We start from the raw sequence: 111,478 nt of genomic DNA, 5'->3' as shown, positions 1-111,478 counted from the left end.
CGGGCGACCTGACGGACCACACGTACGCGCGGCATGTGGAGTGGATGCGCGGCTTCGCGTTCGACGCGCTGGACCTGCACGACGTGACCCTGGTCGGCCAGGACTGGGGCGGCTTGATCGGCCTGCGCCTGGTCGCCGAGAACCCGTCGCGGTTCTCGGGTGTGGTCGCCGCGAACACGGGCCTGCCGACGGGGGACATCGACATGCCCGCTGTGTGGCATTCGTTCCGGGAGGCTGTGCAGAAGGCTCCGGTGCTGGATATCGCGCGGTTCGTCCAGTCTGGTTGCCAGACTTCTCTGTCGGAGGCTGAGCGGGCTGCTTACGATGCGCCGTTCCCGAACGAGATGTACAAGGCCGGTCCTCGGGCTATGCCGGGTCTGGTCCCTTATCGGCCGGACGATCCCGCGTCGTCAGCCAACCGGGACGCGTGGAAGACGTTGACCGAGCTGGAGATCCCGTTCCTGGTGGCTTTCTCCGATGGCGACCCGATCACTGGTGGCATGGGGCCGATTCTCAAGCGCTCGATGAAGGGCGCTCAGGGGCTGGAGCATCCGGTGATCGCCGGGGCCGGACACTTCCTTCAGGAGGACAAGGGCGAGGAGCTGGCCCAGCACGTGGTTCGCTTCATGCGGGACTAGCCGGCGGTCGGTCCCGTTCTCTTGTCGTTACGTTCAAAGACAAAGAATGTCCTCGCCGGACGGGCAGGCTCCGGGATGGCCTCCGCTTTCCTCTCGCCTTTTCGAGGGGGTCGCTGGGTGGTCATCCCGTCGCCTGATTGAGGCCTATCACTTTGAGCCAGGCCCGCAAGGTTGCGTACTTCGGCTGCGGTTGACGAGGTAGTTGCGGGCCTGGCTCAAAGTGATTTTTTCGGCCTCAGGCGACGGGATGACCACCCAGCTTCTTCTGGTTCACAGCGCCGCGTGCGTTGCCGCCAGTGAGTCGACCAGGATGTCCAGACCCTCCTGGGCTTCCTCGGCGGTCAACGTCATCGGCGGGCCGAGGCGCAGGACGTTGCCGTGCAGGCCGCCCTTGCCGATCAGGAGGCCGCGCTTCTTCGTCTCCTCCAGCATCCGGGCCGCCGCCGGGACGTTCGGCTCGGTGGTGCCCGGCTTGATCAGCTCGACGCCGATCATCAGGCCCTTGCCTCGCACCTCGGCGACGATCGGGCTGTCCGAAGCCCGCAGCCCGGAAATCAGCTGCGCGCCCCGGGCCGCACAGTTGGCCTGCAGGTCGTGGTCCTTGATGTAGTCCAGCACCGCCGTTGCCCCGGCCATCGATACCGGGTTGCCGCCGAACGTCGAGAACGACTGGGCCTGGAAGCAGTCCAGCACGTCTCCGCGCGCGACCACGCCGCCCACCGCCAGGCCGTTCCCGAGCCCCTTCGCGAACGTCATCATGTCCGGCGTCACGCCATGGGCCTCGATGCCCCAGAAGTGCTCGCCCGTGCGGCCCCAGCCGGTCTGGACCTCGTCCGAGATGAACAGCACCCCGTACGAATCCAGTACTTCCTTCATCGCCCGGAACAGCCCGTCCGGCGGGAGGCTGAACCCGCCGACCCCCTGGATCGGCTCCGCGATGAGGCACGCCACGTCGCCCGCCGTCGCCGTGTCCAGGACGTCCACCAGGTCCGCCACGCACGCCTTGATGTACTCCGCGTCCGGAAGATCCCGGAACGGGCTGCGGTACCGGTAGCCGCCGTGGACGTAGTTGACCTTCACCGGGCTCAGGGCCGATGCCGACCAGCCTCGGTTGCCCGTGATCGCCACCGTTCCGAACGAGCGCCCGTGGTAGCTGTTGCGCATCGCCAGCACCTGGTTGCTGCGCCGGTACTGCGTCGCCAGCATCAACGCCGTGTCGTTGGCCTCGCTGCCCGAGTTCGTGAAGAACACCTTCGCGTCCGGGATGCCCGACAGCTTCGCGATCCGCTCGGCCAGCTCCACCTGCGAGCGGATCAAGTACAACGTCGACGTGTGCAGGATGCCCGTGTCGAGCTGCTTGCGGACCGCGTCGCCGATCTCCGCGACGTCGTAGCCCATCGAGTTCGTCAGCACCCCGGCGAAGAAGTCGAGGTAGGTGCGCCCCTGGGAGTCCGTCATGCGCCGGTCGTGGGCGTGCACGATCTCGATCGGCTCTTCGTAGAGCAGGGACATCCAGGACGGCATGACAGCGCGGTGCCGGGCGAGCAGCTCGTCGGTCATCGGGGCGCCTCCTCAAGGTTTCCCTGGAGTATGAGGACGCCGTGAACAGCGCTTCAACGATCAGACTGTCGGGATAACCCAGTAGGGACGCACAGTCTGTACGGACTACCCTCTGACCCGTGATTGACCCCAGGACTCTGCGCGAAGACCCGGAAGCCGTGCGCGCGTCGCAGCGCGCCCGTGGTGAAGACGAGGGAGTGGTCGACAAGCTGCTCTCCCTCGACTCCCGGCGCCGGTCTTCGATCGCGGCCGCCGACAAGCTGCGCAACGAGCAGAAGCTCCTGGGCAAGCAGATCCCGAAGGCGCCGCCGGAGGAGAAGCAGCAGCTGCTGGCCACCGCCAAGGAGCTCGCCGCGCAGGTCAAGGCCGCCGAGGCCGAGCAGAACACCGCTTCCGAAGAGTTCGACACGCTCTTCCGCACCCTGCCGAACCTCGTGCACCCGGACGCCCCGGTCGGCGGCGAGGACGACTTCACCGTGCTCAAGCACGTCGGCGAGCCGACGAAGTTCGACTTCACCCCGCGCGACCACCTCGAGCTGCTCGAAGCCCTCGGCGGCGTCGACATGGAACGCGGCGCCAAGGTGTCGGGCTCGCGGTTCTACTTCCTCACCGGGATCGGCGCGCAGCTGCAGCTCGGCCTGCTGAACATGGCCATCGCGCAGGCGCTCGAGAACGGCTTCACGCCGATGATCACGCCGTCGCTGGTGCGCCCCGAGGTCATGGCCGGCACCGGCTTCCTCGGCTCGCACTCGAGCGAGATCTACCACCTCGAGGAAGACGACCTGTACCTCGTCGGGACGTCGGAGGTGCCGCTCGCCGGCTTCCATTCCGACGAGATCCTCGACCTCAACGACGGCTCGAAGCGCTACGCGGGCTGGTCGTCGTGCTACCGGCGCGAGGCCGGGTCGTACGGCAAGGACACCCGCGGCATCATCCGCGTCCACCAGTTCGACAAGGTGGAGATGTTCGTCTACGCCAAGCCCGGCGAGGCCGAGGCGGAGCACGCCAAGCTGCTCGGCTGGGAAGAGCAGATGCTCGCCAAGATCGAGGTGCCCTACCGGGTCATCGACACCGCGACCGGCGACCTCGGCACGTCCGCGCACCGCAAGTTCGACTGCGAGGCGTGGATCCCGACCCAGGACACCTACCGCGAGCTGACCTCGACGTCCAACTGCACGACGTTCCAGGCCCGCCGCCTCTCGATCCGCTACCGCGACGAGAACGGCAAGCCGCAGATCGCCGCGACGCTCAACGGCACGCTGGCCACCACCCGGTGGATCGTCGCGATCGTCGAGAACCACCAGCAGGAGGACGGCTCGGTGCGCGTGCCCGAGGCGCTGCGGCCGTTCGTCGGCGGCAAGGAAGTCCTCACGCCTCGCTGAATCGGGCGGATCCCCGGTGCTCCGCCGTTCGTCCAAATGAGGCTTGTTCTGCCGTCGCCCGGCGCAAGGTAACTGCTGGTCAGTTCGCCGCGCGCTGCGTTGCGCCGGTCTAACCAGAACAAGCCTCAAGTAGTGTCCGGGCCGAACGGGAGGATCAATGCGCATGAAGTGGCAGGCCGCGGCGGCACTGGCGGCGGCGACCGTGGTGACCGGTTGCACGGTCACCGTCGGCGGGTCGGCGTCGCCGGTGCCGGGGCAGGGGCCGGTCGTCACCACCGTCGACGCCTGCACGCTGCTCGACCAGAACCAGGTCGACGCGCTCGGCTACGAGTCGCCGGGCCGCTCGGTGCCGGAGGACAAGGAGCGGCTCCAGCCGCCGATGTGCCTCTGGAACTCGAAGGACGACGTCGAGCCGTCGGCCGTCCTCAACATCGGGCTCGCCAGCGGGATCGACTTCAACGAGTACATCGCCGGTGCCGTCGCGAAGTCCTCGCCGCAGCAGATCGCCGGGTTCAGCTGGACGCAGTACGCCTCGATCCTGCCCGACGACTGCACGTTCTACGCGCTGCTCGGAGACGACTCGTTCGCCTACGTCGGCGTCTCCACCACCAGCCTCGACAAGTCCTGTGAGCTGGCGAAACAGGCGATCCCGCAGGCCGCCGCGCACCTGCCGGGCGGGCAGGACGCGCCGCCGATCACGCCGTCGACGTCGGCGAAGCCGGAGCCGGGCGGGCCGCTGCTGTCGGCCGACCCGTGCGCGATGCTGAAGCCGGAGCAGGTGGCGCAGCTGAAGAACATCTCGCCGACCGGCGAGAAGGACAACTCTTCCTCGGTGCCGAACGCGTCCTACTGCCTGTGGGACGACACCGACGGCGACGACGGCCAGAAGGCGTTCGAGGTCTGGTTCGGCCCGAGCACGCCGGCGGCCAAGTGGCCGGGCGTGAACGGCGTCGCGCCGGCCGAGACCGTCGACGTCGGCGGCAAAAAGTGGGGCGTCTACCCGAACATGGGTGGCCTGCGGGTGACGTGCGGCGCGGTCCTGCCGATCACCGAGACGTCGTCCGTGCAGGTGGTCAGCGGGTTCATCGGCGACGACACCAAGACGTGCGACCTGGTCAAGCAGGGCCTGCCGCTGGTGACGCCGAACCTGCCGTCCTAGCCTTCCGCCACCTGGTCGGCGATGTGGCGCGCGATCTCCAGCGCGCTCGTCGCGGCCGGTGACGGCGCGTTCAGGACGTGCACCTGGTCGCGCGCGGTCTCGATGAGGAAGTCGTCGACGAGGGAGCCGTCGCGGCGCATCGCCTGGGCCCGCACGCCCGAGCCGTGGCGGACGATGTCGTCCTCGGTGACAGCCGGGACGAGCCGGGCGAGGCTCGCGGCGAACCGCTTCTTCGAGAACGAGCGCCGGACCTCGTCGAGCCCGGTCGGGAACGCGTACTTCTTCGCCAGCCGCCAGATGCCGGGGAAGGCCGCCACTTCGGCGACGTCCTTCGCGGAGAAGTCGCCCCAGCCGTAACCCTCGCGGCGCAACGCGAGCACGGCGTTGGGTCCGGCGTGGACACTGCCGTCGAGCATCCGCGTGAGGTGCACGCCGAGGAACGGCAGCGTCGGGTCCGGCACCGGGTAGATCAGGCCCTTGACCAGGCCGCGGCGTTCGGGCTTGAGCTCGTAGTACTCGCCGCGGAACGGCACGATCTTCGCCGACGGCGTCAGCCCGGCCAGCCGCGCGACGCGGTCGGAGTGCAGGCCCGCGCAGTTCACCAGCGCGTCCGCGCGGACGACGTCGTCGCCGGTGGCCACCTCGACGCCGCCGTTGGCGCCGGCGCGGATCGCCAGCGCGGGGCTGTTCAGCCGGAGGTCGACGCCGGCTTCGTCGAGCAGCCGGACGAGCGCGGCGCAGACGCCGGGGAAGTCGATGATCCCGGTGGATTCGACGCGCAGGGCGGCGACGCAGGCGACCTCGGGCTCGTACTCGCGCGCTTCGGCGGGGGTGATCTTCTTCGCCGGGACGCCGTTGGCTTCGGCGCGCTCGGCGAGCGTGTTCAGCGCCGGGATCTCCTTCTCGTCGGTGGCGACGACGAGCTTCCCGCACACCTCGACCGGCACGCCGTACTGGCGCGCGAAGTCCACGATGGACCGGTTGCCCGCCACCGACATCCGCGCCTTGAACGAGCCGGGCTTGTAGTAGAGCCCGGCGTGGACGACGTTCGAGTTGTGCCCGGTCTGGTGGGCGGCCCAGCGGGATTCCTTCTCCAGCACCGTGACGTCCAGCCCGCGCCTGGTCAGCTCCCAGGCCACGGCCAGACCGACGATCCCGCCCCCGACGACTACGACGTTGCGCACGATCGACCAGGCTACGCGAGCGGGGAAGGGCCAGGTGAGGCGGTCAGTCCGCCAGCCCGGCCGTGGTCAGCGCCTTCTGCGTGTTCATCGCCAGCCCGGTCGCGTAGGCCCGCTCGAAACCGTCCGCGCCCAAGGACTCCCGCACGCGGGCCCGCACCGACGAGACGTCCGGGTCGCCCGCGATCGACGTCCCCCGCACGCCCGCCGCCGCGCCCAGCAGCGTGGCCGCCTGGCCCGGCGGCACGACCCCGGCCAAGCCCTCGAGGGCGAACGCCACGACGTCACCCGCGTGCCACTGCCGTCCGGTCAGCAAGGCCGAGCGGTGCAGCCCGGCCGCCTCCTCGGGCCGTCCTTCGGCCACGGCCAGCCAGCCCAGCGAGATCAGCGCCATCGCGCGGACGGTCTCCGCCGCGAACGAGCCGCCCGGGCACTTCGTCAGGGCCCGCTCGCACCACTCGCGGGCGGTGTCGAGGTCACCGGACAGGCGCGCGAGGTTCGCCAAGCCGACGTCCGCCGCCGCGCGCGTCTCCGGCATCCCCGTGCGGCGGGCCGTCGCCGCCGCCAGCTCGTAGTCCGCGCGGGCCCCCGCCCGGTCGCCCGAGAGCAGGCGCGTCCACGCGCGGCGGCAGATCAGGTCCGCCGCGTCGTCCGTCGCGCCGAGCTCGTGCATCAGGGCCAGTGCCTCGTCCATCAACGGGACGGCGGCGTCGTGCTCACCGCGCCAGGTCAGCAGCTGCGACAGGTGGTCCAGGGCCATCGACAGGCCCCACCGCTCGCCGAGCGCGCGGAACTGCGCCGCACCCTCGCGCAGGCCTTCCTCGGCGCCGGCCAGGTCGCCGGTCATCATCGCCCGCAGGCCCATGCCGGTCGGCAGGAGCGCCCAGCCCCAGGCGTCACCGGCCGCCAGCAGGCCCTCGCCGCGGCCGAGCAGCTCGTCGTCGTCGCCGGGCGGGCCCACGACGACGCCGAGCAGCATCACCAGCATCGGGTTCCGCGGCGACCAGTCGCCGTCCACCGCGTACCGCCGGACCAGCGGCAGGTACTGCTCCAGCGACTCGTGCGGCGACCCCGCCAGCGCGCCGAGCACGCACACCAGGAACTCCTCGACGTACTCCTCGCGCAGCTCCGGCGTCGTCCGCGAGACGACGGCCAGCGAAAGCCCGGCGCCTTCGAACCGGCGCCCGCGCATCCACCAGTACATCGCCAGCAGCGGCACCAGCCGCAGGGCGAGCGCGACGTCGTGGTCGGTCGCCCAGCGCAACGCGGCCAGGACGTTGTCGTACTCGGCGTCGATCCGGGCCAGCCAGTCCAGCTGGTCCGCGGTGCGCAGCATCGGGTCGGCTTCCTCGGCGAACCGCAGGAAGTACTCGGCGTGCGCGCGGTGGAACCGCTCGGTCTCGCCCGCCTCCGCGAGCTTCTCCGCGCCGAACGCGCGGATCGTCTCCAGCATCCGGAACCGGCCGCCGGCCGCCTCGACCAGCGACTTGTCCGCCAGTTCGAGCAGCAGGTCCGGGTCCGCGCCGCAGACCTCGGCCGCCGCGGCGAGCGTCACGCCGCCCGGGAAGACCGCCAGGCGGCGGGCCAGCTCGCGTTCGTCCTCGCCGAGCAGGTCCCAGCTCCACTCGACGACGCCGCGCAGCGAGCGGTGCCGCTCCTCGGCCGTCCGGCTGCCGCGGGCGAGCAGCCGGAACCGGTCGTCGAGCCGGACCGCGATCTCGCCGACGGCCAGGCTCCGGACGCGGGCCGCGGCCAGCTCCAGCGCCAGCGGCAGGCCGTCGAGGGCGGCGCAGAGGTGCTGGACGTCGCCGACCGTGTCGTCGTCGAGGACGAACGCGGGGTCGCTCGCGGCCGCCCGGTCGGCGAACAGCCGGACGGCTGGGTACGCCGAGGCCTCCGCGGCGGGCGTCCCCGGCGGTGGGACAGCCAGCCGCGGCACCGGCGCCAGCTGCTCGCCGGTGATGCCGAGCGGCTCGCGGCTGGTGGCCAGCACCCGCAGGCCGGGGCACGCGGCGAGCAGCCGCGCGACCAGCCGGGCCGCGACGTCGACGACGTGCTCGCAGTTGTCGAGCACGAGCAGCACCGAGCGGTCGCGCAACGCCGAGATCAGCCGCTCGGCCGGGTCCTGAGGGCCGCCGCGCGAGCCTTCGCGCAGGCCGAGCGCGGCCAGCACCGCACCCGCGATCCCGTCGCCGCCGTGCGGCGCCAGCTCGACGAACGCGACGTCCCCGGCCGCGGTGGCGGCTTCGACGGCCAGCCGCGTCTTGCCGGTGCCGCCCGGCCCGGTGAGCGTGACGAGCCTGCCGCGTTCCAGCAGGTCGGCCACCTGCCGCAGCTCGGCGTCGCGGCCGACGAAGCTGGTCAGCTGCGCGGGCGGCGCGGAGAGCACGGGCTTCTCACCCTCACCGCGGAGCACGGCGAGGTGGGCTTCGGCCAGCTCCGGGCCGGGGTCGGCGCCCAGCTCGTCGGCCAGGACGCGGCGGGCGTCTTCGAACGCGGCGAGCGCGTCAGCCGGCCGGTCCGCGGCCGCCAGCGCGCGGACCAGCTGCGCACGCGGCCGTTCCCGCAGTGGCTGCGCGGCGACCGTCTCGCGCAGCTCGTCGAGGACGTCCCCGGCCTGCCCGAGGGCCAGCCGGGCCTCGACGTGGTCGTCCACGGCGTCCGCGCGCAGCTCCTCGAGCCGGGCGGCCCGGGCGGCGAAGTCCGGCAGGTCGGCGAACGCGGGCCCGCGCCACAACGCCAGAGCGTCGCCGAGCACTCGCGCCGCCTTCGCGTGCTCGCCGTTCTTCAGGAGCGCGCGGCCTTCACGCGCGAGCCGCTCGAACGCGAGAACGTCCACTTCGTCCGGTTCGACGACCAGCCGGTACCCGGCCGCGGTGAACTCGACCGGTGCCAGGTCCTTCAACGCCGTCCGCAACCGCGACACCTGCGACTGCAGCGCGTTGGCCGCGCCGTCGGGTGGGTACTCGCCGTACATGCCGTCGATGAGCCGCTCGGCCGGGACGAACCGCCCGGCCTCCAGCGCGAGCAGCGCCAGCAAGGCCCGTGACCGCGGGCCGCCCACCGCCACCTGCCCGCCGTCCGGGTGCCACGCGGCGACGGCCCCCAGCACCCCGAATCGCATGGGCCCAGCCTAGAACTTCCGCCGACCTGGGAAAGTTTCACTCGAAAGTGGACTACGGCGTGGGCCTGTGAAGGAGCTGCGCGGGCGTCTATACACTTCGGCGGGTCCCCACGCAATGGGAGAGGTATGTCCGACAGCATCGCCCTTGGCCAGCCGACCGTCGGTGAGGAAGAGCTCGCCGCCGTCGCCGAGGTCTTCCGGTCCGGCTGGCTGGCCGGTGCCGGCCCGGCGTGCCGGCGTTTCGAAGAGCGGTTCGCCAAGGTGACCGGCACCGCGCACGCGCTGACCACCGCGAACTGCGGCTCGGCGCTCTTCCTCGGCCTCAAGGTGCTGGGGGTGCGGCCCGGCGACGAGGTGATCGTCGGCGACTACACGTTCCCGGCCACCGGCCACGCAGTCGTGCAGGCCGGCGCGAAGCCGGTGTTCGCCGACATCCGCCCGGACGTCTTCAGCGCCGACCCGGCCCACGTCGAGGCCCTGATCACACCGAAGACGGTCGGCATCCTCGCCGTCGACGTCGCGGGCCAGCCCGGCGACTTCGACGAGTACCGGGCGATCGCCGACAAGCACGGCCTCTGGCTGTTCGAGGACGCCGCCTGCGCCGCGGGCGCGACGTACCGGACGCGCCCGGCGGGCAGCCTCGCCGACCTCGCCGCGTTCTCCTTCCACGGCCGCAAGGGCATCACCGCCGGTGAGGGCGGCGCGCTGGTCTCCGACCGCGAGGACCTCATCGCGCACGCCCGCAAGCTGCACACCTACGGCATCGAGCCGGCGATCAGCCGCGAAGGCTCGAACACGCTGCCGATCCCGGAGTTCCACGAGCTCGGCTACAACTTCCGGCTCTCGGACATCCAGGCCGCGATCATGAACGTCCAGCTCGACCGCCTGCCGGACCTGCTCTCGGCCCGCCGGTCGGTCGCGAAGCGCTACCACGAGGCCTTCGCCGACGTCGACGCGCTGACCGTGCCGGTCGAGCTGCCCGACCGCGAGCACCCGTGGCAGGCCTACCTGCTCACGGTCGCGCCGGAGGTCAGCCGCGACACGCTCGCGCTGCGCATCCGTGAACAGGGCGTCCAGTGCAACTTCGGCACGTACGCCTCGCACCTGCAGCCGATCTACGGCCCGCAGGCGCCCCTGCCCGTCTCGGCCGACGCGTTCGCGCGTCAGCTGGCCATCCCGATGCACGCCAACCTCACCGACGCGGAAGTGACGCGCGTCGGCGAGGTCGTGCGCGAAGCCGTGCTGTCCCTGTCCTGAAAGTGCCGACCGAGGAGAAATTGGTGTCCGACAAGAAGGTGCTGTTCACCGGGGGCGGCGGGTTCATCGCCGCGCACGTCATCCCGCTGCTGATCGAGGGTGGCTACACGGTCCGGATCTTCGACAACATGACGCGCGGCGACCGGGCCCGCGTCAACGAGTTCGTCGCGACCGGCAAGGTCGAGCTCGTCGAGAAGGACGTCCGCTACGGCGGCGCGGTCCGCGAGGCGATGCGCGGCTGCACGCACGTCATCCACTTCGCGACGGTGTCGATCAACAAGTCGATCGCCGACCCGCACGAGTCGATCGACATCAACATGACCGGCAACCACAACGTCTTCGCCGCGGCCGCGGACGAGGGCGTCGAGCGCCTGGTGTTCGCCTCGACCGCGTCGGTCTACGGCGACCCGAAGCGGCTGCCGATGCACGAGGACGACGAGCTGAAGCCGCTCACGCCGTACTGCATCTCGAAGCGCGCGGGCGAGGACCTGCTCGGCTTCTACGAGCGCACCAAGGGCCTGTCCTGGAACGCGCTGCGGTTCTTCAACGTGTACGGCCCGGGCCAGAAGATCGAGGCCTACTACACGTCGGTGATCAACCACTTCATCCAGCGCCTGCGCGCCGGCCAGCCGCCGGTGATCGACGGCCGCGGCGACCAGTCGATGGACTTCGTGCACGTCACCGACCTCGCGCGGGCCGTCGTCGCGGCGCTCGAGTCGGAGCAGGCGAACCTGCCGATCAACATCGGCACCGGCATCGACACGTCGATCGCCGCGCTGGCGAAGATCCTCATCGAGGCCGTCGGCGTCGACGTCGAGCCGCTGTTCAACGAGCGTGACGTGCTGGTTTCGCGCCGGGCCGCGGACATCACCCGTGCCCGCGAGGTGCTGGGCTGGGAGCCGCAGATCACCGTCGAAGACGGGATGCGGCAGCTGGTCCGGGAAAGCGAGTGAGTGCCACCGCGGGGCCGGCCCGGGGACGTGCGATGCGCATCGCGGTGGTGAACAACTTCTTCCCGCCCCGCGTGGGCGGGAGCGCGCACATGTCGGCGTCGCTGGCGGCGCAGTTCGTGAAGGCCGGGCACGAGGTCCTGGCCATCACGGCCGCCTACGGCGAGGCCCCGGCCGAGGAGGAGCGCGACGGTTACCGCGTCGTGCGCCTCCCGGCGGTGAAGATGCCGCAGGTCGGCCTGTCGATCGACTTCGACATGAGCTTCGCGTCGCTGCGTCCGGGCAACTGGCGGCGGCTGTGGAAGCTGCTGGACGAGTTCAAGCCGGACGCGGTGCACCTGCACGGCCAGTTCTTCGACCTGTCGTGGCTGGCCGGCATCTACGCGCGGCGGCACCGCGTCCCGGTGCTCCTCACCATCCACACGCTGCTGATCAGCGACAACAAGCTGTACGGCGGCGTGTTCCGGATGCTCGACGCGCTGCTCGTGAAGCCGATCCTGAAGTACATCAAGCCGCGGTACGTCATCCTCGACAAGCTCGGCGTCGACTACTGCGTCGAGCGCTACGGCACGAGCGACGCGAACTCGGAGTACTTCCCGATCGCGGTCGACACGGGGCACTTCGAGAAGCCGGTGACGAAGGACGTCCGCGCGGAGCACGAGATCGGGGACGCGCCGCTGATCGTGTCGCTCGGGCACGTGATCCCGCTGCGCAACCGGCTGCCGCTGATCGAGGCCCTGCCGGCCATCCTCGACAAGCACCCGGGCGTCCGGGTGGTCGTCGTCGGCCGCGTGTACCACGACGCGTTCCTCAAGCGCGCCGCGGAACTGGGCGTCTCGGACGCGCTGGTGGTCACGGGCGCGGTGCCGAAGGCGGACGTCCCGGCGTACTTCGCGGCGGCGGACATCGTGACGCACGACCTCAACGGCGGCTGCGGCACGGCGTCTCTCGAGGCGATGCTCTCGGGCACGGCGACGATCGCGTCGGTCACCGAGGACAACTACCCGGGCATCGAGCTGCGCAACGGCGAGAACGTGCTGCTGGTCCGGCCGGACGACTCGGAATCCGTGGCGCGCACGGTGATCGAGCTGCTCGACGACCCGGAGCGCCGGGCCCTGATCGCGCAGCGCGAGAGCGAGATGGTGCGGGCGAACTTCGGCCTCGACGTCGTCGCCGAGGAGCACCTGCGCACGTTCGAGAAACTGGTGTCGGAAGCCGATGTTCTTCGATGACGAGCGCAGCCACCGGCTGCGCCCGCAGATCCTGACCGAGCTCGTCTCGCAGTACATGAACGACGCCGAGCGCGCGCAGTTCTACGGGCTGCCGTCGACGTGCCGCGTGCGCGAGCGGGTCAAGATCATCAGTCCCGAGAACTTGAAGATGGGCGACCACTGCTGGATCGGTGAGGGAGCGGCCCTCGACGCCAGCGGTGGCCTCGAGATCGGTGAGCACACCAGCATCGGCCTGAACACGCTGATCTTCACGCACTCGAGCTGGCTCGCGAACATGACGCTGCAGAACCACTCGGGCAGCGACCTGATCGAGCGCAAGCCGGTCAAGATCGGCAAGGGCTGCTTCATCGGCGGCCTGGTGGTGATCATGGCGGGCGTGACGATCGGCGACTTCGCCACGGTGCAGCCGAATTCTGTGGTGGCGAAGGACGTCCCGCCGCGGACGTTGGTGGCAGGCAACCCCGCGCGCGTGTTCCAGAAGTACGACGAGGAGTACATCCAGTCCGAAGTGGACCGGGTGCGCGCGGAGAACGCGCGGAGGCGTGCGATCGCCGAAGAACGCGGTGGCGACGTGTCCGGCTGGGGCGCCCCGTCGGGAGACTTCTCGGAGTAGCGTTGCCGGGTGCTCGACGCCACTGGGGAAGAAACCGCTTCGGGACGCCCTGACGACCGGCTGCCGTCCGTGTTGCGCTTCGCGACGGAACTCGTCGCCTGGGTGGCGACGCCCTGGGCGCTGGCCGGGGTGTCCTGGCTGCTGGCGGCCCTCTCGGTGGTGGTCCTGATCGGCCTGCCGACGTGCTTCGCCACCCCGGGCGACAAGGCCAAGGTGGTGGTCGCGGTGCCGGGGTGGGTCACGATCCTGCTGGTGCTGCTGCAGCTGGTCGCCGCGGTCGTCAGCTCGTGGTTCGCCTGGCCCACGTGGGCGGCGGTCGCCGTGACCGCGCTCGCCGCCGCCACGGTGGTCACCGAGCGCCGACGGTGGCGGTGGCTCGCCGGTCGCCGGTAGGGCTTCCCGGTACCGAAGTGGATGACGGCAGCGCCGACGCCGGACGCCGGCGCCGCCGTCGTGGAACCGCCCGATCGACCGGGGTCATCCGGCGGTGAAGTCTGGCGCACGGAGGCGCACGCAGGACAATTTAGTCCTCGGTGACCGAGTGCGAGATATCGATTACACAACGTTCGACCAGGCAACCCTTCCGCGACCTCACCCGTCGCAAGAGCAGAACACTTCGGGCTGGAGAGCCCCATCAGGCGACTACTCCGAGGAGTGGCTACCCGGCAGACTGGCGTGGGAAGATGACGTCCAGTTACTGACGGCGAGGAGAGGCGATGAGTGTCATGGAGTGGCCTCACCACCTCCTGTCCCTCGAAGACTGGATCGACCTGCCGGAAACCCCGGAGCACCAGGTCGAAGTGGTCGAAGGGGTTCTCGTCGTGGCGCCGCGTCCGTTGCCGTTCCACCAGAGCGCTGTTACCCGGCTGAGCTACTTGATCAACGAACAGCTCCCGGATGAGCTCTGGGCGTTGAGCGAGGTCGAGGTGGTCGTCGCCGAGGCTCCGCTGACGGTCCGGGCACCCGATGTCGTGGTGGCGCCGACCGACTTGGTGGAGACGAACCCGGCGCGGATGGCGGCCCGTGAGGCGCGGCTCGTCATCGAGGTGCTGTCCGAAGGCAGCAAGCGCACCGACCGGGTCATGAAGCACTCCGAGTACGCCGAAGCCGGGATCGAGCACTACTGGATCGTCGACCTCGACCCGCCGGTCAGCCTGATCACCTACCGGCTCGTCGAGGAGGACTACGAGGACTTCGGCGAGTTCTCCGGAGTGGCTGAACTCGAGTTCGCGGGCTCCGGCCTCGTCATCGACCTGGACGCCTTGACCACCCGGCGGGCGCAACGGCCCTAGAGCCGCTCGGCCAGCAGCTTCCCGAGCGCGGTGTAGGCAGCTTCGGTGCCGTCGGTTTCAAGAGCAGGTAGGCGGTCCGCAGCTGGCCGTGGCTGTGCTTGGCGAGCGCCACCAGGACTCCGCTGAGCTCGCCGGTCAGCTCGCAGTGCATCGCGCCTTCGCCGACTCCGGGCATCGTCACCGGGTCTTTGCAGTCCTTCTTCGCCGCCGCCAGGAACTTGGCCACCGTCCGGGAGTCCGTGGCGACGAAGAGGTAGCCCAGCTGCCCGGCGCCGTATTGGCAGACGTAAGCCTTGCCGGCCCCGGTCTCGGTCGGCGCCGTTTCCTTGGAGCCGCCGCTGAGCCCCCTGCCGAGGCTCTGAATGATCTCGGCGTCGCTCAGGAACGGGCAGGCCTCCTTCAGCGTCGCCGGTGAGGCGGCCGGGGTGAAGGTCGGTTTCGGCTTCGGCTTGCTCACCGACGTCGATGACGGCGCCGACGTCGTCGCCGGGGCCGCCGCCGTCGTAGAGCCGTTCGAACACGCTGCGACGCCGGTCAGCAGGCATGCGGCGGCGATGAGTACCCCCAAGTTGCGCACGTCAACAACCTAGCTCCCCGTCACGGCCGGTGGATTTCGGTTACGCAACGTTCACGAGGCAACCTTTCCGCGGCCCACCCGTCGCTGGGTAGGGACCGAGGGGGTGACGCATGGCGCGGGGCGACGAGGAGTTCGCGGACTTCGTGCGCGCGTCCTCGGCGAGGCTCACCCACGCCGCGTACCTGCTCACCGGCGACCGCCACCAGGCCGAGGACGCCGCCCAGACCGCTTTCACCCGGACCTACGCCGCCTGGTCACGGGTCCGGCACAAGGACGCCTACGGCTACGCGCGCACCGTCTTGGTGAACCACGTCATCGACGGCTGGCGGCGGCCGATCCGCGAGTACGCCACCGAGACCGTGCCCGAGGGGCCGGACCGGCACGACGTCGACAAGGCCGTCACCCAGCGCGCGTGGCTCACCGCCGTCCTCAAGACGCTCACCGACCGCGAACGCGCCGTCGTCGTGCTGCGCCACTTCTTCGACCTGCCCGAAGCCGATGTCGCCCGTGAGCTCGGGGTTTCGCTCGGTACCGTGAAGAGCACGAACTCGCGGGCCCTGGCCAAGCTGCGGGTCGAAGCCGCCGCCGAGGAGACCCTGATCGGAGGGAGCGGGCGATGAACGACCTCGACGACTTCCGCGCCGCTCTCCGGCAGCCGCCCGATGAGCCCTTCGCCGAGCCCGACCTGGCCAAGATCATGGCCGATGGCACCCGCATCCGACGTCGCCGCCGCGTCCTCACCAGCGCCGCCGGGGTTGCCGCCGCGGCCGCCGTCGTGCTCGTCGTCGTCTTCGCCGTCCAGTTGCGGCAGCCCGCGCCCGCTCCCGTCGCGCAGCCGCCGTCGCCCGCCTCCGTGACACCGACGACCGGCGCGACGACCGGCGCGACGACCGGCGCCACGCCCGCCGAGCGGCCGATCGGGGACGTCGTCGGGACCGGGATCCACACCCGCCGGGGCGAGATCGTCTTCTTCGCGCGGGCCGTCGAGCTGCCCGAACTGCCGGACACCCACTTCGGCCTGGTCGCCGGGTTCCGCTCCGGCCAGGCGCTGCAGTCCGTGCTGATGACGAACGAGGTCCGCGGCTCCGACCGGTCGTTCGGCTTCCACGCCACCGACGGCGGCGAGCTTCTCCGGCGACGAGGTCATCCCCGTCTTCGGCTACTTCGCCGGCCCCGCCGCTCGCATCACCACCACCGTCCACGGCCAGACCGTCGAGGCCAGCACGGCGAAGTGGACCGAGGACCCGAACGTGGTCATCTTCTGGTTCGACCGCGCCGCCGTCCCGAACTCCGCCGTCCTGACGCCCCTGATCGCCTACGACGCGGCCGGGAAGCGGCTCACCAAGTAGGCGGTACCCACCGGCACACGGCGGGCGTAAGAAACCCACCGTGACCTCCAGACGCGCGTTCCTCACCGCTTCGGCCGCGCTCGGCGCGGCTTCCTCGGCCGCTTTTGGGGGGTTCCGGGTGGCGAAGCCCCCGGCCCGGGGCGAAGCCCCGGATGGCACAGCCGGTGTCCCCGCGGGCGCCGCCGAGCTGGGGGACCGCGGGCCCGGCGGCCCGGTCCGGCCGCAGCGTCCCGACGCCGAACTGCGCTCGCTGCTGCGGCAGGTCGACGAGCGGCGCGTCGAGGCGACCGTGCGGCGGCTGGCCGCGTTCGGCACCCGGCACACGCTCTCCGCCCAGGACGACCCCGTGCGCGGCATCGGTGCCGCGCGCGACTGGCTCTTCGCGCAGTTCCAGCAGGTCGCGGCCGCGTCCGGGGGACGGCTGAGCGTCGAGCTGCAGTCGTACGTCCAGCCGCCCGCCGACCGGATCCCGGTGCCGACGACGATCACCAACGTCGTCGCGACGCTGCACGGCTCCACCGATCCGGGCCGCGTCTACGTCGTCTCCGGGCACTACGACTCGCGCTGCTCGGACGTCATGGACTTCACCAGCGACGCGCCGGGCGCGGACGACGACGCGTCGGGGGTCGCCGTCTCCCTGGAGCTGGCGCGGGCGCTCTCGACCCGGCAACCGGCCGCGACGATCGTCTTCGCCGCCGTCGCGGGCGAGGAGCAGGGCCTCTACGGCTCGCGGCACATGGCCCAGCTGTTCAAGGCGGCGGGCACCGACGTCCAGGCGATGTTCACCAACGACATCGTCGGCGCCAGCCGCGCCGACGACGGCACGCGGGACCCGGGGACGATCCGCCTCTTCGCCGAGGGCGTCCCGACCGCGGAAACCCCGGCCGAGGCGAACCTGCGCCGCAGCATCGGCGGCGAGAACGACTCGCCGCCGCGGCAGCTGGCCCGGTTCGTCAAGTCGGTGGCGGAGAACGACGCGACCGGCATGGCGGTCCGGGTGATCTACCGGCGCGACCGCTACCTGCGCGGCGGCGACCACATCGGCTTCCTCGAACAGGGCTACCCGGCGGCGCGGTTCACCGAGCCCGCCGAGAACTTCGCCCACCAGCACCAGAACGTCCGCGTCGAAAACGGTGTCCAGTACGGCGACCTGCCCGAGTTCTGCGACTTCCCGTTCATCGCCCGCGTCGCGCGGGTCAACGGCGCCGCGCTGTGGTCACTCGCCACCGCGCCGGGCACGCCGGAGGGCGTCAAGATCCGCACCGCGGCGCTGACGAACGACTCCGAACTGCTCTGGACCGCCACGCCGGGCGCGGTGAGCTACGAGGTCCTCTGGCGCGAGACGACGGCCCCGGACTGGACGCACGCCATCGACGTCGGCCCCGCGCTGACCGCGAAAGTCGACCTGTCGAAGGACAACGTCTTCTTCGGCGTCCGCGCGGTGGGCCCCGGCGGACACCGGAGCCCGGCCGCGTTCCCGGCGCCGGTCAGCTAGGCCGCGGCCTGCGTCAGGACCTGCTCGACGACGTGGTGCGACGGCAGGATCAGGTCGCGCTCGGTGGCGGCGTCGACCTTGCCCTCCAGCAGGTCGCAGAAGCGGTCCAGCTGCGTCGCGAGCGGCTCGCGGGCGGTGACCAGCTCGGGGATCTCGATCACCGTCTGCTGGCGGTAGCCGAGGCCGTCCGGGGTGACGGAGTCGTGCGACACGTGCCGGTAGATCGTGACGTCGCGGCGCAGCAGGTCGATCTCGATCAGCCGGTCGAGCTTCCGACACGACCAGCGAGCGAACCTTCTTCTGGCCCAGCCGCGAGGCCGACACCGTGGCCAGGCCGCTCGGGAACGACAGCACCGTCTCGATGGTGTCCTCGGCGCCCTCGACCGACTGCGGGTGGAAGTAGCCCGCGCCGGACGTCACGCGCGCCGGCGTCGTCCCGCCGAAGAACTGGATCGCCAGGTCGACGTCGTGGACCAGCAGGTCCCACGCGACGCCGGTCTTGATCCGCGGCGCGTACGGGCCGTGGCGGCGTGCCATCAGGTGCACCGGCTCCTGGACCAGCGCCAGCGCCGTCATGACCGCCGGGTTGTAGCGCTCCAGCAGCCCGCACATCAGCGGGACGTCCTTCTTCGCCGACAGCGCGACGATCTCCTGCGACAGCTCGAAGCTGTTGCACACCGGCTTTTCCACGAGCATCGGCTTGCCCTGGCCGAGGATCTCCTGCGCCAGCTCGTAGTGCGCCTCGGTGGCCGAGGCCAGCACCACTGCGTCCACATCGGACAGTGAGCCGATCTCCGGTGTCCACTTCGTTTCGTACCGCTCGGCGACGGCCGTGCCCGCTTCCTCGCGCGGATCGATCACGCGGACCAGGTCCACGCGGTCGTTGCCGGCGAGCACGCGGGCGTGGAGGGAACCCATGTTCCCGGTCCCGACAAGAGCGATCCGATGCGTCATGCGCCCAGTACCTCGCGAACGGTTTCGATGATGGTGTCCAGGTCGGACTCGGTCAGGTGCGGGTGCACCGGCAGCGAAAGCGCCTGTTCGGCGACCGCCTTCGCCACGGGGAAGTCTTCGACGCGGGCGCCGGGGATCAGGTCGTGCCCCGCGTAGCACTCGTAGTCGAAGACGATCTTGGGGTAGTAGATGCCGTTGCCGATGCCGCGCTCGGTGAGCGCCGCGGCCAGCTCGTCGCGCGAGAGGAACGCGTGCGGCCCGACCAGCACGGTGTACTGGTGCCACACGTGCTCGCGGCCCGGCAGCACCTTCGGCACCTCGAGGCCCGGCGTGCCCGCGAGACCCTCCGAGAGCCGCTTCGCGTTGGCCTGGCGGGCGGCGGTCAGCTGGTCGAGCTTCGCCAGCTGCGGAATGCCGACGGCTGCGTGCAGGTCGGTCATCCGGTAGTTGTGCCCGGCGACCTCGTACTGGTAGCGGGCACGCATGCCCTGGTTGCGCAGCACGCGCAGCTTGTCGGCCAGCGCGTCGTCGTCGGTGGTGATGACGCCGCCCTCGGCGGTCGTGATGTTCTTCGTCGCGTACAGCGAGAAGCAGCCGATGCCGAACGAGCCGGCCTGCTTGCCCTCGAACGACGCGCCGACGGCCTGCGCGGAGTCCTCGATGACCTGGAGGCCGTGCTCGGCGGCGAGCGGGGCGAGCTTGCCCATGTCCGCCGTCTGGCCGTACAGGTGCACCGGCATGAGGACCTTCGTGCGGTCCGTCACGGCCTTCGCCACGGCGTCGGGGTCGATCGCGAAGTCGTCGCGCCGGATGTCGGCGAACCGGACGGTCGCGCCCGCCTCGAGGATCGCGTTCAGCGTCGCCACGAAGGTGAACGGCGAGGTGATGACCTCGTCACCCGGCTTCAGGTCGAGGACCTGCAGGGCGGCGACCAGCGCGGTCGTCCCGTTGTTGACCGCGATCGCGTGCTTCGTCCCGGAGACCGCCGCGAAGGCGTCTTCGAAGCGCTTGACCATCGGTCCCTGTGCGATGGCGCCGGAACGCAGGACCTCGACGACGAGGTCCTCCGCGTCGCGGACGTCGACCACGGTGATGGGGATCATGGGCAGTCTCTCTCGGCAGGCGATTTCGGCGCGTCCGGTACAGTGGGCCGCCGGTTCTGCGCCCGGCCGCCCTGCATGAACGCGGGCCACACGTTACCGGGCGCGGTAGCACGCCCAGTACCCAGCCGCCGACGAACGGATACCCGCCCGTGGCCAACCGCATCCACCCGACCGCTGTGCTCGGCGAAGGCGTCGAACTCGGCGACGACAACGTGATCGGGCCCTTCGCCGTGATCGTCGGGCCGACGAGGATCGGGAACGGCAACTGGATCGGCCCGCACGTGACGATCGGCACGCCCGGCGAGGACCGCGGCCGCCCCCACCCGGACGCCTGGACCACCGCGCCGGTGGGTGACCCGGATCACGACGGCCATGGCGTCGTCATCGGCAGCCGCAACCGCATCCGCGAGTACGTGAGCGTCCACCAAGGGACCTGGCGGACGACGACGGTCGGCAGCGACGGCTACTTCCTGCGCGGCTCCCACGTCGCCCACGACTGCCTGGTCGGCGACGCCGTGACGATCGCCTCCAACGCCGTCACCGGCGGCCACTGCCACATCTGGGACGGCGCCAACCTCGGCATGGGCGCGATCCTGCACCAGAAGGTCGTGATCGGCCCCGGCGCGATGATCGGGATGGGCTCGGCCGTCCGCCGCGAGATCGGCGCGTTCACCATCGCCGTCGGCAACCCCGCCCGCGTCACGGGCGTCAACGTGGTGGGCCTGTCGCGTCGTGGTCTGGACGAGGCGACGATCGAGGCGCTCGGGCCGTGGCTGAAGGGCAAGGCGGGGCTCCCGGACGTCACGCTGCCCGAAGACCTCTCTACCTTGGTCAAGGCGTGGGACGCTCGCCCGCGCGAGGAACACTAGGAGCTGTGAACATGTCGGAAGTCGCCCCCAAGCTGCGCGAGGTCTTCGTCGAAGCGCTGGACCTCGACGGTGACGTGGACGTCGAGAACCTGAAGTACCGCGACATCGAGGCGTGGGACTCGGTCGGCCACATGGCGCTGGTCGCGGCCATCGAGGACGAGTTCGACGTCGAGTTCGACACCGACCAGGTGATCGACATGTCGAGCTTCAAGGTCGCCGTCGACATGGTGACCGAGCTGCAGTCGAAGAATGACTGATCTGACCGGTCGCGTCGCGCTCGTCACCGGCGGGACGCGGGGGATCGGCCTGGCCACCGTGCGCGCGCTCGTCGATGCGGGCGCGACGGTGGTGCTCACCGGCCGCGACGAGTCCCGCGCCAAGGAGGCCGCCGCTTCGGCGGGCGCCGCAGCCGGGCTCGCCCTCGACGTCACCGACGCGAAGGCGGTGTCTTCGCTGGTCAGGAGCGTCGCGAAGGAGCACGGGAAGCTCGACGTCGTCGTCGCGAACGCCGGGATCATGGAGGACGCGCTCCTCGGCATGATCAAGGAAGACGTCGTCGACACGACGCTGAGCACGAACGTCGCCGGCACGCTGCACACCGTCCAGGCCGCGGCCCGGGCGATGATGCGGAAGAAGACCGGCGCGATCGTCGTCCTCGCCTCGATCGTCGGCGAGTACGGAAGCGCTGGTCAGACGGTGTACGCGGCGTCGAAGGCGGCGGTGGCGAACATCGCGAAGTCGGCGGCGAAGGAGCTCGGCCGGTCCGGCATCCGGGTCAACGCGGTCGCGCCGGGCGTGATCGAGACCGACCTGACCGCGGGCCTCTCCGAGGACGCGAAGGCGGAGAACACCGGCAAGACGCCGCTCGGGCGCCTTGGCCGGGCGGAAGACGTGGCGAACGCGATCCGGTTCCTGGTGAGTGATGAGGCGTCCTTCATCACCGGACAGGTGCTGGGCGTCGACGGAGGCTTGGTGCTGTGACGTTGCTGGGTGCGGGAGCTCGGCTGGTGGATGTGGCCGGGGGCCGCACGCTGGCCGGCGCGGAACTGTCGGCCGAGGTCGGCCGCTCGATGGACGCGCTGGCGGCGCTGCCCGCCGGCGTCGTGTTCGCCCGGATGTCGGTCGACCTGCCGAGCGTGCTGACCTACCTCGGCGCGTTCGAGTCCGGGCGGGCGATCGCGTTGATCGACCCGGCGCTGGACGCCGACGTGCTGGCCGGGCTGGTCGCGCGCTTCCGCCCGGCGGCCGTGCTGGCCGCCTCGGGCGACGCGCCCGAGGGCTACACCACGCGGGGCGCGGACTGGGTCCGCGACTCCGCCGAGGGCGTCCAGCCGCACCCGGACCTGGCGGTGTTGCTGCCGACCAGCGGCTCGACCGGCAACCCGAAGCTCGTCCGGCTCTCGCGGCAGGCGATCCTGGCCAACGCCGACGCCATCGCGCAGGTGCTGCACATCGACGCCGACGAGGTCGCGCCCACCTGCCTCCCGTTGCACTACAGCTACGGCCTGTCGGTGCTGAACTCGCACCTGGTGCGGGACGCGACGGTCGTGATCGAGCCGTCCGGCGTCCTCGGCCGTGGCTTCTGGGACGCGGTGAACACGTACGGCGTCACGTCCCTTTCGGGCGTTCCGTACCACTACGAAATGCTGCGGCGGCTCAAGTTCGACCCCGCGAAGTACCCGACGCTGCGCACGCTGACGCAGGCCGGCGGGAAGCTGCGCGACGAGCTGGTCGCCGAGTTCAACGAGAAGATGCTCGCCGTCGGCGGCCGGATGTACGTCATGTACGGCCAGACCGAGGCGTCGCCGCGGATGACGACCGTGCCCGCGGAAAAGCTGGCCGAAAAGCTCGGTTCCGCCGGGCCGGCGCTGCCGGGCGGGAAGTTCGCCGTCCGTCGCGACGACGGGTCGGAGACCACGCACCCGAAAATCGTCGGTGAGGTCGTCTACCGTGGGCCCAATGTGATGATGGGCTACGCGGACGACGAGTCCGGGCTGGCCAAGGGTGACGAATACGGCGGGGTGCTGGCCACCGGCGATCTGGGGTACCTGGACGAAGACGGGTACTTGTTCATCACCGGGCGGCTCAAGCGCATCGGCAAGGTGTTCGGCAACCGCGTCAGCCTCGACGACCTCGAGCACGCCGTGCGCACGGCGGCGGTCGGGATCGACGTGGTGGCGGCGGTGCCCGCCGGCGACAAGGTCGTGCTGTTCGCCGAGGGTGCCGACAAGGACATCTGCAAGGACGCGTCGCGGGCGCTCGCCGAGCGCCTGCACCTGCACGCCAGCGGGTTCGACGTGCGCCCGATCGACACCGTGCCGCTGCTGGCCAGCGGCAAGATCGACTACCGGTCACTGGAGGCGAAGGTATGAGTGTGTTCACTCGGTCGCAGGCCGACCGGGAAGCCTTGCTGCTGCCCGAACTCACCTCGCTGACGGCCCACCACCGGGCGAACTCCGAGGGCTACGACCGGATCCTGTCGTCGCTGGGCATCGCGCCCGACGCGTCCTTCGCCACGATCTCGGACCTGCCCTGGCTGCCGGTGCGGATGTTCAAGACGCACGACCTCAAGTCCGTCCCGGACAGCGAGGTGTTCAAGACGCTGACGTCGTCGGGCACCACCGGCGCCGGCGCGTCGCGGATCTACCTCGACAAGGAGGCGGCGGGCGCGCAGACCAAGCAGCTCGGCGCGACCCTGCAGGAGGTCCTCGGCGGCGAACGGCTGCCGATGCTGATGGTCGACACGATCGGCATCATCAAGAACCGCCGGTCGTTCTCCGCGCGCGGCGCGGGCGTGCTCGGCATGGCGAACTTCGGCCGCAAGCACACGTACGTGCTCGACGAGAACGACAAGCCGGACGTCGAGGCGGTCAAGAAGTTCCTCGCGGAGTACGGCGACAAGCCGTTCCTGATCTTCGGCTTCACGTTCATGGTGTGGCTGTACCTGTACGAGGTCGCGCGGGACAACAACCTCGACCTCTCGAACGGCATCCTCATCCACAGCGGCGGCTGGAAGAAGCTGATCGACCGCGCGGTCGACAACACCGAGTTCCGGCGGCGGTTCAAAGAGGACACCGGCCTGACCCGGATCCACAACTACTACGGGATGATCGAGCAGATCGGCACCGTGTTCCTCGAGGGCCCGTCCGGCAACTCGCTGTACTGCCCGGACTTCGCCGACGTCGTGATCCGGAACCCGGAGACGTGGGAAGAGCAGCCGGTCGGCGAGCCGGGCGTGATCGAGGTCGTCTCGACGCTGCCGACGTCGTACCCGGGCCACGTCCTGCTGACCGAAGACCTAGGTGTCTACAACGGCATCGACGACGGCGACTGGCCGGGCAAGCACTTCTCCGTGCTCGGTCGCCTGCCGAAGGCCGAGGCCCGCGGGTGCTCGGACACGTTCTCGGGAGCGGCCGCGTGACTTCCCTGACCCAGCGTTTCCCGGCTGCTGCTCCGGTCTCCGTGACCGACCTGGTCGACGAGCTTCGCGCTTCGCCGCCGGGAGGGCGGCTGCGCGTCGGCGACCCGCGGATCGTCGAGTTCGTCACGAAGTTCGCCCGCAAGCTGCTGGCCCCGGCCACCGCGCGCCGGTTCCCGGAGCTGGCGTCACTCGGCTTCTTCCTGCGCAAGGGCGAAATCGCCAAGGCCCTGTCCACACTGGACACTTCAGGCAACGCGCTGCGGTTCCCGCGCGGGCTGGTGTTCCACGTGCCCCCGGCGAACGTCGACACGATCTTCGTCTACTCGTGGGCGCTGTCCGCGCTGGCGGGCAACCACAACGTCGTGCGGGTGTCGTCGCGCTCGGCCGGGGCCGCCGAGGCGGTGCTGGAGGCGCTGAACGCCGCGCTGTCCGAAGTGGACCCCTCGGTGGCGGACGTCATCCGGGCCACCCAGCGGATGGTGACCTACGACCGCAGCGACGAGGTGAGCGGCGCGTTGTCGCTGGCCGCGGACCTGCGCGTCATCTGGGGCGGCGACGGTTCGGTCGCGGCGCTGCGCAGGTACCCGCTGGCGCCGCACGCGCGTGACCTGACGTTCCCGGACCGCTCGTCGTTCGCGGTCGCCTCGGTGGCGGGCTGGCAGCGGGCGGCCGAAGAGGAGCGTCGCGCGGCCGCCGAGGGCTTCTACAACGACTCGTACTGGTTCGACCAGGCCGCCTGCTCGTCGCCGCGCGCGGTGTTCTGGGTCGGCGAGGAGGCGAGTGCCCAGGCCGCTGGCCAGGAGTTCCGCACGCTGCTGGCGTCGGTGCTGGAGACCAAGCAGCACGTCACCGAGCCCGCGATGGCGGTCCAAAAGCGCGTGTCGGCGTACGGCGCGGCGGTCGACGGGCTGGTCAAGGAAATCGCGTTCCAGGGCAACGGCCTGGCGACGCTCGAACTGGCCGACCCGGCGGTGCTGCCGCGCGAATGGCTCGGCGCGGGCACGTTCGCGAACGCCCGAGTGTCCACTTTGTCCGATCTAGTGCCCATCGTCCTGCGCAAGGACCAGACCGTCAGCCAATTCGGCTTCACGGCGGAAGAACTGACAGCGTTCGCCCACGAGCTCGCGGGCCGCGGCGTCGACCGGATCGTGCCGTTCGGCTCGGCCCTGACGTTCTCGGCGGTGTGGGACGGTTACGATCTGCTGGCCGAGTTCAGCCGCCTGGTCACGGTGCAGGCCTGAGGAGACGTGTCGATGACGACAGTTGAGGAACTACCGGCCGCGGGTAAGCAGCCGAAGTCCACCAAGGCGAAGATCCTCGACGTCGTCAGGTGGGTCGCGATCCTCCTGGTCATCGGCTTCGCGGCGAAGCAGCTGGCCTCCAACTGGGGCGAGTTCTGGCACACCCTGCGCGACGTGGCGTGGCAGTCGTCGCTGCTGAGCCTGCTGGCCCTGGTCGCGGCGATCATGGTGTCCACGTGGGGCTGGCAGGTCATGGTCGACGACCTGGGCAAGCCGATCGGCTACGCCCGCGGCGCGCAGATCTGCCTGGTCGGCTCACTCGGCAAGTACGTGCCGGGTTCGGTGTGGGCGTACCTGCTGCAGATGGAGCTGGGCCGCAAAGCGGGCCTGGCGAGGGCCCGCATCTTCACCGGCTCCCTGATCCAGCTCGGCGTGGGCGTGGTGTCGGCGCTGGTGGTGTCGCTGCTGGCGGCCCCGGCGGTGTTCAGCAACAGCCCGCGCGCGATGTGGCTGTTCGTGCTCATCCCGGTCGGCCTGGCGATGCTGCACCCGAAGATCCTGACGTGGGGCACGTCCCTGGTGCTGAAGATCCTCCGCCGCCCGCCGCTGGCCCACCCGCTGGGCTGGAAGGTGGTCGGCAAGGTCTTCGGCGCGTCGACGGTGGCGTGGTGCCTCCAGGGCATCCACCTGTGGCTGCTGGCGAACTCGGTGGGCGCGCCCGGCTTCAGCGGCTTCGTGTTGTGCGTGGGCGCGATGGCGGTGGCGATGACGGTGGGCACGTTCGCGTTCATCCTCCCGAGCGGGGTGGGTGTCCGCGAGGTGGCCCAGGTGGCGGTCCTGACGGCGAGCGGCCTGACGGTCGGCCAGGCGACGGCGTTCGCGGTGGCCTCCCGGGTGATGTTCACGGTGGCGGACCTGTTGACGGCGGGCGCGGCCGCGGTGGCGGCCCGGTCAACCCGTTCGGTGCCGACGCCCGCCTGACCACCAGACCGCTCGGAACGCGCTCGCAGCCGCGGCCGCCCGTTGTCCACCGGTTGTCCACAGGCCTTATGCACCTGTGGACAACCGCCTCAGGAGACCAGGCGGTAGATCACCGCGTCCGAGTTGCGGTACTCCTCCTTGAGGAACGGCTCCCCGGCGAGTCCGACCAGTCCCGGCTGGTAGGGCGGCTTCCCCGGCTCGGTCGACGGCTTCCCCAGGATCACCCAGTGGATGTTCAGCCGCTGGACGGCCGCGCGGACCGCCGGGTTCGTCTCGTAGTCCTTGAACTTCTCGGCCAGCAGGATCGCGTCCGAGGGCGGCCACGTCTCGTCGAAGTGCCCGGCCACCGACCGAACGCCCGACAGCGCGAACGTCCACGCCGTCCCGTCGAAGCGGTCGTTCATCGCCCAGTCGCCCGGCTTGGCCAGCTTGCCCAGCTCCACCATCGCCGCCTCTTCACCCGGCGTCACGCGCAGCTTCGACGGATCCGCCGCCTGGTAACCCGTGTACACGCGGTCGCCGTTCGAGCGGAAGTACAACCCGTTCGTCAGCACCACGAACCCGAGCAGCACCACCACCGCCACGGCCACCGCGGGCAGCCGGCGGCCGCGGACCGACGGCAGCTTGTCGCGCAGCCACGCCTGCGTCGACGCCAACCCGTGCGCCGCCAGCACGCACAGCGGGATCGCCGCCATCGCGAAGAACCGGTACGGGTCGTCCCACCACGGGCGGGAAAGCGCCATCACCAACGGCGCGTTCGACGACGCCACCGCGATGTACGCCAGGCCCGTCACCGCCGCCGTCAGGCCGATCCAGCGCAACGCCCCGGCGCGCGCGAAGAACACGATGCCCAGGAACAACGCGACCGACAGCCACACCTGCGGATGCGCCTCGTAGTGCTGGAATCCCAGCAACGCGCCCAACGCCGTCGTCGCGCGCCACTCGCTCGGCCAGCCGTAGTACGGGACGTTGCCCGTCGCGAGCCCCAACGCGCCGAACAACTGCAGCCACGCCACCAGCAGCGACACCACCGCGATCGGCAGCAGCGCCAGCAGATCCCGGCCGATCCGGCGCCACTGCGTGATCCAGCGCTGGACCAGAACCGGCCCGGCGAACAGGATCCCGCCGAACAACGTCGACGAATGGATGCACAGCAACCCCACCGCGGCCAGCAGCAGCACGAAACCCGTGTCGAACGCGACGCGCTCCAGGTACCGGTGCAACGCCACCGCCGCCAACGGCGTCAGCGTCACCCCCAGCGCGAACGGCAGCAGCGGCCCGCGGTCCATCGACTCGTACACGCCCACCACCGGCGCCACCGCGGTCAGCGCCGCCGCACCCGCGAACACCGCGCGGCCGCGGAACACGCGGACCAGCGTCACCAGCGACAACGCCAGCAATCCCGGCAGCAGCACGGTGTTCGCGTCGAGCGTCTCCGGGATCGACGCCCCGCTCAGCAGGTACGTCACCGCCGCCAGCAGGTGGTAGGCGTTGGGATAGAACACCGGGGTCGCGTCGCCCCACCAGTTCACGTTGCTCGTGCCGAACAGGCTGCCGTCGCCGGTGTCGGCGATGTAGCGCACCGCGTTGCCGTGGTACACCGCGTCGAACCCCTGCGGCAGCGCGCCGATGTGGCCCAGCCCGCGCAGGGTCGCGTAGAAACCGACCGCCGCCGCGAGGATCAGGCACGCCACCACGGCCAGGTGACCGCGGCGGTCCCACAAACCCGGTTCCGGCTCGACCGGACGGCGGCGCACGGTCAGTTTCCGGACACCGAAAGCGATCGCGGCGAACACGACGGTGGAAATGGCGTAGGTCCACGGGGTGAACGACAGCCCGATCGCCGCCGTCCACGGCCCGGTGAGCCCGCCGATGGCGTAGCTCAGCAACGGCGCGAGGCCCGCGAGGGCCCAGCCGCGCAAGCCCACGGCGAGGCCGGTCAGCAGGCCTGGAACGGCGATGACGACAATGGCAACGCAGACGGAGAGCACGCTGGAGACTAAGCCGAAGAGGAACCGGCCGGTTCTCCGGGGTGACGTCCGAAGGGGACAATTCGCGGACATCTGTTCGCGATACCCAAACGGGTTATATTGACCAGTGCGTTTCCCTGCTTGACTGGCGCCGGCGGAGCGATCTTCTCGAGGGGGCCGGGTGGTCTACGCGGTCGTGGTGGCGTGGCTCGTGCTCGCCGCGATCGTCGTGCTCACCTGGGGGCGCCTCGACACCGATCGCGGCTGGCGCGCGTTCGTCCTCGCCCTCACCCTCGGGCTTTCCCTGCTCCACCAGCTCCTCTTCGCGACCGTCACCGAAGACGCGCTCGTGACGTTCCGGTACGCGCGCAACATCGCCGACGGCAACGGCCCGGTGTTCAACCCCGGTGAACGCGTCGAGGGCTACACGAACTTCCTGTGGCTGGTGCTGATCGCGCTGCCGCGCGCCGCGTTCGGCGCGGACGTCGAAACCGCCGCCGTCGTGTTCGGGGTCGTCGCCGCGCTCGGCTGCGTGCTGCTCTCCTTCTTCCTGGTCAACCGGATCGTCGCGCGGGCCGACGCCGAGCCGCGGCCCGCGATCGGCGTCGCCGCCGCGGTGCTGACCGCGAGCGCGGGCGGCCTCGCCGTGTACGGGGCTTCGGGTTCCGAAGTGCCGCTGTTCGTTCTGCTCGTCCTCGCCGTCGCCTATTCGCTCGCCGCGCGCCGCCCGGTGGTCGCCGGGGTGCTCGTCGCGTTCGCCGTCATGACCAGTCCCGAAGGGCTGGTGGTGGCCGTGCTGGGCGGGCTGTGGCTGGCCGGCGCCGCGCTCAAGAAGCAGCACAGCTGGTGGGCGTCCGTCGGGTACGTGCTGGGGGCGCTCGTGTTCCTGGTGCCCCGGCTGGCCTGGCGGTGGACGTTCTACCAGCACTTCCTCCCCGCGCCGCTGGCCGCGAAACTCGGTGGCCCGCTCGGCTCGCAGGTCGCCGAGGGCTGGCCGTACCTGTCCGGGTTCGCCTTGGCCCACCAGGGTTTCCTGCTGCTCGGCCTGGTCGCCGCGGTCGCGTTGCTGCTGCGCCGCACCGGCGGCGCCGCGCTCGAAGCCCGTGCACTGATCTGGCTGCTCTTCGCGACGGCCGTGGGGCTCGCCGCCGTCGCCGTCTTCGCCGGAGGTGACCCCGGTCCGTCGTGGCGGCTGCTCGCGCCGGTGCCGCCGCTGCTCGCCGTCGCGGGCGTCGCGACCTACGGCGTGCTCACCGCGGACCTCGAAGAGAAACCGTCGCCGCGGCCGAGGGCGTGGCCCGCGGCGACGCGGCTGGTGCCGGTGACCGCCTGCGGGCTCGCCGGGATCGCGGTACTCGTCTCGGTGTTCAGCCCCGAAATGCTCGACCGCGTCCGCGACTGGCGCGCGCATGGCACCGAGCTCGCCGAGATCGGCGGCTGGCTCGGCGAATACCTGCCGGCGGGCTCGGTCGTCAGCGGGGCCGCCCCGGGCGCGCTCGCGGCCCACGGCGGGCAGCTGCTCGTCATCGACGTCTTCGGCCGCACCGACGACCACATCGCCCGCGACGGCCGGCACGACGGCGGCGTCGCCACGGACTATGACTACGTCGTCAACGACCGGCGGCCGATCGTCGCCGTGCCGACCGACGGCGGTTACGCCGACCGCCAGCGCTGCGCGATCGACCCGGTGTACGCGGGCCAGTACGAAGTCGCGACGTTCCGCCGCGTCGGGACGCCGTACTGGGTCGCCGTGTACCCGCGCGCCGAGCTGGCGACGTCCGTTGTCCAAGACCTCGACCAGGGTCCGGATTTCCGCTACGTACCATGCCCAACGTGAAGCTCGAAGTCCCGAAGAAGCAGCTGAACGCCGAGGCGGTGCTCGGCATCGGTGTTTTCGGGACCGCGCTCGCGTTGTTCGTGCTGCGGTTCCTGGTCCCGCGTCCGGTCGCGATGTCCAACAACGGCGACGGCGCCCGCGTGCTGTGCGGCGCCGGCATCACCTGGCAGGGCGGGCCGGAGCCGTTCATCCACCTCGCCTACACCGTCGAGCCCGGCGCGGCGCCGTGCCGTCCGACGTACCTGCTGACGCAGAGCTGGCTCGCGGAGCTGGCCGTCAAGATCGGCCGCGTGCTCGGTCTGCACACCACGCTCAGCCTGGTCGTGCTGGGCCTGGTGAGCAGCGTCATCGCCGCGGCCGCGGTGACGGCGATCGTGCTCGGCCTGCCGTACCGGCGCCGGGCGCGGCTCGCGGTGGCGGCCGGGCTGCTGCTGGTCGTCGCCGATTCGGCGTTCTTCGGGTACTTCGCCTCGGTGCTCGGCGAGGGCACCGCGTTCCTCGGCCTGCTGCTGGCCGTCGGCGGGCTGCTGCTGACCGCGCGCGAGGGCCGCTGGAGCTACGCGGGGATGGCCGTGACGCTCGCCGGCGGCGTCCTGGCGGTCAACGCCAAGGTCCAGACCTTGACCATTCTGCCGATCCTCGTGCTCGCGATCCTGCTCGTCCGGCCGGGCACGCTGCGGGGCGTGCGGCGGTGGGCGTCGGCGGTGCTGGTCATCGGTGCCCTCGGCGCCATCTCGCTGTGGGCGCAGCAGAGCGTCGAACCGGCCATCGCGCCCGACGGCACGGTCGCCGCCCGGCCCGGCGACGACTCCCGTGAAGTCAACATGTTCAACTCGATCTTCCTGAACATCGTCGACGGGAAGCACGATACGCAGGCCGACCTCGCCGACCTCGGGCTGCCGCCGTCGTTCGCGCAGTACGCGGGCAACGGCTGGTGGCACCCGCACCCGGCGACGGCCGACCCGCTCTACCCCCAGTACCGGCACCTGATGAGCCGCCGGAACGTCATCGGGTACTTCGCGACGCACCCCGGCCGGACGCTCGAAGTCCTCAACCGCGCCGCGACCGACCAGCTGACCGCCCGGCCGGACTACCTCGGCAGCTTCGACCAGTCCGCCGGCTTCGCGCCGCACGCGCAGGAGTACCGGGTGCCGGTGGTGTCCTGGCTGACCGGGCTGATCAGCCCGCTCGGCCTGTTCGCGCTGGTCCCGATCTGGCTGTTCGTGCTGGTCAGGGCCTGGCTGCAGCGGCGGAACGCGCTGGGCGTCGTGCTCGCGTTCCTGTTCGCGGTCTCGGTGTCGCAGTTCGGCACCGCCGCGCTCGGCGACGGCATCGAGGGCACCAAGCACCAGTCGGTGGCCTTGTTCGCGATCCTGGTGGCCGTGGTGCTGGCCATCCCGGTCCGGCGGCGGGACGACGTTCAGCCGGTGTGAGTTTCGCCCGGTTTGTGTTCTCCCTCGCTGAACCACCGCCGCGAACCTACGGTCCCGTAACCTTGCCGGATGGCTGACCTGGTTTACCCGCCCGTGATCGCGGCGGCCCGGACGATGTTCCGGGTACTCGACAACCGCATCCGGGTCGAGGGCGCGGAGCACATCCCGCGCCGCGGCGGCGCGGTCATCGCGTGCAACCACATCAGCTACCTCGACTTCATCTTCTGCGGCCTCGGCGCGCGCCCGGCCAAGCGGCTGACGCGGTTCATGGCGAAGAAGGAGATCTTCGACAACCGGATCGCCGGCCCGCTGATGCGCGGGATGCACCACATCTCCGTCGACCGCTCCGCCGGGCTGGCCTCCTACCGCGAGGCGCTCGCGAAGCTGCAGGACGGCGAGGTCGTCGGCGTCTTCCCGGAAGCCACGATCAGCCAGTCGTTCACCGTCAAGGAGATCAAGTCGGGCGCGATCCGGATGGGCGCGGCGGCCCACGTCCCGGTCGTCCCGATGGCGCTGTGGGGCACGCAGCGGCTCTGGACGAAGGGCCGTCCGAAGGACCTGACCCGGCGGCACGTGCCGATCTCGATCCTCATCGGCGAGCCGATGCACCCGGCCAAGGGCGACGACTGGGACGTCGTCACGAAGGAGCTGCGGACCCGGATGAGCGCGCTGCTCGACCGCGCCCAGGCCGAGTACCCCGACCAGCCCGCGTCGGACGAGGAACGCTGGTGGCTGCCCGCCCACCTCGGCGGGACGGCACCGACCCCGGCCGAAGCGGCCGAGCTCGACCGGGGTTAGAACCAGCGCTCGAGCACCTGCGCGACGCCGTCGTCCCCGGCCGGGCCGGTGACCTCGTCGGCCACCGCCAGCACCGCCCGGTGCCCGTTCTCCATCGCGACGCCGTGGCCGGCCCAGCGCAGCATCTCGACGTCGTTGGGCATGTCCCCGAACGCGATCACCTGCTCGGGCGCCACGTCCAGCCGCTCGGCGACGTCGGCGAGGCCGGTCGCCTTCGTGATCCCGTGCGCGGACAGCTCCACCAGCCCGCCCGACGAGGAGTAGGTGACGTCGACGTCGCGGTCGAACAGCGCGTTCACCGCGTCGGCCATCTCGTCGGACGACATGCCGCGGTGGCTGACCAGCAGCTTGATCGCCGGGTGCCCGAGCACCTCGGCCCGCGGACCGGTGCGGCCTTCGCCGTCGCCCCACGGGTTGTGGTAGTCCGGCTCGATCACGAAGTTGCGCATGTCGTGGTCGGCGCCCGTGCCGACCCGCTCGGCCGCCAACCGGCAGCCCGGCAGGGCCTTGTCGAGCGCGTGCGCGATGTCGTGGAGCAGCTCCGGCTGGAGCAGGCCGTGCACCGCGACGACCTCCTCGCGGCCGCAGTCGTAGAGGACCGCGCCGTTCGCGCACACGGCGTACCCGGTCAGCTCGAGCGGCTTCGCCACGGGCGCGATCCAGCGCGGCGGCCTGCCGCTGGCCAGCACGAACGGGACCCCCGCGTCGATCGCCCGGCGGACGGTCGCGATGGTGCGGGCGGTCAGGGATTCGGAGGGGCCGAGCAGGGTGCCGTCGACGTCCGACGCGATCAACAGGGGTCTCTCCACCCCACCATTGTCCCTGACACGTTCGGGGGAGGCGTTCCCCGTCCGTGCGACTGTCGGTGGTTGCCAGTACGGTCCGGCAGTGTGCGAGTAGGCATCGTCATTCTTCCGGAAGATCGTTGGTGGGCCGCCGAGCCGAAGTGGCGGGCCGCCGAGGAGTACGGCTTCGACCACGCGTGGACGTACGACCACCTGGGCTGGAGAAACCTGGTCGACGGCCCGTGGTTCTCCGCGGTCCCGACCCTGACGGCGGCGGCGATGGTGACGTCCCGCATCCGGCTCGGCACGTTCGTGGCGTCCCCGGTCGCCCGGCACCCGGTGCCGTTCATGCGCGAGCTGACCACCCTCGACGACATCTCCGACGGCCGGTTCGTCCTCGGCGTCGGCGCGGGCGTCGACCACCTGCACTACGACGGCGCGGTGCTCGGCGCGCCGGAGCTCACGGCGAAGCAGCGCGCGGACCGCTTCACCGAGTTCGTCGAGGCGCTCGACGGGCTGCTCATGACCGACAAGTTCGACTTCGACGGCGAGTACTACCGGGCCCGCGGGGCCCGCAACCTGCCGGGCACGGTCCAGCGGCCGCGGCTGCCGTTCGTGGTGGCCGCGAACGGCCCGCGCACGATGACGCTGGCCGCGCGCTTCGGCGCGGGCTGGGTGACCACGGGCAAGGGCGGCGCGACCACCGACGAGTGGTGGCGCGGCATCGCGGAGCTGGTCGAGGTCTTCGACCAGCGGCTGGACGCGGCCGGGCGCGAGCGCGCGAGCATCCAGCGGCACCTGAGCCTGGACGCGGCGCCGGTGTTCTCGCTGAGCAGCGTGGAGGCGTTCCGCGACGCCGTCGGCCGGGCCAAGGAGCTGGGCTTCACCGACGTCATCTCGCATTGGCCGAGGTCGTCGACGCCGTACGAGGGCCGCGAAGCCGTCCTGGAGCAGGTCGCGAGCGACGTCCTGCCGGAGCTGCGTTAGGCCGAACGGGTGACATCGGGCGGCTCGGGAAACCGATTGCCGCGTCTCGGGCGTCCTTCTTCGCAGACGTCAGAGATCACCCGGGGGTCGGGAGCCCTCGTGGCCGCGGAAGGGGCGCCGCGGCCACGAGGGCGTTTTCTTTACTTCACGATCCGGTAGATCACGGCGCCCGGGTTCCGGTACACCTGCGTGACGAAGTCGTGGCCGTCCAGGTGCCGCAGGCCCGGCGCGATCGGGGTGTCGCGGCGGATCGTGCCGCTGCCGACCAGCACGTAGTGCACGTTCAACCGCCGCGTCGCCGCCCGGACCTCGGGGTCGCTGTCGTAGTCCCCGAAGTGCATCGCCAGGTAGACGGCGTCGCGCGGGGCGACGCCGGCGTCGTAGTGGCCGGCGACCGGGTGCACGCCGGTCAGGGCGTACATCCAGGCCGTGCCGTCGAGGCGGTCGTTGAGCACCCTCTGGTCGGCCGGGATGCCGAGCTCGCCGAGCCGTTCCATCGCGTCGATCTCGTCGGCGCTGACCGGCGGGACGACCTCGCCGGGCAGGCCGTTGTAGTACAGCAGCGAGACCGTCTTGGCGTTGGCCGCGCGGTAGAACCCGCCGGTCAGCACGCCCATCGCGACGACCAGCAGCACCGCCGACGCCAGTCCGACGCGGCCGGTCAGCCACGGCCGCGCCCGCACCCAGGCACGTCCGCTCGCGACCTTCGCCAGCCACCGCTGGGCTTCGCTCATGCCGTGCGCGGCGAGCAGGCACATCGGGATCGCGGCCAGCGCCATCAGCCGGAACCGGTCGTTCCACCAGGGGCGGGACAGGCTGATCACCCAGTGCTCGCCGCCGAAGCACGCGACGACCACGAACAGCGCGGACAGCCCGAGCGCCGAGAGCACCACCCAGCGCATCCGCCGCAGCGCCGCCAGCGTGAACACGCCGATCACGAGGAACACCGTCAGCCAGATCTGCGGCACCGGCAGCACCTGCTTGAACGTCGCCAGCATGGCGAGCGCCTTCCAAACCGGCATGTGCGAGCCCCAGGCGTGGTACGGGTACGACCCGGACGTGAAGGTGATCGCGCCGAGGATCATCGGCGCGGCCAGCACGCCCGCGACGGCCATCACCGGCAGCATCCGCAGGACGTCACCGCCGACGACCCGCCAGGCGGGCCGGCCCTCGGGAACGCCGTCGACGCGGCGGCCGCGCACCGCCCGGTACCAGCGCTGCACGACCAGCGGGAACGCGAACAGCAGCGCCCCGAACAGGGCGCTGGAGTGCGCGGCCAGCAGGCCGGTCGCGCTCAGCGCCAGCACCGCGCCGGTGTCGACGCCCGGCCGCACGACGAACCGCTGCAACGCGACCACGGCCAGCGGCGTCAGCACGATCCCCAGCGCGAACGGCAGCAGCCCGCTCGACACCGACTCGTACGCCCCGGTCGTCGCGCCACCCGCGACCAGCGCGACGCTGCCCGCGAACACCGCGCGCCCGCCCAGCTGGCGCACCAGCGCGACCATGGCCAGCGCGAACAGCCCGGCGATCGGCATCGTGACGGCGTTCAGCGTGACCGGCACCGACGTCCCGGACAGCTCGTAGACCAGCGCGCCGACCAGGTGGTAGGCGTTCGGGTAGAAGGAGCCGCCGGGGTACCAGTTGATGGTGCCCATGCCGGTCAGCGAGCCGTCGCCGGTCTCGGCGATGTAGCGGATGCCGTTCGCGTGGAAGACGGTGTCCCAGCGCTGGAACACCGCGGTCGTCCCGCCGCGGCCGGTGACCACGACGGCGATCGACACGGCGGTGGCGGCCGCGACGCAGGCCAGCACGGCCAGGTGCGCGCGACGCGTCCACGGCGTCGGCGGCTCCTCGGCACCCGGGTTCAGCCAGCCGCGCGCGATCGCCAGCCGGCGCAGGCCGTACAGCACGGCGGCGAGCAGCAGCGTGAGCGCGGCGACGCTGAGCGGGCCGTACGGCACGTGCGCGATGGCCAGCCACGGCCCGGCCAGGCCGGTCACGGCGTAGCTGAGCAGCGGCGCGAGCCCGGCCAGGGCCCAGCCGCGCAGGCCGGCGGCCCACCCGACGACCCCGCCGGGGACCGCCAGCACGGCCAGATACGTCGCTACCGCGCCGAAGTAGCTCCAGAAGTCCTCGGGTGCAGGCACTGCTTTCCAGGTGTGTCGTAGGCCGAAATGTGATAGTCGGGTGCGGGCCGGGTTCGCGACCTGCGTACCCTCGACGCCCGTGAGCGCGCACACGAACCCCGCACAGATTACTGAAGCCGATTTCGCAGGTTACGACCTCGTCGTCGTCGGGTCCGGTTTCTTCGGCCTGACCGTCGCCGAGCGAGCCGCGGCCGAGCTGGGCAAGAAGGTCCTCGTCCTCGAGCGGCGCGGCCACATCGGCGGCAACGCCTACTCGGAGCCGGACCCGGAGACCGGGATCGAGGTGCACAAGTACGGCGCGCACCTGTTCCACACCTCGAACAAGCGCGTCTGGGAGTACGTGAACCGGTTCACCGAGTTCACGAACTACCAGCACCGCGTGTTCGCGCGGGTCAAGGACCAGGTCTACTCGTTCCCGATGAACCTGGGCCTGATCAACCAGTTCTTCGGCAAGTCGCACACGCCGGACGAGGCCCGCGAGCTGATCGCCAAGCAGGCGTCGGAGTTCGAGACGTCCGCCGCGCAGAACCTCGAGGAGAAGGCGATCTCGCTGATCGGCCGTCCCCTCTACGAGGCGTTCATCAAGGGCTACACCGCGAAGCAGTGGGAGAACGACCCCAAGAACCTGGGCGAGAACATCATCACCCGCCTGCCGGTCCGCTACAACTTCGACAACCGGTACTTCAACGACACCTACGAGGGCCTGCCGGTCAACGGCTACACCGCGTGGCTCGAGAAGATGGCCGAGCACGAGAACATCGAGATCCGGCTGAACGTCGACTACTTCGACGTCCGCGAGCACATCCCGGCGGGCACCCCGACCGTCTACACGGGTCCGCTGGACCGCTACTTCAACTACTCGGCGGGCCGGTTCACCTGGCGCACCGTCGACTTCGAGTCCGAGGTCGCGCCGACCGGCGACTTCCAGGGCACCTCGGTCGTCAACTACAACGACCAGGAAGTCCCCTACACCCGGATCATCGAGTTCCGCCACTTCCACCCGGAGCGGGACTACCCGAAGGACAAGACGGTCATCTTCCGCGAGTACTCCCGCTTCGCGGGCGAGGAAGACGAGCCGTACTACCCGATCAACACGCCGGACAACCGCGAGAAGCTCGAGGCCTACCGCGAGCTGGCCAAGGTCGAGGCGCGCGAGAAGAACGTCCTGTTCGGCGGCCGGCTGGGCACGTACAAGTACCTCGACATGCACATGGCCATCGGCTCGGCGCTGTCGGCGTTCGACAACAAGATCGCCCCGCACCTGACCGACGGCGCGCCGCTCGACGGGTCCCTCGATGCTTGAGAAGGGGCAGCCGACCGGCGAGGTCGCGGTCCTGGCGAAGGCGCAGGGCTTTCTGAAGAGTGAAGCTTCGGTGAAAGCCGCGCGCGGCATGTCGCACTTCGGCGAGCACGCGCTGGGCTGGTTCGGCCTGGGCCTTCTCGGCGCCGTGGTCGACAAGAAGCGGCGCAAGGACTGGCTGATCGCGTCGGCCGGTGTCGTGGGCGCGCACGCCGCGTCGATCGCGGTGAAACGCGTGGTCAGGCGGCCGCGACCGGACCATCCGAGCGTCGAGGTACTGGTCGGGACGCCGAGCAAGCTGAGCTTCCCGTCGTCGCACGCGACGTCCACGACGGCGGCGGCGGTGCTCTACTCCGGATTGACCGGGCGTAACCTGGTCCCCGCCCTGGTACCGCCGATGCTGGCCTCGAGGCTCGTGCTCGGCGTTCACTATCCGACAGACGTTCTGGCCGGTGCAGCTCTCGGGGGGCTCGTCGGTGGTCTGATACGACGGAAGCTGAAGAAGAATCCATGAGCGAAACGACCGAGCAGCGCAACAGCGACGAAGCGGCCGTGACCCCGGAGACCCCGGTGACGGTTTCCCGCGGCCCGTTCGGCCTGGTCGGCGGCGTCATCAAGACGGCGCGGCCGCGGCAGTGGGTGAAGAACGTCCTGGTCTTCGCGGCCCCGTTCTTCGCGTTCTCGAAGTCGACGGATCGCACCGGTCTCCTGATCGACGCGATCATCGCCTTCGTGGCCTTCTCCCTGACGGCGAGCTCGGTCTACCTGATCAACGACGCGATCGACGTCGAGGCCGACCGGGCCCACCCGACCAAGCGGAACCGCCCGATCGCGGCCGGCATCGTGCCGGTCCCGGTCGCGTACGGGGCCGCGGTCGTGTTCTTCCTGGCCGGCCTCGCCGTGTCGTTCGCGGCGAGCTGGCAGCTCGCCGTCGTGCTGGGTGTCTACGAAGCCGTCCAGCTCGGCTACTGCTTCGGCCTGAAGCACCAGCCGGTGGTCGACCTGGCGATCGTCGGCTCCGGCTTCCTGATGCGCTCGATCGCGGGTGGCGTCGCGGGCGGCATCGCGCTGTCCCAGTGGTTCCTGCTGGTCACGGCGTTCGGTTCGCTGTTCATGGTGGCGGGCAAGCGCTACGCGGAGATCATGCTGTTCGAGCGGACGGGCGCGAAGATCCGCTCGTCGCTGAAGAAGTACTCGGCGAGCTACCTGCGGTTCGTCTGGGCGACGTCGGCGGCGATCCTGATCATGTCGTACTGCCTGTGGGCGTTCGAGATCCGCCAGACCGAGCACAACTCGGTGTGGGCGCTCATCTCGATGGTCCCGTTCCTGGTGGCGGTGCTGAGGTACGCCGTCGACGTCGACGGCGGCATCGCGGGCGAGCCCGAAGAGATCGCGCTCAAGGACCGCATCCTGCAGGTCCTCGGCGCGACCTGGGTGATCACGCTGTTCCTCGCGTTCTACCTGTGACGTCTCATGGCGGATCGACAGGTTCGTTTCAGCTGACGCACAGCTGAGCGGCGCACCCTGAGGTGGTGGGGGCGGGCAGTGCGCCCGTCCCCGTGACATCGGGAGCGACCATGAACGACCAGCCGCGCGAGGAGAAGGCCCAGGCTCCGGAGGGGGCCGAGCAGCCGACCGTCGAGCAGCCCACGGGCCCGGGCGGGCCGGAGAAGCCCGCCGCCGCGGGCGACCAGACAGCCGTGCTGGGCCAGCAGCCCGCCGCCGCGCAGGGCGCTGGCGAGCCCGGAGCAGCCGCGGCCGATCAGACCGCGGCCCACAGCCAACAGCCGCCAGCCGCCGCACAAGGCGCGCCCGATCCCGCGGCCCACGGCCAGCAGCCGCCGCCCGGCGCGCCCGGCCAAGCTCCGCCCACCCCGCAGCTCTCCCAACCAGGCCCCGGCCAGCCCTACGGCGCCTGGGGTGCGCCCCAACCACCCCGGCAGCCCGGCGGCTTCCGGCGTTTCGTCGGCCACCGCGCGACTCAGCTCGTCGGCGTCGGCGTGCTCGGCCTGCTGGTCGGCGGCGGCATCGTCGGCGGGATCGCCGCCGCGACCCACCACGGCCCCCGCGACGGCCGCCCGGGTATCCACCGCCAGTACAACGGACCCCAGCAAGGCGACAACGACCGCGGCTTCGGCCACCGAGGCGGCGGCAATTCCGGCAACTCCGGCAACTCGGGCGGCGGTATCTGAGCGGGGCCTGTGGTCTGAGCCACCCGTACCCCGCTCAGATCACGGAAGCATCACGGGCGAGGTACGGTGTCCGGGATGCGAAGCGCCTCCGCAGAACTCTCCGAGGCCGCCGGTGCGCTGCCGGCGGCCCTGCCCATCACCCGTTCGTGGGCCCTCCCGGCGGGTGCCGCGGCGGCCTCCGCTCTCGTGTTCGCCCTGGTCAGCAGCCATCTCATCGATGACACCTACATCACGCTGTCCTACGCGAAGAACCTCGCCTTCCACGGCCACTGGGGTCTGATCGAGCAGGGGACGGCGAACACCGCGACGTCGCCGCTGAACGTGCTGGCCCTCGGCGCGATCACCTTCATCGTCCGCGACGCCGTCCTGGCCGCCGGGATCGTCTTCGTCGTCGCGCAAGTTCTCCTCGTGCTGGGCCTGCGGCGGCTCGGGGAGCGCACCGGCCTGCCCGCGGCCTTCGCGCCCCTGACGTTCGCGTTGCTGCTGGTGAACCCGCTGCTGCTGTCGTCGATCGGGCTGGAGGTCGCCCTCGGCGCGACCGGCGTCGTCTGGACGCTCGTCTACGCGGGGGAGCGCAAGGCGGGCCGTCTCGGTGTGGTGATCGGGCTGCTCGCCCTCGTCCGGATCGACCTGCTGCTGATCGCCGCCGTGCTGTTCGCGGCCCGCCGCGAGTTCTGGGTCGGCATCTGGCGGACCGTCTTCGCCGCGCTCGCCGTGACGCTGCCGTGGTTCGGGTTCAGCTGGGTCGTGCTCGGCTCGGCCGTGCCGGACACGCTCGTCATCAAGATCAGCCAGCAGTCGTGGGGTCCGTTCAGCTTCACCAACGGCCCGCTCCTGTACTGGCGCAACTTCCCGGCCGCGGCCGCGTTGTCGTTCCTGCCGCTGGTGCTCGCCGGGCTGGTGGGCGTGGGCTGGGTCGTCCAGTACCGCCGCGGCTGCGAGACTGCCCGCCGCCTGACGCCGTTCGCGGCGCTCGCCGTCGCGGGTGCGCTGCACTACCTGGCCTACAGCCGCCTCGGCGTGCCGCCGTACCACTGGTACTACGCGCCGAGCATCATCGGCGCGACGATCTTCCTCGCCGCCTGCGCGTCAGCCGTGCCCGAACGCGTGCGACGCGGGACGTGGACGCTGGCGGGCGCGGTGCTCGCGGCGAGCGTCGCCGTGTACGCGCTGCCCGGCCTTCCGCGTCAGTTCGCGCCGATCACCAGCAACCACGCCTCGACGACGGAGTACCGCGAGATCGGCCAGGAGCTGGCGACGATCGCGCACGGCCGCAAGGTCGAGACGGCGGGCGAAGTCGGCGCGCTGGCGTACGCGTGCGACTGCGAGCTGGTCGACGAGTTCACCGACCGCGGCGCGGTCGACCCGGCGATCACCGAGACGAAGCGCCGCAGCGGCGACGTCGGCCGCGCGTTGCTGGAAGCCAACTTCCACAACTTCGACCACAGCGTCGCCCCGATCAGCCCGGACCTCGTCCTGGAGACGACGCGCCGCACGCCCCCGCCGACCGCGTTGGCGAGCTGGCACATCGACTCACCGTGGATGGGCGCCCAGAACCTGTACCTGATGCCCGCCCACGCCGCCGGCGGCTGACGTCAGGTCCGCACCGCGGCGGTGGCCAGCCGCCGTCGCGTGAGCTTCGCGCCGAGCACCAGGCTGCCGACGGTCAGCACGGTGTCGAGGAACGGCACGACGTCGACCGGGAGGGTGAACGCCATGACGACCACGGCGCAGCCCAGCAGCACGCCGCCGACGCCCCACCAGAGCGTCACCGCGCGCCACTCCCGCCGGAAGCGTTCGTCGGCGGCCCACCGCGCGTCGAGGTCATCGGCGCGTCCGGGCTGCAGCGTCCGGATCGCCCGGAACAGGAACGGCCGCCGCCCGACGACCAGGCTCCCGAGCATCAGCCCGCCGAGCACCAGCCCGACCCAGGCACTGCGGACCAGCATCAGCCGCGCGTCACCGGAGATGAGCGCCACCGCGCCGTTGACCAGCAGCACGGCCAGCACGAACGCGCTGACCGGGTCGATCCGGCGCTGCCGGGCCAGCACGTAGCCGGACCGCAGCACGGGCGGCAGCGCGCTGATCAGCAGCGCCCACAGCGCGTCGACGTCGAAGGAGCGCAGGACGTAGTACAGGCCCACCGGGAGGGCGACGTCGCGGAGCAGCATCGTCAGCCCACCGCGGTCGCTCGTCGTGTTCACCATGGTGACAGTCTGTGGTGACGACTGTGGTGGCACATCGGCGTGCGGACCGGGCCCGGTTGGACTTCCGGGTCAACCCGGGGGTGGAGACTCAGATGGGCAGCTTGCGGAAGATCGGCCGCGGGACGTGCCGCAGCGCCGACATCACCAGGCGGAACTGCGCCGGCGCCCACACGAGGTCCTTGCCCGCGCGAGCGGCCGCGACGGCCGTCTGGGCGACCTGCTCGGCCGTCTGCGCCAGGGGAGCGTCCTTCAGCCCCTCGGTCATCTTCGTCTTGACGTGCCCCGGCCGGACGACGGTCACCTTCACGCCGAAGGGCGCGAGCGCCTCGCCGAGACCCAGGTAGAAGCCGTCGAACCCGGCCTTGGTCGAGCCGTAGAGGAAGTTGGACCGGCGGACGCGCTCACCCGCCACCGACGACAGCGCGATCACCGTGCCGTGGCCCTGGACCTTGAGCTTCTCCGACAGCGCCACGCCCACCGACACCGCGGCGGTGTAGTTCACCGTGGCCAGCTCGACGGCCTTCGCGTGGTCCTGCCAGACTTCTTCCGGGTCACCGAGCAGGCCGAACGCCACGACCGCGACGTCGATGTCGCCGCCCTCGAACGCTTTGGCCAGCACGGCCGGGTGCGCCGCCGTGTCCTTCGCGTCGAAGTCCACAGTGGACACCTCGGCGCCCTTGTCCTTCAGGCGCTGCGCGGCCGCGTCCAGCCGCGGCGACGGGCGCGCCGCGAGCACGACCCGCAGCGGCTTCTCCGCCAGGTACTGCTCGGCGATCGCCAGCGCGATGTCGGACGTGCCGCCGAGCAGCAGCAGGGACTGGGGGTTGCCAACCGCGTCGATCACAGTGCGAGCCTCCGGCTCATGTCAGAGGCGAAAACGCCATCGGGGTCAACGGAAGCGCGGATCTTGCGCCATTCTTCGAGCCGCGGGTACATCTTCGCGAACGTCTCCGCCGACGTCCGGGAGTCCTTCGCGGTGTACAGCCGGCCGCCGGCTTCGAGCACGGCGTCGTCCAGCTCCAGGCAGAACCGGCTCAGGCCGCGCTTGATCGGGAAGTCGACGCTGAGCATCCAGCCCGGCGACGGCCACGACATCGGTGCTGGGTTCGCGTCGCCCATGCGCTTGAACACGTTGAGGAACGAGTAGTGGCCCGAGGTCGCGATCCGCCGGCAGATGGCCTTGAGCTGGTCCTCCGCGCCGAACGGCACCGAGAACTGGTACTGCAGGAAACCCTTGGAGCCGTAGGCGCGGTTCCACTCGCTCAGCATGTCGAGCGGGTGGTAGAACTGCGTCAGGTTCTGGATCTTGCCGCGCGCGCCCTTCTTGGGCACGGTCTTCTGCCACAGCTCGTTGATCAGCCCGAAGGTGAGCTTGTTGCCCAGGCCGTTCGGGAAGACGTCCGGCAGGGTCGCCAGCTGCGGCGCGTCGAACTTCAGCGGCTCGGCCCGCAGCTTCGGCGGCAGCTCGTCCAGCTTGGCGAGCGAGCCGCGCGAGAACGTCGCCCGGCCGAGGCGGTGGTCCGACGAGATCAGGTCCGGCACCGACATCGAGTAGTCGTAGGTCAGGTCCGAGCCGTCGGTGAACAGGCCGAGCGTCTCGTCGAGGTTCGACGTGCGGTCGGCGTCCACGATGAAGTACGCGGTCTCGGTCTTCTTCATCCGGATCTTCGCCCGGACGATGATCCCGGTCAGCCCGATGCCCGCGACGGTCGCCCAGAACAGCTCCGATTCAGGGCCCTCCGGGGTGAGCGTGCGCACCTGGCCGTCCGCGGTCAGCAGGTCCATCGACACGACGTGGTTGCCGAAGCTGCCCGCGCTGTGGTGGTTCTTGCCGTGGATGTCGTTGGCGATCGCGCCGCCGATCGTCACCTGGCGGGTGCCCGGCAGCACCGGGACCCACAGGCCGTACGGCAGCGCCTCGCGCATCAGCTTGTCGAGGCTGACGCCGGCGTCGAGGTCCACGAGACCCGAGTCCGGGTCGATCGAGTGGATCCGGTCGAGCGCGGTCATGTCGACGACCAGGCCGCCCGCGTTCTGCGCCGGGTCGCCGTAGGACCGGCCGAGGCCCCGCGCGATGACGCCGCGCTCGCCCGCCTGGCGCACGGCCTTGGCGATGGCCTCGACGTCCGGCGTGCTCAGGACGTCGGCGACGGTCGGCGCGGTGCGTCCCCAGCCGGAAAGCGTGCGACGCTGTGTCTCGGGGGATTGGGTCACTCGACCAGGGTAGCCACGCCGAAACACGCCCGGAACGTGACCCTGAAGTGCTCGTCTCTACACTTTGCGCATCAAGGCACAAGCGCCCGCGCGGGTGACCATGACTCAGGCAACGAGGTAAAGCAGTGGTGGCGACCGATCCGCAAGCCGACGTAGCGGCTGCGCAGTCCTCCCCGGGACTGCTGGGCCAGCTCATCCGCTTCGCCCTGATCGGGGGCTTTTGCGCCCTGGTCGACCTGGGCACGTACACCCTGCTGACGCAGGTGGCCGGGATGGCCACTTCACCGTGGGTCGACGTCGCTCGCGCTATCAGTTTCATCGTGGGCACGACCACGGCGTTCTTCCTGAACCGGAAGTTCACCTTCGCCGGCGGGCGCCGCGACGGGAAGGCGCAGATCGGCTCGTTCGTCCTGCTCTACACCGTGACGTTCTTCGTCGCGGTCGGGGTGAACCAGCTGATGCTGCAGCTGCTGCCGGAATCGGCGTGGCAGCACACACTGTGCTGGGCGGTGTCGCAGGCCACCGCCACGGTGATCAATTTCGTGATGCTCAAGTGGGTCGTGTTCCGCGAGCCGTCGACCAAGGAGAACTGAGGATTTAAATGCCCGGTAAAACAGCTACCCCGGCGCCGACCGCCGGCGCGGCCGCCGAGACGCGGTTCACCGAGCACACTCCGCAGGGCCGTCTGACGGCGCAGCGCGGCCTCTTCGCCGGCCCGGCGCCGATCGTCAGCAAGGACCTGTACGCGGAGCTCGAGTGGGGCTCGGCCGTGCGGGAACGTGCGGCGATCGCGCTCGAGCCCGCCTCCAAGGTGTCGGGCAACACGTACTTCGGCCGCTTCCCGGCCAGCTACTGGCAGCGCTGGACGACGGTGACCGAGGTCTCGGTCGAGGCCGTCGTCACCGGCACCGGGCTGCTGTCGATGGGTGCCTCGGACGTCGAGGGCGAGCCGCGCGTGGTGGCCGCCGAGCAGGTCGCCGACGCCAAGCAGGCCAAGGTCACGCTGACCTCGAAGCTGGACAAGTTCTACGACGGCGGCGCGCTCTGGCTCGACCTCGAGACCGAGGGCGGCCAGACGCTGCGCGTCGAGCAGGTCCGCTGGACGGTCGAGGCGCCGGAGAAGATCCGCCCGACCGCGGTGACCATCTGCACGATGAACCGCGCCGACGACTGCCTGAAGAACCTGCAGGCCCTCGCCGCGGACGTGTCGTCGCTGGAGACCCTGGACGCGATCTACGTCGCCGACCAGGGCACCGACCTCGTCGAGTCCCGTGACGGCTTCGAGCAGGTCGCCAAGGACCTCGCCGACAAGCTCCACTACATCAAGCAGCCGAACCTCGGCGGCGCAGGCGGCTTCACCCGCGGCCTCTACGAGGTGGCCGGGCACACCGCGACCGAGCACGCGAACGTCCTGTTCATGGACGACGATGTCCTGCTCGAGCCGGACCTGGTGATCCGGATGACGGCGTTCTCGAACCGCGCGGCCAACCCGATCATCGTCGGCGGCCAGATGCTCAACCTGTTCCACCCGAACCAGCTGCACGTCGGCGCGGAGTACGCCCGGCTCAACACGCTCGAGCCCGGCCAGCCGGTCGAGCACTCGCTCTCGACGGCCGACCTGCTCGGCGTCGACGAGGAGACGCTGAAGCCGAACCGCCAGGAGCGGCGTCTCGACGCCGGCTACAACGGCTGGTGGTCCTGCCTGATCCCCTACGAGGTGGTCCAGGCCACGGGCTACCCGATGCCGTTCTTCTTCCAGTGGGACGACGCGGAGTACTCCTACCGCGCCCGCGCGCACGGCTTCCCGACCGTCACCCTGCCGGGTGCGGGCGTGTGGCACGCGGACTTCCACATGAAGGACTGGGACGAGTGGCACCGGTACTTCAACCTGCGCAACTCGATCATCACCGCGGCGCTGCACTCGCCGTTCAACCTGAACCTGCTTTCGCGGGTGCTGCTCGCGCAGCTGGTGCGTTACCTGCTGGGCATGCAGTACGGCCTGTCGGCGACCCTGATCAAGGCCGTCGAGGACTTCCTGAAGGGCCCGGAAGTCCTGCGTGACGGCGGTGTCGAGGCGATGCAGGAGATCCGCCGCATCCGCGACGCGTACCCCGAGACCAAGCGCTACAAGGCGACCGACGTCCCGGGCATCGCGTCCAACGACATCGGCATCATCAACAGCGCGCCGCGGCCCAGCATGCAGCGCCTGGTGCTGATCAAACGGATCCTCGACCGGGTGCTCGGCCGCAGCCGCTTCGGGCTCGGCGCCGTCCCGATCGACGAGGCGCACTGGTGGCACATCGCCCTGTTCGACAAGGCGGTCGTCACCGACGCGAACCAGGAAGGCGTGCGCGTCCGGTCCTACGACCGGGTGAAGATGTTCGCGCTGGCCAAGCAGGGCGCGAAGGTGATCCAGCGGCTGCGCAAGGAAGGCGCGGCGGTGCAGGAGCAGTACAAGCGCGCCATGCCGGAGCTCACCTCGCGGGAGAACTGGAAGCGCCTCTACAAGCTCTGATCGAGGTTGCTCGCGAAGGCCGTCCCACGGTGGTGGGGCGGCCTTCCGCGCGTCAGGAGTGCATGCCGAACACCGTGCTCTTCCGCGTGAGGTCGTCGACGTAGGCGGCGGCGACGTGGGCGAAGTTGACCGCGACCACCTTGTCGTCCTTGGTGGTCACCGTCTCGACCGCGCCGGTCTTCAGCAGGTGCGCGAGCTTGCCCGCCACCTTCTCGGATTCGTCGGTCGTCAGCGCGAACAGCAGCGGCTCGCCGCCGGTCGCGAGGTGCAGCACGAGTGCGGGTTTCGGGTCAGCCATGCGTCCATCGGACCAGCGGTGATCTTCGCCCGGCAAGCGAGTTCGCTGAGGGCGCAGCATCCGGCTGCGGGCGGTGCGGGCCGTGGACTACCGTTTTCCCGAAGGCCGGAAGAACCCCGGGGGAAGAAGCGATGCCGCACTCGTTCTCGCTGTCGCTGGCGGCGGTGGACATCCTGCTCGAACAGCTCGGGCTGGGCCGCGCGCCGACGCCGTTCGAGGTCCCGCACGTCGGCACCACCGTCGAGCAGCGCGCGATGATCCGCGACGCCGTCATCCGGGACCTCACCGGCCGCGGGCTGTGGAACCGCGGCCGCCTCGACGCCGACGCCGAACTGGCACTGGCCACCTTCGTCCGCGGCGGCGTGGTGATCAACGCGGCCGCCGAGCTGGGCGACCGGCACCTGTTCGCGCGCGTGGCCTCCGACGGCCAGTTCGCGGTGCTCGCCCGCCAGGACGACAACCTCATCGTCTTCGAGGAGGTCCGCCCGACGGGCATCGTGCCGGCGATCGTCGACCTGCTCCCGCTCACCCCGGCCGCGCCGGGCCAGTCGGTCACCATCTCGCGGCCCGCGCCGCAGCCGCGTCACCAGCGCCGCGACGACGCGTACGACCCCTTCGCGGGTGTCAGCGGCCCGCGCTCGCAGAGCGGCGCCGGCGGCCCGCAGGTCCGGATGATCGAGCGCGTCTTCCAGGAGCCGAAGAAGCGAGTGGGGCAGTTCACGGCCCAGACCCGCGGCGGCACGTTCCCGCCGCTGGCCTGGTTCGACACCCCGAGCGGCCGCTGGCTGATGTCGTCCCGCGCGGCCGCCGACGGCCAGCGCTGGATCACCTACGCCCCGGCCGACAACGCCCGTCTCGCCCAGCAGCTGTACGCCCAGCTCGAAGGCCAGTTCTGAGCGTCGGGAACCAGCCGCGCCCGCGTCGCGTCCGAGGTGAAGATCCGTGAACGGCGGTTGCGCAGGGTGCCCGGCTAGTAGACTCCCGGGTGCACACGCACGGGCGAAGCGATTCGGGGTGGAACAGCGATGCAAATGGCTGACGGCGGGGGCGGCGGCTCGTTCGCGGACGTGATCAGCCCATTCTCATCGGCCGCCATGGGCGCCGCGGTCCAGAGCGTCTCCGCGGAGACGCAGAAGCTGATCGCGGCCGCGAAGAGCGGCGGTTTCAAGATCACGCCGGAGGGCGTCAAGCCCATCCGCGACGCGCTGACCGAGCTGGTCAACGACCTCACGAACCTCAGCTACAACACGATGATGCTGGACCAAGCTCCCCAGCTCGGTAATCACCCGTACGGGCACGCCGTCGCCAAGCACGACCAGAAGAGCGCTTCGGAGGCCGAAGGGTCCGCGACCCAGGTGCTCGAGAAGCTCAAGGTGGTCGCGCAGCAGGCGGACGAAGCGCTCGCCAGGGCCGCGGGCCTGTACAAGGAAACCGAGAACCAAGCGTTCTCCTCGCTCCAGACCAAGCAGGCCTGAGGTATGTCGAAACTTCTCGTTCGTGTTGTTCTCCCGCTCGTGGCCGGTGGCGCCCTGCTGGCCGGGTGCACCAGCACCCAAGGGGGGACAGCGTCGCCCGTGCAGTCGCCTTCGGCGAGTGCGCCGGAGACCTCGGAGAACTCGTCCTCCTCGGGGGGTGGCGGGACCCAGTCGATCACCGATCCGTGCACGCTCATCGAGCCGGGTGACCTCAGCAGCTACGGCGAGTTCAACCCGCCGCGGAACCAGACGGTCGGCGGCGCGCGCACCTGCAACTACCAGAAGAAGATCGCCTCGGCGAGCGACAAGTCGATGGTGATCGGTGCGAACATCCGCGACACCGCCTCGGTCGACCAGGTCAACGACACCGGCGGCGGCGTGGTCGACAAGGACATCAACGGCCGCAAGGCGAAGGAAGCATCCGGCGGCGCCTCCGTCGCGGGGTGCACGGTCGCCCTGCCGGTGGGCGACTCCTCGCGGGTGGACGTGGCCGTGATCGGCGTCGGCACGGCGGACGAGGCCTGCCAGATCGCCGAGGCGGTCGCGAAGTCCGCCGTCGAACCGCGGTTGCCGAAGGAATAGGGGATCCTCATGACGACGCGCCAGAGCCCGCCGCCGAAGACGCCGGACAAGACGCCCCAGGAAGTCCAGGACATGGCGCCCGCCGAGCGCGACGCCTACCTCCAGCAGAAGGCCGAAGAGGGCGTCGACCCCGGCAACTGGCTGTTCGGTGCGGTCCAGCAGTGGATGGCCCAGGCAAAGGCGAAGAACCAGTCCCAGGAACTGGGGGACAAGAACGTCGCCGAGGCCACGAAGGGCCGCGACGTCCAGTACGTCCAGGGCCTGACCGCGCCGAACGCGGACTACAAGGGCAACGACCACACACAGCTCAAGGCGTACCTCGACAGCAACCTGAACGTCGACCAGGTCTCCGAGGTGTCCACCGCGTACCACGAAGTCCACAAGGTCTTCGACAAGTTCGCCACGTCGATGAACACCGCGGTGAACGCCTCCAAGGGCACCTGGGAAGGCAGCGCCGCCGAGAACGCGCAGCAGTACTTCACCAGCCTGAGCAAGTGGTCCGACGCGAACTCGCAGAACGCGAAGCTCGCCTCGGAGACCATCTACGACCAGGGCCAGGCCGCCGCGACGGCGAAGAACTCCATGCCCGCGCCGATCCCGTTCAGCTGGAAGGACGAGTTCAGCAACTGGGCGACGTCGAACCCGTTCAACCTGGCCGACAACGTCGACAAGTCCATCCAGAAGCAGAAGGACAGCCAGGAAGCGCACGACCAGGCCGCGAGCGTCATGTCGACGTACGACAAGAGCCTCTACGAGGCCGCGTCGAAGCAGCCCGCCTTCGCGCCGCCGCCCAGCTTCAGCACCGGGGCGGCTCCGGTGACCACAACGGCACCGGGGAAAACAACGGCATCAACAACCCCTCCAGCGTGACCATGCCCGGGCCCGGCTCGGTCAACACGCCCGGCGGCACGAACAACTTCGTGCCCGGCACCACCGGCACGCCGCAGTTCTCCGGGCCCGGCTCGACCACCGGGTCGGGGTTCGTGCCCTCCGGGACGACGACGCCGTCCGGCTTCACGCCGAGCTTCGATCCCGTCCGGCTCGCCGGTCAACCCGAACCAGAACCTCGGCGGCATGCCGCCGATGAGCCCGATGCCGATGGGCGGCATGAACTTCGGCGGCGACGAGCCGTACAACTCCAAGGTCGGCGGGGGCGGCGGCCGCGGCGGGGGCGGCGGCTTCGGGCCCGGTGGCTCCGGCAACGCGACCGGTGCGGGCTCCGCGTCGGGTGCGGCCCGGCCGGGTGGCATCGGTGCGGCCGAGGCGGCCGCCGGGCGCGGGATGGGCGGGCTCGGTGCCGGCAGCGCGTCCGGCCGTGGTGGCATGGGCGCGGGCGGCGGCATGGGCCGCGGCCAGAAGGGCGAGGGCGACGAGGACACGGAGCACTCGCGGCCGACGTACCTGGTCGAGGGTGACCCCGACGAGGTTTTCGGCACGGACATGCGCACCGCGCCGCCGGTGATCGGCGAATAACGGACAAATGCGAAACGGCCCCGGGGAATCGGGGCCGTTTCGCATTTGCGCTGGTCGGGGAACCAGTAGCCTTCGCCGCACGTCGGAGACCGCGGAGGCGACGATGACCCCTGAGGAATGGCTGGCGAACTTCGAATCGAAGATCGCCGACGTGCGTGAGAAAGCGGAGCAGTTCCGCGTGGGCCTCGAGGCCTCCGGGACGACCGTCGCGTCTCCCGACGGCTCGATCCGCGTCGGCGTCGCGCCCAATGGCTCGCTCACGGACCTGCAGCTCGCCGACTCGGCGCTGACGGGCAAGTCCGGCGCCAAGCTCGCCGAGGAGATCCTGAAGCTCGCCCGCAAGGCGCAGCGCGGTGCCGCGGTGAACGTCGCCGCCGCGTTCGCGCCGCTCGGCGGCGACTCCGAGGCGATGCACATGGTCACCGGGTACGTGCCGCCGGAGGAGCCCGAGGAGCCGCCCGCCCCCGAGCCGGTCCGGGAACGCCAGCTCTGGCAGCACGAGGAGGCGGAAACCCCGCCGCCACCGCCACCCCGTCCGTCGAGGCCGGCGCGGCCGCCGCGCGACGACGATGACGACGACTTCGGCGACACCACCTTCCTGCGCCGCGACTGAGGGGGACCACGACCATGACCACCGCCACTTCCGGCGCCGGGATCGTCGACACCTACGCCGGGCTCGTCGACTCGATCAAGGCCGACTCCGAGTCGGAGGGTGAACACGTCCTCGGCGTCGCGGTCTCCGCGGCCGGCGCGGTCGTCGACACCGTCGGCGCCGCGATCGACCCGCTCGGGGCCATCCTCAACGCGGGCGTCGGCTGGCTGCTGGAGCACGTGAGCTTCCTTCGCGAGCCGCTCGACGCGCTGCTCGGCAACCCCGACGAGATCAACGCGAACGTCGACCAGCTCAAGTCCGCCGCCGCCGAGATGCACACGCTGGCCCAGGAGCACCGCGAAGACCTGCGCAGCGTCGCCGAATGGACCGGCCAGGCCGCCGACGCCTACCGCGACAGCCTCACGAAGATGGCCGAGGAGCTGGAGTCGCTCGGCAAGACGCTCGACGGGACCGCGGCCGTCGCGGGCATCTCCGGCATGCTCGTCTGCACGCTGCGCGGCATCGTGTTCGGGCTGATCTCGTCGGTGATCGCCGAGCTGATCCGCGACGCGCTGATCGCGGCGGCCTCGGCGGTGTGCACGTTCGGCGGGTCGATCGCGGCGTTCTGCGGGGTGGCGTCGGCCCGCGCCGCGGCGACGGCGTCGAAGATCGCGGGCAAGATCAGCAAGCTCCTGGAGGGTTTCGCCCGCCAGGGCGGCCGCCTGGCGAAGCTGATGGAGGCGATGGAGAAGCTGACCAAGGGCCTCGACCGGTTCTCCACGGTCGGCGGCCTCGCGATGGGTGCCTACCAGGCCGCGAAGCCGTACGAGACGGCGGAGGCGTGACATGGCGACCCACCACACGACGCACACGAGCACCCCGCACCACACGAGCACGCCCCACCACGTCGACACGTCGCCGACGCACCACGAGACGCCGAGCCCGCACCCCACCGAGCCGCGCCCGGCGCACGAACCGCACGCGAGCACCGGCGGTGGCGGCCACGGCAGCGGGTACGCGCTGCACACGGAGTCCCTCGGCACGATGGAGGGCCACCTCGGCCGCACGAGGGACAAGGTCCACGCGGTCGGCCAGACGGTGGCCGGGGCGAACTTCGGCGCCCAGTCGATGGGCGTGGTCGGCGCGGGCATGACGGGCACGCTCAACGGAACGGTCTCGGCGGCCAAGGAGCACGTCGCCCGCGCGGGCAAGGCGGTCGAGGACGCGGGAGCACGCACGAAGGCGGTGCGAGAGCACTACCAGACGACGGAAGCGAACAACGCGGCCACGATCGCGTCGGCGGCCAAGCCGGTCGACGCCCCTCCGACGAAGACGGCCGGTGGCGGCAACAACCCGCCGCCGGGTGGAGGTGGCGGCGGCAACCCACCGCCGGACAACTTCACCATGCCACCGTCGCCGGGTGGCGGCGGTGGGATGCGCAACAACCAGGGCCACCACGCGACGACGGCCGAGCTGGAGGGCCAGTACACCCGCCAGTCGATGCAGACGCGCCCGACATCGACGGACAACCAGATCCGCGACGCGGCGGGCAGGCTGGGCTACGACCCGGACCAGCACCTGGCGATGACCCTCAAGCCGACGGACCAGCTGACCCCGGCCCAGCGCGCGGAGATCGTGGCGGTCCGCAACGAGCTGAAGGCCAACCCGGGCGAGATCATGACGAAGGTCGTGAAGCCGGAAATGGCCGAAGCGACGCTGCAGAACAAGACCAGCTACGACGAGGTGAGCAGCGGCGACACCAAGAAATTCGATCCGGGGCAGGTCGGCGGATCCGTGGCGCGCGGCAGCGACACCGCCCAGTACGGAACGCCGGGCGAATTCCGGGACAAGCTCGCGCTGGACGACAAGGGCGCTGGGTGGACACCGATCGAAGACGGTGCGCCGCACGCGTACCAGCTCAGATATCCGGGTGACCCGAACTCGATGGAGATCAGTTATGGGGGAACGGATGCCCGGACCGCCCACGAAATGCAGGTTCTCTCCGGCCAGCCGGCGCCGCGTCCGTGGGACCCGCCGTTCCTCGGAACGGGTTACACCGGCGGCGGGGTGCCGGAGTGGATCCAGACGCGCGCCGACTACGGTGGCCGGGCCGAGATGTACCTCGTCCACGCGGACGGGACGGAGTCCCTGGCCGGGGTGTACCTGCCGGATCGGGGTTGGTTCGACGTACGTGGCCGAGGAGGCTCCAGTGCCGGAACGCCGTAGGATTTCGCCTGCCGAGTACGCGGTGTACCAAGGTGAGGTCCACCGCGCTGCCAGCCGGGTGCCTGCCAGCGTGCAGCTCTACCGCGACGGCACGCCTTGGGAGCTGGTGCCGATCACGGCCCTCGACGAGTGGTACACCGTCCGCACGTACGGCACCTTCCTCGAGCACGAGTTCGAGATCTACCACGAAGAAGACGGCACGTACTTCATCGGAGTGGTCGGGCAGGGCGACGGGCACTGGCTCGCCGAAACCTGGGCCAAGCCGGAGGAGCACCCCGAGGTGCGGTTCCAGCGGATGGACCGGTTCACCTTCGAGGCCACGGTGCCGAAGCACATGGTCACCGACATCCACGAGGTCCGCATCGACAGCCTCGGTCCCTGGCGGGAACGGCAGGAGAACCGATGAGTACTGACGCTCCCGCCGGTCTCCTCGGCAGTACGATCGTGCAGCTGCCGGTCAAACCGGGCCTGGTCGGCCTCTACCTCGGCAACGTCATCGTCCCGGGTCGCTTCGAGCCGCACCGCGTCCAGGGGTTCGCCGGGCGCCTCGAGGACGTCGTCGAGCTGGACACCGCCGCCATGGTCCGGAACTACGGCCTCGCCAAGATCCCCGGCTGGGGCCCGCTCGACGAGCTGTACCTGCTCCGGTTCACCGCCGGGCACACGTTCCCCTTCCGCACCTCCTACGGCGCCTCCGACCGGGAGATCGCCGCCGAACTGGGCGTCACGCGCGTCCTCCCGCCGCCGTTCCTCGGGACCGGCTACTTCCCCGGCGTCGACCACCCGCTACCGGAATACGTCCTGCAGCTGATCGAAATCCCCGCGGGCGCGGAACTCTGGGTTCGCCGCAACGACAACACTGAAGAGCGGCTCGGCCAGTACCACAGCCGGAAGGTCGGCTGGCTCCCCGAGCAGAAGGACGCGTTCGGCGAAGCGACGTTCTTCCCGCCGCCCGTGCCACTGCCGCCGTTGGTGCGCCGCGGCTACACCGCCCGCTACCGCGGTGGCGATTTCGACGCCGAGTTCGCCGGGCCCGGCCGGGTTGTGCTGCACCCGCTTCCCGGTGCGCCCGCGCCCGCCGACTTCGGGGAGACCTACGGCTTCCGGATGAAGGCCGTCGACCAGGTCGAACTCGACGAACTCACCTTCGTGCGGACGCTGTGCCGGTGGCGCGGCGGGACCTTCGAACTCCTCGGCCGGACGCGGGACTCCGCCGACCTGCACCTGGTCGACGAGGACTACCTCACCGCGCGCGACCTCGGACTGACCGAAGTGGACTACCGCGTCTGGCGGCAGACCGTGCCCGCCGCCGAGCTCGCCGACGTCCGGACCGAGTCCGTGCCGGTGCCGCTCGAAGGGCAGTTTCAGTAGCGGTAGAACTTCTCCGCGCGGCCCTGGCGGACCAGTTTCAGCCACTGCAGGAACGCCTTCGGGTCGCGCTTGACGCCGACGAAGTACAGTCCGAACCGGACGATCTCCAGCGCGCCGATCTTGCGCATTCCCGGCTGCGACAACAGGTAGCCGCGGTTGCGGTAGGTGTAGTAGCGCTTGACCTCGTTCTCCGGGTCCTGCGCGTGGAACTTGCCGCCCAGCATCGGCTTGAACTCGTCCGAACCGTCCGGGTGCAGGTACTTCGCCTTCAGCGACGTGCCGAACGGCAGCCCCGAACGCACCAGCCGCCGGTGCAGCTCGACCTCGTCGCCGCGGAAGAACAGGCGCAGGTCCGGCACGCCGACGACGTCCAAAGTGGACGCGCGGAAGAGCGCGCCGTTCATCAGGGACGCGATGCCGGGCAGGAAGTCGACGCCCAGCTCGGACTGCGACCGCTTCCACGTCAGGCCGCGGCGCAGCGGGAACGCCAGCTTCTCCGGCGCGTCGATGTTCGACACCACCGGCGAAACCTCGGCCAGGTCCCGCTTTTCCGCCTCCGCCAGCAGGGTCGCCAGCACGTTCTCGTCGGCCGGACGGCCATCGTCGTCGGCCAGCCAGACCCAGTCCGCGCCCAGCGACAGCGCGTGCAGCATGCCGAGCGCGAACCCGCCCGCCCCGCCGAGGTTGCGGTGGGACGGCAGGTACGTGTGCGGCAGCGGGTAGTTCTCGACGACTTCGCGGGCCGAGTCGTCCGGCCCGTTGTCGACCACGACGAGGTGGTCGACCGGCCGGGTCTGGGCCGCGATGACCTTCAGCGAGTCCGCCAGCAGCTCGCGCCGGTGCCGCGTGACGACCACGCCGACGACCGCGCCGTCGGGCAGCTGCCGGGTCTCGCTGGCCATCATTCCCCGCCGTTCGTCGTCGCCACCGGCTCGATGCCGAAGCGCTCCAGGGTTTCCTTGCTCATGTTCTCGAAGGGGTCGCGGCCCTTGTACGACGTCAAGACGTCCCGCAGCGAACCCTGTTGCTTCAGGTGGCCTTCGTCCATCCAGATGGCCGAGTCGCACAGCTCGAACAGGAACTCGTCCGAGTGGCTGGCGAACACCAGGATGCCGGAGCGCTTCACCAGGTCCTTGAGGCGGTCGCGCGCCTTGTTGAGGAACGCCGCGTCGACCGCGCCGATGCCCTCGTCGAGGATCAGGATCTCGGGGTCGATCGAGGTGACGACGCCCAGCGCGAGCCGCACGCGCATACCCGTCGAGTACGTCCGCAGCGGCATCTGCAGGTAGTCGCCGAGCTCGGTGAACTCGGCGATGTCGTCGACGCGCTTCTCCATCTCCTTGGCCGTCATCCCGAGGAAGAGGCCGCGGATGATGATGTTCTCCTCGCCGGAGATCTCCGGGTCCATGCCGATGCCGAGGTCGAAGACCGGCGCGATCTTGCCCTGGATCCGCGCGGACCCGCGGGTCGGCTCGTAGATCCCGGCGAGCAGCCGCAGCAGCGTCGACTTGCCGGCGCCGTTGTGCCCGACGAGCCCGACCCGGTCGCCTTCGCGGAGGTTCAGGGTCACGTCGTGCAGGGCTTCGATGATCGGCACCTTCGTGTCGGTGCCGATCTTGCCGCCGACCTTGCCGAGGACCCGCTTCTTCATCGACCGGGTCTTCGCGTCGAAGATCGGGAAGTCGACGAAGGCGTTGTGAACGTCAATGGAAACCATGTGTCACACCCAATAGGAGACGCGGGCACGGTAGTTGCGCATCGCGACGAGCGCGAGCGCCCACCCGACGACGGTGATGGCGCCGACGACGATCCAGTTCTCCGGGGAGAAGTCCTGGCCGAGCAACGGCGCGCGGATCACCTGCATGAAGTGGTAGAGCGGGTTCGCCTTGACGATCGGCAGGATCCACGAGATCCCCGACCGCTGCCCGCCGGCGAGCAGCTGGTCGACCGGCCAGACGATCGGCGTGCCGTAGAACAGCAGCTGGATCAGGGAGTTGACCACCTGCGGGATGTCGCGGAAGCGGGTCGAGATGATGCCGAACAGCAGCGTCACCCAGCCGGCGTTCAGGGCCAGCAGGATGAAGCCGGGGATCGCCAGCAGGATGGTCCAGCTCAGACCCGGGTGGCAGATGCCGTCGGGCACGCACACGCCGTTGCTCACCGAGTACGGCTTGCTGAGCGCGTTGAAGAAGATGATCAGCACCGCGACGTAGACGATCATGTTGTGCGCCAGCAGCAGCGTCTGCCGCCAGACCGTCCGCAGCACGTACACGCTCAGCGGCGCCGGGAGCTGCTTGATCAGCCCCTCGTTCGCGATGAACGTCTCCATGCCTTCGGAGAGGCAGCCGCTGATGAAGCCCCAGATGATGAAGCCGGTGGAGATGTAGGGCAGGAACACCTCGACGGGCACCTTGAACAGCTGCGAGTACAGCAGCCCGAGCCCGAGCGCGATGACGGCCTGGCTGATCGTGATCCAGAACGGCCCGATCACCGAGCGGCGGTAGCGCTGCTTGATGTCCTGCCAGCCCAGGTGACCCCAGAAGCTCGCGGGCGCGGAAACCGGCCTTGATGTCGGCGAAGGCACGCGCGAACGTCTTGCTGTCCGACGTCGGCGGTGCCGAGGTCGTCACGGGTGAGTCCGCGGCCTGAACCGTGCTGGTGGCATGCACGTGGACGAGGGTACCGATGGGGTGCGCGCCGCCCGGGCCACCCCGGCTGTGTGGTAGAGCTTTAGGGCCGATACGCGGCGGGGTGTGCCCTTCGTGCTGGTACTTTCTCCGCTTATGACTGCTGCTCTCGGCGCGGCGAGCCTGATGGTCAACCTGCTCGCGGCCTACGCCGACCGGCCGGACCCCCGCTCGGTGGCCGTCGTCGGAAACCAGCCGCTCCCGCCCGACCCCCAGCGCGCCAAGGCCGTCGACGCCTGTGACCTGGTCATCCGGGTCAACGGCTTCGTCGTCGACAAGCCCGGCGAGGAGATCGTCGGCCGCCGGACGCACGTGGTGGTGTTCAACCGGGCGATCCGGGCGACGCCGTACGTCTTCCAGGACTACCGCAAGCGCCTCTACCTGCTGGTCGAGCCCGGCCGGATGCACTGGGAGCCGGAGGACCTGCCGGGCTGGTGGCCCGCCGACCTCGGCGCGGTCCCGGTGTCGAACCGCGAGGTCGTGCTGCCGCTGTCGGACGCCCTGGGCCTGCCGACGCGCGACGAGCCGACGTGGTCGACCACCGGCACGCTGGCGGCCTGGATCGCGCGGACGTCGTTCCCGACGGCGCAGCTCGTGCTCACCGGGTTCTCGTTCATCGACAACCCGGACCAGACGTCGTGGGAGCACGCCGCCGGCGACTCCTGCATCGTCGGCCCGGAGCACCAGATCGCCGCCGAAGGGCGGCTGCTGGACTCCTGGACCAAGACCGGCGACACCACCCTCCTGCGCTGAACGCGCGTCCCCACCCCACGTTAGGAACCCCATGGCAGTGCAGAAACTCGGCAGAGGGCTGATCGACCGGATCGCCCGGCTCATCGACTTCCGCGTCGACGAGCGCACCCGCGACCTGGCGGCCCGCGTCAACGACCTCGAGCACGCCACCGCCGACCACCGGCGGCGGCTGGACAACGCCGAGCACGGCCTCGAGCACGCCCGCGGCGACCTCCGCTGGACGCGCGCCGAGCTCGACCGGCTGATCCCGCACGTGGCCGCGCAGGAAGGCCGCCTGGAGACGCTGCGCGAGTCGATGGCGCTGGTGCCGAAGGCCGATTCGGCGGAGATGGCCGAGGCCCGCACGCTGATCGAGGAGATCCAGCGGCAGCACGCGCAGATCCGGGTCCGGCTCGCCGGCATCTCCCGCTACGAAGACCGGCTGCGGCGGCTCGAGGACTCGATCAGCGTCCCGGCAGGCGAATGACCGCCGTTCTGCGCGAAGCGGACGAAACCGACCTGGACCGGATCCGCCGGTGGCGCAACCACCCGGCGGTCCGGCAGGTGAGCTTCACCACCCACGAGATCGGTGCCGACGAGCACCGCGCGTGGTTCTCCAAAGCACTCGCCGACCCGACCCGGCGGGTGCTGGTCTACCTGCACGAAGGCACCCCGGCCGGGGTCGTGCTGTTCAGCGACATCGACCCCGGCGCCGGAAGCGCCGAATGGGGCTTCTACCTCGACAACGAGGGCTTGGGCCGGAACCTGCTCGCCGCCTGGCTGCGGCTCGAGCAGGCGGCCGTCGACTACGCCTTCGACGAGCTCGGCCTCCAGGTCGTCGGTGGCGCGACCCTGGCCGACAACCGCCAAGTGCTGCAGCTGCACAAGCGGTTCGGCTTCACCGAGGCACGCAGGTATGTTCGGGACGTCGACGGCGTGCCCCGCGAAGTGGTCTGGACCGAGCTGCGGGCCGCCGACCGCCGTCCCGGAAGGAAGCGATAGCCCGATGACGACCAGCGAGGTGCGCATCGGCGCCCACGTCGTCTCACCCGAGCAGCCGCCGTTCGTCATCGCCGAGATGTCCGGCAACCACAACGGCGACCTCGGCCGCGCGCTGGAGATCGTCGACGCGATCGCCGAGTCCGGCGCGCAGGCGGTCAAGCTGCAGACCTACCGGCCCGACACGATCACCATCGACGTCGACACCCCGGCGTTCCGCATCGGCGACACCCACGAGCTGTGGGGCGGCGAAAACCTGTACAAGCTGTACGAAAAGGCGCACACGCCGTGGGAGTGGCACGAACCGCTCTTCGAGCGCGCCCGCTCGCGCGGCCTGGAGATCTTCTCGAGCCCGTTCGACCCGACCGCGGTCGAGCTGCTGGAGTCGCTCGGCGCGCCGGCGTACAAGATCGCGTCGTCGGAGATCGTCGACCTGCCGCTGGTCGAGCTGTGCGCGCGGACCGGCAAGCCGCTGGTCATCTCCACCGGCATGGCGAACGTCGCGGAGATCGACGCCGCCGTCCGCACCGCGCGGGAGGCGGGCAACGACCAGCTGATCGTGCTCGGCTGCACCGCGAGCTACCCGGCGTCGCCCCGCGAGAGCAACCTGCGCGGCCTGCCGCTGCTGGCCGGGCTGACGCAGACGCTCGTCGGCCTGTCCGACCACACGCCGGGCATCGGCGCGCCGGTCGCGGCCGTCGCGCTGGGCGCGGTGGCGATCGAGAAGCACGTGACGCTCTCCCGCGGCGACGGCGGCGTCGACTCGGACTTCTCGCTCGAACCGGCCGAGCTGGCCGCGCTCGTCACCGAGACGCACCGCGCCTGGGAAGCCCTGGGCGAGCCGGTGCTCGGCCCGCGGGCCAGCGAGGCCGAGGGGCTGCGGTTCCGGCGCTCGCTCTACGTCGTCGAGGACGTCCGCGCGGGCGACCTCGTGACGCCGGAGAACGTCCGCTCGATCCGGCCCGCGGGCGGGCTCGCCCCGGCCGAGATCACGGCCGTGCTGGGGCGCACCTTCCGCGTCGACGCCGCGAAGGGCACGCCCCTGACCTGGGACCTGGTCTAGAAGAACGCGCGCACGGTGTCGACCACACGGTCGACGTCGGCGTCGGTCATGGCCGGGAACAGCGGCAGCGACAGCTCCTGCTCGTAGTACGCCTCGGCGTTCGGGCAGAGGCCGCGCCGGTAGCCGAGGTCCTCGAACACCGGGTGCCAGTAGGCCGGGATGTAGTTGACCTGGACGCCGATGCCGACGCCGCGCAGGTGGTCGAACAACGCGCGGCGACGGCCTTCCAGGACGCGCAGCGGGTAGAGGTGCCACACCGGGTCGGCGCCCGCGCGGCTCGGCGGCGTCGCCACGCCGTCGAGGTCGGCGAGGGCCGCGTTGTACCGCTCGTGGATCTCGGCGCGGCGCTTCTTGAACTCCGCGAGCCGGGTGAGCTGGCTGCTGCCGAGCGCGCAGAGGACGTCGGGCAGGCGGTAGTTCAGGCCGAACTCGTGGACTTCCTGGTGCCAGCCGCCTTCGTCCGGGTACCGCTGCTCGGCGCGGTCGCGGACCAGGCCGTGGTTGCGGAACTTCCGCGCCCGGTCCAGGAGGTGCTCGTCGGGCGTGACGACGGCGCCGCCTTCGGCTGTCGTGAGGTTCTTCGTCGGGAAGAACGAGAACGTCGTCAGGTCGGCGATCGAGCCCACCGGACGGCCGTGCCACGAGCCGCCGACGGAGTGCGCCGCGTCCTCCAGCAGCAGCGCGCCCGCGTCGTGGGCGATTTCGCCGAGCTTGTCCAGCTCGGCGGGGTGCCCGGCGTAGTCGACGGCGGCGACGACCTTCGTCCGCTCGCTCACCGCGGCTCGCGCGGCCTCGACGTCCAGGTTGCCGGTGTCCGCCTCGACGTCGGCGAAAACCACCTTCGCGCCGTGCAGTGCGGCCGCGGCGGCCGTCGCCACGAACGTCATCGGCGAGGCGACGACCTCGTCGCCCGGCTTGATCGCAGCGGCCGCGTACGCGACGTGCAGGGCCGCGGTGCCCGAGGTGACGGCGACGGCCGGAGTCCCGCCGGTGTGCGCCGCGAGGTCCGACTCGAACCGCTGGACCGCGGGCCCGGTCGTCAGCCAGTCCCCGCGCAGCACGCCGACGACGGCCTCGATGTCCTCGTCGCTGATCGACTGGCGGCCGTAGGGGAGGAAGTCAGGCATACTGCTCGACCAGTTCGCGCAGCTCGTCCGGGTTCAGCCACAGGTCGTTCGTGTCCGAGCGGTAGGCGAAGCCCTCCGGCATCGGCGTGCCGTCGGCGGGCGGCTCGTACCCCCAGCCCGCCAGGTGCGGCTGGACGACGTAGCGGTCCTCGAGCTTGACCGTCCGGCGCGCGTCGTCGGGGGCGATCATCTCCTCGTGCAGCTTCTCACCGGGGCGGATGCCGACCTCGTGCATGTCGCTGCCCGGCGCGATCGCCTGCGCCAGGTCGACCAGCCGCATGCTCGGGATCCGCGGCACGTACAGCTCGCCGCCGTGCATCTGGTCGAAGGAGTCGACGACGAACCGCACGGCCTGGGGGAGCGTGATCCAGAAGCGGGTCATCTCCTTGTGCGTGATCGGCAGCGACTCGCCCTGCTCGGCCAGCTTGCGGAAGAACGGGATCACGCTGCCGCGCGAGCCCATCACGTTGCCGTAGCGGACCACGGAAAAGCGCGTCACGTGCGCGGCCGCGTAGTGGTTGCCGCTGATGAACATCCGGTCGGCGCACAGCTTGGTGGCGCCGTAGAGGTTGATCGGGCTGGACGCCTTGTCCGTCGACAGCGCGACGACCTTCTTGACGCCGGTGTCGATCGCCGCCTCGATCACGTTCTGCGAGCCCATGACGTTGGTCTGGACGAATTCGAACGGGTTGTACTCACCGGTGTCCACCTGCTTGAGCGCGGCGGCGTGCACGACGTAGTCGACGCCGTGCATGGCGCGCTCGAGCCGGCGCCGGTCGCGGATGTCGCCGATGAACCAGCGCAGCCGCGGGTCGTCGCCGAACAGCTGGCGCGTCTCGTACTGCTTCAGCTCGTCGCGGGAGAGCACGACCAGGCGGCTCGGGTTCAGCTCGGCCAGCGCGTGGGCGATGAACGCCTTGCCGAAGGAACCGGTCCCGCCGGTGAGCAGGATGCTGGAGCCATCCAGCTCGGACATCGTTGACCTCCGCGTTTCGGGTGGGTTGCCGTCGGCCATCATGTCACCCATGCGTGGAGCGCCCGTTGTCAACGCCGTCATCCAGGCCCGGTCGTCGTCGACGAGGCTGCCCGGCAAGGTGCTGCGCCCGCTGGCCGGCCGCAGCGTGCTGGGCTGGGTGGTCCGGGCCGCGGCGGCCGCTCCTGGCGTCGACCAGGTCATCGTCGCGACTTCTTCGGACCCTTCGGACGACGCCGTCGCCCTGGAGGCCACCCGCTGCGGCGCCGCGGTGGTCCGCGGCCCGCTCGACGACGTCCTCGGCCGGTTCGCGGTGGCGTTGCGCGAGCACCCCGCGGACGCCGTGATCAGGCTCACCGCGGACTGCCCGTTACTGGATCCGGCCCTGATCGGCCAGCTCGCGACGCTGTGGCGCGCCCAGCCGACGCTGGACTACCTGAGCACGACGCTGGTCCGGACGCTGCCGCGCGGCTTCGACGCCGAGCTGGTGCGCGCCGACGTGCTGGCCGAGCAGGTCGCCTCGGCGACCGGCGCGGACCGCGAGCACGTGACATCGGGCATCTATTCGCAGCCCTTGCGGTACTCCTGCACCGGGGTCGTGGTGAGCCCGCCCGCGGACGACCTGCGCGTCACGCTCGACACGGCCGAGGACTGGGAGCTGCTGACCGCGATCGCGGCCGAGCTGGGCGACCGCGTCGGCGACTGGCGGGCGGTGGTCGCGCTGCTGCGGTCGCGGCCCGACCTGGTGGCGCTGAACGCGCGCGTCGAGCAGAAGAAGGTCGGCAAGTGAGGGTGCTGCTGCGCGCGGACGCGTCGGCGGCCATCGGCGCCGGGCACGTCGCGCGGATGGTTGCGTACGCCGAGCGGGCGGTGGCCCGGGGCTGGGAGGTGGCTTTCTCCGGCGGCGTCGAGAACGCGGAGTGGCTCGCGGCGCAGTTCGACGAGCTGGGCGTTTCGCGCGTGCCCTTCGACCCCGAGGGGTTCGACGCGGTCATCGTCGACCACTACGGCCTCGGCGACCTGCGCAAGGAGGTCAACGCGGCCGGAGCGCTGCTGGTCTCGATCGAGGACGACGTGTTCGGCCGCCGTCCCGCCGACATCGTCGTGGACTCGGGGTTCGCGCCCGCCCCGCGGCCGGACGACGGCTCGGACCTCCTGCTCCGAGGGATCGCGTACGCGCCGCTTCGGGACGTTGTGCGGCGTACGCGTCGGAAGCCTTCTGGGCCTCCAACGCACGTCACGGTCGTCCTCGGCGGCGGCGCGGAGTGGGCGACGACAGTGGGGTTGCTGCTTCGCGCGCTTCGCGACACGGAGCTGCCCTTCGTGGCGGACGCCTTCGTGCGCGGAGAGCCTTCGCTGCCTTCGCTCCTGCCAGGCCAGACGATCCGCCTGTCGCCGCCGAGCCCGGCGCTGCTGGACGTCATGGCGACGACGGACGTCGCGGTGAGCGCGTCGGGGGTGACGTTCGTGGAGCTGTGCTGCCTCGGCGTCCCGACGGCGGCGGTGCAGCTGGTGGACAACCAGGAGACGGGCTACCGCGCGGCCCTGGACCTGGGGTTGGCGGTAGGGCTCGGCCACGCGGACACCCTCGACCTCACGTCGGTGACGTCGACCTTGCGAGCCTTGCTTTCCGACGCCGACCTCCGCGGCTCGCTCTCGGCCACCGCGTCGTCCACAGTGGACGGACTCGGCGTCGACCGGGTGCTCGATCAGCTGGAATCGCGGACCGGATCTGTCCGCGATTCTCCCTATCGTTGAGGTATGACGCCCACACCGTTCCGCATCGAAGTCCCGCAAGCCGACCTCGACGACCTTCGCGCGCGCCTCGCCAACACCCGCTGGCCGGACCAGCCCGCCGACGCGGGGTGGCGGCTCGGCGCGCCCGTCGACTACGTCCGCGAGCTGGCCGAGTACTGGCGGACGGGCTTCGACTGGCGGGCGCAGGAGGAGCGGATCAACGCGTTCCCGCAGTTCACGACGTCGATCGACGGCACGAAGGTGCACTTCCTGCACGTGGTGTCGCCCGAGCCGGACGCGACGCCGGTGCTGCTGACGCACGGCTGGCCGGGCTCGGTCGTGGAGTTCCTGGACGTGATCGGGCCGCTGACGGACCCCAGCGCGTACGGCGGCGACCCGGCGGACGCGCTGACGGTGGTGGTCCCGTCGATCCCGGGCTACGGCTTCTCGGGCCCGACGCCGACGCCGGACTGGGGCCCGGACCGGATGGCGCGCGTGTTCGCGGCGCTGATGACGGAGCTGGGCTACGAGCGGTTCGGCGCCCACGGCGGCGACTGGGGCGCGATCATCTCGCGTGAGCTGGCGGTCCAGTTCCCCGAGCGGCTGCTCGGGATCCACGTGACGATGCTGGCGTCGGCGGTGGTCCGCACGCCCGCCGACCTCGAGGGGCTTTCGGACCAGGAGCGGGGGCGCCGGTCGTTGGAGAAGGGCCAGGCGTTCGCGGCGTCGGGCACGGGCTACGCGATGATCCAGGCGACGAAGCCGCAGACGCTGGCGTACGGCCTGCACGACTCACCGGCCGGCCAGCTGGCGTGGATCGCGGAGAAGTTCCGGTCGTTCTCGAACACGTCGGCCGACCTCATCGACCGCGACGACCTGCTGGCCGACGTGTCGATCTACTGGTTCACGGAGACGGCGAACTCGTCGGCCCGCCTGTACGCGGCGTTGACCGGCGGCTGGGGAGCCCCGCCGCCGCGCAACGACGTCCCGACGGGGGTGGCGGTGTTCCCGGACGACATCGGGCTGCCGATCCGGGAGCTGGCCGAGCGGACGGACCGGATCGTGCAGTGGACGGAGTTCCCGCGGGGCGGGCACTTCCCGGCGCTGGAGGAACCGGACGCCTTGATCGGCGACATCCGGAAGTTCTTCCGGGAGCTGTAGTTGTCCACAGGGGTTGTCCACATGCCCTCCGGTCTGTGGACAACCCCGCGGCAACGTCTCAGAGGTACTGGCCGGTCCCCGAAATCCCGGGCCCGTGGTCATGCCCGTGCCCGGCGGCCCCGGAAGGGCCGGCGGGCAGCCCGCGCCGCATTTGTTCGAGCTGGACCCGGGCCGCCATCTGCTGGGCGAACAGCGCCGTCTGGATTCCGCTGAACAGGCCCTCGAGCCAGCCCACCAGCTGTGCCTGGGCGATCCGCAGCTCCGCGTCGGAAGGCGTCGAATCATCGGTGAACGGGCGGACCAGCCGCTCCAGCTCGTCCTGCAGCTCCGGGGCCAGCGAAGCCGCGAGCTCCTTCACCGACGTCTGGTGGATCTCCCGGACCCGGTTCCGCGAGGCGTCGTCGAGCGGGGCCGCCCGGACCTCCTCCAGCAGCTGCTTGATCATCGTGCCGATCCGCATCACCTTCGCCGGCTCTTCGACGAGGTCGCCGACCGACTCGGAGTTCTCCTCCGTCGGCAGCTTGGCCGCGCCCACCGGGGTTCCGTCCGGCCCGACGACCACCACGTGGGGTGAAGATTCGTGGCCGGGGTCACCCGCTGTGCCCGATTCCCCAAAGTTCGGCTCGGTCATGTGCTCCATCCTGGCTCGCGTTCGCCACGCTCCGCGACACCCGAGGGGTGTCCGTCTCCGAGCGTAGCGGCTCCGCGGGTTCCCGGTGCCTCTCCACCCAACCCCGGACGCGCGGCGAAACCGCACGTCCGTACGGTGTCCCCATGGCGTTCGACGTCGCTCGTATCCGTGGGCTCTTTCCCGCGCTGGGTGACGGCTGGATTCACTTCGACGGCGCCGCCGGAATGCTGGTACCGGAACAGGTCGCTTCGGCCGTTTCCACGGCGATGCGCGCCCCGGTGTCCGGGCCGGGCGGAGCGTTTCCGGCCTCACAGCGCGCGGAAAGCATCGTGACCGCGGCCCGCCGGGCCGTGGCCGACCTGGTCGGGGCCGACCCGGCCGCCGTCGTGCTCGGGCCCAGCGCGCCCGTGCTGCTGCGCCGCCTCTGCGACGCGCTCGCCGAGCGCTGGACGATAGGCGACGAAGTCGTCGTGTCCCGGCTCGACGAACAGGCCAACCTCGCGCCGTGGCAGCGGGCCGCGAAACGCGTCGGGGCTGTCGTGCGCTGGGGCGAGATCGACATTGAAACGTGCGAACTGCCCGCGTGGCAGTACGAGCAGCTCGTTTCGGCGCGCACCAAGGCCGTCGCCGTCACGCTCGCGTCCGGGTCCGTCGGGACCCGGCCGGACGTGCCGACCATCATCGAGTTCGCCAAGCGGGTCGGTGCGCTCGTCGTCGTCGACGCCACCTACGCCGCGCCGTTCCTGCCGCTGGACATCAACGCGCTCGGCGCCGACGTCATGGTCGTGTCCGCGCAGGCGTGGGGCGGGCCTTCGGTCGGCGCGCTCGTCTTCCGGGACCCCGAGCTGATCGACCGGATCCCGTCGGTCTCCCTCGACCCGATGGCGCGCGGGGCCGCCCGGCTCGAGCTCGGCCCGCACGCCTACCCGCTGCTGGCCGGGCTGATCGCGTCGATCGACTACCTCGCCGGTCTCGACGACGCCGCCAGCGGGTCGCGCCGCGAACGGCTCGTCACCTCGCTCGGCTCGGCGAAGTCCTACCACGCCGGGCTGCTCGCCCAGCTGTCGACGGAACTGCTGTCGCTGCGGCACATCATGGTCATCGGCAACGCCATGCGCCGCATTCCCGCGCTCGCCTTCGCCGTCGCGGGCAAGAAGGCGCCCGAAGTCGCCGAGTACCTGGCTTCGCAGGGGTTGTGCGCCTTCGCCGACGACGGGACAGCGGGCGTCTTCGCCTCACTCGGCGTCGGAGAAGTGGGCGGCGCCGTGCGGATCGGGCTCGCCCACTACTCCAACGTCTTCGAGATCAACCAGCTCGTGCGCGTCCTCGAAGAACTCCGCTAAGACTTCGCGGCCAGCAGGATCTTCCCGAACACCGAGCCTTCGTGCATGGCCCGGTGCGCGGACGCGGCTTCGGCCATCGGCACGACCTGCCCGATGATCGGCTTGACCGAGCCCTGCTCGACCAGCGGCCACAGGCGCTCGCGGACGTCGGCGACGATCGCCGCCTTCTGGTCCAGCGGGCGGAAGCGCAGGCCGGCCGCGAACACCGAAGCCCGCTTGCCGAGCAGCGCGCCGACGTTCAGCTCGCCCTTGACGCCGCCCTGCATGCCGATGATCACCAGGCGCCCGTCCGGCTGCAGCGCGTCGACGTTGCGCTTCAGGTACGACGCGCCCATGTTGTCGAGGATGACGTTCGCGCCGCCGGTCTCCTTCTTGAGGACCTCGACGAAGTCTTCTTCCTTGTAGTTGATCGTGAGGTCGGCGCCGAGCTGGCGGCAGCTTTCGAGCCGGTCCGCCGAGCCCGCGGTGACCGCGACCGTCGCGCCGAGCGCCTTGCCGACCTGGATCGCGTGCGTGCCGATGCCGCCCGCGCCGCCGTGGACCAGCAGCACCTCGCCCTCGGCGAGCTTCGCGTGCATCACGACGTTCGCCCACACCGTGCACGCCACCTCGGGCAGGCCGGCCGCGGCGAGCAGCTCGACCTCGCCCGGCACCGGCAGCAGCTGCCCGGCCGGGACGACGACCTTCTCCGCGTAGCCGCCGCCCGCGAGCAGCGCGCAGACCTCGTCACCGACGGTCCAGCCTTCGACGCCTTCGCCGAGTTCGGCGATCGTGCCGGAGCACTCCAAGCCGAGGACGTCGCTGGCGCCGGGCGGGGGCGGGTAGTTGCCCTGCCGCTGCAGGAGGTCCGCCCGGTTCACCGCGCTCGCCGCGACGTCCAGCAGCACCTCGCCGGGGCCGGGGCGCGGATCCGCGACCTCCGTCCACTCGAGAACGTCCGGGTCACCTGGTTCACGGATGGTGATCGCGTACATGTGTCGACTGTATACCGGCGGGTGAAGGTCCCGCCGAATGACGCATTGACGGGCTTCGCATTCGGAACAAAGGTGAGCAACCATGTCACTCTTCCGAAAGAGAACCCTCCCGCCGGTGGCCATCGCCGCCTGCGCGACGCTGGCGCTCGGACTGACCCCGGCCGCCGCGGCGAACACGGTCCCCGACGGTCCCGCCCTCGCGAAACAACTCGTCAAGAAGGTCGACGCCAACGGCGTCAACCGGCACCTGATCGCCCTCCAGCGCATCGCCGACACCAACGGCGGCACGCGGGCGGCGAGCACCGACGGCCACGCGAAGTCCGCCGAGTACATCGCGACGAAGCTCGAAGCGGCCGGCTTCCAGGTGACCCGCCAGGAGTTCCCGTTCACCTATTCGGAAACCCTGGCCGAGAAGCTGACCGCGGGCGGCGCCGACGTCCCGGTGATCGCCATGGAGTACACCGTTTCGACGCCGGTCGGCGGCATCACCGCGCCGCTGTCCGTGGTCGCGGTCGACGACACCAGCGGCTGCGAGGCCACCGACTACACCGCGGACGTCGCGGGCAAGATCGCGCTGATCAAGCGCGGCGGCTGCTCGTTCGCGCAGAAGCAGCAGACGGCCGCGGCCGCGGGGGCGGTCGGCGCCATCGTCTACAACAACACCGACGGCGACCTGAACGGGACGCTCGGCGGCCCGGAGAACGCGAAGATCCCGACCGGGGGCGTGACGGCGGCCGCGGGGGCGCAGCTGGCCACGCTCGGCGGGCAGAACGTGACGCTGGAGCTGCGGACTTTCCAGGAAGCGCGGACCAGCTACAACGTCATCGCCGAGACCAAGACCGGGCGCAAGGACAACGTCGTGATGCTCGGGGCGCACCTCGACAGCGTCCCGGCGGGCCCCGGCATCAACGACAACGGCACCGGCTCGGCCGCGCTGCTCGAGACGGCGCTGCAGCTGGGGAGCAGCCCGAAGGTCAACAACGGCGTCCGCTTCGGCTTCTGGAGCGCGGAGGAGTTCGGCCTGATCGGCTCGACCTTCTACGTCGACCAGCTGAGCTTCGACCAGCAGCTCGACATCGCGCTGTACCTGAACTTCGACATGATCGGCTCGCCGAACGCCGGCTACTTCGCCTACGACGGCGACAACTCCGACGGCGTCGGCGCGGGCGCGGGCCCGTACGGCTCGGCGCAGATCGAGAAGACGTTCGTGGACTTCATGCAGGCCGCGAAGGGCGTTTCGGTCGAGGGCACGGACTTCACCGGCCGCTCGGACTACGGCGAGTTCATCGCCGTCGGCATCCCGGCCGGCGGCCTGGACACCGGCGCCGAGGTGCTGAAGACCGAGGCGCAGGCGGCGAAGTGGGGCGGCACGGCCGGCATCGCGTTCGACCCGTGCTACCACCAGGCCTGCGACAACCTGGGCAACGTCGACCGCGTCGCGCTCGACCGCAACGCGGACGGCGTCGCCTGGGCCCTCGGCGTCTACGCGACGAGCACCGAGAGCATCAACGGCGTCAAGCCCGGCCAGGCCGCGGCGAAGTCGCTGACCGCGCAGAAGCGCTCGGCCCAGCGGTCCCTCACCACGCACGCCGTGGCGGGCGACCCGCACGCGCTGACCGCCTGAACGAGCTGAAGGGGACGTTCCTGGCATCTGATGCGAGGAACGTCCCCTTCACCGCGTCTGATGAGACGAAAGTCCCCTTCAGCCCAGGTTGTTGGTGCCGAAGGTGTCGCAGCGGGCCGGTTCGCCGGTCTGGAAGCCGGTGGTGAACCACTTCTTGCGCTGCGCGGACGTGCCGTGGGTGAACTTCGAGCGGTCGACCTGGCCGCCGCCGAGCTTCTCCTGGATGTAGTCGTCGCCGATGCGGGACGCGGTGTCCAGCGCCGACGCGACGTCGTCCTGGGTGACGTCGGTGATCAGCGGCTTGCCGCTCTCGGTCGGCGTCGTCGAGGCGTGGTTGGCCCAGACGCCCGCGTAGCAGTCGGCCTGCAGCTCGAGGCGCACCGAGCCGGACGTCGGGCCGGTACCCGTGCCCTTGCGCGAGGTGCCGAGCAGGTTCTGCACGTGGTGGCCGTATTCGTGGGCGAGGACGTACGCCTCGGTGAACAGGCCGCCCTGCGCGCCGAAGCGGGTCTTCAGCTCTTCGAAGAACGACAGGTCGATGTAGACCTCGGAGTCGGCCGGGCAGTAGAACGGGCCGGTGTCGGAGGTGGCGCTGCCGCAGCCGGTGCGCACGCCGCCGTTGAAGAAGTTCGTCGGCGCCTTCCGGTAGGTCGAGCCGGAGCGCGCGAACTGCTGCGTCCAGTAGTCCTGGACGGAGTTGACGATCGCGACGATGGCGCAGTCGTGGTTCTTGTTCGCGTCCGCGCCCGTCTTGCACTCGCTCGCGAGCTTCGAGTTGTCGACCTGCTGGCCGGACCCGACGCCGCCGAGCCCGCCGCCGAGCGCGCTCCCGCTGCCACCGCCGAGGCTGACCCCGCCGAGCTGGGACAGCACGAAGTAGATGATCAGGCCCACCACACCGAGCCCGCCACCGCCGAGCGCCACGCGGCCGCCGATGCCGCCGCCACCACCGCTACCGCGCAGGTCCTGGACCTCGGAGGCGTCCAGGCCGGCGTCGTCGTCGAACCTCACGCGCAGATGGTATCCGGCTACGCGGCGATCAACCGTCCGGACACGAGCCTGGGTGCGGCCATCGCGCTGTCGGCCGCACCCAGGCTTTGTACCGAGGTTGTGTCTTTGTCCGAGCGGTTGGCCGCTTCCGGGCCGGCGTTCAGGCGCTGTGGTCACGGCTGCCGAGGCCGTGACGCGATCCAGGCCCGATCGACGCCGTATGCGTGAACGCATGGAAGCCCGCGCTCATGAAGCTGTTCACGGTGAGGATTGTTCTGCCGTCGGCCGGCGCATGACTTCTCGACTCGCCTCGCGTCAGTGCGCGGGGCACGCCGGCCTAACCAAAACAACCCTCAATCACGACCGACCCGGTAGATGTCCGTTCCGGTCGCGGGGACGCAGCTGGCGGTCAACCGCGAAAATCACCCTCCACGCAACCACCTGACCTTCCCTGGCGGGGAGCCGGGCCGGCACGTCGCCGTCGTCGCGCCGCATACCCTGGCCGACCATCCACCGACAAGCAGAATGCGCCTTTTCCGGCCGAGTCTCAACCTTTTCGTAACCCCACCTTCGGGCGATGTTGCGACACCATTTCGCGCCCGCCGCCGGATCGGACTCGGACCGCGCGATCCCTTGATCAACGTTCTACGCTGCCTTATGACCGAGGAGCGGCCTGTGCGTTGGTTGAACGAAGCCGAGATGGCGGCGTGGCGCTCCTACATCGTGGCGACCCTCCGGCTGCGGCAGCGGCTGCACCGCGAGCTGGCCGACCGGCACGACGTGTCCCTGACCGACTACGAAGTCCTCGTGTGCCTGGAGTTCCAGCCCGAGCAGCGGATGCGGATGTCGGAGCTGGCGGTGCTGATGGGCTCGACGAAGAGCAGGCTGTCGCACCAGGTCGGGCGGCTCGAGGAGGCGGGACTGGTCCGGCGCGTGCGCGACCCGGAGGACAAGCGCGGCGTCATCACCGAGCTGACCCCCGAAGGCAAAGCCCTGCTGGAGACGGCGGCGCCGACGCACGTGGAGGGCGTCCGCGAGCACCTCATCGACCTGCTGAGCCCGCAGGAGCAGGCGACGATCGCCGCCGCGTTCGAGCGGGTGCTGGACCACCTGACGAAGGTCGAGGGCTGAGCCCGGGCGCGGCCGCGCCCGGGGCCCTCAGTGCGGTAGCGGTGGGATTCGAACCCACGGAGAGGTTGCCCCCTCGCATGTTTTCAAGACATGTTCCTTCGGCCGCTCGGACACGCTACCCCTGCCCACGAGGGTAGCCGACGGACCTCGCGGGCAACCCGGGCCGGGTCGGCCGGTCTCGACGAACGCGATGTCGGAAACCCGCCAGCACGCTCCCGGTCGGTCGAGCGAACATCCGCTCATGATCGCTGAACCGCAGGGGATCCGTATCCGGCATCGCGGGCAGGAACCCCAGGTCCATCCCACCGCCTACGTCGCTCCGACGGCCACGCTGGTCGGCGATGTCCGCTTGGGGCCGAGGGCGCGGGTGATGTACGGTGCCGTGCTCGATGCCGGCGGGTCTCGGATCGAGGCCGGGGAGGCGGCGGTGATCTGCGAAAACGCGGTGCTGCGCGGGTCCGCGGTCGCCGGCGATCAGTCGGTGCTCGTCGGCGACCACGTCTTCGTGGGGCCGCAGGCCACACTGCTGGGCTGCGAGGTCGGCAGGTGCGTCTACGTGGCGACCGCGGCGACGGTTCTGCAGTGCGCGCGGTTGGGGGCCGGCTCGGTTGTCGCCGTCGGCGCGCTCGTCCATGCGCGCACTGTTCTGCCGGACGAGTACTTCGTGCCGCCGCACACCGTGGCCCTTGACGCGCCGGTGCGGTTGCTGGCCCCCGGCGACCCGGGCTTGGCCGAGGCCGTCAGCCGGGTGGGCTTCGCCCAGGTGGCGTTCGGTGTGGACGCGGAGTGGACCGACCGGATCAGCCGGTACGAGCAGATCGCGGAGGTGCGCGTCGCCGAGTTCGGCACGCACGCGGACGATGAGGTGCTTGCCTGACGCGGCCCTAGGTCCAGCTCAACGTGAGCGCCGCGCCCTGTGCGCGGCCCGCTTCGGCCGCCGGGGTGCGGACCGATGGGTCGAGCGGGTTCTCGCCGATCGCCGCCACCGACGCCTCGTCCGGGGTGACCAGGGCGACCTCCGCGCCCGCCGCGCGCAGGTCGTCGAGCACCTCGGGCAACGGTTTCTCCATGGGCAGCGGGCCGTCGACGCCCAGTGGCGCGAGCACCGTGACCCGCGTGCAGCCGCTCGCGTAGTCCGCGTTCTCGGCCGAGCGGACGCCGCCGTCGACGTAGCGCCTGCCGCCGATCGTCACCGCCGGCCAGACGCCCGGGACCGCGCAGCTCGCGGCCACCGCGTCGACCAGGGACACCCCGGACGCGCGGTCGAACTTGCGCGGCTCGCCGGTCTCCGCGTCCACCGCCACGATCACCAGGCGCTGCTCCGGCCAGTCGTGCGACGGCAGCCGGGCCTCGATCACCGCGCGGCGGTCCACTTCGGACACCGTCTCGGCCGCCAGCGCGAGCTTGCCGACCGCGCGCCGGACCTCCGCGGGGTCGGCCGAGCCGGTGACCGCGCCGCCGAAGTCGGCGGCGAACTTCTCGAAGTCGATGTTCGCCGGGATCTCGGCGGTCTGCCGCGCCGGATCGGCTTGCCGCGCGAAGAGCTCGTCGAGCGGCACCCCGCTCGTCACCTGCGCGGCGACGACCGAGCCCGCCGACGTCCCGACGAGCAGGTCCGCGCCCGTCAGGTCCTGGCCGTGCTCGGCCAGCCCCGCGAGCAGCCCCGTCGTCCACGCGATCCCGGCGACCCCGCCGCCACCCAAAACCAATGCCTGTCCGCCCATGCGGGCAGCCTAGCGACGGGGTCCGACAGTTTTACGGGCGCTTGAGCGCCTGCGCCGCGATCCGCGCCCGGACCTCGGGGCGGCGCAGCGGCGGCACGGTGGCCGGCGGCTGACGGCGTTCGGGCAGCTGCTCCAGCAGCCGCGTGGTGATCTCCGCGATCTCGGCGACCGCGGCTTCGAACGGCTCGCGCGTGGCGTCCGACAGCGACTGCACGCCGGTCACCTTGCGGACGTACTGGCGGGCCGCGGCCTCGATCTCCTCGCCCGTCGCGGCCGGCTGGAGCCCCCGGAGGGTGGTGATGTTTCGGCACATGCCGCCCAGGGTACGACTCTTCGGACGTCCCGATCACACGGTCGGGTAGGCCCGGCCGAACCTCGTTGACGCCCGAACCGCGGCTTGGGCAATGTCGGGGAAGTGCCTCTCAGACCGCGTCCCTTCCGCTCCGCCCGCCCCGAACCCGGCATCCTCGAAGAAGAACCCCCGGAAACCCCGATCCCGGAACAGGCCTGGCCGCGCGTGCGGGCCGACGAGCTGGTCACCCTCGTGGCACACGTCTTCGCCGCGCACGGCCTCCCGGAAGCCCGCGCGCGCATCGCGGCGGAGGCGCTCTGCCACGGCGACCTGACCGGTTCGCCCGAGACCGGCGTCGCCGAGCTGACCCGGATCCACTTGCCCCTGTTGAAGAACGGGCTCGTCGTGCCGCACGCCGAGCCGTTGATGATCGCCGACCGCGGGGCCGCCGCGTTGATCGACTACCGCCGCGGACCCGGGCTGTGGGCCGTCGGCGACGCGATGGACCGCGCGGTGACGCGGGCCGGCCGCTTCGGCGTCGGCCTGGTTTCGATGCGCGGGGTCGGGCCGTTCGGCCGCGCCGGGCACCACGCCGCGCGGGCGCTGCCGCACGCGATGATCGGGCTGGTGCTCGCCGCGGGCGGCGAACCCGGCAGGCCGATGAACCCGCTGGGCATGGCCGCGCCGGGTGGCGCGTACCCGGAGTTCGTCTTCGACATGGACCAGCCCGGTCCGGACGCGGCGGGGCTGACGCTGCTGGTGGAGGTCCTCGCCGGCGTGCTCTCCGGCGTCGCCGACCACGAGCACGACACGGGGCTGCTGGTGCTGGCGATCGCCCCGACGACGTTGCGCAGCGCGGACGGCTTCTACCGCGCGGCGAGCGCGTTGTTCGGCAGCATGCTCGGCTGGGAGGGCGGTACGCCGATCCGCTACCCGGGCTGGCGCGAGGCCCAGCACCTGGAGCAGTGCCGGGCGCTGGGCGTGCCGCTGGCCGGGCCGGTGCGGCGGGAGCTGGACGCGCTGGCCGCGTCGCTCGGCCTGCCGCCGCTCACCAGCGTCGGCTAGCGGACCAGGACGACCCGCCCGCGGTCCTTGCCGACCGCCACGACGTCGCCGTCGGTCAGCTGGCGGCCGCGGCGGGTCTCCACCTCGCCGTTGACCTCGACCTCCTCCGCGTCGATCAGGTCCTTCGCGTGGGAGCCGTCTTCGGCGAGGCCCGCCAGCTTGAGGAACTGGCCGAGGCGGATCGGTTCGCCGGTGATCGGGACGTCGACGGGATCAGTCATACCCGCATCATGCCCGGGCGGTCGTCTGCCGGTAGAGGGCCTGGACGTCCGTGTCGAAGTAGCTCGAGTACGACGTGTCCGGGTCGTCGCCGCCGTACTCGTAGCCGCCGATGACGCCGATGACCGTGCCGAGCTTGGTCTTCGGGTCCTGGCCGGTGACCCACGGGCCGCCGCTGGTGCCGGTCGGGAAGCCCGCGCAGTCCACCTTCAGCTGGTAGGTGTCCTGCCTGCTCGTGGTGTTCTGGCAGACCGCGGGCTCCTCGGCGTCGTCCGGATAGCCGGTCAGGGTGATGGCCTGCTCGAAGTCGCTGCCCGTGGCCAGGGTGTTCGCGCCGACCAGGCTCTCCAGGGACGCCTTCGCGCCCGCCTGGTGCGCGGTCGCGAAGCCGACGTCGAGGTCCGGGTCCGACGACTCGCTCCAGCCGGGCGCGACGAGCTCGTCGGACACCGTCCAGAAGCCGAACGGCGCGACGCCGTCGTGGTAGCCGGGCGCGAACGTGACGCCGGTGAGGTAGCCGCCGCCCTCGCCGTCGTGGATGCAGTGGGCCGCGGTCAGCAGGACGTCACCCTGCTGGCTGTGCACGACGCTGGCCGTGCAGTAGTGCGCGCCTTCGATGAACAGCGCGCCGACGGCGGGGCTGGACACCGCTGGCAGGTCGGGCGTCGCGGCCGGGACGGCCTCCGCGGTGACCGGCGTCGTCGCGTCCGCGAGCCGCGCCGGGCGGGTGGCGACGAATACGACGAAAGCCGCGCCGAGCAGCAGGATCACGGCGACGCTGAGCAGGACGGCTGGCCGCCGCACGCGCATCGCCTCCTCGTCCGCCCTCGGTCGCCCGGCTCCGACCAGATCACCATAAGACGTCGGACCGACACAACGAGCGCACCCACAGCAAGCTCACAGCCGCTAGTATCCGTAACTCCGGAGTAACACCCTAGGGCGGGAGAAGCGATGAAGCGGTTCGCGGACAAGGTCGTGGTGGTCACCGGGGCGGGGTCGGGCATCGGCCGGGCGCTCTCGTGCGAGTTCGCGCGACGCGGTGCGCGGGTCGTCCTCTCCGACGTCGACACCGCGAACGCGGCGGAGACGGCCAAGCTCGCCGGTGACAACGCCCGCGCCTACACCCTCGACGTCGCCGACCGGGCCGCCGTCCTCGCCCACGCCGAAGAGGTCGCGGAGGAGTTCGGGCGCGTCAACGTCGTCGTGAACAACGCGGGCGTCGCGCTCGGCGCGACCGTCGAGGAAATGACGTTCGAGGACTACGACTGGCTGATGGGGATCAACCTCGGCGGCGTCGTGAACGGGACGAAGGCGTTCCTGCCGCACCTGATCGCCTCCGGCGACGGGCACGTCGTCAACATCTCCAGCGTGTTCGGGTTCGTCGGCGTGCCGACGCAGAGCGCGTACAACGCGGCGAAGTTCGCGGTCCGCGGGTTCACCGAAGCCCTGCGCGAAGAAATGCTGATCGCGCGGCACCCGGTCGCGGTGAGCTGCGTGCACCCCGGTGGGATCAAAACCAACATCGTGCGCAACGCGCGAAGCCTCGCCGACGACCAGGGGGTGGCCGCGAAGAGCTTCGAACGGATCGCGAAGACCACCCCGGAGCAGGCGGCGCGGACGATCCTGCGTGGCATCGAACGGAAGTCGGCGCGGATCCTCATCGGGCCGGACGCCTACGTCATCGACGCCATTCCGCGCGTGCTGGGCTCGGCCTACCAGCGGCCGCTGGCCGTGCTGGCCCGGATGGGGTTGAAGCGGATGGAAAGCTGACCTTGCGACGTTCGGGCGAAGCCGCTGGCCCCGAACCACGGCGTTGGGACACTCTGGACGGCCTTGTGCGTCACTCAATGGAGTTGCGTTTCTGACAGCACCGTCCGAAATGGTCCAGAATGCGTGGGGTCCGCGAGCCCCGTACCGGAGGTCCCCGATGCTTCGCACCGCACAGCGCAGTGCGACCCGTCCGTCCAGCGACCGCACCGCGGTGGAACTGCTGGACCGCACCGGCATCGTGGCGGCGAGCCTGCCCCGGCGCCGCCGCACGGGTGACGACGCGGACCCGCCCGCCGAGCCGATCTACACCCGGCCGCCGGTGTGCGACCAGGACCTGCGCCCGAAGTCGGTGGTGATCCGGCGGCGGGCGCGCACGTGGCTCGGCAGCGGGGCCGCGGTGCTGCTCGTCGCGGTCGGCTGGCTGGGCGGCGGGATGCTCTCCGGCGGCCTGTTCGCGCCCGCCCCGGCCGACGACGTGGCGCAGCTGGACGCGCGCCCCGCCGTCGCGGTCGAGACGCCGGCCCCGCCCCCGCAGGCCCCGGTGGCCGTCCCGGCCCCGACGACGGTGTACGTGCCGGTGCCGGAAAAGCCGAAACAGGTTCAGGTGCAGGCGAAACCGCAGCCGAAGAAGAAAAAGGCGGCGGACGACGAGGCGGACGCGCGCGCGGACCTGCCCTCGCCGACACCGACGTCGACCAACCCGGTCCAGGCCTGGGTGAACGTCGCGGAAAGCATGATGCAGCAGTACGACTACCGCGCGGAGACGACGACGATCCGGCGCTGAGTCAGGCGCCGCTCCAGACGTACTCGTGCTCGGGGCGCCCGGTGGCGCCGTAGCGCAGCCGCATCCGGACCGTGCCCGACTCCGCCAGCGCCGTGAGGTACCGCTGCGCCGTCGCCCGCGCCATGCCCAGCTCCCCGGCGACCTCCGCGGCCGACAGCGGGCGGCCCGCCGTGCGCAGCTGCTCCGAGACGAGCCGGGCCGTCGCCGTCGACTGACCCTTCGGCGCCGACGTGCGGTCCTGGTCGTGCAGCACCCGGTACGCGCGGTCCACGTCGTCCTGGGCCAGCGCACGGTCTTCGGTGAGGAGGCCGCGGAACCGCGCGTACGCCGTCAGGCGTTCCGCGAGCTGGCGCGTGGTGAACGGCTTGATGAGGTAGTTCAGCGCGCCCGCCCGGATCGCCGCGGCCACCGACGCGCTGTCGGTCGCCGCGGACAGCACGATCGTGTCCGTCTGCAGCTCGGGCAGCACCGCGAGGCCGGACTCGTCGGGCAGGTAGACGTCGAGCAGGATCAGGTCCGGGGAGAAGCTCGCGGACGCGGGCGCGCGCCTCGGCCGCGGTGTGCGCGGTGCCGACCACCGCGAAACCCTCGACCTCCTCGACGAAGCCGGCGTGCACCCCGGCGACGCGGAAGTCGTCGTCCACGATCAGCGTGCGGATCATCCGTCCTCCGTGAGCATTCCGGGCAGTTTCGCGACGAACAGGGCCCCGGTCTCGCCTTCGCCGGGGTCGGCCAGCCAGACGTCACCGCCGCGGGCGCGGGCCGCTTGGCGGGCGAGGGCCAGGCCGAGCCCGTGCCCGGGCGAGATCTTCGTCGACACGCCTTCGTCGAACAACGTCTGCCGCAGGTCTTCCGGCACGCCCGGGCCACTGTCCACAACGGACACGTGCAGGGTGTCGCCCTCGGCGAGCAGGCCGACCTCGACGGTGGCCGGGCGCCGCGGGCCCATGCGAGCGGCGTGCAGGGCGTTGTCGACGAGGTTGCCGATCACGGTGTTCGCGGCGATCGGGTCGGTCACGGTCGTCGGCACCCAGGTGTCGTCGGCGAGCTTGAGTGTGAGGCCCTTTTCCTGCGCCTGCTCGGTTTTCGCGACCAGCAGCGCCTGGAGGTACGGGTCGGCGACCGCGTCGCCCAGCTCGCTCGGCCGAACCGACGTCGAGTCCGTCAGCGTCTGCAGATACTCGACGGCTTCGGTGTGGTGGCCGAGCTGGAGCAGCCCGTAGAGCGTGTGCAGCCGGTTGGCGAACTCGTGCCGCTGCGCGCGGAGGCCGTCGGACAGCGCGCGGATGCCGTCCAGCTCGCGGGTGAGCGTGTCGAGGTCGGTGCGGTCGCGGAAGGTCAGCACGGTGCCGATCGGCCGGTCGTCGAGCCGGACGGCCCGCGAATTGATGACCAGCACGCGGTTTCCGGCCACCGCGAGGAGGTTGTCGACCGGACGTCCCTCGGCGACGGCCTTGTGCAGGCGAGGCGACAGCTTCAGCTCAGCCATTGACGCGCCGATCGGGAGTTCGGTGCCGAGCAGGCGTTCGGCCTCGTCGTTGCGCACCGAGACGCGGTTGCTCTCGTCCACCGCGAGCACGCCTTCGCCGATCCCGTGCAGCACGGCTTCGCGTTCGTAGAGCAGCTCGGTGAGTTCGTGCGGTTCGAGGCCGTGCGTGACGCGCCGCAGCCGCCGGTTCAACAGCGCCGAGGCGCCCGCGCCGAGCAAGAGCGCGCCGCCCGCGAACAGCAGCGTGATCGTCAGCAGGCGGTTGAAAGCGCCGGTCGGATCGGCCACGTCGAAGCCGACGCTCACCTCGCCGACCACCCGCCCGTGGTCCGGCGTCCAGATCGGCGTCTTGCTGCGGACGGACAGGCCGAGCGTGCCGCTCTGCACGGCGCTGACGTCGTCTTCTCCGGCGAGTGCGCGGTCGGGCGAGGTGCTGACACGCTGCCCGATCAGGCTTTCCGTCGGGTGCGCGAGCCGGATGCCCCGGTCGTCGGTGATCACTACGAACAGGGCGTCGTTCCGCGCGGTGACGGCCAGCGCCCGCTCCTCGAGGGCGCCGCCGGGGATCTTCGCGGTGGCGTTCGCGACGACCACCGGGTCCACCGCCACCGACTTCGCGATGGCCAGGGCCCGCTCCCCGTACTGGTTGGTGAGCGTTCGTGACAGGAGCGCGCTGACGAGCGCGACGCCGATCCCGACGACGAGGAAGACCACGCCGATCTGCAGCAGCAGCACCTGCCTGCTGAACCGCATGCGCGGGAAGAGCGCCCACTTTGGCATGGCTGGAGACCATACCCCCTGGTCAGCGCCGTGCGCTAAATGAGCAAAACATGCATAACGAGCACTTGCCACGCAGAACGTCGACAAGCTTCACGCGGGCCCCACGCGTACTTAACGTCCCTTCCCAACGTGAGCCCCACCACGTGACGAAGGAGTCACCTCCCCATGGTTCCCCCACTGATCGAACTCACCGGAGCCACCAAACGGTTCCCGAGCGGGTCCGGTTCCGTGCACACGGCCGTCCGCGATCTGACCATGACCGTGCAGCCCGGCGAGTTCGTCGCCGTCGTCGGCCCGACGGGCTGCGGCAAGTCGACGACGCTCTCGCTGGTCTCGGGCCTGCAGCCGCCGTCCGCCGGCCGGGTGCGGGTGAACGGCGAGGACGTGAAGTCCATTCCGGACGGTGTCGGCTACATGTTCCAGAACGACGCCGTGATGCCGTGGCGCTCAGTGCTGGACAACGTCGCTTCCGGGCCGCGGTTCCGCGGGGTGCCGAAGGCGGAGGCCCGCGCGCAGGCCGTCGACTGGATCGCCCGCGTCGGGCTCGCCGGGTTCGAGAAGTACTACCCGCACCAGCTCTCCGGCGGCATGCGCAAGCGCGTCGCCCTGGCCCAGACCCTGGTCACCAAGCCGAAGATCATGCTGATGGACGAGCCGTTCTCGGCGCTGGACGTCCAGACGCGGGCGCTGATGCAGGACGAGCTGCTGCGGCTGTGGTCCGGTTCGGGCGCCGCGGTGATCTTCGTGACGCACGACCTCGACGAGGCGATCGCGCTGGCGGACAAGGTCGTCGTGCTGACGACGTCGCCCGCGACCGTGAAGGACGTCTTCGAGATCCCGCTGGAGCGGCCGCGGAAGGTCGAGGACCTGCGGCTGACCGAGGAGTTCCGCAAGCTCTACGCCGACATCTGGGAATCACTGCGCAGCGAGGTCGACAAGGCCCGTGAGAAGGGAGCGAGCAATGTCGCTTGAGACCCCGGCGGCCCCGGCCGCTTCCCTGCCGGTGCTGGAAACCGAGCAGGACATCCTCACGAAGGCCAAGCGGGCGTCGTCGCGGCGCAGGCGCAACACGTGGCTGCTGCGGCTGGCGCTGGTGGTCGTCTGGCTCGGCAGCTGGGAGCTGACCGCGACCTACTGGATCGACCCGTTCTTCTACTCGAAGCCCTCGCGCATCTGGGAGCGGCTGAGCGAGTGGATCACCAGCGGCACCGACTTCGGTTCGCTCTGGTACCAGCTGTGGGTCACGGTCGAGGAGGCCTTGGTCGGCTTCGCCATCGGCGCGGTGGCCGGTGTCATCCTCGGTGTCGTCCTCGGCCGCAGCCAGTACCTGGCCGACGTGCTCGCGCCGTTCATCAAGGCCGCCAACGCCGTGCCGCGCATCGTGCTCGCGTCGCTGTTCGTGATCTGGTTCGGCCTCGGCCTGGCGTCGAAGGTCGCCACCGTCGTCGTGCTGGTGTTCTTCGTGGTGTTCTTCAACGCCTTCACCGGCGCCCGCGAGGTGGACCGCAACCTGATCGACAACGCGCGCATCCTCGGCGCGGGCCGGATGCAGGTGATGAAGTCGATCGTGCTGCCGAGCGCGACGTCGTGGATCCTCTCCTCGCTGCACACCGCGTTCGGCTTCGCGCTGATCGGCGCGGTCGTCGGCGAGTACGCCGGGTCCAAGGCGGGCATCGGCTTCCTCATCTCGAACGCGCAGGGCACGTTCGACTCCGCGGGCATTTACGCCGCGATGATCATCATCACCGTCGTCGCCCTGTTCGCCGAGTGGGGCATCGGAAACCTCGAAAACCGGCTTCTCCGGTGGCGGCCCTCGATGTCCGCCACCAGTGACAAGACTGCCATCTGAAAGGGAACGAATCGATGAGGATTCGACGCATCGCCGGCGCGCTCGCCGCGCTGACCGTGGTGGCGGCCGCGACCACCGCCTGCCAGGACTCCCGCGTCGCCGCGACGGGCGAGGGCGGCAAGCCGAAGGTCACGATCATGGTCGGGGGTCTGGAAAAGGTCATCTACCTGCCCGCCATGCTCACCCAGCAGCTCGGGAACTTCGCCGCGCAGGGCATCGACGTCGAGCTGCAGAGCGAGCAGTCGGGCGCCAACGCCGAAACCGCGCTCGTCGCGGGGCAGGTACAGGGCGTGGTCGGGTTCTACGACCACACGATCGACCTGCAGGCCAAGGACCAGTGCATCAAGAGCGTGGTCCAGCTGGCCAACATCCCGGGTGAAGCCGAGGTCGTCGGCACCAAGCACGCCGACCAGATCAAGAGTTCGGCGGACTTCAAGGGCAAAAAGCTGGGCGTGACGTCGCTCGGTTCGTCCACCGACTTCCTCACGAAGGCGCTGGCGGCCAAGGCGGGCGTCGGGGCCGACCAGTACACGCCGGTCAAGGTCGGCGCCGGGCAGACGTTCATCGCCAGCCTGGACAACGGCGGCATCGACGGCGGCATGACGACCGACCCGACGATCGCGCAGCTGACCAACACGGGCAAGGCGAAGGTGCTCTACGACCTGCGGACGCCCGAGGGCACGAAGGCCGCGCTGGGCGGGCTGTACCCGGCGTCGTCGCTGTACATGAGCTGCGACTTCGTGGACCGGAACAAGGACGCCGTGCAGAAGCTGGCCAACGCCTTCGTGGCCACGCTGAAGTGGATCGACCAGCACAGCCCGGAGGAGATCGCGGCGAAGATGCCGCCGTCCTACAGCGGCGGTGACAAGGCGCTGTACGTCAAGTCCATCAAGGACAGCATCGGCATGTTCAACGGCGACGGCAAGATGGACGCCGACGGCGCGAAGAACGTCCTCGAGGTGCTTTCCAGCTTCTCGAAGAACGTGCAGCCGAAGAAGGCCTCGATCGACCTGTCGAAGACGTACACGACGGAATTCGTCGACGCGGCCGCGAAGCAGGGCTAGCAGCCCCGCTCACCTGACCGGGCGGTTGGTGAGCGAAATGGACCCGTAAAGGCCTCTTTCCCCCGCGGAGGCCTTTACGGGTCTTTCCGGACAATGGGAAGACCATTCGAAAGTGCTGTCCGCGTCCACACGGGCCGCCGCGGGCTTGGCTGTTTCCGGCACCGCGCACGCGTCCGGTGTACTCGGCCTGGTACGAGATGTACCCGGCCGCGCCGGTGTACTACAACGTGTCGGTCAGCGCGGGCGACCACATCACCGCGACCGTGACCCGCACGGCCACGAACACCTACCGCCTGGACCTGTCCGACACCACCAAGGGCTGGTCCAAGTCCACCACGAAGTCGCTGACGTCGAAGCACGCGTCGGCGGAAGCCATCATCGAGTCGCCGACCGACTCCTACCCGAGCATTTCGGGTGGGATCACCGTCCGCGCTGAACGCCGACGACCGCGGCAGCTACACGTGGATCCCGGGCGCGATCGGCTCGGACGGGCAGAGCTTCACGATTTCGCGGCACTGAGTCACTTCAGGCCACCGACCGCCCACGCGACGACCATCAGGGCGAGCACCAGCGAGATGGCGGCCTGCAGCATCATCGTCATCTTGGCCCAGATCCGCAGGGGCATGACGTCGGTGGGGCTGAAGGCGGCCGCGTTGGTGAACGAGAAGTACAGGTAGTCCAAGTAGGACGGTTCCCAGTCCCGGTGCGCCAGGTCCGGGTCGGCCATCTGCGGGAACTGCAGGTCGGGGAAAACGGCCCGGCCCGCGGCGCGGCGGCCGGGACCACCCCGGTCGAACTCCCAGTACCAGAGCGAGAAGACGACGACGTTCGTCCAGTAGACGACCCCGCCGGTGACGAGCACGGCCCCGGCGCGGTCGCCGATGGTGCCGGTCCCGATGCCGTAGACCAGGGTCGCCGCCGACCAGCCGTTCACGACGGTGACGAGCCCGACGATGAGCAGCGAGATGCCCCGCTCGACGGCGCTGAACTGTGTCATCCGGCCCGGGTTGACCAGCAGCAGGGCCACGACGAGCAGCACGGAGACGCCGGGCAGCAGCCACCACGGGTGCAGCGCCATGTCGTCGGGCAGGGCGACCTGCAGCACGAGCGTGGTGACGACGACGCCCATCGCGGGCCAGCGCGTCTCCCCGGAGGTCCGCCGGCGCCAGGCGGGAAGTGCCTCTTCTGTCACGCGCTCAAGGTAGGACGCCGCCGCGCGGCTAGCCAGCCGGTGCCGTCGTCACTTCGCCCGGGAGCTTGCGAGCCACGTCCGTCCTCGACCGCGCGCCCAGCTTCCGCAGCACCTTCGCCACGTGCTGCTCGACCGTGCGGGGCGAGAGGAACAGCCCGTCGGCGATCTCGCGGTTCGTCCGGCCCTCCGCCAGCATCCTCGCCACTTCACGCTCCCGCGGCGACAGCTCACTCCCGTAGCCCCGCCGCCCGCGTTGCGAAGGTGCCCACGCGCCGTGCTCCCGCAGCTGGTGACGGCACCGCCCCGCATCCCGGGTGGCGCCCAGCTGCTCGTACGCCTCGGCCGCCGACGTCAGCTCCTCGACGGCGTCGCGGTTGCCCGCCGCGAGCCGGCACAACGCCGCCCGCTCGCGCGTGCCCGTCGCCGGGTAGGGCATCGGCAAGGCCGCGTAGCCCGCCGCCGCCTCGTCGAACAACGTCGCCGCGGCCAGGTGCTTGCCCCGCGCTTCGAGCAGCACCGCGCGTCCGGCCACCAAAGCCGCCGCGGCCACCGGTGCGTCGCGGCCCTCGATCCCGCGGGCGAACGCCTCCACGACGCTGTCGGCCTCCGGCCAGCGTCCGGCCCGTGCGTACGCCTGTGCCGCCGCCGGGACCAGGGCCGCCGCCCAGATCCAGACGCCCTTGCGCCCGGCCGCGGCCACCGCCGTGTCGGCCACCGCGCACGCGCCCTCGACGTCGTCCGTCGCCAGCAGCACCGAGATCAGCACCCCGGCCGCCGAGAGCACCACCGGGATCGGGCCGCGGTCCGGCGCGTGCACGCTCGCCGCTTTCAGGTGCCGTTGCGCCGCCGCGAACTCGCCGCGCACCGCCGCCAGCCCGCCCAGCACCAGCGACGACTCCATGACGATCGGGCCCAGCTCCGGGTAGCTGTCGCGCAGCTGCTCGGCCGCTTCCGCGAGCCCGGACCAGCGCCCGCGCACCCAGTCCAGCCGGACGCGGGTGCCCTGGATCAGGCCGATCGCGTACAACGCGCCCGCGTCGGTCGCGCGCCGGACGCCTTCGGTCACCAGCCGGTCCGCGCGGTCGAGGTGGCCCGCCCACGACTGGCCGTCGGCGAGGTTGCACCACAGCCGGGCCAGCTGGACGCGCTCGGCGACCGTGCCGACCGTGTCGGAAAGCGCTTCGAACTCCGCCCACGCCGACCCGTCGCCGACGTGCGACGCGGCCGCGATGCGGTCCACGGTCAGCGCGAGCCGCAGCTCGGGGTCGTCGAGCCGGTCGTACACCTCGCCCGCGCGGGCGCGCCAGGTTTCGTGCCACGACAACGGCGTCAGCCCGTCGATCGGCTGCGCGAGCAGGGTGATCCCGCGCGCGGCGAGATCCGGGCGGTCGGTGAGCTCGCCGACCGCGCGCTCGACCTCGAGGCGGCCGCGGCCGAGCCCGCCGATGGTCCGGACCTGCAGCATGCCGAGGCTCAGCCGGATCGAGCCGCGGACCGACGGCGGCAGCGTCACCTCTTCGAGGACGCGTTGCAGCGTGCCGATGACGTCCGGGCGGAAGCCGCGCAGCGCGACCTGGCTCAGCTTGCCCGCCACGCGCCCGATGTCCGCCTGCGCCGGTCCGGGTTCGGCGAGCACGGACTGCAGGAGGTCGATCGCGCGGGACGTCTCGCCGCGGGTGATCGCCTCGTCGGCGGCCGCCTCGGCGTAGTGGCGCCACTGGTCGACGCGCCCGGCCGCGCGCGAGTGCCGGGCCAGCAGCGTGAGCGGCGGCGACGGCCGCGCGGCGAGCACGCGGATCGCCTGCGCGTGCAGCAACGCGCGCTCGGGCCCGCTCACCGTGTCGTAGACCGCCTTGCGCGCCAACGGGTGCCGGAAGCCGTACTTGCCGTCGCCGACTTCGCCGAGCACCCCGCCGGACAGCGCGGCGAGCAACGCCGTGCGGAGGGTGTCGTCGGTGAGCCCGGCCAGCTCGCCCAGCACGGCGGCTTCGGCGCCGACGCCGAGCACCGCGGCCGCGCCCGCGAGCCGGACGGCCTGCTCGGGCAGCGCGGCCAGCCGTTCGGTGACGGCTTCCCGCAGCAGCACCGGCACTTCGAGGTTCTCCAGCAACCGGTCGGAAAGGACTTCGCCGACCGGGAGCCGTTCGGCCGCTTCCTTCAGCGCCCGCAGCGTTTCCTCGACCACGAACGGGATCCCGGCGGTGCACTCGTGCAGCTTCGCCGCGAACTCGTCGGTGACGCGGGGCAGTTCGAGGATTTCGACGGCGAGCCGCCGCACCGCGGGGACGTCGAGCGCGCCGAGCGCGACGCGGGCGGAGTGGACGGCCGGGTCGGTGCGGAAGGGGGCACCCAGTGGCCCGGGACGCACGTCGGTGGCGGACCGGTAGGTGGCGACCACCGCCAGCTCCGGCGGCATCGACCCGGCCAGGAACCGCATGAGGTCGCGGGTGTCCTCGTCGGCCCACTGGAGGTCGTCGACCAGCACGAGCGTCGGCCCGCACGCCACCAGCAGTTCCCGCACCGCGCGGAAGACGCGGTGGCGCTCGGCGACCGGGTCGGCCAGTGGTTCGGGACGCGGGGGAAGCGCTTCCGCGAGTTCCGGCAGCAACGGCCGCAGCACGCCGGCGACCGGGCTGAGCGGCCCGAGCCGCGCGTCGCCGACCCCGCGAAGCGCTTCCAAGACGGGCCCGTAGGGGAACGGTTCCCGCAGCGGCTGGCAGGCCCCGGTGAGCACGCGGCCGTCCGCGAACTCCTTGCGCCGCCCGATCTCCGCGAGCAGCCGGGTGCGGCCCATGCCGGGTTCGCCCTCGATGAGCACGGCGGCCGGGCGCCGCTTGAGCACGTCGACGATCGCGTCGAGCTCGGTGTCGCGGCCGGTCAGCCGGGCGGGTCCCGACCGGACGCTCACCGTGGTGGGGCGGGGAGCCGTGAGCCACATACGACCTCCTCGACGCGCACCGGGGTTGTGCGCGGAGCCTAAGCAGGGCTCGACGCTCCGTAAACCATTAACGGAATAGGTGGTCGGTACGGCCGTCACACGTCCGCCTACCGGCTGTCACCGGTTTGCCACGGGATTCGCCGGTCCTGGGTCACAGCGCGTACGAAACCACGGCGATGACCCCGTTCCGGCCGGGCATCACGCGTTCCGGGGGAGGCGGTTGCTACTGAAAGTAGTTCACGGAAACCCTACTTAAGGACCTGTCCGACCGGGTGACGTTGCGCCGCGGGGAGCCCTTGGAGCAGGGGATTCGTCCGGAGTGAATGCGTATACCCATTCGCCGGGCGCCCGGATTGCACCGTAACGCCCACTGCGGGGACCCTCACCCGGGGGAGTACCACTGCGTGGCCGGTGCAGAGCCGCGCGTAACCACCTAGGGAGAAGCATGAAGATCGCCAGACTTCTCGGTGCCGCTGCCGCGACCGTGATGGCGACGGGCGCGCTCGCCGCGACCGCCGTCCCCGCGTCGGGCCAGGACCTGCTGAACCCGGACATCGTGCCCGCGATGCAGCGCGACCTCGGCCTGAGCCACGACCAGGTGCTGTCGCGGCTGAAGAGCGAAGAAGTCGCGAACAAGGTCACCGAAGCCGTGAGCGCGACGCTCGGCGCCGCCTACGGTGGCGCGACCTACAACGCCGCCACGGGCAAGGCGCACATCCAGACCACCGACGCCGCGCTCGTCGGCAAGATCCGCGAAGCGGGCGCGGAAGCGGAAGTCGTGAAGTTCAGCGCCCGCCAGCTCGACTCCACTGTGGACAGGTTCAAGGCCCTCGACGCCTCGGCTCCGTACGCGATCACCGGCTGGGGCGTGGACTCCGCCACCAACCGCGTCACCCTTTCCGTGCTGCAGGGCCAGCGCGCCGCGGCTGACGCGTTCCTCGCGCAGTCCGGTGTGGACAAGTCGTCGGTCACGATCCTCGACGCGACCTCGAAGCCCACGCTGCACGCCAACATCCGCGGCGGTGACGCCTACTACATCGGCGGCTCGTCGCGCTGCTCGGTCGGTTTCGCGACCACGACCGGCTTCGTGACCGCCGGCCACTGCGGCGCGCTGACCGGCGGCGGCTCGCTGACCGGGTCGAACGGCGCCTCGCTCGGCAGCTGGATCACCTACCGCTTCCCGGGTGTCGACTACGCCGCGGTCCGGACCAACAGCAACTGGACCCCGGTCGCGCAGATGAACAACGGGACCGCGGTGCGCGGGCAGTCGAACGCGGCGACCGGCTCGTCGGTCTGCAAGGCCGGCTCGACCACCGGCTGGACCTGCGGCACCATCGGCGCCAAGAACCAGAGCGTCCGCTACGCCGAGGGCACGGTCAACGGCATGACCGCGACCAACGTCCGCTCGGCGGCCGGTGACTCCGGCGGCGGCTTCATCGCCGGCAACTACGCGCAGGGCGTCCTGTCCGGCGGCAACACCAGCGTGACGTACTTCTACCCGATCGCCGGCGCGCTGTCGGGCACCGGCACCACCCTGAAGACCAGCTGATCCCAGAAACAGCGAAAGGGCGGGTTTCGAGTGCCTCCAGCGCACTCGAAACCCGCCCTTCGTCCTCGCCGCGGGATTGGGAGGTTCAGGGGTCAGACGTTGCTGATCTCCTCGATCAGCCCGTCGACGTCGAAGTGCGCGCTCTCTTCGCCGAGCGGCACCAGTTCGTAGGACGCTTCGAGGAACGTGCGGACGTCCTCGACCTCGAAGCTCGAACGACGCGTAGCCGTCCGGTGACTCGATTTCCAGGGTCAGGAAGTCTTCGTCGTCGGACAGGTCCGGGCGGATCCGGACGTCGCCGAGGCCGGCCGGCTCGTCGAGCCCGGACACGAGCAGGTCACGGGCGAAGGTCCACTCGATCCACCGGCCGCGCTCGGTCCGGAAGGAAACGGTGACCGCGAAGGGTTCGTGCGCGTGGTAGGAGAGGCGCGAGAGAACGGGCGTGGTGCTCTCGTTCAGCACCACGAACTGGCTCTGGTGTACGGCGTCGGTGTGCACGGCCCCTCCTGGAGTCTCGGGTGGTTCGCGCGGCGCGAACTGTTCGGCAAGGAGATGACCAGGGGCTTCCGCCATGACGGAGAAACTCTCACGTTCACTTGATCGGTTGCATCCGTCCATTGTGGTGTAACGCCGGGCACATACCCCTTGCGCTCACGCGACGACGGATGGTGACGGCGCTACGGCCCCAGCGGCAGGTTGAGCCCGACCTTGACCCGGTCCATGGCCACGCTGGTGGTGAAGTGCCGGACGTTCGGGTTGTCGAAGAACATCCGCCGGGTGAAGGCCTCGAAGCCCGCCATGTCGGGGCACGTCACGATCAGCACGAAGTCCGCGTTGCCGGTGACGTAGTAGCACTGCTGCACGCAGTCGTCGGCGAGGACCTGGCGGCGGAACGCGTCCAGGACCGCGAGGTTCTCCCGCTCCATCTCGACCATGACCACGAACGTCATGCTCAGCCCGAGCGCGTCCGGCGAGAGCACCGCGACCTCGCGCTCGATGACGCCCGCCTCGCGCAGCCGCTTGATCCGCCGTTGCACCGCCGCAGCCGAGAGGCCGACCTTCGCGCCGATCGTCTCGGCGATGGTCCGGGCGTCCTCCTGGAGGCAGGCGAGGATGGCGATGTCCAGCTGGTCGAGGTCGGGAGTCTGCACCTCAGCAGGCTAACGGGCACCCCCGACAATCCGCCTCCGATCACTCATCCGTGACGCCGCTCACTACTCCGTTCGAAGCGAAGATGAAACAACTTTCTGAGTGAGCTGGAACACAACTGACCGGTCTACCAGGGGGTAGCCCATACAAGTGGAAGACCAGCCGGTCGCCCGCCAACCCGCCGGCGTGGGGAGGCTTTCCCGTGCCCGCACCTGCCGCCGTGCTGACCGGAATCGGTTCGTGGCTGCCGACGAAAGTCCTGGGCAACCACGAGATCGCCGCCCGGCTCGACACCACGGACGAGTGGATCCGGACCCGCACCGGGATCCGCGAGCGCCGCGTCGCCGGGCCCGGCGAGTCCACTGTGGACCTCGCGGTCGAGGCGGGCCGGGAAGCGCTGGGCGGTGGCGGCGCCGACGTCGTCGTCCTCGCCACCTCCACCCCCGACCAGCCCTGCCCGGCCAGCGCGCCGCAGGTCGCCGCCCGGCTCGGGCTCGGTACGGCCGCGGCCTTCGACGTCAATGCCGTCTGCAGCGGCTTCGTCTACGCGCTGGCCACCGGCGCCGGGTTCATCGCGGGTGGCATGGCCGAGCGCGTGCTCGTGATCGGCGCCGACACCTTCACCACGCTCATCGACCCGGACGACCGCACGACCGTCCCGATCTTCGGCGACGGCGCGGGCGCGGTCCTGCTGCGGGCCGGGAGCGCCGACGAGCCCGGCGCGTTCGGGCCGTTCGACCTGCACAGCGAGGGCGACCACGCCGACCTGCTGTGGGTCGAGGCGGGCGGCGCCCGGAAGCGGCTGTCCGACACCCCGGCCGACCGGTTCCTCGCGATGCAGGGCACCGCGGTGTTCCGGCACGCCTGCGCGCGGATGGCGGAGTCGTCCCGGACTGTGCTTGATCGCGCGGGCTGGATGGTCGGCGACGTCGACCGCTTCGTCGGCCACCAGGCGAACATCCGGATCCTCCAGGCGACGGCGAAGCAGCTCGGCATGCCCGCCGACGCCGTCGTCGCCAACATCGACCGGGTCGGCAACACCAGCGCCGCGTCCATCCCGCTCGCGCTGGCCGACGCCCGTGCCGACGGCACCCTCGCGCCCGGCCACCGCGTCCTGCTCAGCGCGTTCGGCGCGGGCCTGACCTGGGGGTCGACGGTGCTGCGCTGGCCGGACCTGGGTCAGCCGTCCTGAGGTTCCGGGCCGGTCGTCCAAGTCGGCGTCGCCTCCTGGCGGCCGCGCAGCTCCAGCTCGCCGAGCTTCTCCCAGTGCGCGGCCTCGCTCGGCAGTGCCGCCGAGACGACGGCGTCGCTCGCGAGGATGCGTGACGGCGTCGCCTTCGCCAGCTCGGTCAGCCGCGCGGCCTCGTTGACCGCGTCGCCGATCACCGTGTACTCGAGGCGGCTGCTGGAGCCGAGCTGCCCGGCGAACACCGGCCCGCTGGAGACGCCGATGCCGAGGTCGAGCTCGCCGGTCTCGCGCACGGCGTCCCGGATGGCCCGGGCCGCGGAAAGAGCGGCGGTCGGCGCGTCCGCGAGCCGCGTCGGTGCGCCGAAGATGCACAACGCGGCGTCGCCCTGGAACTTGTTGACCAGCCCGCCGCGCGCGTTGACCGCGGAGACGACCGCGGCGAACAGCCGGTTGAGCTTGCCGACCAGCTCCTCCGGCGGGGTGCGGTAGGCCAGCGCCGTCGAGTCGACGACGTCGACGAACAACGCCGTCACCTCGCGGACGTCGCCGGAGAGCGAGGCGCCGTACTCGAGGGCGTGCCGGGCGACGTCGGCGCCGACGTGCCTGCCGAAGAGGTCCCGCATCCGCGCCTGCTCCCGCAGGCCGGCGGCGAGCTGGTTCACCGATGTCTGGAGCAGGCCGATCTCGCTGGAGTCGTCGACGTCGACGCTGACACCGGTGTTGCCGCGCGCGATCTCGTCGAGCGCGACGCGCAGCCGGTGCAGCGGCGCCGCGACCGCCCTGGCCAGCAACGCCGTGCCGATCGCGCCGACGCCGAGGCCGATCACCGACAGCATGATGAGGCTCGCCGTGTGGTTGCCGGAGCCGAGGTCGGGCGGGGTGGCGATGAGCAGGACGCCGACGAACGGGACGCCGCTGGCCAGCGCCCAGGTGACGACGAGCCGGGTCAGGACGGTCACCGGCAGCGAGCCACGCGGCGGGAGCACCTCGAGAGCGATGGTCATGACCGGCCGCGCGACCCATTCGGCGGCGAGGTAGGTGAGGCCGACGGTGGTCAGCCCGCCGAGCCCGATGACGGTCGCCATGCCGACGGCGTCGTCGACCGAGCCGAGCACCCCGGCGAGCACGCTCAGGACGGCCGTGCCGATGAGCCAGAGCGTGCCGCTGACCACGGCCATGTCGACGGGCAGCCGCAGCGCCCGCCGTGCCTCGCTTTCCGACGGCGGCCGCCCGAGCACGAACCAGATGGCGGTGCGCCGCTGCAGCCACGCCGTCCACAGTGTCCCGACGAGCAGCGAGAGAGCGACGATCCCGGCGGCGGTCAGCCCGAGCACCCAGCCCCGGTCGCCGACGTCGTTCGGCAGCCCCTGCAGCACGAGCAACAGGGCGACCACGCCGGACCCGGCGACGCTGGAGCCGACCCCCAGCCCGGCGAAGCCCAGGCTGGTGCGCAACACCACCCGGAAGTTCCCCACGGCGATCCTGCGCACGCTGGTGATCGTACGGCCGAAAACCCGTGGCCACCGCCGGTGCCCGGTCGTTACCGTGCGGATCATGGACCCACTCGGCCAGGACGAGATCCGGGCGTCCTTCGTGAACTGCACGCGCGGCGAGGCCAAGGGCGTCACGCTGCCCGCCCGGCCCGAAGAGATCCCGTGGGAGCGGCGGGAATTCCTCGGCTGGCGCGACCCGAAGGCGCCGTCGCGCGCGTACCTCGTGCTGCCGTACGGCGGGGAGGTGGTCGGGCTCGCGCTGCGCGGCGCCCCGGCGCCGAAGTCGCGGCTGCGCAGCAACGTCTGCGGCTTCTGCACCACGACCCACGGGCTCGCCGACATCACCCTGTTCTCCGGCAAGCGCGCCGGGAAGCTCGGCCGCGAGGGCAACACGCTCGGCATCTACGCGTGCGGGAACCTCGCGTGCTGCCAGTACGTCCGCGGGGAGCTGAAGTCCGACGTGCCCCAGCCGTACGAGACGCTCACGCTCGAGGAACGCGTCGCGCGCCTGGAGGAGAAGCTGCACAAGTTCGTGGCGCGCGTGCTGGAGTCCCGCTAGAAGCGGTACCGCACGAGGCGAGCCATCCGCGCGAGCGGCGGCACGTACTTCAGCAACCGGAGCTGGAACCGCGTGACGGGCCGCAGCCGGGCCGCGACCTCCGGCGTCGACCAGTGCGCGGCGTCCAAAGAGGACACCAGGTCGAGGCCGTAGCGCTCCAGCTCGTGCGGGTCGTCGATGCCCCAGTGCAGCGTCGCCTTCGCGCGCCGGACCGGGGTGTTCAGCTTCTGCGCCTTGATGCCCAGCTTGCTGAAGACGTCGCAGATCAGCTCGCCGGACGGGAACTTCGCGACCAGCCGGCGCACGAGCTCGGTGCCGTCCTCCGCGGTCAGGTACATCGTCAGCCCTTCGGCGACGACCAGCGCCGGACGGTCCGACGGCACCTGGTCGAGCCAGCCGAAGTCGGTCACGGACGAGCCGAGGTTCGTGTGGTTCGGCGCGTCTCCGTACAGCTTTTCGCGCAGCTCGACGACCTCGGGGTAGTCGACGTCGTACCAGTGGACGGTGTCCGGCGGGGCGAGGCGCTGGAACCGGGTGTCCAGGCCGCAGCCGAGGTGCAGCACGATCGCGTCGGGGTGCCGGGCCAGGTACTCGGCGGCCCAGTCGTCGATCGGCTTCGCGCGGAGGGTGACGCTCGCGGCGGAATCGCGGTTGATGCCGAGCTTGGCGAAGTCGTAGTCGATCTGCCGGACGGCGTCGTCGGCGGCCTTGTCGCCGAGGATCGGGGCGGCACTGCGGTAGTCGAGCGCGCGGCCGTACAGGGTGGCCAGGTTGGTGGCCTTCTCTTCGGTGAAGCGCACCTTCTCCATCACGACCCCCAAAACTTTCACAATGTTGTGAAAAGTCTAGCGCTCCTCGGGGTGCGCGGCGAAGTCGTGCGCGTAGGTCTTGGCGTCCACCAGGTGCTTGAGGGTCAGCTCCCGCGCGGCGGCCGGATCGGACCGGCGGATGGCGTCCAGGATGGCCCGGTGGTCGTCGACGGCCTTGCGGATCTGCCCGGGCAGCTTCAAAGCGGCCCGCCGTTCCTCGCCGACGAGGGCGAGCACGGACCGCAGCAGCCCGGCGACGTCGTCGTTGCCGGCGTTCTGCGCGATGACCCGGTGGAACTCGGCATCGGTGGCGATGACCCGCAGCATGTCCCCGTCCTCGGCGGCTCGCGCCATCTCGGCGACGTTGTCCTCGAGCCGGCTGACGGTCTTGGGGGTGGCGTGCCGGGCCAGCCGGTCGGCCAGCGTCGGCTCGACGGTCGCGCGCAGGTCGAAGAGCTTCTCGACGAGCTGGTCGTGCTCGGTGAACCAGGTGTGCAGCGGCTGTTCTTCCTGCTCACGCACGTAGGTCCCGGAACCGGCGCGGATCTGGACGTACCCGATGGAGTCGAGCACGCGCAGGGCCTGCCGAAGCGACCCGCGGCTGATGCCGAGGTCCTCGCACAGAACGCGTTCGGCGGGCAGCCTGCTGCCGGGCGGCAGCTCGCCGGAGTCGATCCGCGCCCGCAGCCGGTCGACCGTCGCGCTCCAGACCTGCTCGGTGTCCACACCGCCCATCCTCTCAGCTACATCGTCAATCCCGGGTCGGTGTCGACCCAGCGGTGGTCCGTCGCGCACAGCAGCCGGCCTCCTTCAGGTCAGCTGCGGCTTCTTACGCGCCGACCGCCCGCGCCGCTGCACCGCGGCTTCGCGATCTTGCCGGAATCGTCGGTGGTGGCTGTCATGATCAGGCCATGACGGCGAAGTTCAAGGACCTGGCCCTCGACGCGACCGACCACCAGGCCCTGGCGGACTGGTGGTGCCGGGCGCTGGGCTACGTCCGCCGCGACTCCCTGACCGGTGACGAGCGCCCGGACGACTGGCCGGTCCCGATCGTCGACCCGGCCGGAGAGGGGCCACTGATCTGGCTCAACCCGGTCCCGGAGCCGAAGACCGTCAAGAACCGGATGCACCTGGACGTCTTCGGTGACCGGGCGGAGCTCCTGGCGCTCGGAGCGACGTTGCTCCGCGAGCGCGGCGGCGACACCGAGTGGGACGTCATGGCCGACCCGGAGGGGAACGAGTTCTGCGTCTTCACCCCGCGGTGAGTGTCTGGCCTGCCACATCTGAGCCGTCCACGTCGCGGCGCCCGGCCGCCGATGCTTAGGCTCCGCACGTGAGTGCTTCATGACGTGGTGGCACGCGGTGATCGTGGTGATCGCCGGGATCTGGGCGGGCACCATCAACGCCGTCGTCGGGTCGGGGACCCTCGTGACCTTCCCCGTTCTCGTCGCGCTCGGCTATCCGCCGGTGACCGCGACGACGTCCAACGCGATCGGGCTCGCTCCCGGCACCCTCAGCGGGGCCTGGGGGTACCGGCACGAGCTCAAGGGCTACTGGCCGCAGACCGCGAAGTTCGCCGTCGCGTCCTTCCTCGGGGCCATCGGCGGCACCGTCCTGCTGCTCTCGCTGCCGAAGGACGCCTTCGAAGCCGTCGTGCCCGTGCTCGTCGGGCTGGCCGTCGTCCTCGTGATCGTGCAGCCGCGGGTGTCGAAGTGGGTCGCCGAGCGCCGCGAGCAGAACGGCACCGAGCACAAGCCCGGGCCGCTGCTGATGTTCTTCATCTTCCTCATCGGCGTCTACGGCGGGTACTTCACCGCCGCGCAGGGCGTCATGCTCATGGCCGTCATGGGGATGCTGCTGAGCGAGCCGCTGCAGAAGCTCAACGGCGTGAAGAACGTGCTCGCCGCCGTCGTCAACGTCGTCGCCGGGGTCATCTACGCCTTCGTGGCGCCGATCAGCTGGCCCGTCGTCCTCTGGCTGGCCGTCGGCTCCACCGCCGGCGGCTTCCTCGGCGCGAAGATCGGCCGGAAGCTGCCGCCGGCGGTGCTGCGCGGCGTCATCGTGGTGATCGGCGTCGCCGCCGTCATCGAGCTGGTGGTCAAGCAGTTCGCGGACTGAACTCGCGCGCCGCGGCGAGGAACAGGTCGTTCTCCTCGCGGGTGCCGATCGTCACGCGGACGCCGTCGCCGGCGAACGGGCGCACCACCAGCTTGCGGTCCAGCGCGTGCTCGGCGAACGGCACGGCCTGGTCCCCGAGCGGCAGCCAGACGAAGTTCGCCTGCGTCTCCGGCACCTGGTAACCCGCCGCGATCAGCTCGTCGCGGACCCGGCCGCGTTCGGCGACGATCTCCTTGCAGCGCTCCAGCAGCTCGTCCGCCGCGTCGAGCGACGCCAGCGCCGCGACCTGGGCCAGCATGTTCACCGAGAAGGCGACGTACACCTGGCGAAGCGCGTCCGCGATCGCCTCGGGCGCGACGGCGTAACCGACGCGAAGCCCCGCGAGGCCGTACGCCTTCGAGAACGTGCGAAGCACCATGACGTTGGGGCGCGTGCGGGTGTACTCGACGCCGTCGGGCACCTCGGGATCGGTGACGAACTCCTTGTACGCCTCGTCCAGCACGACCAGCACGTGCTCGGGCACCGCCGCCAGGAACCGCTCCAGCTCGGCGCGGCGCACGGCCGTCCCGGTCGGGTTGTTCGGGTTGCAGACGAACACCACGCGCGTGCGGTCGGTGATCGCCGCCAGCATCGCGTCGAGGTCGAGGCTCCTGGCCCTCGGTGATCGGGACCTTCACCGAGACAGCGTTCGCGACCTGCGTGACGATCGGGTACGCCTCGAACGAGCGCCAGCCGAAGATGACCTCGTCGCCGGGCGCGCACACCGCCTGGATCGTCTGCTGGCAGAGGGAAACCGAGCCGCAGCCGATGGCGACGTGCGCCACCGGCACGTCCAGCTCGCGCGCCAGCCGCTCGCGCAGGGCCTGCGAGCCGGTGTCGGGGTAGCGGTTGATGCCGGCCGCGGCCTCGGCGATCGCCGCCGCGACGCTCGGCAGCGCGCCGCCGGGCACCTCGTTGCTCGCCAGCTTGATCGCGCCTTCGATCGTCCGGCCGGGGACGTATTTCGGCAACGATTCGAGATCGGCACGCGGGGACACGGACGGCATCTTCGGCGCTCCTGGAAATCGACGGGACGACCCGGCCACCGTATCTTTTCCGCCCGCCGCCCCGCGACTCCCTTCAGGCGGTATGTGCCGGGCCGAGGTGCCACTATGGGTTCCTCCCGTTCACCTCCAAGTGATTGAGTGACGCCATGACGTCGACCAGCACCGTGGACTACCAGCGCACCGACGGCCGCGCCCTGCGCCTGACCTTCTCGGAGCCCGAAGGCGCGCTACGCGGCGGTTTGGTCGTGCTGCACGAGGCGGACGGGGTCACCGACGGCGTGAAGCTGCTGCTCGCGAGCCTCGCCACCGAGGGCTGGCTCACCGTGACCCCGCACCTCGAGAACGCCCGCCTGACGCAGCAGGACCTGCTCGACGCGACGGACATCACACTCGCCTGGCTCGTCGAGCGCGGCGTCCAGGCCGACCTGCTCGGGGTGATGGGCTTCGACCTGGGCGGCACCGCGGCTCTCGTCGTCGCCTCGCACCGCAAGCTGGGCGCCGCGGTCAGCGTCGGCGGCCAGCAGGCCGTCGAGCTGCCCGCGCTGGTCGAGATCGCCGGGCGGGTCACCAGCCCGTGGCTCGGCATGTACGGCGACGCGGGTGACGAGGCGGGCGGCGCCGAGGTCGAGCGGCTGCGCGACGCGGCGGCGTCGGCGAAGGTCGCCACCAACGTCGTCCACTACCCGGGCGCGAACCACCGCTTCGACGCCGACCCCGGCGCGGCGGCCGAGGCGTGGCAGCGAACCCTGAACTGGTTCGACGCGCACCTGCGGTAGGCGGGATTACCCTCGTGACGTGACGCACACCGCCGACGCCCCCGAAGTGCTCTGGCGCCCTGAGCCGAGCCACGTTGCCGACACCAAGATCGAAGCCTTCCGCCAGTGGCTGCGCGCCGAGCGCGGCGTCGAGGTGGACGACTACCGCGCGCTGCACGAGTTCTCGGTCGAACGCGGCCCGGACTTCTGGGCGGCGGTCGCGGACTTCCTCGGCGTCCGCTGGCACGACCGGCCGGGCGAGGTGCTCTCCGGCGAGATGCCGAACGCCGTCTGGTTCGAGGGCGGCACGTTGAACTACGCGGAGCACGCGCTGACCCCCGGCGTCGCGGGCGCCACGAAGGGCGACGACGAGACCGCGGTGATCTTCCACCGCGAAGACGGCTTCGCGGACCACCTGACGTACGGCGAGCTCCGGGCGCAGGTCGCCGCCGCGCGGGCGGCGTTGCTCGAGCTGGGCGTCGGCAAGGGCGACCGGGTGGCCGCGCTGGCGCCGAACTGCCCGCAGACCCTGGTCGCGTTCCTCGCCGCGGCGAGCATCGGGGCGATCTGGTCGTCGTGCTCGCCGGACTTCGGCGTCCGCGCGATCGCCGACCGCTTCGTGCAGATCGAGCCGAAGGTGCTCTTCGCCGTCAACGCCTACGCGTACAACGGCCGCCAGTTCGACATCCGGGGAACCATCACCGACCTGCAGCGGAAGCTGTCCTCGCTGGCGGCGACCGTGCTCGTCCAGTACGTCGGCGAAGGCCGGATGGACGGCACGCTCGACTGGGCCGGGCTGCTCGCGGAGCACGAGGGCGCGCAGCTCCTGTTCGAGCCGGTCGAGTTCGCGCACCCGCTGTGGGTGCTCTACTCGTCGGGGACCACCGGCCTGCCGAAGGGCATCGTGCACGGCCACGGCGGCATCACCGTGGAACACCTCAAGGCCCTCGCGCTGCAGACCGACCTCGGGCCCGGCGACCGGTTCTTCTGGTTCAGCACCACCGGCTGGATGATGTGGAACTTCCTCATCTCCGGCCTGCTCGTCGGCACGACGATCGTGCTCTACGACGGCAGCCCCGGCTACCCGGACCTCAACGCGCTCTGGCACCTGGCCGAGCAGCACCGCGTCACGTACTTCGGGACGTCGGCGCCGTTCATCCAGAGCTGCCTGAAGGCAGGCATCAAGCCCGCCGAGCGCTACGACCTCACGGCGTTGCGCGCGCTCGGCTCGACCGGGGCGCCGCTGAGCGTCGAGGGTTTCCGGTGGATCGTGAACGAGGTCGGGAAGGGCGTCCAGATCTGCTCGGTGTCCGGCGGCACCGACCTGTGCGCGGCGTTCGTCGCGTCGGCCCCGGACGTCCCGGTGTGGCTCGGCGAGCTGTCCTGCCCCGCGCTGGGCGCCGCGGTGAACGCGTTCGACGAGGCGGGCAACGCCGTCGTCGAAGAGGTCGGCGAGCTGGTGATCACGAAGCCGATGCCGTCGATGCCGGTGTTCTTCTGGAACGACCCGGACGGCTCGCGCCTGCGTGAGGCGTACTTCGAGATGTACCCCGGGTTGTGGCGCCACGGCGACTGGATCCGGATCACCAGCCGCGGCTCGGCGGTGATCTACGGCCGCAGCGACTCGACGCTCAACCGCGGCGGCGTCCGGATGGGTACGGCGGAGTTCTACCGGGTCGTCGAGGGCTACGACGAGATCGCGGACTCGCTGGTCGTGGACACCTCGGCGGCCGGGAACGAGGACGGTCAGCTGATCTGCTTCGTGGTGCTCGCCGACGGCGTCCGGCTCGAAGACGTCGAGCCGGCGCTGCGGAAGGAGCTCCGTAGCGCGCTGTCACCGCGGCATGTACCCGATCGGTTCGTCGTGGTTTCGGAGATTCCCCGGACGCTGAACGGTAAAAAGTGTGAGGTACCGGTGAAGAAGATCCTCGCCGGGGTGGCTCCCGACCGGGCCGTCAGCCGCGACGCGCTGGCGAACCCGGCGGCGTTGACACCGTTCGTGGAGCTCGCCGGGGGATAGAGGGGAAGCATGATCGTCCGCAACGGGTTGTACGGGTGGTGACGGGGACACGCGCGCAGATCACCTGGCAGGTGGCGGGGGCCACCACCGTGGGGGTGATCACCTGGGTGACCCGGCTGGCCGGACTGATGACGCTGGTGTCGGTCCTGGTGCCCGCCGGGCGGCGCAACCTGCGCGGCCACCTGTCGGAGTGGCTGGAGCTGCCGCAGGAGGCGACCGTCGCGGCGGCGACCGTGGCGCTGGTCACCGGTGTGCTGCTGGTGCTGCTGGCCGCGGGACTGCGCCGTCGCAAGCGCCGGGCCTGGCAGCTGGCGGTCGGCGCGACGGTGCTGCTCACGGTGTCGCACCTGGGGTTGAAGCACGTCTTCGGCGCCGGCCTGGTGTCGGTGGTGCTGCTGGTGGGCCTGATCGCGAACCGGCGGTTCTTCGTCGCGAAGCCGGACCCGGTGGTCGGGCGCTGGCGCGCGGTACGCGTGTTCCTGCAGCTGGCGCTGGCCGGGTTCGTGATCAACGTCATCCTGCTGTCGGTGGCTTCGCGCGCCGTCCTGGAGCCGATGAGCTTCGCCGACCGGCTGGCGGAGTCCGCGCTCGCGCTCGTCGGCGTCAGCGGGCCCGCGGTCTTCCACCAGATGTGGCTGGAGGACATGACCGCGGCGGTCGGCCTGCTGTTCGGCCTCGCCGCGGTGCTCGTTTCGGCGTACTTCCTGCTGCGCTCGGCCGAGCCGGCGCCGCGGCTGACCGACGACGAGGTCGACCGCCTGCGCAAGCTGCTGGACGAGCACGGCGAGCGGGACTCGCTGGGGTATTTCGCGCTGCGCCGCGACAAGTTCGCGGTGTTCTCGAAGACGGGCAAGGCGGCAGTCACCTACCGCGTCATCGCCGGGGTCGCGCTGTGCTCGGCCGACCCGCTGGGCGACCACGAGGCGTGGCCGGGCGCGATCGAGGAGTACCTGGAGGTCTGCCGCCGAAACGGCTGGGTCCCGGCGGCGATGGGCGTGTCCGAGCTGGGCGCGACGGTCTGGGCCCGGTTCGGCCTGGAGGTGCTGGAGATCGGCGACGAAGCCGTGGTCGACACGGCCGGGTTCACGCTGGAGGGCCGCATCATGCGCGGCGTCCGCCAGGCCGCGGCCCGCACCAAGCGGGCGGGCTACAAGGTCCTGGTGCGCCGCTCGGAGGACCTGCGCCCGGGCGAGCTGGCCGAGCTGGAGGCACTGGCCGCGAACTGGCGCGGCACGGACACCGAGCGCGGGTTTTCGATGGCGCTCGGCCGCATGGGCGACCCGGGTTCGGTCCTGGTGACGGCCGAACAGGGCGGCCGCGTCCGCGGAGTGCTCCAGTTCGTCCCGTGGGGTTCGCGGGGGCTGTCCCTGGACGTCATGCGGCGCGACCGAGCGGCCGACAACGGCGTCAACGAGCTGATGATCTCGGAGCTCCTCCTGGCGGCGGCCCGCCACGGGATTTCGCAGGTGTCGCTGAACTTCGCGGCGTTCCGCGCGTTGATGGAACAGGGGCAGCGCATCGGCGCGGGCCCGGTGGCCAAGTCGGCGGCGAAGGTTCTGCACTTCTTTTCGCGGTGGATCCAGATCGAGACGCTGTACAAGTTCAACGCCAAGTTCCAGCCGCGCTGGGTACCCCGGTACCTGGTTTACCCGGGCGTCCGCGAGTTACCCCGGGTGGGCATCGCGACGTTCGAGGCGGAGGGCCTCGGCGGACGCTCTCCACGCCTGCTCAGGCTGCTGCGACGCGCCTGAGGGGGGTGCCGTTCGGGGGTGATCGGGGGGTGTGTAACCTATCTGAGCAGTGGTCGTTGGGCCCAGGAGGCTTCGCCTAGTCTGGTCTATGGCGCCGCACTGCTAATGCGGTTGGGGGTAACCCCCCCTCCCGGGTTCAAATCCCGGAGCCTCCGCTGGTGCCCGGTTCGCCGGGTGCTAGGTTAGAGAACAACTGAACACGCGCCCGTAGCTCAGCTGGATAGAGCATCTGACTACGGATCAGAAGGTCAGGGGTTCGAATCCCTTCGGGCGCACGTCTGGTTGAGACAGCAGTACCGAGAAGCCCCGCCGGAAACGGCGGGGCTTCTCGCTGTCCTACGGTGCTCTCATGGACTCGCGGTGCAAGCACGACCTGCCGGAAGGCCAGTGCGCCGATTGCCTGCCGCCGCCACCCGGGGTGCGTCCCCACGGCTACCGCACCCGCGGTGGTTCGGCCTACCACAACGACCCGACGTGCGACTGGCTCCGGCGCGGCCAGCGCTTCGCCGCCGCCCGTGGCCGCGAGACGCACGAGGCGGTGCCGGTCGCGTGGGCGAGTGTCCGTCCGGGAACGCTGGAGCCGTGCGAGTACTGCTGCGACCCGGCGTGGTCGGCTCGCCGCCTGCCGGCCGTGGCCCCGGCGTCGGCACCCAAGCCGTGCCTCGTCCGTGACGGCGACCAGTGGTACCCGGGCCACCTCTCGTGGGAAGCGGCGCCCCGCGAAGACGGCTTGTGGTGGGCGAAGGTTCGGTACCGGCGGGACGGACAGGAACTGACCGCGGTCCGCAACCAGCACGCCGTGCGGCCGAGGGAATGAGCTTTCCGTAACTGGACTGGACCAGTGAACGGGCCCGGTTCGCCGGTGCCCGGCACTCTCCGTGGTCTCTCTTCCGTAATTGGTCTGGACCACGTAGTGTCTTCGCAAACGGCGCGAAACACCTGGTCCCCGCCTGCGGTGTGCGCCGTCCCGTACTGGCTCAAGGGAGAGCAATGTCCAGAAAGAGATGGCACCTCCTCGGTCTGTTCACCGCGGTCGGCGCGCTCGCGGTCGGCCTCGTCACCGTGCCGGCCAGCGCCGCCGGTGGCGTCAGCGCCAGCTTCACGAAGGGCTCCGACTGGGGCACGGGTTACGAAGGCAAGTACACGATCAACAACGGCTCAGGCTCGACGCTCGCCGCCTGGACGGTCGAGTTCGACCTCCCGTCCGGCGCGAAGATCTCGTCCCTGTGGGACGGCAGCTACACCGCGTCCGGCCAGCACGTCACCGTCAAGAACACCTGGAACGGCAACGTCGGCAACGGCTCGACCGCGAGCTTCGGCTTCAACGTCGCCTACTCCGGCACCTACTCCGCGCCCGCGAACTGCAAGCTGAACGGCGGCTCCTGCGACGCCGGCGGCGGGACTCCGACGACGACGCCGACCACGCCGACCACCATCCCGACCACGCCCACCACCCCGCCGACGACCACCACGCCGCCGCAGACCGGCAGCATGAAGAACGTCGGCTACTTCGTGCAGTGGGGCGTCTACGGGCGCAACTACCATGTCAAGAACATCGAGACTTCGGGCTCGGCCAGCAAGCTGACCCACATCAACTACGCCTTCGGCAACGTCACGAACGGCCAGTGCTCGGCGAACGACGACCCGTACGCCGACTACCAGAAGACCTACGACGCCGCGGGCAGCGTCGACGGCGTCGCCGACACCTGGGACCAGCCGGTCGCGGGCAACTTCAACCAGCTGCGCAAGCTGAAGAAGCTGCACCCGGGCCTCAAGGTGATCTGGTCGTTCGGCGGCTGGACCTACTCCGGCGGCTTCGGGCAGGCGTCGCAGAACGCCGCCGCGTTCGCGCAGTCCTGCTACAACCTGCTGAAGGACCCGCGCTGGGCGGACATCTGGGACGGCATCGACATCGACTGGGAGTACCCCAACGCGTGCGGCCTTTCCTGTGACACCAGCGGTGCCGCGGCCTACAAGAACCTGATGTCCGCGCTGCGGGCGAAGTTCGGCTCGTCGTTCCTGATCACCTCGGCCATCTCCGCCGACGGCAGCAACGGCGGCAAGCTCGACGTCGCCGACTACGCGGGCGCCGCGCCGTACGTCGACTGGTTCAACGTCATGACCTACGACTACTTCGGCGCCTGGGCCGCGCAGGGCCCGACGGCTCCGCACTCGCCGCTCACGTCGTACTCCGGCATCCCGACCGCCGGGTTCTACTCCGACGCCGCGATCCAGAAGCTGAAGAGCAAGGGCGTCCCGTCGAGCAAGCTGTTGCTGGGCATCGGTTTCTACGGCCGCGGCTGGACCGGCGTCTCGCAGAGCACCCCGGGCGGCACCGCGACCGGGCCGGCACCCGGCACGTACGAGCAGGGCATCGAGGACTACAAGGTCCTGAAGAACAGCTGCCCGTCGACCGGCACGATCGCCGGCACCGCGTACGCCAAGTGCGGCAGCAACTGGTGGAGCTACGACACCCCGGCGACCATCGGCGGGAAGATGTCCTACGCCAAGCAGCAGGGTCTCGGCGGCGCCTTCTTCTGGGAGCTGACCGGCGACACCACGGGCGGCGAGCTCATCACCGCGATGAAGAACGGCCTGTCATGAGGCGCCGGTGGTTGCCCGCACTCGGGCTGGCGGCCGCGGCCGCCACGATCGGCGCGATGTTCGTGATCGCCCCGGCGAACGCGGCGGGCGGCGTGTCCGCGACCTTCTCGAAGGGCTCCGACTGGGGCACCGGGTACGAAGGCAAGTACACGATCGCCAACGGCTCGGGCTCGACGCTGCCGTCGTGGACGGTGGAGTTCGACCTGCCGAGCGGCGCGAAGATCTCGTCGCTGTGGGACGGCAGCTACACGGCGTCCGGCCAGCACGTCACGGTGAAGAACACGTGGAACGGCAACGTCGCCAACGGCGGTAGCGCCAGCTTCGGCTTCAACGTGGCGTACTCCGGCTCGTACGTCGCGCCGTCGAACTGCAAGCTGAACGGGGGTTCCTGCTCCGCCGGGGGCACACCCCCCACGTCCACGACGCCTCCTACGACGACGACCCCGCCGACGACGACCACACCGCCCCCGCCGGGTGGCCGTGGTGCGCCGTACCTGTACATGGGCTGGGGCAGCCCGCCGAACCCGCAGACGGTGATGAACGCGACCGGGATCAAGTGGTTCACCATGGCGTTCATCAACGCCAGCGGTGGCTGCAACCCGGCGTGGGACAGCAGCCGTCCGCTCTCGGGCAGCGCGGACGCGAACGCGATCGCGCAGATCAAGGCGGCGGGCGGCCAGGTCGTCCCGTCGTTCGGCGGCTGGAGTGGCAACAAGCTCGGGCCGAACTGCTCGACGCCGGCGGCATTGGCCGGTGCCTACCAGCAGGTGATCAACGCGTACGGGCTGAAGGCGATCGACATCGACATCGAGAACTCCGACGAGTTCGAGAACGAGGCCGTGCAGGACCGGATCCTGGGCGCGCTGAAGATCGTCAAGCAGAACAACCCGGGGATCCAGACGATCCTGACGTTCGGCACGTCGACGACCGGCCCCAACTACTACGGCAACCGGCTCATCGACCAGTCGAAGGCCCTGGGCGCGAACGTGGACGTGTACACGATCATGCCGTTCGACTTCGGCGGCGGCGCGAACATGTACAACAGCACGGTCAGCGCGGCGAACGGCCTGCGGGACAAGCTCAAGTCGACGTTCGGCTGGAGCGACGCCACGGCGTACGCGCACCTGGGCATCTCGGGCATGAACGGGCTGTCCGACCAGCAGGAGCTGACGGACCTGTCGACGTGGACCCAGATCACGAACTGGGCCAAGTCGAACAAGATCGCCCGCCTGGCGTTCTGGTCGGTCAACCGCGACCGGGGCTGCCCCGGCGGCGGCGTCCAGTCGGCGTGCAGCGGTATCGCCCAGAACGACTGGGACTTCACGAAGGTGACGGCGGGCTTCTGACGTCGTCGTGAAAGCGGCCTCCTTGCCGGCTCCCCGGGCCGGCAAGGAGGCCGTTCGCGTATCAGGTGGCTCGCGGGATGGCGGGGAAGATCCTCGCGGCAGCGGACACGCCCCTGCTCCTACGAGGCCGATCGGCTCGTGGTCTCGGTCTACCAGCACACCGAAGCAGCATGGTTGCTCAGCGTCGTCCTGGGGTTCGGATCGGCAGAAGCGCGTTGGGTGACCCGTTCGCCGACGGTTTCCGCACCGAAACCCGGAAGCTGGTACCGGGCGGGTGCCTGAAGGTGGCGCAGCGCGAACGCGCCGGCGAGACGTACCTCGTCGCCTGGATGGGGTCGTCGAACTGGATGTGCTCGGCCCTGCCGCGGGGGCTACCGGGTGCCTAGTGCCCGACGAAGAAGTGCCACCCGACCCACCACCAGGCCAGCACGAACGCGATCCGCGCGCTGCGCCGCCGCATCACCACGGCCAGCACGCTCGTCAGCTTCGGGATCCGCTTCGGCCACACGTGGCTCGCCACGCCCAGCGCGATCGCCGCGAGGACGATCAGTCCGAACCCCAGCTCCGTCACGACCCGGGTGCTCACGACCGCCTCGCCGTCGCCGCCGCGCGCAGCATCGCCAAGCCCGCCGCCAGCCAGCCCGTGATGGCCAGTGCCTGGACGATGCGGCTGGTCAGGAGCGGGTCGACCAGGTCGCTCATCGTCGGGTGCGTCAGCGACAGCCCGCCCGCCGCCTGTTCGTACACGAAGGACAGCAACTCCCACGCGCACCACGCCAGCGCCACCGCCGACCACAGCCACGCCCGGCGCGGCACCGGGCGGTCGACGGGCAGCGACGGGTCGCGCCACTCGGCGAACAGGGCCACCAGCCCGATCGCCGAGATCGCGACCGCCACCGGCACGCTGTCGCGGCCGAAGGCCAGCACCAGCAATCCCGCCGCGACGACCGCGAACCCCGGCACGTGGAACGGCTCCCCGAGCTCGGCCTCGGTCGGGCGCGGCCGTTCGGTGACCAGGAGCAGCAGCGTGACGGCCAGGAAGATCAGCGCGTCCGCCGGCGCGCCCCGGATCCAGTGCGCGACCGCCGCGAGCGTGAGGGCGACGACCGGCAGGTCGAACGTGACCGAACGAGTGGGGAAGCCGAGAGCCATGGCCAGCTCCTTAGCGACAGGTCCTTGTCATTGCTAACAAAAAACGCCGCGTCCGGCCAGCGGTTTCCGCCCTCAGAGCGTCTTGACGGCGTCCCCGATCGCCTCGTCGAGGATCGACAGCCCCAGCGACAGCTCTTCCTCGGTCGCGGTCAACGGCGGCGCGATCCGGAAGACCCCGCCCATCCCGGGCAGCTGCACGATGTTCATGTGCAGCCCCAGCTCGAGGCAGCGCCGGGTGACGTGCGCACCCAGCTCGTCGGAGCTGCGCTTGGTTTCGCGGTCGACGACCAGCTCCAGCCCGGCCAGCAGCCCGCGGCCCCGGATGTCGCCGACGACGTCGTGCCGCCCGGCGATCGCCTCGAGCCCGCGTCGGAGGAAGCCGCCCAGGTCGCGGGCTCGTTCGTCGAGGCGGTCGCGCGTCAGCACGTCCAGCACGGTGTTGCCGACCGCCGCGGGCAGCGGGTCCGCGACGTGCGTGGTGAAGAACAGGAACCCGCGCTCGTGCGCCTCCTGCTCGATCTCGGCGCTGGTCAGCACCGCGGCCAGCGGCAAGCCGGCGCCGAGGGTCTTGGACAGCGTGAGGATGTCGGGGACGACACCGTCGCGCTCGAAGGCGTACCAGTTCCCGGTGCGGCAGAGCCCGGTTTGCGCCTCGTCGAGGATGAGCAGCATGCCGCGTTCCCGGCACTTTTCCCGCAGCGCGGCGAAGTAGCCGGGCGGCGGCTCGATGATGCCGCCGGAGCTGAGGATCGGCTCGACGATGCAGGCGGCGAGGCTCCCGACGGACTGCGCGTCGATCATCTCGAAACCGAAGTCGAGCTGGTGGCGCCAGTCGAGCTGGCCGTCGGCGTCGGTGAAGTCGGGCCGGTAGGCGTTCGGCGCCGGAATGGCGAAGTTGCCGGGCGCGGCGGGTCCGTAGCCCTTGCGGCCGGCGCTGTAGGTCGCGCTCGCGGCGGCCTGCGTCATGCCGTGCCAGGACCGGGCGAACGAGACGATCTCGTGCTTGCCGGTGACGAGCTTGGCCATCCGGATGGCGGCCTCGTTCGACTCGGCCCCGGTGGTGAGCAGCAGCGCCTTCTCGAGCGGCGCGGGCAGGGACCCGGCGAGGCGGCGAGCGAGGTCGACGACCGGGCGGCTCAGCATGCCGCTGAAGAGGTGGTCGAGCCTGGCCGCTTGTTCTTGAACGGTCGCGACGATCTCCGGGTGCGAGTGCCCGAGGATGGCGCTCATCTGACCGGAGGTGAAGTCGAGGATCCGGCGGCCGTCTTCGGTGAAGACGAAGCTGCCTTCGGCGCGGTCGATGATCTCGCGGGTGAAGGCGCCGCCGTAGCGCACGAGGTGCCGGTCGGCGTCGGCCCAGAAGGAGGTGGACGAGTCGGAAGCGAGCGTCGGAGCAGCCATGGCTTCGACGGTAAGTCCCGATCGAGCGACACGTCCATCTCACGATTCTGTCTTTCGTGTTCGGTTCCGCCGAACAAGAATGGGCGGATGCTGAACCCGTGGCGCCTGCGGCTGCTGAGCAGGCTCGACACGCTGGGGACGGTCCGCGCGGTGGCGCAGGACGCGAACCTGAGCGCGTCGAGCGTGTCGCAGCAGCTGGCCGTGCTCGAAGCGGAAACCCGCACCCAGCTGCTGGAACGCACGGGCCGAAGGGTCCGCCTGACCCCGGCGGGCCTGATGCTGGCGCGACGAGCGCGGGCGATCCTCGACCACATGGACACGGTCGAGGCGGAGCTGCGCAGCCTCGGCGAGGAGCCGGTGGGCCTGGTCCGCTTGGGCGCGTTCCAGAGCGCGATCCACACGATGGCGGTCCCGGCGGTGACCAGCCTGGCGACGGCGTACCCGCACCTGGAGGTCGAGCTTCCTGGAGCTGGAGCCGCACGAGAGCATCCCGTCCCTGCGCGGCGGCGACGCGGACGTGATCATCACGACGACGGACTTCGTCGAGCTGCCGCTGGGCCGGGACCTGGACATCGTCCCGCTGGCCACGGACCCGATCGTCCTGGTGACGGCCCCGGACGCACCCCGCGGCCCGGCGGTGTTGTCGGCGTACGCGGACGAGCCGTGGGCGCTGGACATGCCGCAGTCGTACATGGCGAACCTGACGCTGCGGCTGTGCCGCGAGTCGGGCTTCGAGCCGCGGGTGGTGTGCCGGTTCAGCAACTACTTGATGACGCTGCAGCACGTGGAGGCGGGGCTGTCGATCGCGTTGCTGCCGGGGTTGGCGGTGGATAGGCGGTATCGCGTGGCGACGCGGGAGTTGTCGACACCGGTGACACGCACGATCGCGGCGGTGGTGCGCCGGGGGACACCGAGGAGAGCGGGGGTCAACGTGGTCCTCGACGCCCTGCGGCAGCAGCCGGACCTCCCCGCGTTGGCCGAGTGGGCGGGGGACTGATCAGTCTACTTTGGACAGCTCGCCGACGGAGGCGCTCGACGGCAGCCGTGGGGTGGCTCCCCAGGCGAGGTCGATCACCGCCCGAACCGCGCCCGGCACAGCCGCCTCAACCTCCGGAGACAACCCGATCCCGCCCTCGACACACGCCGGTTCGCAGCACACCAGCAGCACCCGCCCAGCGTCGCCGCCCAGAAGACGCAACAGACGGACCACCGCGTCACGGGGCATGTCGTGCGTATCGATCGCCGCCGGGCTCAGGTCCTCCGTGTCCGCCTCCGTCAGCGACAACGTTCCCGGGGGACGTCCGTGCGGGGTCGCGTCCAGCAGGATCGTCGTGTCGTAGCCGCCCAGCAGGTCGTATGCCAGGTGGGCCGTCGCGATGTCGTAATCCGCTATCTGGACCCATGGCGGCAGGTCCGCCCGCTCCAGCTCCTTGAGGACTTCCACTCCGAAACCGTCATCGCGCAGGAAGACGTTGCCGATCCCCGCGACCAGGACTCGTGGCCTCATTGCGCAACCTCCTGGGGTGCGCCTTCAGGCTAGAACTGTGAGGCAGGACACACAATAGATCAGAAGCGGTGCTCGCGGTCGTCCTGCAGGTGCTCCGCCTGGGCCAGCCACCGCTCCGCCTCGTTGGCCGCTCCTCGGGAGCGCAGCATGCGGGCCAAGCTCAGCATCCCCTGGATGTCGCCCGTCTCCGCCGCGCTGCGGAACCACTGCTCCGCCTGCGCGAAGTCCTCGCGGTGCTCGGCCAGGTGGCCGAGGTTCGTCAACGCCGGGATGCTGCCGTGCTCGGCCGCCTTGCGGTACCAGGCCGCCGCCTCGCCTTCGTCTCCCCGGTTGCGGGCCAGGACGCCCAAGTTCGTCATCGCCGCCGGGTCGCCCTTCTCCGCCGCGTCGAGGTACCAGCTCTCCGCCTCCTCGAGGTCGCCGCGGCGGTGCAGCAGCAGGCCCAGCCTGGTGATCGCCTCGACGTTGCCGCCCGTCGCCGCCTGGCGGTACCACGACTCCGCGTCCGCCGGCCTGCCCAGGCGCTCCGCCTGCCTGCCCAGCTGGCACGCCGCCGCCAGGTCGCCCGCCAGCACCGCCGAGCGCCACCAGCGCGACGCCTCCGCCGTCTGACCCCGGTCGCGCAGCACGATGCCCAGGTCGATCATCGCGCCCGTCACCCCGGCTTCGGCCGCCTGCCGCAGCCAGGACTCCGCCTCCTCGCCGCGGCCCTGCTCGCGCAGCAGGTGGCCGAGCGCCGCGATCGACGGCAGGTCGCCCGTGCGGGCCGCCTCGCCGTACCAGTGCTGGGCGTCTTCGCGCTTGCCGCGCCGCTCGTACGACTTGGCCAGGCTCAGCATCCCGTGCGGCTCGCCCGCCAGCGCCGCCTCGTGGTACCAGCGCTCGGCCTCGTCCAGCGCGCCGCGCTCGGCCAGCAGGTGCGCCAACGCCGTCATCGAGACGCGGTCGCCGCCCATCGCCGCCTTGCGGTACCAGGACTCGGCCTCGGCGAGCTCGCCGCGCTCGCGCATCGCCGAGCCCATCCTGGCCATGGCGACGACGTTGCCGCCCTCGGCGGCTTTGCGCTGGAAAAACTCGTCGAACTTCTTGAGCCGACCGGGCATCGGCTGCTCCCTCCGGCTGGGTCCTGCTCCGGTAGTCGCAGTAGATCGGCTTGATGTGACATCCCTCGCCGTGGGTGGGCGAGATCACATTCGCGCCAGGTCGTCGTGTCGGCGCGGTTGTCCCGGGCCGGCAGAGGCGACACTACGCCGCGCGCACCCGCAGGTGAGAGGAGAAAATCTTGGCGGCCCGCGGTTTTCGGCTCAGCGTGACGCAGCGGACCCTGTTGGTAGTCGCCGTCCTCGCGGTGGCGCTCTTCGGCTACTGGGTGACGAGCCGGGTGCCGGCGCCACCCCGCCGCCGTCGTCGGCTCCGGTCCCGGTCAGAGCGGCCGACGCGCAGAAGCAGCTCGGCGAGCTGACTGTCGCCGCGCGGACCTCCATGGACGGCTATTCGCGCGAGAAGTTCCCGCACTGGGACAGCCAGGGCTCCGGCTGCGACACCCGCGAGGTCGTGCTCAAGCGCGACGGCAAGGACGTCAAGACCGACAAGGACTGCAAGGCGACGTCCGGCACGTGGACCAGCATCTACGACGGCGAGACCTGGACCAAGGCGACCGACCTCGACATCGACCACATGGTCCCGCTCGGCCAGGCCTGGGCGAGCGGCGCGAAGACGTGGACGACCGAGAAGCGCGAGCAGTTCGCGAACGACCTCACCCGGCCGCAGCTGTTCGCCGTCACCGACAACGTCAACCAGCAGAAGAGCGACAAGGCCCCGGACCAGTGGAAGCCGCCGCTGGTGTCCTTCTGGTGCACCTACGCGACCGACTGGATCGTCGTGAAGCACTACTACGGCCTCACCGTCA

At 70.8% G+C, this 111,478-nt stretch carries 105 protein-coding genes, 3 tRNA genes and 8 pseudogenes (2 of these 116 cut by a window edge); 74 read left to right on the top strand and 42 right to left on the bottom strand.

What is annotated here, in order from left to right; all coding sequences use genetic code 11:
- A protein-coding gene (locus tag QP939_RS12640; RefSeq protein ID WP_285456944.1) for a haloalkane dehalogenase crosses the window boundary here: on the top strand, positions 1-638 show its 3' portion. The gene continues 277 nt to the left of window position 1, outside the view; the window shows 638 of its 915 coding nt (coding positions 278-915); its start codon lies beyond the left edge, outside the window; the stop codon is at positions 636-638.
- 270 nt (positions 639-908) lie between these two features.
- Here QP939_RS12640 and QP939_RS12635 read toward each other — a convergent pair whose 3' ends face one another.
- Positions 909-2,198: an aspartate aminotransferase family protein gene (locus QP939_RS12635; RefSeq protein WP_285456943.1), complete on the bottom strand. Its 1,290-nt coding sequence runs from the start codon at positions 2,196-2,198 to the stop codon at positions 909-911.
- A 119-nt stretch (positions 2,199-2,317) separates the two neighbouring features.
- Between QP939_RS12635 and serS the strand changes: the two genes are divergently transcribed.
- Complete coding sequence (gene serS / locus QP939_RS12630) at positions 2,318-3,580, top strand: serine--tRNA ligase (RefSeq protein WP_285456942.1); 1,263 nt, start codon at positions 2,318-2,320, stop codon at positions 3,578-3,580.
- Between the two features lie 163 nt (positions 3,581-3,743).
- Positions 3,744-4,739, top strand: coding sequence for a DUF3558 family protein (locus QP939_RS12625; protein WP_285456941.1), 996 nt, complete (start codon positions 3,744-3,746; stop codon positions 4,737-4,739).
- On the opposite strand, the gene lhgO is transcribed toward QP939_RS12625, so the two are convergent.
- Together lhgO and QP939_RS12615 are read right to left on the bottom strand one after the other, a co-directional pair.
- The gene (gene lhgO / locus QP939_RS12620; protein ID WP_285456940.1) at positions 4,736-5,923 is read right to left on the bottom strand and encodes an L-2-hydroxyglutarate oxidase; all 1,188 of its coding nucleotides are present in this window, start codon (positions 5,921-5,923) and stop codon (positions 4,736-4,738) included. The genes QP939_RS12625 and lhgO overlap by 4 nt on opposite strands.
- A 43-nt stretch (positions 5,924-5,966) precedes the next feature.
- On the bottom strand, positions 5,967-9,044 hold the full coding sequence (locus QP939_RS12615; protein ID WP_285456939.1) for an AfsR/SARP family transcriptional regulator: 3,078 nt from the start codon (positions 9,042-9,044) through the stop codon (positions 5,967-5,969).
- A gap of 126 nt (positions 9,045-9,170) precedes the next feature.
- Here QP939_RS12615 and QP939_RS12610 point away from each other — a divergent pair, with 126 nt between their 5' ends.
- The 6 genes from QP939_RS12610 to QP939_RS12585 all read left to right on the top strand — a co-directional run bounded on the left by QP939_RS12610 (position 9,171) and on the right by QP939_RS12585 (position 14,388).
- Complete coding sequence (locus tag QP939_RS12610; RefSeq protein ID WP_285456938.1) at positions 9,171-10,301, top strand: DegT/DnrJ/EryC1/StrS family aminotransferase; 1,131 nt, start codon at positions 9,171-9,173, stop codon at positions 10,299-10,301.
- 23 nt (positions 10,302-10,324) lie between these two features.
- Positions 10,325-11,254 (top strand): NAD-dependent epimerase/dehydratase family protein, encoded by a 930-nt coding sequence (locus QP939_RS12605; RefSeq protein WP_285456937.1) that lies wholly within the window; start codon positions 10,325-10,327, stop codon positions 11,252-11,254.
- Between the two features lie 32 nt (positions 11,255-11,286).
- The gene (locus QP939_RS12600) at positions 11,287-12,483 is read left to right on the top strand and encodes a glycosyltransferase family 4 protein (protein ID WP_285456936.1); all 1,197 of its coding nucleotides are present in this window, start codon (positions 11,287-11,289) and stop codon (positions 12,481-12,483) included.
- Entirely contained in the window at positions 12,470-13,096 is a 627-nt protein-coding gene (locus QP939_RS12595) for an acyltransferase (RefSeq protein ID WP_285456935.1), read from the top strand. The genes QP939_RS12600 and QP939_RS12595 overlap by 14 nt, the downstream gene beginning before the upstream one ends.
- Positions 13,097-13,105: 9 nt before the next feature.
- Complete coding sequence (locus tag QP939_RS12590; protein WP_285456934.1) at positions 13,106-13,489, top strand: hypothetical protein; 384 nt, start codon at positions 13,106-13,108, stop codon at positions 13,487-13,489.
- Between the two features lie 323 nt (positions 13,490-13,812).
- Positions 13,813-14,388 carry a Uma2 family endonuclease gene (locus QP939_RS12585; protein ID WP_285456933.1) on the top strand — a complete coding sequence of 192 codons (576 nt, stop codon included), beginning with the start codon at positions 13,813-13,815 and terminating at the stop codon, positions 14,386-14,388.
- Here the strand turns inward: QP939_RS12585 and QP939_RS12580 are convergent.
- A complete protein-coding gene (locus QP939_RS12580; RefSeq protein WP_285456932.1) occupies positions 14,342-14,965 on the bottom strand; it encodes a hypothetical protein in 624 nt (207 codons plus the stop codon). The two genes, QP939_RS12585 and QP939_RS12580, sit on opposite strands and share 47 nt — an antisense overlap.
- Before the next feature lie 110 nt (positions 14,966-15,075).
- On the opposite strand from QP939_RS12580, the gene QP939_RS12575 reads away from it, so the two are divergent.
- From QP939_RS12575 to QP939_RS12565, 3 genes are all read left to right on the top strand, one after another.
- The gene (locus tag QP939_RS12575; protein ID WP_285456931.1) at positions 15,076-15,585 is read left to right on the top strand and encodes a SigE family RNA polymerase sigma factor; all 510 of its coding nucleotides are present in this window, start codon (positions 15,076-15,078) and stop codon (positions 15,583-15,585) included.
- On the top strand, positions 15,582-16,358 hold the full coding sequence (locus tag QP939_RS12570) for a hypothetical protein (RefSeq protein ID WP_352251135.1): 777 nt from the start codon (positions 15,582-15,584) through the stop codon (positions 16,356-16,358). The genes QP939_RS12575 and QP939_RS12570 overlap by 4 nt, the downstream gene beginning before the upstream one ends.
- A 74-nt stretch (positions 16,359-16,432) precedes the next feature.
- Positions 16,433-17,809, top strand: coding sequence for a M20/M25/M40 family metallo-hydrolase (locus QP939_RS12565; RefSeq protein ID WP_434219673.1), 1,377 nt, complete (start codon positions 16,433-16,435; stop codon positions 17,807-17,809).
- On the opposite strand, the pseudogene QP939_RS12560 reads toward QP939_RS12565, so the two are convergent.
- Both QP939_RS12560 and QP939_RS12555 read right to left on the bottom strand, forming a co-directional pair.
- A pseudogene (locus QP939_RS12560) lies at positions 17,806-18,763 on the bottom strand (Gfo/Idh/MocA family protein). The gene QP939_RS12565 and the pseudogene QP939_RS12560 overlap by 4 nt on opposite strands.
- Positions 18,760-19,866, bottom strand: coding sequence for a DegT/DnrJ/EryC1/StrS family aminotransferase (locus QP939_RS12555; RefSeq protein WP_285456929.1), 1,107 nt, complete (start codon positions 19,864-19,866; stop codon positions 18,760-18,762). The pseudogene QP939_RS12560 and the gene QP939_RS12555 overlap by 4 nt, the downstream one beginning before the upstream one ends.
- 149 nt (positions 19,867-20,015) lie before the next feature.
- Between QP939_RS12555 and QP939_RS12550 the strand changes: the two genes are divergently transcribed.
- The 7 genes from QP939_RS12550 to QP939_RS12520 are packed head-to-tail and all read left to right on the top strand — an operon-like array spanning position 20,016 to position 26,378.
- The gene (locus QP939_RS12550; RefSeq protein ID WP_285456928.1) at positions 20,016-20,735 is read left to right on the top strand and encodes an acyl-ACP--UDP-N-acetylglucosamine O-acyltransferase family protein; all 720 of its coding nucleotides are present in this window, start codon (positions 20,016-20,018) and stop codon (positions 20,733-20,735) included.
- Positions 20,736-20,746: 11 nt separating this feature from the next.
- A complete protein-coding gene (locus QP939_RS12545; protein WP_285456927.1) occupies positions 20,747-20,992 on the top strand; it encodes an acyl carrier protein in 246 nt (81 codons plus the stop codon).
- Positions 20,985-21,716 carry an SDR family NAD(P)-dependent oxidoreductase gene (locus tag QP939_RS12540; RefSeq protein WP_285456926.1) on the top strand — a complete coding sequence of 244 codons (732 nt, stop codon included), beginning with the start codon at positions 20,985-20,987 and terminating at the stop codon, positions 21,714-21,716. Before QP939_RS12545 ends, QP939_RS12540 begins: the two co-directional genes overlap by 8 nt.
- Positions 21,713-23,107, top strand: coding sequence for an AMP-binding protein (locus QP939_RS12535; RefSeq protein WP_285456925.1), 1,395 nt, complete (start codon positions 21,713-21,715; stop codon positions 23,105-23,107). The genes QP939_RS12540 and QP939_RS12535 overlap by 4 nt, the downstream gene beginning before the upstream one ends.
- Complete coding sequence (locus QP939_RS12530) at positions 23,104-24,156, top strand: LuxE/PaaK family acyltransferase (RefSeq protein WP_285456924.1); 1,053 nt, start codon at positions 23,104-23,106, stop codon at positions 24,154-24,156. The genes QP939_RS12535 and QP939_RS12530 overlap by 4 nt, the downstream gene beginning before the upstream one ends.
- The gene (locus QP939_RS12525) at positions 24,153-25,397 is read left to right on the top strand and encodes an acyl-CoA reductase (RefSeq protein ID WP_285456923.1); all 1,245 of its coding nucleotides are present in this window, start codon (positions 24,153-24,155) and stop codon (positions 25,395-25,397) included. The genes QP939_RS12530 and QP939_RS12525 overlap by 4 nt, the downstream gene beginning before the upstream one ends.
- A gap of 12 nt (positions 25,398-25,409) precedes the next feature.
- Positions 25,410-26,378: a lysylphosphatidylglycerol synthase transmembrane domain-containing protein gene (locus tag QP939_RS12520; RefSeq protein WP_285456922.1), complete on the top strand. Its 969-nt coding sequence runs from the start codon at positions 25,410-25,412 to the stop codon at positions 26,376-26,378.
- A gap of 89 nt (positions 26,379-26,467) precedes the next feature.
- On the opposite strand, the gene QP939_RS12515 is transcribed toward QP939_RS12520, so the two are convergent.
- A complete protein-coding gene (locus QP939_RS12515; protein WP_434219646.1) occupies positions 26,468-28,369 on the bottom strand; it encodes a DUF6541 family protein in 1,902 nt (633 codons plus the stop codon).
- A gap of 160 nt (positions 28,370-28,529) precedes the next feature.
- On the opposite strand from QP939_RS12515, the gene QP939_RS12510 reads away from it, so the two are divergent.
- The 3 genes from QP939_RS12510 (at position 28,530) to QP939_RS12500 (ending at position 32,416) form a co-directional block, all read left to right on the top strand.
- A complete protein-coding gene (locus QP939_RS12510) occupies positions 28,530-30,185 on the top strand; it encodes a DUF8728 domain-containing protein (protein ID WP_285456920.1) in 1,656 nt (551 codons plus the stop codon).
- Positions 30,182-31,618 (top strand): glycan biosynthesis hexose transferase WsfD, encoded by a 1,437-nt coding sequence (gene wsfD, locus QP939_RS12505; protein ID WP_285456919.1) that lies wholly within the window; start codon positions 30,182-30,184, stop codon positions 31,616-31,618. Before QP939_RS12510 ends, wsfD begins: the two co-directional genes overlap by 4 nt.
- Before the next feature lie 69 nt (positions 31,619-31,687).
- Positions 31,688-32,416, top strand: coding sequence for a lysophospholipid acyltransferase family protein (locus tag QP939_RS12500; RefSeq protein WP_285456918.1), 729 nt, complete (start codon positions 31,688-31,690; stop codon positions 32,414-32,416).
- Here QP939_RS12500 and QP939_RS12495 read toward each other — a convergent pair.
- Positions 32,413-33,210 (bottom strand): HAD family hydrolase, encoded by a 798-nt coding sequence (locus QP939_RS12495; protein WP_285459725.1) that lies wholly within the window; start codon positions 33,208-33,210, stop codon positions 32,413-32,415. The genes QP939_RS12500 and QP939_RS12495 overlap by 4 nt on opposite strands.
- Positions 33,211-33,306: 96 nt before the next feature.
- On the opposite strand from QP939_RS12495, the gene QP939_RS12490 reads away from it, so the two are divergent.
- Entirely contained in the window at positions 33,307-34,188 is an 882-nt protein-coding gene (locus tag QP939_RS12490) for an LLM class flavin-dependent oxidoreductase (RefSeq protein WP_285456917.1), read from the top strand.
- A 140-nt stretch (positions 34,189-34,328) separates the two neighbouring features.
- Here QP939_RS12490 and QP939_RS12485 read toward each other — a convergent pair whose 3' ends face one another.
- Complete coding sequence (locus tag QP939_RS12485; RefSeq protein ID WP_285456916.1) at positions 34,329-36,338, bottom strand: DUF6541 family protein; 2,010 nt, start codon at positions 36,336-36,338, stop codon at positions 34,329-34,331.
- A 79-nt stretch (positions 36,339-36,417) separates the two neighbouring features.
- On the opposite strand from QP939_RS12485, the gene glf reads away from it, so the two are divergent.
- From glf to QP939_RS12460, 5 genes are all read left to right on the top strand, one after another.
- Positions 36,418-37,641 carry a UDP-galactopyranose mutase gene (gene glf, locus QP939_RS12480; protein WP_285456915.1) on the top strand — a complete coding sequence of 408 codons (1,224 nt, stop codon included), beginning with the start codon at positions 36,418-36,420 and terminating at the stop codon, positions 37,639-37,641.
- Positions 37,634-38,152 (top strand): phosphatase PAP2 family protein, encoded by a 519-nt coding sequence (locus tag QP939_RS12475; RefSeq protein ID WP_285456914.1) that lies wholly within the window; start codon positions 37,634-37,636, stop codon positions 38,150-38,152. The genes glf and QP939_RS12475 overlap by 8 nt, the downstream gene beginning before the upstream one ends.
- Positions 38,149-39,105, top strand: a complete 957-nt coding sequence (locus QP939_RS12470; RefSeq protein WP_285456913.1) for a decaprenyl-phosphate phosphoribosyltransferase — start codon at positions 38,149-38,151, stop codon at positions 39,103-39,105. Before QP939_RS12475 ends, QP939_RS12470 begins: the two co-directional genes overlap by 4 nt.
- A gap of 110 nt (positions 39,106-39,215) precedes the next feature.
- The gene (locus tag QP939_RS12465) at positions 39,216-39,830 is read left to right on the top strand and encodes a hypothetical protein (RefSeq protein ID WP_285456912.1); all 615 of its coding nucleotides are present in this window, start codon (positions 39,216-39,218) and stop codon (positions 39,828-39,830) included.
- A gap of 75 nt (positions 39,831-39,905) precedes the next feature.
- Positions 39,906-41,423 carry a hypothetical protein gene (locus QP939_RS12460; protein WP_285456911.1) on the top strand — a complete coding sequence of 506 codons (1,518 nt, stop codon included), beginning with the start codon at positions 39,906-39,908 and terminating at the stop codon, positions 41,421-41,423.
- 2 nt (positions 41,424-41,425) lie between these two features.
- On the opposite strand, the gene QP939_RS12455 is transcribed toward QP939_RS12460, so the two are convergent.
- From QP939_RS12455 to dprE1, 3 genes are all read right to left on the bottom strand, one after another.
- Positions 41,426-42,037, bottom strand: a complete 612-nt coding sequence (locus QP939_RS12455; RefSeq protein WP_285456910.1) for a VC0807 family protein — start codon at positions 42,035-42,037, stop codon at positions 41,426-41,428.
- Between the two features lie 88 nt (positions 42,038-42,125).
- On the bottom strand, positions 42,126-42,881 hold the full coding sequence (gene dprE2, locus QP939_RS12450; RefSeq protein ID WP_285456908.1) for a decaprenylphospho-beta-D-erythro-pentofuranosid-2-ulose 2-reductase: 756 nt from the start codon (positions 42,879-42,881) through the stop codon (positions 42,126-42,128).
- Entirely contained in the window at positions 42,878-44,251 is a 1,374-nt protein-coding gene (dprE1, locus tag QP939_RS12445; RefSeq protein ID WP_285456907.1) for a decaprenylphosphoryl-beta-D-ribose oxidase, read from the bottom strand. The genes dprE2 and dprE1 overlap by 4 nt, the downstream gene beginning before the upstream one ends.
- 125 nt (positions 44,252-44,376) lie before the next feature.
- Here dprE1 and QP939_RS12440 point away from each other — a divergent pair, with 125 nt between their 5' ends.
- Both QP939_RS12440 and QP939_RS12435 read left to right on the top strand, forming a co-directional pair.
- Complete coding sequence (locus tag QP939_RS12440; protein WP_285456906.1) at positions 44,377-44,844, top strand: GtrA family protein; 468 nt, start codon at positions 44,377-44,379, stop codon at positions 44,842-44,844.
- 8 nt (positions 44,845-44,852) lie between these two features.
- Entirely contained in the window at positions 44,853-46,766 is a 1,914-nt protein-coding gene (locus QP939_RS12435; protein WP_285456905.1) for a glycosyltransferase, read from the top strand.
- A gap of 52 nt (positions 46,767-46,818) precedes the next feature.
- On the opposite strand, the gene QP939_RS12430 is transcribed toward QP939_RS12435, so the two are convergent.
- On the bottom strand, positions 46,819-47,064 hold the full coding sequence (locus QP939_RS12430) for a hypothetical protein (RefSeq protein WP_285456904.1): 246 nt from the start codon (positions 47,062-47,064) through the stop codon (positions 46,819-46,821).
- A gap of 131 nt (positions 47,065-47,195) precedes the next feature.
- Between QP939_RS12430 and QP939_RS12425 the strand changes: the two genes are divergently transcribed.
- From QP939_RS12425 to QP939_RS12410, 4 genes are all read left to right on the top strand, one after another.
- Entirely contained in the window at positions 47,196-47,960 is a 765-nt protein-coding gene (locus QP939_RS12425; RefSeq protein WP_285456903.1) for an ESX secretion-associated protein EspG, read from the top strand.
- Between the two features lie 135 nt (positions 47,961-48,095).
- Positions 48,096-48,539 carry a hypothetical protein gene (locus QP939_RS12420; protein WP_285456902.1) on the top strand — a complete coding sequence of 148 codons (444 nt, stop codon included), beginning with the start codon at positions 48,096-48,098 and terminating at the stop codon, positions 48,537-48,539.
- 3 nt (positions 48,540-48,542) lie between these two features.
- Entirely contained in the window at positions 48,543-49,121 is a 579-nt protein-coding gene (locus QP939_RS12415) for a DUF3558 domain-containing protein (protein ID WP_285456900.1), read from the top strand.
- Between the two features lie 9 nt (positions 49,122-49,130).
- The gene (locus QP939_RS12410) at positions 49,131-49,991 is read left to right on the top strand and encodes a hypothetical protein (protein WP_285456899.1); all 861 of its coding nucleotides are present in this window, start codon (positions 49,131-49,133) and stop codon (positions 49,989-49,991) included.
- Here the strand turns inward: QP939_RS12410 and QP939_RS12405 are convergent.
- A complete protein-coding gene (locus QP939_RS12405) occupies positions 49,918-50,139 on the bottom strand; it encodes a hypothetical protein (protein ID WP_285456898.1) in 222 nt (73 codons plus the stop codon). The two genes, QP939_RS12410 and QP939_RS12405, sit on opposite strands and share 74 nt — an antisense overlap.
- 56 nt (positions 50,140-50,195) lie before the next feature.
- Here QP939_RS12405 and QP939_RS12400 point away from each other — a divergent pair, with 56 nt between their 5' ends.
- From QP939_RS12400 to QP939_RS12375, 6 genes are all read left to right on the top strand, one after another.
- Positions 50,196-50,594 carry a hypothetical protein gene (locus QP939_RS12400; RefSeq protein WP_285456896.1) on the top strand — a complete coding sequence of 133 codons (399 nt, stop codon included), beginning with the start codon at positions 50,196-50,198 and terminating at the stop codon, positions 50,592-50,594.
- A gap of 103 nt (positions 50,595-50,697) precedes the next feature.
- Positions 50,698-51,207: a YbaB/EbfC family nucleoid-associated protein gene (locus tag QP939_RS12395; RefSeq protein WP_285456895.1), complete on the top strand. Its 510-nt coding sequence runs from the start codon at positions 50,698-50,700 to the stop codon at positions 51,205-51,207.
- A 14-nt stretch (positions 51,208-51,221) separates the two neighbouring features.
- Positions 51,222-52,031 carry a WXG100 family type VII secretion target gene (locus tag QP939_RS12390; protein ID WP_285456894.1) on the top strand — a complete coding sequence of 270 codons (810 nt, stop codon included), beginning with the start codon at positions 51,222-51,224 and terminating at the stop codon, positions 52,029-52,031.
- A 1-nt stretch (position 52,032) separates the two neighbouring features.
- Positions 52,033-53,412, top strand: a complete 1,380-nt coding sequence (locus QP939_RS12385; protein ID WP_285456893.1) for a hypothetical protein — start codon at positions 52,033-52,035, stop codon at positions 53,410-53,412.
- Complete coding sequence (locus tag QP939_RS12380) at positions 53,396-53,818, top strand: UCP033725 family protein (RefSeq protein WP_285456892.1); 423 nt, start codon at positions 53,396-53,398, stop codon at positions 53,816-53,818. The genes QP939_RS12385 and QP939_RS12380 overlap by 17 nt, the downstream gene beginning before the upstream one ends.
- Positions 53,815-54,783, top strand: coding sequence for a hypothetical protein (locus QP939_RS12375; protein ID WP_285456891.1), 969 nt, complete (start codon positions 53,815-53,817; stop codon positions 54,781-54,783). The genes QP939_RS12380 and QP939_RS12375 overlap by 4 nt, the downstream gene beginning before the upstream one ends.
- On the opposite strand, the gene glfT1 is transcribed toward QP939_RS12375, so the two are convergent.
- From glfT1 to wzm, 3 genes and pseudogenes are all read right to left on the bottom strand, one after another.
- Positions 54,777-55,685, bottom strand: coding sequence for a galactofuranosyltransferase GlfT1 (glfT1, locus tag QP939_RS12370; protein WP_285456890.1), 909 nt, complete (start codon positions 55,683-55,685; stop codon positions 54,777-54,779). The two genes, QP939_RS12375 and glfT1, sit on opposite strands and share 7 nt — an antisense overlap.
- Complete coding sequence (wzt, locus tag QP939_RS12365) at positions 55,685-56,500, bottom strand: galactan export ABC transporter ATP-binding subunit Wzt/RfbE (protein WP_285456889.1); 816 nt, start codon at positions 56,498-56,500, stop codon at positions 55,685-55,687. Before wzt ends, glfT1 begins: the two co-directional genes overlap by 1 nt.
- Before the next feature lie 3 nt (positions 56,501-56,503).
- Positions 56,504-57,452 (bottom strand): annotated as a pseudogene (gene wzm / locus QP939_RS12360) (galactan export ABC transporter permease subunit Wzm/RfbD).
- Between the two features lie 144 nt (positions 57,453-57,596).
- On the opposite strand from wzm, the gene QP939_RS12355 reads away from it, so the two are divergent.
- From QP939_RS12355 to pseI, 4 genes are read left to right on the top strand one after another with little or no spacing between them, the layout of a single operon-like run.
- A complete protein-coding gene (locus QP939_RS12355; protein ID WP_285459724.1) occupies positions 57,597-58,223 on the top strand; it encodes a glycosyltransferase family 29 protein in 627 nt (208 codons plus the stop codon).
- Positions 58,224-58,254: 31 nt separating this feature from the next.
- Positions 58,255-58,689 carry a hypothetical protein gene (locus QP939_RS12350; protein ID WP_285456888.1) on the top strand — a complete coding sequence of 145 codons (435 nt, stop codon included), beginning with the start codon at positions 58,255-58,257 and terminating at the stop codon, positions 58,687-58,689.
- Positions 58,686-59,204 (top strand): UDP-4-amino-4,6-dideoxy-N-acetyl-beta-L-altrosamine N-acetyltransferase, encoded by a 519-nt coding sequence (gene pseH, locus QP939_RS12345; protein ID WP_285456887.1) that lies wholly within the window; start codon positions 58,686-58,688, stop codon positions 59,202-59,204. Before QP939_RS12350 ends, pseH begins: the two co-directional genes overlap by 4 nt.
- Positions 59,205-59,208: 4 nt before the next feature.
- On the top strand, positions 59,209-60,264 hold the full coding sequence (gene pseI, locus QP939_RS12340; protein WP_285456886.1) for a pseudaminic acid synthase: 1,056 nt from the start codon (positions 59,209-59,211) through the stop codon (positions 60,262-60,264).
- On the opposite strand, the gene QP939_RS12335 is transcribed toward pseI, so the two are convergent.
- Both QP939_RS12335 and pseB read right to left on the bottom strand, forming a co-directional pair.
- Positions 60,261-61,391: a DegT/DnrJ/EryC1/StrS family aminotransferase gene (locus QP939_RS12335; protein WP_285456885.1), complete on the bottom strand. Its 1,131-nt coding sequence runs from the start codon at positions 61,389-61,391 to the stop codon at positions 60,261-60,263. The two genes, pseI and QP939_RS12335, sit on opposite strands and share 4 nt — an antisense overlap.
- Positions 61,384-62,367, bottom strand: coding sequence for a UDP-N-acetylglucosamine 4,6-dehydratase (inverting) (gene pseB / locus QP939_RS12330; RefSeq protein ID WP_285456884.1), 984 nt, complete (start codon positions 62,365-62,367; stop codon positions 61,384-61,386). The genes QP939_RS12335 and pseB overlap by 8 nt, the downstream gene beginning before the upstream one ends.
- Before the next feature lie 40 nt (positions 62,368-62,407).
- Here pseB and QP939_RS12325 point away from each other — a divergent pair, with 40 nt between their 5' ends.
- From QP939_RS12325 to QP939_RS12315, 3 genes are read left to right on the top strand one after another with little or no spacing between them, the layout of a single operon-like run.
- Complete coding sequence (locus tag QP939_RS12325; RefSeq protein WP_285456883.1) at positions 62,408-63,154, top strand: cytidylyltransferase domain-containing protein; 747 nt, start codon at positions 62,408-62,410, stop codon at positions 63,152-63,154.
- Complete coding sequence (locus QP939_RS12320) at positions 63,151-64,122, top strand: spore coat protein (RefSeq protein ID WP_285456882.1); 972 nt, start codon at positions 63,151-63,153, stop codon at positions 64,120-64,122. The genes QP939_RS12325 and QP939_RS12320 overlap by 4 nt, the downstream gene beginning before the upstream one ends.
- Positions 64,123-64,125: 3 nt before the next feature.
- On the top strand, positions 64,126-65,262 hold the full coding sequence (locus QP939_RS12315; protein WP_285456881.1) for an epoxide hydrolase family protein: 1,137 nt from the start codon (positions 64,126-64,128) through the stop codon (positions 65,260-65,262).
- Between the two features lie 58 nt (positions 65,263-65,320).
- On the opposite strand, the gene QP939_RS12310 is transcribed toward QP939_RS12315, so the two are convergent.
- On the bottom strand, positions 65,321-65,902 hold the full coding sequence (locus tag QP939_RS12310; protein ID WP_285456880.1) for a bacterial proteasome activator family protein: 582 nt from the start codon (positions 65,900-65,902) through the stop codon (positions 65,321-65,323).
- A 134-nt stretch (positions 65,903-66,036) separates the two neighbouring features.
- Between QP939_RS12310 and QP939_RS12305 the strand changes: the two genes are divergently transcribed.
- Positions 66,037-67,236 (top strand): cysteine desulfurase-like protein, encoded by a 1,200-nt coding sequence (locus QP939_RS12305; protein ID WP_285456879.1) that lies wholly within the window; start codon positions 66,037-66,039, stop codon positions 67,234-67,236.
- Here QP939_RS12305 and QP939_RS12300 read toward each other — a convergent pair.
- Entirely contained in the window at positions 67,233-68,210 is a 978-nt protein-coding gene (locus tag QP939_RS12300; RefSeq protein WP_285456878.1) for an NAD(P)H-quinone oxidoreductase, read from the bottom strand. The genes QP939_RS12305 and QP939_RS12300 overlap by 4 nt on opposite strands.
- An 82-nt stretch (positions 68,211-68,292) precedes the next feature.
- Here QP939_RS12300 and QP939_RS12295 point away from each other — a divergent pair, with 82 nt between their 5' ends.
- Complete coding sequence (locus QP939_RS12295; protein WP_285456877.1) at positions 68,293-69,834, top strand: M28 family metallopeptidase; 1,542 nt, start codon at positions 68,293-68,295, stop codon at positions 69,832-69,834.
- Positions 69,835-69,912: 78 nt separating this feature from the next.
- Here QP939_RS12295 and ypfJ read toward each other — a convergent pair whose 3' ends face one another.
- A complete protein-coding gene (gene ypfJ / locus QP939_RS12290; protein ID WP_285456875.1) occupies positions 69,913-70,845 on the bottom strand; it encodes a KPN_02809 family neutral zinc metallopeptidase in 933 nt (310 codons plus the stop codon).
- Positions 70,846-71,481: 636 nt separating this feature from the next.
- On the opposite strand from ypfJ, the gene QP939_RS12285 reads away from it, so the two are divergent.
- Positions 71,482-71,955, top strand: a complete 474-nt coding sequence (locus tag QP939_RS12285; protein ID WP_285456874.1) for a MarR family winged helix-turn-helix transcriptional regulator — start codon at positions 71,482-71,484, stop codon at positions 71,953-71,955.
- A gap of 33 nt (positions 71,956-71,988) precedes the next feature.
- Here the strand turns inward: QP939_RS12285 and QP939_RS12280 are convergent.
- Positions 71,989-72,075, bottom strand: a tRNA-Ser gene (locus QP939_RS12280).
- A 121-nt stretch (positions 72,076-72,196) separates the two neighbouring features.
- Between QP939_RS12280 and QP939_RS12275 the strand changes: the two genes are divergently transcribed.
- On the top strand, positions 72,197-72,832 hold the full coding sequence (locus QP939_RS12275; protein ID WP_285456873.1) for a gamma carbonic anhydrase family protein: 636 nt from the start codon (positions 72,197-72,199) through the stop codon (positions 72,830-72,832).
- Between the two features lie 7 nt (positions 72,833-72,839).
- On the opposite strand, the gene QP939_RS12270 is transcribed toward QP939_RS12275, so the two are convergent.
- A complete protein-coding gene (locus tag QP939_RS12270) occupies positions 72,840-73,679 on the bottom strand; it encodes a patatin-like phospholipase family protein (protein WP_285456872.1) in 840 nt (279 codons plus the stop codon).
- Between the two features lie 31 nt (positions 73,680-73,710).
- Positions 73,711-73,992 carry a DUF2277 domain-containing protein gene (locus QP939_RS12265; RefSeq protein ID WP_285456871.1) on the bottom strand — a complete coding sequence of 94 codons (282 nt, stop codon included), beginning with the start codon at positions 73,990-73,992 and terminating at the stop codon, positions 73,711-73,713.
- A 102-nt stretch (positions 73,993-74,094) separates the two neighbouring features.
- Here QP939_RS12265 and QP939_RS12260 point away from each other — a divergent pair, with 102 nt between their 5' ends.
- The gene (locus tag QP939_RS12260; RefSeq protein ID WP_285456870.1) at positions 74,095-75,036 is read left to right on the top strand and encodes an Ldh family oxidoreductase; all 942 of its coding nucleotides are present in this window, start codon (positions 74,095-74,097) and stop codon (positions 75,034-75,036) included.
- Here QP939_RS12260 and QP939_RS12255 read toward each other — a convergent pair.
- Together QP939_RS12255 and QP939_RS12250 are read right to left on the bottom strand one after the other, a co-directional pair.
- Positions 75,033-75,257 carry an RNA-binding S4 domain-containing protein gene (locus tag QP939_RS12255; RefSeq protein WP_285456869.1) on the bottom strand — a complete coding sequence of 75 codons (225 nt, stop codon included), beginning with the start codon at positions 75,255-75,257 and terminating at the stop codon, positions 75,033-75,035. The two genes, QP939_RS12260 and QP939_RS12255, sit on opposite strands and share 4 nt — an antisense overlap.
- Positions 75,258-75,264: 7 nt before the next feature.
- A complete protein-coding gene (locus tag QP939_RS12250; RefSeq protein ID WP_285456868.1) occupies positions 75,265-76,065 on the bottom strand; it encodes a trypsin-like serine peptidase in 801 nt (266 codons plus the stop codon).
- 141 nt (positions 76,066-76,206) lie between these two features.
- Between QP939_RS12250 and QP939_RS12245 the strand changes: the two genes are divergently transcribed.
- Together QP939_RS12245 and QP939_RS12240 are read left to right on the top strand one after the other, a co-directional pair.
- Positions 76,207-77,025 (top strand): SDR family NAD(P)-dependent oxidoreductase, encoded by an 819-nt coding sequence (locus QP939_RS12245; RefSeq protein ID WP_285456867.1) that lies wholly within the window; start codon positions 76,207-76,209, stop codon positions 77,023-77,025.
- Positions 77,026-77,182: 157 nt separating this feature from the next.
- The gene (locus QP939_RS12240; protein ID WP_285456866.1) at positions 77,183-77,809 is read left to right on the top strand and encodes a hypothetical protein; all 627 of its coding nucleotides are present in this window, start codon (positions 77,183-77,185) and stop codon (positions 77,807-77,809) included.
- A gap of 1 nt (position 77,810) precedes the next feature.
- Here the strand turns inward: QP939_RS12240 and QP939_RS12235 are convergent.
- Positions 77,811-78,471, bottom strand: a pseudogene (locus tag QP939_RS12235) (response regulator).
- Positions 78,468-80,051 carry a sensor histidine kinase gene (locus QP939_RS12230; protein WP_285459723.1) on the bottom strand — a complete coding sequence of 528 codons (1,584 nt, stop codon included), beginning with the start codon at positions 80,049-80,051 and terminating at the stop codon, positions 78,468-78,470. Before QP939_RS12230 ends, QP939_RS12235 begins: the two are co-directional and overlap by 4 nt.
- 192 nt (positions 80,052-80,243) lie before the next feature.
- Between QP939_RS12230 and QP939_RS12225 the strand changes: the two genes are divergently transcribed.
- From QP939_RS12225 to QP939_RS12210, 4 genes and pseudogenes are all read left to right on the top strand, one after another.
- Positions 80,244-81,050, top strand: a complete 807-nt coding sequence (locus QP939_RS12225; protein WP_285456865.1) for an ABC transporter ATP-binding protein — start codon at positions 80,244-80,246, stop codon at positions 81,048-81,050.
- Positions 81,040-81,927, top strand: coding sequence for an ABC transporter permease (locus QP939_RS12220; RefSeq protein ID WP_285456864.1), 888 nt, complete (start codon positions 81,040-81,042; stop codon positions 81,925-81,927). The genes QP939_RS12225 and QP939_RS12220 overlap by 11 nt, the downstream gene beginning before the upstream one ends.
- A 14-nt stretch (positions 81,928-81,941) precedes the next feature.
- Positions 81,942-82,991: an ABC transporter substrate-binding protein gene (locus QP939_RS12215; protein WP_285456863.1), complete on the top strand. Its 1,050-nt coding sequence runs from the start codon at positions 81,942-81,944 to the stop codon at positions 82,989-82,991.
- Between the two features lie 197 nt (positions 82,992-83,188).
- Positions 83,189-83,323, top strand: a pseudogene (locus QP939_RS12210) (G1 family glutamic endopeptidase); the annotation flags it as partial.
- A 188-nt stretch (positions 83,324-83,511) separates the two neighbouring features.
- Here the strand turns inward: QP939_RS12210 and QP939_RS12205 are convergent.
- Both QP939_RS12205 and QP939_RS12200 read right to left on the bottom strand, forming a co-directional pair.
- Positions 83,512-84,120 carry a hypothetical protein gene (locus tag QP939_RS12205; RefSeq protein ID WP_285459722.1) on the bottom strand — a complete coding sequence of 203 codons (609 nt, stop codon included), beginning with the start codon at positions 84,118-84,120 and terminating at the stop codon, positions 83,512-83,514.
- A gap of 91 nt (positions 84,121-84,211) precedes the next feature.
- Complete coding sequence (locus tag QP939_RS12200) at positions 84,212-87,121, bottom strand: ATP-binding protein (RefSeq protein WP_285456861.1); 2,910 nt, start codon at positions 87,119-87,121, stop codon at positions 84,212-84,214.
- A gap of 445 nt (positions 87,122-87,566) precedes the next feature.
- Here QP939_RS12200 and QP939_RS12195 point away from each other — a divergent pair, with 445 nt between their 5' ends.
- Positions 87,567-88,670 (top strand): S1 family peptidase, encoded by a 1,104-nt coding sequence (locus QP939_RS12195; protein WP_285456859.1) that lies wholly within the window; start codon positions 87,567-87,569, stop codon positions 88,668-88,670.
- A 92-nt stretch (positions 88,671-88,762) separates the two neighbouring features.
- Here QP939_RS12195 and QP939_RS12190 read toward each other — a convergent pair.
- Both QP939_RS12190 and QP939_RS12185 read right to left on the bottom strand, forming a co-directional pair.
- A pseudogene (locus tag QP939_RS12190) lies at positions 88,763-89,168 on the bottom strand (SsgA family sporulation/cell division regulator).
- Positions 89,169-89,347: 179 nt separating this feature from the next.
- Positions 89,348-89,821, bottom strand: a complete 474-nt coding sequence (locus tag QP939_RS12185) for an Lrp/AsnC family transcriptional regulator (protein WP_285456858.1) — start codon at positions 89,819-89,821, stop codon at positions 89,348-89,350.
- 200 nt (positions 89,822-90,021) lie between these two features.
- Here QP939_RS12185 and QP939_RS12180 point away from each other — a divergent pair, with 200 nt between their 5' ends.
- A complete protein-coding gene (locus QP939_RS12180) occupies positions 90,022-91,011 on the top strand; it encodes a beta-ketoacyl-ACP synthase III (RefSeq protein ID WP_285456856.1) in 990 nt (329 codons plus the stop codon).
- On the opposite strand, the gene QP939_RS12175 is transcribed toward QP939_RS12180, so the two are convergent.
- A complete protein-coding gene (locus QP939_RS12175) occupies positions 90,999-92,498 on the bottom strand; it encodes an adenylate/guanylate cyclase domain-containing protein (RefSeq protein ID WP_285456854.1) in 1,500 nt (499 codons plus the stop codon). The genes QP939_RS12180 and QP939_RS12175 overlap by 13 nt on opposite strands.
- A gap of 64 nt (positions 92,499-92,562) precedes the next feature.
- Here QP939_RS12175 and QP939_RS12170 point away from each other — a divergent pair, with 64 nt between their 5' ends.
- The gene (locus QP939_RS12170; RefSeq protein ID WP_285456853.1) at positions 92,563-93,060 is read left to right on the top strand and encodes an FBP domain-containing protein; all 498 of its coding nucleotides are present in this window, start codon (positions 92,563-92,565) and stop codon (positions 93,058-93,060) included.
- Here QP939_RS12170 and QP939_RS12165 read toward each other — a convergent pair.
- Together QP939_RS12165 and QP939_RS12160 are read right to left on the bottom strand one after the other, a co-directional pair.
- Positions 93,057-93,869 (bottom strand): class I SAM-dependent methyltransferase, encoded by an 813-nt coding sequence (locus tag QP939_RS12165; protein ID WP_285456852.1) that lies wholly within the window; start codon positions 93,867-93,869, stop codon positions 93,057-93,059. The genes QP939_RS12170 and QP939_RS12165 overlap by 4 nt on opposite strands.
- A gap of 36 nt (positions 93,870-93,905) precedes the next feature.
- Positions 93,906-94,595: a FadR/GntR family transcriptional regulator gene (locus QP939_RS12160; protein ID WP_434219645.1), complete on the bottom strand. Its 690-nt coding sequence runs from the start codon at positions 94,593-94,595 to the stop codon at positions 93,906-93,908.
- A 185-nt stretch (positions 94,596-94,780) separates the two neighbouring features.
- Between QP939_RS12160 and QP939_RS12155 the strand changes: the two genes are divergently transcribed.
- Together QP939_RS12155 and QP939_RS12150 are read left to right on the top strand one after the other, a co-directional pair.
- The gene (locus QP939_RS12155; protein WP_285456849.1) at positions 94,781-95,134 is read left to right on the top strand and encodes a VOC family protein; all 354 of its coding nucleotides are present in this window, start codon (positions 94,781-94,783) and stop codon (positions 95,132-95,134) included.
- A gap of 79 nt (positions 95,135-95,213) precedes the next feature.
- Positions 95,214-95,987, top strand: coding sequence for a sulfite exporter TauE/SafE family protein (locus tag QP939_RS12150; protein WP_285456847.1), 774 nt, complete (start codon positions 95,214-95,216; stop codon positions 95,985-95,987).
- Here QP939_RS12150 and hisC read toward each other — a convergent pair.
- Positions 95,968-97,033 (bottom strand): annotated as a pseudogene (gene hisC, locus QP939_RS12145) (histidinol-phosphate transaminase). The gene QP939_RS12150 and the pseudogene hisC sit on opposite strands and share 20 nt — an antisense overlap.
- 146 nt (positions 97,034-97,179) lie before the next feature.
- On the opposite strand from hisC, the gene QP939_RS12140 reads away from it, so the two are divergent.
- From QP939_RS12140 to QP939_RS12100, 9 genes are all read left to right on the top strand, one after another.
- Positions 97,180-97,809, top strand: coding sequence for a dienelactone hydrolase family protein (locus QP939_RS12140; protein ID WP_285456845.1), 630 nt, complete (start codon positions 97,180-97,182; stop codon positions 97,807-97,809).
- 19 nt (positions 97,810-97,828) lie between these two features.
- On the top strand, positions 97,829-99,808 hold the full coding sequence (locus QP939_RS12135; protein ID WP_285456843.1) for an acetoacetate--CoA ligase: 1,980 nt from the start codon (positions 97,829-97,831) through the stop codon (positions 99,806-99,808).
- A 35-nt stretch (positions 99,809-99,843) separates the two neighbouring features.
- Positions 99,844-101,559, top strand: coding sequence for a phosphatidylglycerol lysyltransferase domain-containing protein (locus QP939_RS12130; RefSeq protein WP_285456842.1), 1,716 nt, complete (start codon positions 99,844-99,846; stop codon positions 101,557-101,559).
- Positions 101,560-101,624: 65 nt separating this feature from the next.
- Positions 101,625-101,714, top strand: a tRNA-Ser gene (locus QP939_RS12125).
- A 46-nt stretch (positions 101,715-101,760) separates the two neighbouring features.
- Positions 101,761-101,834, top strand: a tRNA-Arg gene (locus tag QP939_RS12120).
- 74 nt (positions 101,835-101,908) lie between these two features.
- Entirely contained in the window at positions 101,909-102,376 is a 468-nt protein-coding gene (locus QP939_RS12115; RefSeq protein ID WP_285456841.1) for a hypothetical protein, read from the top strand.
- 173 nt (positions 102,377-102,549) lie between these two features.
- Positions 102,550-104,163: a glycosyl hydrolase family 18 protein gene (locus QP939_RS12110; RefSeq protein ID WP_285456840.1), complete on the top strand. Its 1,614-nt coding sequence runs from the start codon at positions 102,550-102,552 to the stop codon at positions 104,161-104,163.
- Positions 104,160-105,509 (top strand): cellulose binding domain-containing protein, encoded by a 1,350-nt coding sequence (locus QP939_RS12105; RefSeq protein ID WP_285456839.1) that lies wholly within the window; start codon positions 104,160-104,162, stop codon positions 105,507-105,509. Before QP939_RS12110 ends, QP939_RS12105 begins: the two co-directional genes overlap by 4 nt.
- A gap of 215 nt (positions 105,510-105,724) precedes the next feature.
- A complete protein-coding gene (locus QP939_RS12100) occupies positions 105,725-105,895 on the top strand; it encodes a hypothetical protein (RefSeq protein WP_285456838.1) in 171 nt (56 codons plus the stop codon).
- Here QP939_RS12100 and QP939_RS12095 read toward each other — a convergent pair.
- From QP939_RS12095 to QP939_RS12085, 3 genes are all read right to left on the bottom strand, one after another.
- A complete protein-coding gene (locus tag QP939_RS12095) occupies positions 105,892-106,095 on the bottom strand; it encodes a DUF6186 family protein (protein ID WP_285456837.1) in 204 nt (67 codons plus the stop codon). The genes QP939_RS12100 and QP939_RS12095 overlap by 4 nt on opposite strands.
- Positions 106,092-106,661 carry a hypothetical protein gene (locus tag QP939_RS12090; RefSeq protein WP_285456835.1) on the bottom strand — a complete coding sequence of 190 codons (570 nt, stop codon included), beginning with the start codon at positions 106,659-106,661 and terminating at the stop codon, positions 106,092-106,094. Before QP939_RS12090 ends, QP939_RS12095 begins: the two co-directional genes overlap by 4 nt.
- 72 nt (positions 106,662-106,733) lie before the next feature.
- Positions 106,734-108,062 carry an aspartate aminotransferase family protein gene (locus QP939_RS12085; protein ID WP_285456834.1) on the bottom strand — a complete coding sequence of 443 codons (1,329 nt, stop codon included), beginning with the start codon at positions 108,060-108,062 and terminating at the stop codon, positions 106,734-106,736.
- Between the two features lie 87 nt (positions 108,063-108,149).
- On the opposite strand from QP939_RS12085, the pseudogene QP939_RS12080 reads away from it, so the two are divergent.
- Positions 108,150-109,059 (top strand): annotated as a pseudogene (locus QP939_RS12080) (LysR family transcriptional regulator).
- On the opposite strand, the gene QP939_RS12075 reads toward QP939_RS12080, so the two are convergent.
- Both QP939_RS12075 and QP939_RS12070 read right to left on the bottom strand, forming a co-directional pair.
- Positions 109,060-109,569 carry a hydrogenase maturation protease gene (locus QP939_RS12075; RefSeq protein ID WP_285456833.1) on the bottom strand — a complete coding sequence of 170 codons (510 nt, stop codon included), beginning with the start codon at positions 109,567-109,569 and terminating at the stop codon, positions 109,060-109,062. It abuts the pseudogene before it with no gap.
- A gap of 59 nt (positions 109,570-109,628) precedes the next feature.
- Positions 109,629-110,672 (bottom strand): tetratricopeptide repeat protein, encoded by a 1,044-nt coding sequence (locus QP939_RS12070; RefSeq protein WP_285456832.1) that lies wholly within the window; start codon positions 110,670-110,672, stop codon positions 109,629-109,631.
- A 179-nt stretch (positions 110,673-110,851) separates the two neighbouring features.
- On the opposite strand from QP939_RS12070, the pseudogene QP939_RS12065 reads away from it, so the two are divergent.
- Positions 110,852-111,478 (top strand): annotated as a pseudogene (locus QP939_RS12065) (HNH endonuclease family protein) (it continues 47 nt past the right edge of the window).

The sequence above is a fragment of the Amycolatopsis nalaikhensis genome, assembly GCF_030264295.1.
Taxonomy (GTDB): Bacteria; Actinomycetota; Actinomycetes; order Mycobacteriales; family Pseudonocardiaceae; genus Amycolatopsis; species Amycolatopsis nalaikhensis.
Note: the sequence above shows the minus strand (reverse complement) of the source record. Positions and strands in the feature narration are given on the sequence as shown.

What these genes read in the sequence shown, in the direction of transcription:
- QP939_RS12635 (WP_285456943.1), bottom strand. Translation starts at nt 2,198, where the DNA reads ATGACCGACGAGCTGCTCGCCCGGCACCGCGCTGTCATGCCGTCCTGG.
- QP939_RS12625 (WP_285456941.1), top strand. Translation starts at nt 3,744, where the DNA reads ATGAAGTGGCAGGCCGCGGCGGCACTGGCGGCGGCGACCGTGGTGACC.
- QP939_RS12615 (WP_285456939.1), bottom strand. Translation starts at nt 9,044, where the DNA reads ATGCGATTCGGGGTGCTGGGGGCCGTCGCCGCGTGGCACCCGGACGGC.
- QP939_RS12610 (WP_285456938.1), top strand. Translation starts at nt 9,171, where the DNA reads ATGTCCGACAGCATCGCCCTTGGCCAGCCGACCGTCGGTGAGGAAGAG.
- QP939_RS12600 (WP_285456936.1), top strand. Translation starts at nt 11,287, where the DNA reads ATGCGCATCGCGGTGGTGAACAACTTCTTCCCGCCCCGCGTGGGCGGG.
- QP939_RS12595 (WP_285456935.1), top strand. Translation starts at nt 12,470, where the DNA reads ATGTTCTTCGATGACGAGCGCAGCCACCGGCTGCGCCCGCAGATCCTG.
- QP939_RS12585 (WP_285456933.1), top strand. Translation starts at nt 13,813, where the DNA reads ATGAGTGTCATGGAGTGGCCTCACCACCTCCTGTCCCTCGAAGACTGG.
- QP939_RS12575 (WP_285456931.1), top strand. Translation starts at nt 15,076, where the DNA reads ATGGCGCGGGGCGACGAGGAGTTCGCGGACTTCGTGCGCGCGTCCTCG.
- QP939_RS12570 (WP_352251135.1), top strand. Translation starts at nt 15,582, where the DNA reads ATGAACGACCTCGACGACTTCCGCGCCGCTCTCCGGCAGCCGCCCGAT.
- QP939_RS12555 (WP_285456929.1), bottom strand. Translation starts at nt 19,866, where the DNA reads ATGATCCCCATCACCGTGGTCGACGTCCGCGACGCGGAGGACCTCGTC.
- QP939_RS12545 (WP_285456927.1), top strand. Translation starts at nt 20,747, where the DNA reads ATGTCGGAAGTCGCCCCCAAGCTGCGCGAGGTCTTCGTCGAAGCGCTG.
- QP939_RS12540 (WP_285456926.1), top strand. Translation starts at nt 20,985, where the DNA reads ATGACTGATCTGACCGGTCGCGTCGCGCTCGTCACCGGCGGGACGCGG.
- QP939_RS12530 (WP_285456924.1), top strand. Translation starts at nt 23,104, where the DNA reads ATGAGTGTGTTCACTCGGTCGCAGGCCGACCGGGAAGCCTTGCTGCTG.
- QP939_RS12520 (WP_285456922.1), top strand. Translation starts at nt 25,410, where the DNA reads ATGACGACAGTTGAGGAACTACCGGCCGCGGGTAAGCAGCCGAAGTCC.
- QP939_RS12500 (WP_285456918.1), top strand. Translation starts at nt 31,688, where the DNA reads ATGGCTGACCTGGTTTACCCGCCCGTGATCGCGGCGGCCCGGACGATG.
- QP939_RS12475 (WP_285456914.1), top strand. Translation starts at nt 37,634, where the DNA reads ATGCTTGAGAAGGGGCAGCCGACCGGCGAGGTCGCGGTCCTGGCGAAG.
- QP939_RS12470 (WP_285456913.1), top strand. Translation starts at nt 38,149, where the DNA reads ATGAGCGAAACGACCGAGCAGCGCAACAGCGACGAAGCGGCCGTGACC.
- QP939_RS12465 (WP_285456912.1), top strand. Translation starts at nt 39,216, where the DNA reads ATGAACGACCAGCCGCGCGAGGAGAAGGCCCAGGCTCCGGAGGGGGCC.
- QP939_RS12460 (WP_285456911.1), top strand. Translation starts at nt 39,906, where the DNA reads ATGCGAAGCGCCTCCGCAGAACTCTCCGAGGCCGCCGGTGCGCTGCCG.
- QP939_RS12455 (WP_285456910.1), bottom strand. Translation starts at nt 42,037, where the DNA reads ATGGTGAACACGACGAGCGACCGCGGTGGGCTGACGATGCTGCTCCGC.
- QP939_RS12435 (WP_285456905.1), top strand. Translation starts at nt 44,853, where the DNA reads ATGCCCGGTAAAACAGCTACCCCGGCGCCGACCGCCGGCGCGGCCGCC.
- QP939_RS12430 (WP_285456904.1), bottom strand. Translation starts at nt 47,064, where the DNA reads ATGGCTGACCCGAAACCCGCACTCGTGCTGCACCTCGCGACCGGCGGC.
- QP939_RS12425 (WP_285456903.1), top strand. Translation starts at nt 47,196, where the DNA reads ATGCCGCACTCGTTCTCGCTGTCGCTGGCGGCGGTGGACATCCTGCTC.
- QP939_RS12420 (WP_285456902.1), top strand. Translation starts at nt 48,096, where the DNA reads ATGGCTGACGGCGGGGGCGGCGGCTCGTTCGCGGACGTGATCAGCCCA.
- QP939_RS12415 (WP_285456900.1), top strand. Translation starts at nt 48,543, where the DNA reads ATGTCGAAACTTCTCGTTCGTGTTGTTCTCCCGCTCGTGGCCGGTGGC.
- QP939_RS12410 (WP_285456899.1), top strand. Translation starts at nt 49,131, where the DNA reads ATGACGACGCGCCAGAGCCCGCCGCCGAAGACGCCGGACAAGACGCCC.
- QP939_RS12400 (WP_285456896.1), top strand. Translation starts at nt 50,196, where the DNA reads ATGCCGCCGATGAGCCCGATGCCGATGGGCGGCATGAACTTCGGCGGC.
- QP939_RS12395 (WP_285456895.1), top strand. Translation starts at nt 50,698, where the DNA reads ATGACCCCTGAGGAATGGCTGGCGAACTTCGAATCGAAGATCGCCGAC.
- QP939_RS12390 (WP_285456894.1), top strand. Translation starts at nt 51,222, where the DNA reads ATGACCACCGCCACTTCCGGCGCCGGGATCGTCGACACCTACGCCGGG.
- QP939_RS12385 (WP_285456893.1), top strand. Translation starts at nt 52,033, where the DNA reads ATGGCGACCCACCACACGACGCACACGAGCACCCCGCACCACACGAGC.
- QP939_RS12375 (WP_285456891.1), top strand. Translation starts at nt 53,815, where the DNA reads ATGAGTACTGACGCTCCCGCCGGTCTCCTCGGCAGTACGATCGTGCAG.
- glfT1 (WP_285456890.1), bottom strand. Translation starts at nt 55,685, where the DNA reads ATGGCCAGCGAGACCCGGCAGCTGCCCGACGGCGCGGTCGTCGGCGTG.
- wzt (WP_285456889.1), bottom strand. Translation starts at nt 56,500, where the DNA reads ATGGTTTCCATTGACGTTCACAACGCCTTCGTCGACTTCCCGATCTTC.
- QP939_RS12355 (WP_285459724.1), top strand. Translation starts at nt 57,597, where the DNA reads ATGGTCAACCTGCTCGCGGCCTACGCCGACCGGCCGGACCCCCGCTCG.
- QP939_RS12350 (WP_285456888.1), top strand. Translation starts at nt 58,255, where the DNA reads ATGGCAGTGCAGAAACTCGGCAGAGGGCTGATCGACCGGATCGCCCGG.
- pseH (WP_285456887.1), top strand. Translation starts at nt 58,686, where the DNA reads ATGACCGCCGTTCTGCGCGAAGCGGACGAAACCGACCTGGACCGGATC.
- pseI (WP_285456886.1), top strand. Translation starts at nt 59,209, where the DNA reads ATGACGACCAGCGAGGTGCGCATCGGCGCCCACGTCGTCTCACCCGAG.
- QP939_RS12335 (WP_285456885.1), bottom strand. Translation starts at nt 61,391, where the DNA reads ATGCCTGACTTCCTCCCCTACGGCCGCCAGTCGATCAGCGACGAGGAC.
- pseB (WP_285456884.1), bottom strand. Translation starts at nt 62,367, where the DNA reads ATGTCCGAGCTGGATGGCTCCAGCATCCTGCTCACCGGCGGGACCGGT.
- QP939_RS12325 (WP_285456883.1), top strand. Translation starts at nt 62,408, where the DNA reads ATGTCACCCATGCGTGGAGCGCCCGTTGTCAACGCCGTCATCCAGGCC.
- QP939_RS12315 (WP_285456881.1), top strand. Translation starts at nt 64,126, where the DNA reads ATGACGCCCACACCGTTCCGCATCGAAGTCCCGCAAGCCGACCTCGAC.
- QP939_RS12310 (WP_285456880.1), bottom strand. Translation starts at nt 65,902, where the DNA reads ATGGAGCACATGACCGAGCCGAACTTTGGGGAATCGGGCACAGCGGGT.
- QP939_RS12305 (WP_285456879.1), top strand. Translation starts at nt 66,037, where the DNA reads ATGGCGTTCGACGTCGCTCGTATCCGTGGGCTCTTTCCCGCGCTGGGT.
- QP939_RS12300 (WP_285456878.1), bottom strand. Translation starts at nt 68,210, where the DNA reads ATGTACGCGATCACCATCCGTGAACCAGGTGACCCGGACGTTCTCGAG.
- QP939_RS12295 (WP_285456877.1), top strand. Translation starts at nt 68,293, where the DNA reads ATGTCACTCTTCCGAAAGAGAACCCTCCCGCCGGTGGCCATCGCCGCC.
- QP939_RS12285 (WP_285456874.1), top strand. Translation starts at nt 71,482, where the DNA reads ATGACCGAGGAGCGGCCTGTGCGTTGGTTGAACGAAGCCGAGATGGCG.
- QP939_RS12275 (WP_285456873.1), top strand. Translation starts at nt 72,197, where the DNA reads ATGATCGCTGAACCGCAGGGGATCCGTATCCGGCATCGCGGGCAGGAA.
- QP939_RS12270 (WP_285456872.1), bottom strand. Translation starts at nt 73,679, where the DNA reads ATGGGCGGACAGGCATTGGTTTTGGGTGGCGGCGGGGTCGCCGGGATC.
- QP939_RS12265 (WP_285456871.1), bottom strand. Translation starts at nt 73,992, where the DNA reads ATGTGCCGAAACATCACCACCCTCCGGGGGCTCCAGCCGGCCGCGACG.
- QP939_RS12255 (WP_285456869.1), bottom strand. Translation starts at nt 75,257, where the DNA reads ATGACTGATCCCGTCGACGTCCCGATCACCGGCGAACCGATCCGCCTC.
- QP939_RS12250 (WP_285456868.1), bottom strand. Translation starts at nt 76,065, where the DNA reads ATGCGCGTGCGGCGGCCAGCCGTCCTGCTCAGCGTCGCCGTGATCCTG.
- QP939_RS12245 (WP_285456867.1), top strand. Translation starts at nt 76,207, where the DNA reads ATGAAGCGGTTCGCGGACAAGGTCGTGGTGGTCACCGGGGCGGGGTCG.
- QP939_RS12240 (WP_285456866.1), top strand. Translation starts at nt 77,183, where the DNA reads ATGCTTCGCACCGCACAGCGCAGTGCGACCCGTCCGTCCAGCGACCGC.
- QP939_RS12230 (WP_285459723.1), bottom strand. Translation starts at nt 80,051, where the DNA reads ATGCGGTTCAGCAGGCAGGTGCTGCTGCTGCAGATCGGCGTGGTCTTC.
- QP939_RS12225 (WP_285456865.1), top strand. Translation starts at nt 80,244, where the DNA reads ATGGTTCCCCCACTGATCGAACTCACCGGAGCCACCAAACGGTTCCCG.
- QP939_RS12220 (WP_285456864.1), top strand. Translation starts at nt 81,040, where the DNA reads ATGTCGCTTGAGACCCCGGCGGCCCCGGCCGCTTCCCTGCCGGTGCTG.
- QP939_RS12215 (WP_285456863.1), top strand. Translation starts at nt 81,942, where the DNA reads ATGAGGATTCGACGCATCGCCGGCGCGCTCGCCGCGCTGACCGTGGTG.
- QP939_RS12205 (WP_285459722.1), bottom strand. Translation starts at nt 84,120, where the DNA reads ATGGGCGTCGTCGTCACCACGCTCGTGCTGCAGGTCGCCCTGCCCGAC.
- QP939_RS12200 (WP_285456861.1), bottom strand. Translation starts at nt 87,121, where the DNA reads ATGTGGCTCACGGCTCCCCGCCCCACCACGGTGAGCGTCCGGTCGGGA.
- QP939_RS12195 (WP_285456859.1), top strand. Translation starts at nt 87,567, where the DNA reads ATGAAGATCGCCAGACTTCTCGGTGCCGCTGCCGCGACCGTGATGGCG.
- QP939_RS12170 (WP_285456853.1), top strand. Translation starts at nt 92,563, where the DNA reads ATGGACCCACTCGGCCAGGACGAGATCCGGGCGTCCTTCGTGAACTGC.
- QP939_RS12165 (WP_285456852.1), bottom strand. Translation starts at nt 93,869, where the DNA reads ATGGAGAAGGTGCGCTTCACCGAAGAGAAGGCCACCAACCTGGCCACC.
- QP939_RS12155 (WP_285456849.1), top strand. Translation starts at nt 94,781, where the DNA reads ATGACGGCGAAGTTCAAGGACCTGGCCCTCGACGCGACCGACCACCAG.
- QP939_RS12150 (WP_285456847.1), top strand. Translation starts at nt 95,214, where the DNA reads ATGACGTGGTGGCACGCGGTGATCGTGGTGATCGCCGGGATCTGGGCG.
- QP939_RS12140 (WP_285456845.1), top strand. Translation starts at nt 97,180, where the DNA reads ATGACGTCGACCAGCACCGTGGACTACCAGCGCACCGACGGCCGCGCC.
- QP939_RS12115 (WP_285456841.1), top strand. Translation starts at nt 101,909, where the DNA reads ATGGACTCGCGGTGCAAGCACGACCTGCCGGAAGGCCAGTGCGCCGAT.
- QP939_RS12110 (WP_285456840.1), top strand. Translation starts at nt 102,550, where the DNA reads ATGTCCAGAAAGAGATGGCACCTCCTCGGTCTGTTCACCGCGGTCGGC.
- QP939_RS12105 (WP_285456839.1), top strand. Translation starts at nt 104,160, where the DNA reads ATGAGGCGCCGGTGGTTGCCCGCACTCGGGCTGGCGGCCGCGGCCGCC.
- QP939_RS12090 (WP_285456835.1), bottom strand. Translation starts at nt 106,661, where the DNA reads ATGGCTCTCGGCTTCCCCACTCGTTCGGTCACGTTCGACCTGCCGGTC.
- QP939_RS12085 (WP_285456834.1), bottom strand. Translation starts at nt 108,062, where the DNA reads ATGGCTGCTCCGACGCTCGCTTCCGACTCGTCCACCTCCTTCTGGGCC.
- QP939_RS12075 (WP_285456833.1), bottom strand. Translation starts at nt 109,569, where the DNA reads ATGAGGCCACGAGTCCTGGTCGCGGGGATCGGCAACGTCTTCCTGCGC.
- QP939_RS12070 (WP_285456832.1), bottom strand. Translation starts at nt 110,672, where the DNA reads ATGCCCGGTCGGCTCAAGAAGTTCGACGAGTTTTTCCAGCGCAAAGCC.